The 115,343-nt window shown below is 36.3% G+C and carries 92 protein-coding genes, 3 tRNA genes and 1 riboswitch (1 of these 96 running past the window's edge); of the genes, 35 read left to right on the top strand and 60 right to left on the bottom strand.

Features of this window, described 5'->3' with window-relative positions; all coding sequences use genetic code 11:
- Both AC2A07_RS15530 and tssD read right to left on the bottom strand, forming a co-directional pair.
- Positions 1-1,561, bottom strand: the 5' portion of a protein-coding gene (locus AC2A07_RS15530) for a type VI secretion system Vgr family protein (RefSeq protein WP_484051139.1). Its footprint begins 650 nt before the window's first position; the window shows 1,561 of its 2,211 coding nt (coding positions 1-1,561); the start codon lies at positions 1,559-1,561; its stop codon lies beyond the left edge, outside the window.
- 207 nt (positions 1,562-1,768) lie between these two features.
- The gene (gene tssD, locus AC2A07_RS15525) at positions 1,769-2,173 is read right to left on the bottom strand and encodes a type VI secretion system tube protein TssD (RefSeq protein ID WP_314499570.1); all 405 of its coding nucleotides are present in this window, start codon (positions 2,171-2,173) and stop codon (positions 1,769-1,771) included.
- A 1,508-nt stretch (positions 2,174-3,681) separates the two neighbouring features.
- On the opposite strand from tssD, the gene AC2A07_RS15520 reads away from it, so the two are divergent.
- On the top strand, positions 3,682-5,943 hold the full coding sequence (locus AC2A07_RS15520) for a glycoside hydrolase family 3 C-terminal domain-containing protein (protein WP_484051138.1): 2,262 nt from the start codon (positions 3,682-3,684) through the stop codon (positions 5,941-5,943).
- 103 nt (positions 5,944-6,046) lie between these two features.
- Here AC2A07_RS15520 and AC2A07_RS15515 read toward each other — a convergent pair whose 3' ends face one another.
- The gene (locus AC2A07_RS15515) at positions 6,047-7,033 is read right to left on the bottom strand and encodes a hypothetical protein (protein WP_484051137.1); all 987 of its coding nucleotides are present in this window, start codon (positions 7,031-7,033) and stop codon (positions 6,047-6,049) included.
- Positions 7,034-7,755: 722 nt separating this feature from the next.
- On the opposite strand from AC2A07_RS15515, the gene AC2A07_RS15510 reads away from it, so the two are divergent.
- Positions 7,756-8,157 (top strand): helix-turn-helix domain-containing protein, encoded by a 402-nt coding sequence (locus tag AC2A07_RS15510; protein ID WP_484051136.1) that lies wholly within the window; start codon positions 7,756-7,758, stop codon positions 8,155-8,157.
- 155 nt (positions 8,158-8,312) lie between these two features.
- Here AC2A07_RS15510 and AC2A07_RS15505 read toward each other — a convergent pair whose 3' ends face one another.
- The 7 genes from AC2A07_RS15505 to AC2A07_RS15475 form a co-directional block, all read right to left on the bottom strand.
- Positions 8,313-10,604 (bottom strand): GmrSD restriction endonuclease domain-containing protein, encoded by a 2,292-nt coding sequence (locus AC2A07_RS15505; RefSeq protein WP_484051135.1) that lies wholly within the window; start codon positions 10,602-10,604, stop codon positions 8,313-8,315.
- A 1-nt stretch (position 10,605) separates the two neighbouring features.
- A complete protein-coding gene (locus AC2A07_RS15500) occupies positions 10,606-12,435 on the bottom strand; it encodes a DUF262 domain-containing protein (RefSeq protein WP_484051134.1) in 1,830 nt (609 codons plus the stop codon).
- Positions 12,436-12,568: 133 nt separating this feature from the next.
- Positions 12,569-13,462: an exonuclease domain-containing protein gene (locus AC2A07_RS15495; protein ID WP_484051133.1), complete on the bottom strand. Its 894-nt coding sequence runs from the start codon at positions 13,460-13,462 to the stop codon at positions 12,569-12,571.
- Positions 13,463-13,974: 512 nt separating this feature from the next.
- Complete coding sequence (locus AC2A07_RS15490) at positions 13,975-15,717, bottom strand: DKNYY domain-containing protein (RefSeq protein ID WP_484051132.1); 1,743 nt, start codon at positions 15,715-15,717, stop codon at positions 13,975-13,977.
- Positions 15,718-15,888: 171 nt separating this feature from the next.
- On the bottom strand, positions 15,889-16,833 hold the full coding sequence (locus AC2A07_RS15485) for an aldo/keto reductase (RefSeq protein WP_484051131.1): 945 nt from the start codon (positions 16,831-16,833) through the stop codon (positions 15,889-15,891).
- A 364-nt stretch (positions 16,834-17,197) separates the two neighbouring features.
- On the bottom strand, positions 17,198-17,599 hold the full coding sequence (locus tag AC2A07_RS15480; RefSeq protein ID WP_314497938.1) for a response regulator: 402 nt from the start codon (positions 17,597-17,599) through the stop codon (positions 17,198-17,200).
- Positions 17,592-19,142: a PAS domain-containing sensor histidine kinase gene (locus AC2A07_RS15475; protein ID WP_484051130.1), complete on the bottom strand. Its 1,551-nt coding sequence runs from the start codon at positions 19,140-19,142 to the stop codon at positions 17,592-17,594. The genes AC2A07_RS15480 and AC2A07_RS15475 overlap by 8 nt, the downstream gene beginning before the upstream one ends.
- A 392-nt stretch (positions 19,143-19,534) precedes the next feature.
- Here AC2A07_RS15475 and AC2A07_RS15470 point away from each other — a divergent pair, with 392 nt between their 5' ends.
- The gene (locus AC2A07_RS15470) at positions 19,535-21,673 is read left to right on the top strand and encodes an ATP-binding protein (protein ID WP_484051129.1); all 2,139 of its coding nucleotides are present in this window, start codon (positions 19,535-19,537) and stop codon (positions 21,671-21,673) included.
- Between the two features lie 237 nt (positions 21,674-21,910).
- On the opposite strand, the gene AC2A07_RS15465 is transcribed toward AC2A07_RS15470, so the two are convergent.
- From AC2A07_RS15465 to AC2A07_RS15430, 8 genes are all read right to left on the bottom strand, one after another.
- Positions 21,911-22,105 (bottom strand): cold-shock protein, encoded by a 195-nt coding sequence (locus tag AC2A07_RS15465; RefSeq protein WP_314497930.1) that lies wholly within the window; start codon positions 22,103-22,105, stop codon positions 21,911-21,913.
- A gap of 69 nt (positions 22,106-22,174) precedes the next feature.
- Positions 22,175-22,819, bottom strand: a complete 645-nt coding sequence (locus AC2A07_RS15460; protein ID WP_314497927.1) for a DEAD/DEAH box helicase — start codon at positions 22,817-22,819, stop codon at positions 22,175-22,177.
- 283 nt (positions 22,820-23,102) lie between these two features.
- The gene (locus AC2A07_RS15455; protein ID WP_484051128.1) at positions 23,103-23,663 is read right to left on the bottom strand and encodes a helix-turn-helix domain-containing protein; all 561 of its coding nucleotides are present in this window, start codon (positions 23,661-23,663) and stop codon (positions 23,103-23,105) included.
- A gap of 663 nt (positions 23,664-24,326) precedes the next feature.
- Entirely contained in the window at positions 24,327-24,728 is a 402-nt protein-coding gene (locus tag AC2A07_RS15450; protein ID WP_484051127.1) for a helix-turn-helix domain-containing protein, read from the bottom strand.
- 661 nt (positions 24,729-25,389) lie between these two features.
- Entirely contained in the window at positions 25,390-25,794 is a 405-nt protein-coding gene (locus tag AC2A07_RS15445; RefSeq protein ID WP_484051126.1) for a helix-turn-helix domain-containing protein, read from the bottom strand.
- Between the two features lie 508 nt (positions 25,795-26,302).
- Positions 26,303-27,814, bottom strand: coding sequence for an acyl-CoA dehydrogenase family protein (locus tag AC2A07_RS15440; RefSeq protein WP_484051125.1), 1,512 nt, complete (start codon positions 27,812-27,814; stop codon positions 26,303-26,305).
- A gap of 287 nt (positions 27,815-28,101) precedes the next feature.
- Positions 28,102-28,410, bottom strand: coding sequence for a SemiSWEET transporter (locus AC2A07_RS15435; protein WP_484051124.1), 309 nt, complete (start codon positions 28,408-28,410; stop codon positions 28,102-28,104).
- Positions 28,411-28,449: 39 nt separating this feature from the next.
- Positions 28,450-28,773, bottom strand: a complete 324-nt coding sequence (locus AC2A07_RS15430) for a hypothetical protein (protein ID WP_484051123.1) — start codon at positions 28,771-28,773, stop codon at positions 28,450-28,452.
- A gap of 142 nt (positions 28,774-28,915) precedes the next feature.
- Between AC2A07_RS15430 and AC2A07_RS15425 the strand changes: the two genes are divergently transcribed.
- Positions 28,916-29,524, top strand: coding sequence for a YciE/YciF ferroxidase family protein (locus AC2A07_RS15425; RefSeq protein ID WP_484051122.1), 609 nt, complete (start codon positions 28,916-28,918; stop codon positions 29,522-29,524).
- 563 nt (positions 29,525-30,087) lie between these two features.
- Here the strand turns inward: AC2A07_RS15425 and AC2A07_RS15420 are convergent.
- The 5 genes from AC2A07_RS15420 to AC2A07_RS15400 form a co-directional block, all read right to left on the bottom strand.
- Positions 30,088-30,591, bottom strand: a complete 504-nt coding sequence (locus AC2A07_RS15420) for a CinA family protein (protein ID WP_484051121.1) — start codon at positions 30,589-30,591, stop codon at positions 30,088-30,090.
- A gap of 47 nt (positions 30,592-30,638) precedes the next feature.
- Entirely contained in the window at positions 30,639-31,805 is a 1,167-nt protein-coding gene (locus tag AC2A07_RS15415; protein ID WP_484051120.1) for a zinc-dependent alcohol dehydrogenase, read from the bottom strand.
- Between the two features lie 41 nt (positions 31,806-31,846).
- Positions 31,847-33,985 carry a catalase gene (locus AC2A07_RS15410; protein ID WP_484051119.1) on the bottom strand — a complete coding sequence of 713 codons (2,139 nt, stop codon included), beginning with the start codon at positions 33,983-33,985 and terminating at the stop codon, positions 31,847-31,849.
- Positions 33,986-34,007: 22 nt separating this feature from the next.
- Positions 34,008-34,634, bottom strand: a complete 627-nt coding sequence (locus AC2A07_RS15405) for a hypothetical protein (RefSeq protein ID WP_484051118.1) — start codon at positions 34,632-34,634, stop codon at positions 34,008-34,010.
- A gap of 695 nt (positions 34,635-35,329) precedes the next feature.
- A complete protein-coding gene (locus AC2A07_RS15400) occupies positions 35,330-35,782 on the bottom strand; it encodes a ferritin-like domain-containing protein (protein WP_484051117.1) in 453 nt (150 codons plus the stop codon).
- Positions 35,783-36,058: 276 nt separating this feature from the next.
- Here AC2A07_RS15400 and AC2A07_RS15395 point away from each other — a divergent pair, with 276 nt between their 5' ends.
- Positions 36,059-36,283, top strand: a complete 225-nt coding sequence (locus AC2A07_RS15395) for a glutathione synthase (protein WP_484051116.1) — start codon at positions 36,059-36,061, stop codon at positions 36,281-36,283.
- Between the two features lie 40 nt (positions 36,284-36,323).
- On the opposite strand, the gene AC2A07_RS15390 is transcribed toward AC2A07_RS15395, so the two are convergent.
- Together AC2A07_RS15390 and AC2A07_RS15385 are read right to left on the bottom strand one after the other, a co-directional pair.
- Positions 36,324-37,844 carry a nitrilase-related carbon-nitrogen hydrolase gene (locus tag AC2A07_RS15390; RefSeq protein ID WP_314497893.1) on the bottom strand — a complete coding sequence of 507 codons (1,521 nt, stop codon included), beginning with the start codon at positions 37,842-37,844 and terminating at the stop codon, positions 36,324-36,326.
- Positions 37,845-38,333: 489 nt separating this feature from the next.
- Positions 38,334-40,028 (bottom strand): helix-turn-helix domain-containing protein, encoded by a 1,695-nt coding sequence (locus AC2A07_RS15385; protein WP_484051115.1) that lies wholly within the window; start codon positions 40,026-40,028, stop codon positions 38,334-38,336.
- Between the two features lie 256 nt (positions 40,029-40,284).
- Here AC2A07_RS15385 and AC2A07_RS15380 point away from each other — a divergent pair, with 256 nt between their 5' ends.
- The 4 genes from AC2A07_RS15380 (at position 40,285) to AC2A07_RS15365 (ending at position 43,209) form a co-directional block, all read left to right on the top strand.
- Complete coding sequence (locus AC2A07_RS15380; protein WP_484051114.1) at positions 40,285-40,560, top strand: hypothetical protein; 276 nt, start codon at positions 40,285-40,287, stop codon at positions 40,558-40,560.
- A gap of 415 nt (positions 40,561-40,975) precedes the next feature.
- Positions 40,976-41,638 (top strand): ATP-binding cassette domain-containing protein, encoded by a 663-nt coding sequence (locus tag AC2A07_RS15375; protein WP_484051113.1) that lies wholly within the window; start codon positions 40,976-40,978, stop codon positions 41,636-41,638.
- 33 nt (positions 41,639-41,671) lie between these two features.
- Complete coding sequence (locus tag AC2A07_RS15370; protein ID WP_484051112.1) at positions 41,672-42,469, top strand: SGNH/GDSL hydrolase family protein; 798 nt, start codon at positions 41,672-41,674, stop codon at positions 42,467-42,469.
- Between the two features lie 62 nt (positions 42,470-42,531).
- Positions 42,532-42,713: riboswitch (cobalamin riboswitch) on the top strand.
- 112 nt (positions 42,714-42,825) lie between these two features.
- Complete coding sequence (locus tag AC2A07_RS15365; RefSeq protein ID WP_314497879.1) at positions 42,826-43,209, top strand: acyl-CoA thioesterase; 384 nt, start codon at positions 42,826-42,828, stop codon at positions 43,207-43,209.
- 182 nt (positions 43,210-43,391) lie between these two features.
- Here AC2A07_RS15365 and AC2A07_RS15360 read toward each other — a convergent pair whose 3' ends face one another.
- Positions 43,392-43,982, bottom strand: a complete 591-nt coding sequence (locus AC2A07_RS15360) for an HD domain-containing protein (RefSeq protein ID WP_314497876.1) — start codon at positions 43,980-43,982, stop codon at positions 43,392-43,394.
- Positions 43,983-44,083: 101 nt separating this feature from the next.
- Positions 44,084-44,305: a hypothetical protein gene (locus AC2A07_RS15355; protein WP_484051111.1), complete on the bottom strand. Its 222-nt coding sequence runs from the start codon at positions 44,303-44,305 to the stop codon at positions 44,084-44,086.
- 335 nt (positions 44,306-44,640) lie between these two features.
- Between AC2A07_RS15355 and AC2A07_RS15350 the strand changes: the two genes are divergently transcribed.
- The 5 genes from AC2A07_RS15350 to AC2A07_RS15330 all read left to right on the top strand — a co-directional run bounded on the left by AC2A07_RS15350 (position 44,641) and on the right by AC2A07_RS15330 (position 49,455).
- The gene (locus AC2A07_RS15350) at positions 44,641-44,970 is read left to right on the top strand and encodes a PadR family transcriptional regulator (RefSeq protein ID WP_047442550.1); all 330 of its coding nucleotides are present in this window, start codon (positions 44,641-44,643) and stop codon (positions 44,968-44,970) included.
- Positions 44,971-44,982: 12 nt separating this feature from the next.
- Entirely contained in the window at positions 44,983-46,704 is a 1,722-nt protein-coding gene (locus AC2A07_RS15345) for a PspC domain-containing protein (protein WP_314497866.1), read from the top strand.
- A 302-nt stretch (positions 46,705-47,006) separates the two neighbouring features.
- Positions 47,007-47,603, top strand: a complete 597-nt coding sequence (locus AC2A07_RS15340) for a 1-acyl-sn-glycerol-3-phosphate acyltransferase (protein ID WP_484051110.1) — start codon at positions 47,007-47,009, stop codon at positions 47,601-47,603.
- A 47-nt stretch (positions 47,604-47,650) separates the two neighbouring features.
- The gene (locus AC2A07_RS15335; RefSeq protein WP_314497860.1) at positions 47,651-48,085 is read left to right on the top strand and encodes a hotdog fold thioesterase; all 435 of its coding nucleotides are present in this window, start codon (positions 47,651-47,653) and stop codon (positions 48,083-48,085) included.
- A gap of 404 nt (positions 48,086-48,489) precedes the next feature.
- Positions 48,490-49,455 (top strand): chorismate-binding protein, encoded by a 966-nt coding sequence (locus AC2A07_RS15330; protein ID WP_484051109.1) that lies wholly within the window; start codon positions 48,490-48,492, stop codon positions 49,453-49,455.
- A gap of 70 nt (positions 49,456-49,525) precedes the next feature.
- Here the strand turns inward: AC2A07_RS15330 and AC2A07_RS15325 are convergent, their stop codons facing one another.
- The 9 genes from AC2A07_RS15325 to AC2A07_RS15285 form a co-directional block, all read right to left on the bottom strand.
- Positions 49,526-49,720, bottom strand: coding sequence for a hypothetical protein (locus AC2A07_RS15325; RefSeq protein ID WP_314497854.1), 195 nt, complete (start codon positions 49,718-49,720; stop codon positions 49,526-49,528).
- 3 nt (positions 49,721-49,723) lie between these two features.
- On the bottom strand, positions 49,724-50,326 hold the full coding sequence (locus AC2A07_RS15320; RefSeq protein ID WP_484051152.1) for a MarC family protein: 603 nt from the start codon (positions 50,324-50,326) through the stop codon (positions 49,724-49,726).
- Between the two features lie 44 nt (positions 50,327-50,370).
- Positions 50,371-52,107 carry a BatD family protein gene (locus AC2A07_RS15315; protein ID WP_484051108.1) on the bottom strand — a complete coding sequence of 579 codons (1,737 nt, stop codon included), beginning with the start codon at positions 52,105-52,107 and terminating at the stop codon, positions 50,371-50,373.
- Complete coding sequence (locus tag AC2A07_RS15310; protein WP_484051107.1) at positions 52,107-52,841, bottom strand: tetratricopeptide repeat protein; 735 nt, start codon at positions 52,839-52,841, stop codon at positions 52,107-52,109. The genes AC2A07_RS15315 and AC2A07_RS15310 overlap by 1 nt, the downstream gene beginning before the upstream one ends.
- Positions 52,842-53,055: 214 nt before the next feature.
- Positions 53,056-54,063 carry a vWA domain-containing protein gene (locus AC2A07_RS15305; protein WP_484051106.1) on the bottom strand — a complete coding sequence of 336 codons (1,008 nt, stop codon included), beginning with the start codon at positions 54,061-54,063 and terminating at the stop codon, positions 53,056-53,058.
- On the bottom strand, positions 54,063-55,055 hold the full coding sequence (locus AC2A07_RS15300) for a VWA domain-containing protein (RefSeq protein ID WP_484051105.1): 993 nt from the start codon (positions 55,053-55,055) through the stop codon (positions 54,063-54,065). Before AC2A07_RS15300 ends, AC2A07_RS15305 begins: the two co-directional genes overlap by 1 nt.
- Positions 55,048-55,944, bottom strand: coding sequence for a BatD family protein (locus tag AC2A07_RS15295; RefSeq protein ID WP_314497841.1), 897 nt, complete (start codon positions 55,942-55,944; stop codon positions 55,048-55,050). Before AC2A07_RS15295 ends, AC2A07_RS15300 begins: the two co-directional genes overlap by 8 nt.
- Before the next feature lie 77 nt (positions 55,945-56,021).
- Positions 56,022-56,885, bottom strand: a complete 864-nt coding sequence (locus AC2A07_RS15290) for a DUF58 domain-containing protein (protein WP_484051104.1) — start codon at positions 56,883-56,885, stop codon at positions 56,022-56,024.
- 518 nt (positions 56,886-57,403) lie between these two features.
- The gene (locus tag AC2A07_RS15285; RefSeq protein ID WP_484051103.1) at positions 57,404-58,408 is read right to left on the bottom strand and encodes an AAA family ATPase; all 1,005 of its coding nucleotides are present in this window, start codon (positions 58,406-58,408) and stop codon (positions 57,404-57,406) included.
- A gap of 250 nt (positions 58,409-58,658) precedes the next feature.
- On the opposite strand from AC2A07_RS15285, the gene AC2A07_RS15280 reads away from it, so the two are divergent.
- The 7 genes from AC2A07_RS15280 to AC2A07_RS15250 all read left to right on the top strand — a co-directional run bounded on the left by AC2A07_RS15280 (position 58,659) and on the right by AC2A07_RS15250 (position 66,179).
- A complete protein-coding gene (locus AC2A07_RS15280) occupies positions 58,659-59,129 on the top strand; it encodes a DinB family protein (protein ID WP_314497833.1) in 471 nt (156 codons plus the stop codon).
- Between the two features lie 61 nt (positions 59,130-59,190).
- Positions 59,191-59,991 carry a 23S rRNA (guanosine(2251)-2'-O)-methyltransferase RlmB gene (gene rlmB / locus AC2A07_RS15275; protein ID WP_314497830.1) on the top strand — a complete coding sequence of 267 codons (801 nt, stop codon included), beginning with the start codon at positions 59,191-59,193 and terminating at the stop codon, positions 59,989-59,991.
- A gap of 99 nt (positions 59,992-60,090) precedes the next feature.
- The gene (locus AC2A07_RS15270; protein ID WP_314497827.1) at positions 60,091-61,137 is read left to right on the top strand and encodes a DUF6263 family protein; all 1,047 of its coding nucleotides are present in this window, start codon (positions 60,091-60,093) and stop codon (positions 61,135-61,137) included.
- A gap of 88 nt (positions 61,138-61,225) precedes the next feature.
- Positions 61,226-61,456, top strand: a complete 231-nt coding sequence (locus AC2A07_RS15265; protein ID WP_314497824.1) for a hypothetical protein — start codon at positions 61,226-61,228, stop codon at positions 61,454-61,456.
- Positions 61,457-61,639: 183 nt separating this feature from the next.
- A complete protein-coding gene (locus AC2A07_RS15260; protein ID WP_484051102.1) occupies positions 61,640-64,174 on the top strand; it encodes a YfhO family protein in 2,535 nt (844 codons plus the stop codon).
- Positions 64,175-64,243: 69 nt separating this feature from the next.
- Entirely contained in the window at positions 64,244-64,609 is a 366-nt protein-coding gene (locus AC2A07_RS15255) for a GxxExxY protein (RefSeq protein ID WP_484051101.1), read from the top strand.
- Between the two features lie 268 nt (positions 64,610-64,877).
- Positions 64,878-66,179, top strand: coding sequence for a glycosyltransferase family protein (locus tag AC2A07_RS15250; RefSeq protein WP_484051100.1), 1,302 nt, complete (start codon positions 64,878-64,880; stop codon positions 66,177-66,179).
- 34 nt (positions 66,180-66,213) lie between these two features.
- On the opposite strand, the gene AC2A07_RS15245 is transcribed toward AC2A07_RS15250, so the two are convergent.
- Positions 66,214-66,849: a hypothetical protein gene (locus tag AC2A07_RS15245; protein ID WP_484051099.1), complete on the bottom strand. Its 636-nt coding sequence runs from the start codon at positions 66,847-66,849 to the stop codon at positions 66,214-66,216.
- Between the two features lie 267 nt (positions 66,850-67,116).
- Between AC2A07_RS15245 and AC2A07_RS15240 the strand changes: the two genes are divergently transcribed.
- Together AC2A07_RS15240 and AC2A07_RS15235 are read left to right on the top strand one after the other, a co-directional pair.
- Positions 67,117-68,079: a YpdA family putative bacillithiol disulfide reductase gene (locus AC2A07_RS15240; protein ID WP_484051098.1), complete on the top strand. Its 963-nt coding sequence runs from the start codon at positions 67,117-67,119 to the stop codon at positions 68,077-68,079.
- 59 nt (positions 68,080-68,138) lie between these two features.
- Positions 68,139-69,134 carry a S41 family peptidase gene (locus AC2A07_RS15235; RefSeq protein WP_484051097.1) on the top strand — a complete coding sequence of 332 codons (996 nt, stop codon included), beginning with the start codon at positions 68,139-68,141 and terminating at the stop codon, positions 69,132-69,134.
- Between the two features lie 5 nt (positions 69,135-69,139).
- Here AC2A07_RS15235 and AC2A07_RS15230 read toward each other — a convergent pair whose 3' ends face one another.
- The 6 genes from AC2A07_RS15230 to AC2A07_RS15205 all read right to left on the bottom strand — a co-directional run bounded on the left by AC2A07_RS15230 (position 69,140) and on the right by AC2A07_RS15205 (position 80,931).
- The gene (locus AC2A07_RS15230) at positions 69,140-71,170 is read right to left on the bottom strand and encodes a TonB-dependent receptor (protein ID WP_484051096.1); all 2,031 of its coding nucleotides are present in this window, start codon (positions 71,168-71,170) and stop codon (positions 69,140-69,142) included.
- 236 nt (positions 71,171-71,406) lie between these two features.
- Positions 71,407-74,259, bottom strand: coding sequence for a DNA polymerase I (polA, locus tag AC2A07_RS15225; protein WP_484051095.1), 2,853 nt, complete (start codon positions 74,257-74,259; stop codon positions 71,407-71,409).
- A 351-nt stretch (positions 74,260-74,610) separates the two neighbouring features.
- Positions 74,611-76,053 carry a TolC family protein gene (locus AC2A07_RS15220; RefSeq protein ID WP_484051094.1) on the bottom strand — a complete coding sequence of 481 codons (1,443 nt, stop codon included), beginning with the start codon at positions 76,051-76,053 and terminating at the stop codon, positions 74,611-74,613.
- Positions 76,040-79,234: an efflux RND transporter permease subunit gene (locus AC2A07_RS15215; RefSeq protein ID WP_484051093.1), complete on the bottom strand. Its 3,195-nt coding sequence runs from the start codon at positions 79,232-79,234 to the stop codon at positions 76,040-76,042. The genes AC2A07_RS15220 and AC2A07_RS15215 overlap by 14 nt, the downstream gene beginning before the upstream one ends.
- Positions 79,235-79,331: 97 nt before the next feature.
- The gene (locus AC2A07_RS15210; protein ID WP_484051151.1) at positions 79,332-80,414 is read right to left on the bottom strand and encodes an efflux RND transporter periplasmic adaptor subunit; all 1,083 of its coding nucleotides are present in this window, start codon (positions 80,412-80,414) and stop codon (positions 79,332-79,334) included.
- A 136-nt stretch (positions 80,415-80,550) separates the two neighbouring features.
- Complete coding sequence (locus tag AC2A07_RS15205; protein WP_314497794.1) at positions 80,551-80,931, bottom strand: hypothetical protein; 381 nt, start codon at positions 80,929-80,931, stop codon at positions 80,551-80,553.
- 246 nt (positions 80,932-81,177) lie between these two features.
- Here AC2A07_RS15205 and AC2A07_RS15200 point away from each other — a divergent pair, with 246 nt between their 5' ends.
- A complete protein-coding gene (locus AC2A07_RS15200) occupies positions 81,178-81,555 on the top strand; it encodes a putative periplasmic lipoprotein (protein ID WP_484051092.1) in 378 nt (125 codons plus the stop codon).
- A 32-nt stretch (positions 81,556-81,587) separates the two neighbouring features.
- Here the strand turns inward: AC2A07_RS15200 and AC2A07_RS15195 are convergent, their stop codons facing one another.
- The 8 genes from AC2A07_RS15195 to AC2A07_RS15160 all read right to left on the bottom strand — a co-directional run bounded on the left by AC2A07_RS15195 (position 81,588) and on the right by AC2A07_RS15160 (position 91,851).
- Positions 81,588-82,619, bottom strand: coding sequence for an NAD(P)/FAD-dependent oxidoreductase (locus AC2A07_RS15195; RefSeq protein WP_484051091.1), 1,032 nt, complete (start codon positions 82,617-82,619; stop codon positions 81,588-81,590).
- 140 nt (positions 82,620-82,759) lie between these two features.
- Positions 82,760-83,698 (bottom strand): type IX secretion system ring subunit PorN/GldN, encoded by a 939-nt coding sequence (gene porN / locus AC2A07_RS15190; RefSeq protein WP_314497785.1) that lies wholly within the window; start codon positions 83,696-83,698, stop codon positions 82,760-82,762.
- 22 nt (positions 83,699-83,720) lie between these two features.
- Positions 83,721-85,313, bottom strand: coding sequence for a type IX secretion system motor protein PorM/GldM (porM, locus tag AC2A07_RS15185; protein ID WP_314497782.1), 1,593 nt, complete (start codon positions 85,311-85,313; stop codon positions 83,721-83,723).
- Positions 85,314-85,353: 40 nt separating this feature from the next.
- Positions 85,354-86,043 carry a type IX secretion system motor protein PorL/GldL gene (gene porL / locus AC2A07_RS15180; RefSeq protein WP_314497779.1) on the bottom strand — a complete coding sequence of 230 codons (690 nt, stop codon included), beginning with the start codon at positions 86,041-86,043 and terminating at the stop codon, positions 85,354-85,356.
- 66 nt (positions 86,044-86,109) lie between these two features.
- Positions 86,110-87,522, bottom strand: coding sequence for a T9SS ring complex lipoprotein PorK/GldK (gene porK / locus AC2A07_RS15175; protein ID WP_484051090.1), 1,413 nt, complete (start codon positions 87,520-87,522; stop codon positions 86,110-86,112).
- Between the two features lie 107 nt (positions 87,523-87,629).
- A complete protein-coding gene (glmS, locus tag AC2A07_RS15170) occupies positions 87,630-89,483 on the bottom strand; it encodes a glutamine--fructose-6-phosphate transaminase (isomerizing) (protein WP_314497773.1) in 1,854 nt (617 codons plus the stop codon).
- 24 nt (positions 89,484-89,507) lie between these two features.
- A complete protein-coding gene (locus AC2A07_RS15165) occupies positions 89,508-91,055 on the bottom strand; it encodes a DUF4270 family protein (RefSeq protein WP_484051089.1) in 1,548 nt (515 codons plus the stop codon).
- Positions 91,056-91,080: 25 nt separating this feature from the next.
- A complete protein-coding gene (locus AC2A07_RS15160) occupies positions 91,081-91,851 on the bottom strand; it encodes a glycogen/starch synthase (RefSeq protein WP_314497767.1) in 771 nt (256 codons plus the stop codon).
- Positions 91,852-92,020: 169 nt separating this feature from the next.
- On the opposite strand from AC2A07_RS15160, the gene panC reads away from it, so the two are divergent.
- Positions 92,021-92,869, top strand: a complete 849-nt coding sequence (panC, locus tag AC2A07_RS15155) for a pantoate--beta-alanine ligase (protein WP_314497764.1) — start codon at positions 92,021-92,023, stop codon at positions 92,867-92,869.
- Between the two features lie 97 nt (positions 92,870-92,966).
- Here the strand turns inward: panC and AC2A07_RS15150 are convergent.
- The 3 genes from AC2A07_RS15150 to AC2A07_RS15140 all read right to left on the bottom strand — a co-directional run bounded on the left by AC2A07_RS15150 (position 92,967) and on the right by AC2A07_RS15140 (position 93,292).
- Positions 92,967-93,039: transfer RNA gene (locus tag AC2A07_RS15150), tRNA-Lys, on the bottom strand.
- A gap of 63 nt (positions 93,040-93,102) precedes the next feature.
- Positions 93,103-93,185, bottom strand: a tRNA-Leu gene (locus AC2A07_RS15145).
- Positions 93,186-93,219: 34 nt separating this feature from the next.
- Positions 93,220-93,292, bottom strand: a tRNA-Lys gene (locus AC2A07_RS15140).
- Between the two features lie 115 nt (positions 93,293-93,407).
- Between AC2A07_RS15140 and AC2A07_RS15135 the strand changes: the two genes are divergently transcribed.
- Complete coding sequence (locus AC2A07_RS15135) at positions 93,408-93,923, top strand: shikimate kinase (protein WP_314497761.1); 516 nt, start codon at positions 93,408-93,410, stop codon at positions 93,921-93,923.
- Here the strand turns inward: AC2A07_RS15135 and AC2A07_RS15130 are convergent.
- Entirely contained in the window at positions 93,918-94,361 is a 444-nt protein-coding gene (locus tag AC2A07_RS15130; RefSeq protein ID WP_314497758.1) for a S4 domain-containing protein, read from the bottom strand. The two genes, AC2A07_RS15135 and AC2A07_RS15130, sit on opposite strands and share 6 nt — an antisense overlap.
- A 54-nt stretch (positions 94,362-94,415) precedes the next feature.
- Between AC2A07_RS15130 and AC2A07_RS15125 the strand changes: the two genes are divergently transcribed.
- The gene (locus tag AC2A07_RS15125; protein ID WP_484051088.1) at positions 94,416-95,162 is read left to right on the top strand and encodes a hypothetical protein; all 747 of its coding nucleotides are present in this window, start codon (positions 94,416-94,418) and stop codon (positions 95,160-95,162) included.
- A gap of 64 nt (positions 95,163-95,226) precedes the next feature.
- Here AC2A07_RS15125 and AC2A07_RS15120 read toward each other — a convergent pair whose 3' ends face one another.
- Positions 95,227-96,729 (bottom strand): FMN-binding glutamate synthase family protein, encoded by a 1,503-nt coding sequence (locus AC2A07_RS15120; protein ID WP_314497752.1) that lies wholly within the window; start codon positions 96,727-96,729, stop codon positions 95,227-95,229.
- 58 nt (positions 96,730-96,787) lie between these two features.
- Positions 96,788-98,134 (bottom strand): tRNA (N(6)-L-threonylcarbamoyladenosine(37)-C(2))-methylthiotransferase MtaB, encoded by a 1,347-nt coding sequence (gene mtaB, locus AC2A07_RS15115; protein WP_484051087.1) that lies wholly within the window; start codon positions 98,132-98,134, stop codon positions 96,788-96,790.
- Between the two features lie 376 nt (positions 98,135-98,510).
- Here mtaB and AC2A07_RS15110 point away from each other — a divergent pair, with 376 nt between their 5' ends.
- On the top strand, positions 98,511-98,870 hold the full coding sequence (locus tag AC2A07_RS15110; protein WP_314497745.1) for a nuclear transport factor 2 family protein: 360 nt from the start codon (positions 98,511-98,513) through the stop codon (positions 98,868-98,870).
- Positions 98,871-98,907: 37 nt separating this feature from the next.
- Here AC2A07_RS15110 and AC2A07_RS15105 read toward each other — a convergent pair whose 3' ends face one another.
- A complete protein-coding gene (locus AC2A07_RS15105) occupies positions 98,908-101,007 on the bottom strand; it encodes a T9SS type B sorting domain-containing protein (protein WP_484051086.1) in 2,100 nt (699 codons plus the stop codon).
- Between the two features lie 134 nt (positions 101,008-101,141).
- A complete protein-coding gene (locus tag AC2A07_RS15100) occupies positions 101,142-101,939 on the bottom strand; it encodes a hypothetical protein (protein WP_484051085.1) in 798 nt (265 codons plus the stop codon).
- Positions 101,940-102,094: 155 nt separating this feature from the next.
- Here AC2A07_RS15100 and glgP point away from each other — a divergent pair, with 155 nt between their 5' ends.
- Positions 102,095-103,759, top strand: a complete 1,665-nt coding sequence (glgP, locus tag AC2A07_RS15095) for an alpha-glucan family phosphorylase (protein WP_484051084.1) — start codon at positions 102,095-102,097, stop codon at positions 103,757-103,759.
- A gap of 68 nt (positions 103,760-103,827) precedes the next feature.
- Here the strand turns inward: glgP and AC2A07_RS15090 are convergent, their stop codons facing one another.
- Positions 103,828-104,301, bottom strand: coding sequence for a hypothetical protein (locus tag AC2A07_RS15090; RefSeq protein ID WP_484051083.1), 474 nt, complete (start codon positions 104,299-104,301; stop codon positions 103,828-103,830).
- 118 nt (positions 104,302-104,419) lie between these two features.
- On the opposite strand from AC2A07_RS15090, the gene AC2A07_RS15085 reads away from it, so the two are divergent.
- The 6 genes from AC2A07_RS15085 to recG all read left to right on the top strand — a co-directional run bounded on the left by AC2A07_RS15085 (position 104,420) and on the right by recG (position 115,208).
- A complete protein-coding gene (locus AC2A07_RS15085; RefSeq protein WP_484051082.1) occupies positions 104,420-106,549 on the top strand; it encodes a S9 family peptidase in 2,130 nt (709 codons plus the stop codon).
- A 677-nt stretch (positions 106,550-107,226) separates the two neighbouring features.
- Positions 107,227-108,879 (top strand): peptide MFS transporter, encoded by a 1,653-nt coding sequence (locus tag AC2A07_RS15080; protein ID WP_484051081.1) that lies wholly within the window; start codon positions 107,227-107,229, stop codon positions 108,877-108,879.
- Between the two features lie 133 nt (positions 108,880-109,012).
- Positions 109,013-110,731, top strand: a complete 1,719-nt coding sequence (locus AC2A07_RS15075) for a peptide MFS transporter (RefSeq protein WP_484051080.1) — start codon at positions 109,013-109,015, stop codon at positions 110,729-110,731.
- A gap of 163 nt (positions 110,732-110,894) precedes the next feature.
- The gene (locus AC2A07_RS15070) at positions 110,895-112,406 is read left to right on the top strand and encodes a peptide MFS transporter (RefSeq protein WP_484051079.1); all 1,512 of its coding nucleotides are present in this window, start codon (positions 110,895-110,897) and stop codon (positions 112,404-112,406) included.
- A gap of 30 nt (positions 112,407-112,436) precedes the next feature.
- On the top strand, positions 112,437-112,970 hold the full coding sequence (locus AC2A07_RS15065; RefSeq protein ID WP_314497719.1) for a thioredoxin family protein: 534 nt from the start codon (positions 112,437-112,439) through the stop codon (positions 112,968-112,970).
- A 153-nt stretch (positions 112,971-113,123) separates the two neighbouring features.
- Positions 113,124-115,208, top strand: a complete 2,085-nt coding sequence (gene recG / locus AC2A07_RS15060; RefSeq protein ID WP_484051078.1) for an ATP-dependent DNA helicase RecG — start codon at positions 113,124-113,126, stop codon at positions 115,206-115,208.
- The last annotated feature ends 135 nt before the right edge of the window (positions 115,209-115,343 follow it).

Genomic DNA, 115,343 nt, shown 5'->3' with positions numbered 1-115,343 from the left:
CTCCTGCATCAGGGGTCATTACCCTGATGAATTCCGAAGTATCCTGGCCACTCTGCCAGTCAAACTGTACCTGCACACGGCCCTGATTCAGGGGATCGGTATTGGAAATCACTTTGGCAAACTGGGCATCTGCTCTCGGGCTTTCAAATTCAGGCCGCGGAATATATCCGCAGTCTGCAGCAATTGCTTCAAAATTTCCGGTATAATATCCTCTGGCATCAACTTCATGAGTTACTTCAATCATCATCAGTTTGGTGAAATAGGAAGTCTGATTGGTTTCTGCCTGGCGCATCTCAACATCAGCAGGGCATCCGGGATATAAGAACGGAACCGTAGTGGTTCCTGAAGTAACAAAAACTTCCGAAGCTTTACTTCCTGCCGTACCTTTCTGCGATGCATCAACATCCATAAAAGAAGAAGCCTTGATAGGTGCAACCCTCAGTGAAGGGGTTGTAAATGTTTTTTCTGAAATTTCGTAGGCTCTTTTGGCAATATCAGAACTGTGACTGATTTTTGAGCTTCCTGTTGTCAGCTTTTCATTCTTACTGCTGTTGTAGCCATAGAAGGTTGGGTTGACATGCTGTGCCTTCATGGTAATCCTGACGTCATTCACATTACTACCATAAGTAAGCTTTACGGGTTGCTCTGAAGGGGGCAACTTTCCGAAGTGTAGCACTTCACCATCATAGAAAAACTGTTCACCATAGGCTTCAGCCATTCTGGCTAAATAATTATAATGGGTTTCTTCGTATTGGGAACTGTAAGAGACGTTTCCGTGCTGGGCATCAACCCTGAAATCAAATTTGCTTTCGCCCAGGCCTTCTTTGATCACCTGGTCGGCAATGCTGTTTAAACTGATTTCCTGTGCTCCTCCGAAACTCTGAATATGAGGAGCGGCATCTAAAAGAACGGTGGGACTGTAACCCGTAAGAACAATGTTTCCAAGACTTCCTTTCTCCTGGCTGAAACCTACTTCCGTAATAACGCCAACAAAATTTCTTTCAGGACCATCAATCACATCTTTATATTTGAAAACAACAGTGAGTCTTTTTCCAAGGAAGTTTTGTGCCTCTTCCAGATTATGGTTTTCAGCATTTCCCAGAGAATCATGGGCCAGGGTCAAGCTGAACTGATGATGCCTGACTGCACTCTGGTTGAGTTTAAAATGTTTAAAATGCTGAATTACTTTTCCCTCAACAATCACGTCAAGCTTCACAACCCGGTTGATCCCCAGGATCTGGCTGGTCGGAATGGCGGGCGCATTATGAATTTTTGAGGTCGGCTGTTTTGTCCATACTTTTCCCTCGGCCGTAAGCGGCTCATTCGCCTGCATATTCTGATTCATAAACATCCCTGAAGTATTTCCTGCCTCAGTTGCCGCTGACTGAACTGCAGACGCTTTCTGACTGACCTCCTGAACTTTTCCTCCCGCTTTCTGCAGTTTTTCATCTGCCGGTTCAATTGTTTCTGTTGTTGCAGCCTGCTTAAGGTTTTCTCCCACTGCAGGTGTTTTGACCTTTGGGGGAATCTCAGGTTGTAAAGGTTTATTATCCTGGAACATAGCTTATTATTTTTCAGTTAATGAATGTCTGTTTTCAAATCTGTGCTAACATTCGGAATCTTCCTGAGTAAATGGTAGTAACAGATTTCGATCAGGGATGATCTATCACAGTTGTGGTTGATCCTGTTTTATTCAAACACAGAATAGCCTACCTTATTCAAGCACGCTATTCTGTTACACTATTATGGATTGATGAATCGTACGATCTTATACCGTTGGCCAGATTCCTTCGTAAGCAGAATTACCGTAGTTGATTTTTTCTGCGCTTACCACAAAGCTGATCAGCATAGAATTTTCATCCACTGCATCAAAATCAACTTCGTGCTGAATAACGTACCCGTTTTCCCAGTTTAAAGTGATCAGTGTCCCTTCTTCATGAGATTTGTTGAACGTGATTTCACCTGAGGTCGGTTTGTATTTTCCGTTCAGTAAAGATTCCAGAATGTCGGATTTCTCTGTTGCTTCGATCGTTAATTTGATCAGTGCGTTGGACGGATCTGAGGCTACCCTTCCGGATACGTCTGTGGATCTTGATACGCTATAGTTCAGCTTTAGTAATTTTTGACCTTCGCTTCCGTTGAATTTTAAGATTCCTCTTGAATTTGCTGCCATGATTTGTAAATTTTAAACAGTTAATGAATTGTGATTGTTTGTTTGTATTTCAAAGATAAAAAGGGATTTAATACGAAACAGAAATTAGTATGATTATTTTAAATTTTGTAGTAGTTCTACGATTTACTGTCGTAATTCTACGATAATGAGCAAGTTAATCCAAAAGTCAGAATCATTATATTATCACTCAAAAGTGTATTACAGCCATTATTCTTATCATTCTGTATCAGCGGTGAACAGGTACTTTTCAGGTCGGTGAAGTGATCATTTTAGAAAAAATCAAAAACTCTGAAACTTAAAAATAAACAGGTTCAATCTGCAAAGAAATATTTTTTTCATTCATTCAAAACAAGATATCTAATTTTCAAAACGTCTCTGTTAATGAAATTAATCCCCCTGATCGCATAGATTTAATACCGGTTTTATTCCAAAGCAAAGTTTTATTTAGAATAATGGATATTTTAAGGGAACAAAAATAGGAATCAATGAAATTGATTCTTATAAAGCTCGCTTCATAAGCGACCCTGTCGCCTTTCTTTGCTCCTTTAATAAACAGTATGAAATTGAAAATCTTTGCGTTTAAAATGATATTTTTTTAATAGAATACAGTTCTACTATTTTCAACGCAAAGTTTTATCCAAATGCCGAAGATGAAAGGAGCAAAGAGAGGAATCAATGAAATTGATTCTTATAAAACTCGCTTCATAAGCGACTCTGTCGCATTTCTTTGCTCCTTTAATAAAACGGTATGAAATTGAAATCTTTGCGTTTAAAGATGATATTTTTTTAATAGAATACAGTTCTACTATTTTCAACGCAAAGTTTTATCCAAATGCCGAAGATGAAAGGAGCAAAGAGAGGAATCAATGAAATTGATTCTTATAAAGCTAGCTTCATAAACGACTCTGTCGCATTTCTCTGCTCCTTTAATAAACGGTATGAAATTGAAATCTTTGCGTTTAAAAATGATATTTTTTTAATAGAATCCTGTTCTACTATTTTCAACGCAAAGTTTTATCCAAATCCGGAAGATTGAAGGAGAAAGAAAGGAATCAATGAAATTGATTCTTATAGCTAGCTTCATAAGCGACTCTGTCGCCTTTCTTTGCTCCTTTAATAAAGCGGTATAAAATTGAAATCTTTGCGTTTAAAAATGATATTTTTTTTAATAGAATCCGGTTCTACTATTTTCAACGCAAAGTTTTATCCAAATGCTGAGGATTGAAGCCAAGAGAGGAATCAATGAAATTGATTCTTATAAAGCTTATTTCGTAAGCGACCCTTTAGTATTTCTTTGCTCTTTTAATAAAGCAGTTTGAAATTGAAATCTTTGCATTTACAGAAAGCAACATACCCTTCCACTCAAAAATCAGGAAATAAAAATCCAGTTTCACGATTGAAAACCATCCTATCTCATCCAAATAACCATTTAATAACCAAAATTTTATTTTCTCAAATTGAGATAATAAAATTTTGCTTATTTTTGTTACTTATCAAAAAAGATTTTTATGCTCAAAAAAACGATCTTTCTAAGTTTATTCACCTTACTATCAGCCTCAACTATGGCTCAAAATACCGAAGTTCCCGTTTACCTGGATGAATCAAAACCCGTAGCCCAAAGGGTTCAGGATGCACTATCAAGAATGACGCTGGAAGAAAAAGTAGCCATGCTGCATGCGCAGTCAAAATTCAGTTCGCCCGGAGTTCCACGACTGGGAATTCCTGAATTCTGGACCACCGACGGACCTCACGGGGTAAGACCGGAAGTAATGTGGGACGAATGGGATCAGGCAGGCTGGACGAACGACTCCATTATCGCCTACCCTGCCCTCACCGCCTTATCTGCTACTTGGAACAAAAAGATGTCATGGAACTATGGTAAAGCATTAGGTGAAGAAGCGAGATACAGAAAAAAAGATATCCTTCTCGGACCGGGAGTCAATATTTACAGAACACCCCTGAACGGAAGAAATTTCGAATATATGGGAGAAGATCCTTTTTTAACCTCCAAGATGGTCGTTCCCTACATCAAAGGTGTACAGTCCAATGGCGTGGCAACTTCGGTTAAACACTATGCCCTCAACAATCAGGAAATGTTCCGTCATACGAGCAACGTCACTGTAGATGACCGGACCCTGTATGAAATTTATCTCCCACCATTTAAAGCTGCTGTGACCGAAGGGGACTCCTGGACGATCATGGGTGCTTATGATATGTACAAAGGTCAGTACGCAAGCCAGAATCAGTACCTGCTGAATGACATCCTTAAAAAAGAATGGGGCTACAAAGGAGTGGTAGTTTCCGACTGGGGCGCAGTGAACAATACCGAACAGGCCATTCATAACGGACTGGACCTGGAATTCGGAAGCTGGACCAACGGACTTTCTGCAGGAACCAAAAACGCCTACGACAATTATTACCTGGCACAACCTTACCTGAATCTTATCAAATCCGGTAAAGCAGGGACAAAAGAGCTGGATGACAAAGTGACAAGACTCCTCAATCTGGCCTATAAAACAACGATGAATACCAAGAAGCCTTTTGGAAACGTGGCTTCTGAAGAACACAAAGCAATTGCAAAAGAAATCGGAGAAGAAGGAATTGTCCTGCTTAAAAACCAGGGGAATATCCTTCCTGTTGAAGTGAGCAAAGCTAAAAAGATAGCCGTAATCGGTGAAAACGCCATTAAGATCATGACGGTCGGCGGCGGTTCGTCTTCCCTGAAAGTGAAATATGAAACGTTACCGTTAGAAGGGATCAAATTAAAATTCGGAAAGCAGGCTGATGTGCGGTATGCAAGAGGATATGTAGGAGATATCGGCGGAGAATACAACGGGGTAAAATCCGGGCAGGATCTGAAAGACGACCGTTCCGCAGAAACCTTACTCAACGAAGCGGTAGAGCTGGCAAAAAAGTCAGATTATGTGATCTTTGTAGGTGGACTGAACAAGTCTGACTTTCAGGACAGTGAAGGCAATGACAGAAAAAGTTACGGTTTACCCTATAATCAGGACAACGTAATAGCTGCCCTGGCCAAAGCCAATAAAAACTTTGCAGTCGTTCTGGTTTCAGGAAATGCAGTGGCAATGCCCTGGATCAAGGATGTTCCTGCCATTTTACAGTCCTGGTATCTGGGATCCGAAGCAGGAAATTCAATTGCATCTGTTCTTTCAGGGGATGCCAATCCTTCCGGGAAGCTGCCTTTCACTTTTCCTGTAAAACTGGAAGATAATTCAGCGCACAGACTTGGAGAATATCCTGGAAATAAGGAAGAACTTGCTGCCGGAAAAGGAAAAGACCAGAAAAACCCGATTAACATTACCTACAATGAAGGAATCTTCGTAGGATACCGTTGGCATGACACAAAAAAGATCAAACCATTATTCAGTTTCGGACATGGGCTAAGCTATACCACTTTTGAATTTGGAAAAGCCCAAGCCGACAAAAAGACTATAGGACAAAACGATACCATCACTTTCACCGTGACCGTCAAAAATACCGGTAAAAAAGCAGGAGCCGAAGTAGTACAGCTGTACATCAGTGACCTGAAATCTTCTGTTCCGCGCCCGGCAAAAGAACTGAAGGGTTTTGAAAAGGTATTTTTAAATCCCGGAGAGCAGAAAGAAGTAAGCATCACGGTAGATAAGACTGCGCTGAGCTTCTTCGATGCTGATCAGCATCAATGGGTGGCCGAACCCGGTGACTTTGAAGCACAGATCGGAAACTCATCCGATGCCATCAAAACCAAAGTGAAGTTCACTTTACAGTAACACCAATACTATATTTCATAACAATCCCCGGTTCTCTAACCTGTCAGTTACCGGGGATTTTTGTTTCGGTGAAGCATCATTTCATCTCTGTTCCCAACTAATTTTAATCACTGCCGGATTCATTGATAATGAAGGCATTGTTACTTGTATCACCGTTTTTATTATAAGTGTAAATAACTGTTTTATACATCATGCAGATTTCATCAGGTTGCCGTACACCTGCTGAAGGAGAAACCTTTCTCCCCACCGGCTTTCTGTGAATCGAAGCCACATTTTTCCGGGATGGGATAAAACGGAGGATTTTACTGAATTCAGAAAAACGGGCAACGGTCATTCTGTATAATTGAAGTTCTGCTGATTTTACCGTTTCATACCATTCTGAGCTTTCAGCAGATTCATCCTTCCCTCTCGCAGCAGCTTTGATGGAAGCATTCATGTTGCGGATGAGTTGGGAGATGTTCCCGTTTTTCATCCTGAAGATCTCCCGGATTTCAGGAATATAGATACTGAGGCGGGAAAGCCTGAATTGAAGATCCTGATTTACAGAAATACTTCCGGTGAATAGATGTTCGAGATATTCGATGTGATGTTGAAAAACCGACAGATAGCTCAGGAATGCACTGGCATACAGGTGACGCAGATCCAGCTGTGCAGTTTCTTTCATCAGGAGCTGGTGGTCATGGTCAAATCTTTTTCTGAAGAGCTGCATATTCCTGATGAACGTTTCCCGGTCAGCAGATTCAGAAATGGGAGTTGCATCTGCATTCCTCTGCCAGATCAGTGCAGATGGCTGTGTATAATACACGTAAAAAGGATTTCCCAGCTTCAACTGAAGACGTACGCGGTCAACATATGAAATAAAGATCCGTACATTATACCTTGTTACTGATGCAGTGATCCATTTTCTCTGACGGAGGGTTTCGGCATCTTCCCAATCCTGCATCAGAATGAACAGGTCAGTGTATCCTGACGTTTTGGTGGGGAACACGTATAGCTGAATAACCGAAAATTCATGTACTGCCTGATGAATCTGATTTCTGAGCACCTCATCTTTTAAAGGAACGCTTAATTTCTTTTCTTTTTTCATCATTTGTGTTTTTAAAATCGTGATACAAATTTGTGAATGGTTGTACGGTTATGAAAGTAACCGAATGCCTATTCTATACATTGACGGTTTCTTTTTTAGGTAATCTGACTGGGATTTGGTACTTAAAAAATGTAAATTTTTCTCACGAGAATATTTCAGTTTTTTTCTAAAAAACACCGAAACTATAAGTATTGTATCGAAGAATATCCTATCCCTACAAAAGGCATATTGCAGTCAATCCCTACCATTCACTCGTGAAGTTTTTTTTCTGATATGGCTGAAGGTATGCTACAATAACAAATCCATCTGTTCGAGTAGAATTCTGAAAGAATTTGTCTCGAGAACAAGTGAATTTAAAACAAAACTTCTTAATCAATTCAAAAAGTTCTCGATACGGTTTTCTTAAATTTAGAACCCTTGTCTTTTATCGATAAGTTTACGGCTTTGTTTATCTTAAAAACACAATATTTTTGAAAATAATCTTTGTCTAACCTTGCGATAAATTTAAAAATAATTAAAAGCTTCGCCGTAGCTGAGTTGAATACCCTTGCGAACGAAAAATATTTTCAGGATTTTTAAAAAAACTTTGCCCCCCCGTAACGTTAAAAACAACATTAATCCTTACCCAAAAGTTTGCATTAGGATTTTCACCCGATAATTTTTAACTTTACTTTTCGTACGGTTATCATAAGGCTGTATCTTTATCGCTCAGAAAAATAAAACACATGGAACAGAAAGTACATCAGGGACGCAACGTCAAAAGATTCAGGGAAATGCTGGGAATTAAGCAGGAAGCTTTGGCTTTTGACCTCGGTGATGAATGGAATCAAAAGAAAGTCTCCCTTCTTGAACAAAAAGAAACCATCGACGATCCCTTACTCCAAAAAATCTCTGAAATCCTGAAAATACCCGTAGAAGCCTTTCAGAATTTCGATGAAGAAAATGCGGTGAATGTGATTGCGAATACCTATTCTTTCCAGGACTTTAGTGACAACGCCGTTGCTTCAGGATTTAATTATCAGCCATCATTCAATCCTGTCGACAAAGTAGTAGAGTTATATGAGCGGATGCTTGAACAGCAGAAGAGTATGATTGATAAGCTTGAGAAATTGTTGCAAAATAAATAGAGTAAGCCTGAGAAAATTCTCAGGCTTTGATCTTATAAAGTTCTATATATCTTAAGCATATATCTTATAGAAAATTGTTAATTAGTTTCTTATATCTTTCTAAGCTTTATCAAAATTTCGGAGATCCACTTTTTTTGTATAAATTGTATATCTAATTATAGATTTTCTAATATATACTTTAGTACTTCACTCCTTTTTTTAGAGTAAAATTTTTCCTTACCATAAACTAAGGCAAGAAATTCTCTGGTATATCCAATATTATAAAACACCTTTATCTTTTTCTTCCCAATAGAAACAATTCCACTTCTACCATACTGTTCTACAAATTTAATTTCAGAATTGTAATTATTATTTTGTAACTCCCTTTGTAAAAGTAAGGTTTGTAATTCAATTGCTTTATTACTAAATTTTGTCTGATTTAGTAAATGAATATCATTTCCTTCATCCCAAAATCTAATGTAATAATTATTTCTATATCCAATTAAATCAGGATTATTAATGAAGTTAGATCGCCAATCATTTTTTGAAACGGGATAATCCTTTTTTATTCTCTTTAAGTTATCAATAGGAGTTATTTCGACATTTGTTGAATCAAGCAAGGTTTTTAAATAATTTATTTTATTGTGCCAATCTGGACGATTTGAAAATACTTCTCTAAAGTATCTCTTCCAACTTACATCCCTATCATTATTACTCAATAAAAAACAATCATTTGTAGAATGTACTAAAAAATCTCCGATAGAAAGAAATGCTGCTCTGAATTGCTGCTCTTCAAATTCAATTAGACCGTTATTATCAAAATACATTAAAAATTTTTCAAAATAGTTATTTAATAAATTGGTAAAATGATCATTCTCAGAATCACTCCAATCTAAATTCCTATGTTGACTGAAATAATTTTGGATTCCCGAAAAAGTTAGCAAAAAATTTATTTGATTATTCAAATAACCGTGAGATTCTATTTTAGAAATTAAATTTTTCCACTTAAGACTTTTATCAATAAGCAGTATCTTTATTTTTTCTTCAATTATTTGATTACCATCAAACCCCATAATTTCTGATTCTATAAATGTTTTATGAATATCAGTCTTATAATTTTCAAATAAAATATTTAAGCCTTTGACACTTTTAGTAAAATCTTCTGAATCATTAAAATAAAATGGAGCAATCGTCAAATTATTTAAAAGACGTTCAAAATTTATTAATTCGTCCAAACGATTATCATCTTCATCAACTAATTCTATAAATTTAATAATTCCATAAAATCGTAAACGTTCAATGTAAATTTGACGAAAGTTTTTCTCAAATACGCTACTATTAATTAATTTTTCTTTATCAAAAAAATACTTTTTAGCTAAATAATCATTTACTAACCCGTCTTCACTAACTAAAATATCTAAAAAATTTATAAAGTCTATAATGGTTTTTTCAGTTAGTAGTCCAAGACTTTTCAGTTGATAAAAAGAAGGCTGATAGATTCCTTTTTGGAAATTATTTCTTATCTCATCAAAATTTTTGTTCTCATCCAGTGCCATATTGTTGATGGCTATAAATGAAATGATATTTAACAACTTATCATCGAAGAGGTCAGTAGTAACATCTCTTTTATCCCAGAAAAAGTCAGTCCAAATTGTGTCAATTCTCGTGATGAAATAGGTTTCGACATCAACATTTTTAATTCCTTCACTATGTTTTAATGTGTAATTATAATTGTCATTATATGAATGTGATTTTATAAACTTGCCAAGCTCTGCCTTTAAGTTTTCAAATCTTGTTAATGGTTTTCCCCGCGCATTCATTTTAATATATAAATCATCTGTTAATCCCAGCTGATTTATATTAAGAAAATTAAAGGTAATTAAAGTTTGCGATTGAATTAGTTTATCAAAATCAACGGTAACATCCTTAAAAACTAATTCTATTTCATTGACCATATTAATCATTGAAGTAATAGAATTATCTAATGCCCAATTACTGAAAAACCATTTTTTATTCTCGATTTTACTTATTAAATTTTTGTCTTTTTGCACAAAGTCTTCGTATGTAAAATCATTAATTAATTTTATTAAAAAACTATTAGTTGACTGGCGGGTCTGATACTTAAACCTATTAAATTGTACTACATAGTCGTGCATTTTATTTTCCTTTAATGCAAAATACCAGTAGACTAAATAGAGAGTTGTGAGCCTTTGTTGTCCGTCCAAAGGTATGAATGAATTATTTTCTATATAACCATAAACAAAATCTAATTGAAGATTTTTATCGTCATTTGAGCCTATTTCAATAGTTTCTTTAATATTTTCTAAAAATTGTTTTCTAATCTCATCTGAATCTGGGTTTAATCTACCCTGTACATAATCTCTTTGTATCATTGGAATCTCGATACCTTTAGAAATGTCTAATCCCTCTATCTTATTTGATAATATATTATATAATGTTGTTTTCATATTAATTTAAATAGCTTTTCAATACTTTTTTAATATCAGCTAGATATGCGATCTTATCATCTTTTGTCCAATAAGAAATATGTTTAGGGAAAATAGTGTGATATTTAAAAAAAATTCTCTTGGTCTCATTCGGAATAAAATGACCTTGCTTGTCGCGTTCAATTATCTTCATACGCTTTACATCAAATAAGGAATTGTTAAGTGCTGAATTAGATTTCCCGTCAAGCAATGTTAAGTTTGTAATAGAATCTTCATCTAATAATTCCAGATGCTCGCTGATAACATTTACATCATCATCTTCATTTGAAGAAATACTATCTATGGTTTCAATATTTTTCAGATAAAAACTTGAAACCTCATTAAACACATCAATAAAAGAAGTACTATCTAACTTCACTTCAGAAATATTTGTTATGAGATTTTTCATTTTTAAAGCTAAGTGACCAGCTTCTGAACTATTATAATTTTTTAGTGTATCATAGTTTTCTATCAACCACAATTCATAATCATCTGATTTCAGATCAGCTGAATTTTGTGCATAGATGTGTTCTAAACTCCATTTGCTCTCAGAATATAATCTAAATGGAAATTTAATATCTTCATCCTTAATATTGTAAGTGCTGAGAACATTATATAGTAAAAGTATTTTGTTTAGCAAATCTGAATTTTTACCATACCTGAGATTAGTAAGGGTAGGCATATTCAATAATGAATTAATTTCATCATCTATAAATGAAGAAAATTTATCTCGATCCAATTCCAGATATTTTTTCTTTAATGTTCTAATAGACAATTTTTGATTTATTAAAAAACCAAGAAAATGATAATAGTAATGATTTGAGTACCATTCTTCCATTATCTGAACTATAAATTTTATGTCTCCCCACTTTTGTTCAATAAGTGAGAGATTTTTTGACTGCAAACTTGATAAATATGCATCATCAGCCTTGTTTTTCTTGATTACGCTGTAAAACTCTCTAAATGAAGCATATTTATTTTCTGAAGTCGTATCACAAATTAACTCTAAGATGTAATCAATTCTTGTTTCATATTGTTTGCTTCCACTATATATAAAACTCCAAAAGTTCTTGTCCTGCAATTTATCTTGTAGTTCATCCCATTCTATAGCTATTTTGTTTTGCTGTAAATTCAGATAATTGATGTTAATTTCTTTCGAACCAACTAGCAGGTTATTTTTACTTAAAAAAAGTGCTTTGACTAATTCAGCATTAGTTAAAGGTATCTTACCTACATTAATTCTGGTAAAAACTTCAATAGCATCAGTGTCCTCAATAATCTGATACCATATGAATTCTATCTTTTGTATAAACGAAGTATATAAGACAGAATATAAATCAAGATGAGTTGATGATTTAGAATCAATCCATTTTGTAACTAGGTCAAATGCTTTATCTATAAAGTAGTAATCTGGATTATTAAGAATCACTTGATTTTCTTCACCTAAATTGTTTAAGAAATATTCGCTGTTTGGTCTAGTTTGATAGCTAAGCGTAAAGGACTGTAATTTAGGGAGATATTTTTTTAAACTTTTTAAAATTATGAAAATGGTGGTCAATCTTTGTTGTCCATCCAAAACTTCAAATTTACCATCACTCATCTCCTTCACAACTATTGGCTGAAGACAATATTTTTGCTGGGCATCCTGATAAACAAATTCAAATAAATCTTCCAACAAATCATTGACTTCATCATTGCTCCATCTATATCCTCTTTGATAAGATGGTATATAAAAATTATATAGTGGTGCGCCTTCACTATTTTGTTTAAGCAGCTCTCCGACAGCAATTGGTTTTAATATATTTTCTTTCATACTATTAATTAGTTTTGTTTCTTCTCAACTCACCCTCATTTTCTTACTAAACTTTTAACCATTACAAAACTACTATCAACACATCTAATTATCATGATCTCCTAATTATCAAAAACCCTTTATAAATTGATTGTTAACCAATTAAAAACTCCCCAATCAACCCCAGCAACTCCTCCTCACCCATCACTGCAATACTTAAAGCAGTAATTTTTTCCATCTTCTTTGGTCCGGCTCCGGTTCCTACCAGCACCAGATCTGTATTTTTTGAAATACTGGTGTTGATATCTGCACCGCAGTCGAAGAGAATCCGGGCTAGTCTGTTTCTCTGTTTCGGGAAAGCAGAGAACTCTCCGGTGATGACTACTTTTTTAGAATAGAAATAATGATTTTCGTACTTCGGTTTTTCAGTGGGATATATCAGGGAAGAATCAATTTTCTTTGAAGCAAAACTTTCGGCTAAGAAATCTGTCTTTGCAGTATCTTTTTTTATTTTAGAATCAGGAGAGAATGAACTGTTCAGTTTAAAAAACTGATTCATTTTCAGGAAGATCAATCCACAGACCTCAGCATCATACTGAGAATTGTGATGAAGATTTTCACTGAACTCCAGATTAAAAAGTTCTGCAAGAGTCGATAATTTATGATTGTTCAGATAAGGAAAAAGCTGTTGCGACAGTTGTAAGGTACAAATTGATTTGAAATCAGGTCTGTCCATTTCATAAAAGTTAAACAGGCTTTCCAGAATCGGAAATTCTACCGTACATCCGTTGTGGGCAATGACCAATTGATTTTCAATATGTTCGCGGATGCTATTCCAGACCACAGGAAAATGAGGAGCTGTGCAGGTATCCTGTGAGGTGATTCTGTGAATAGAGGTATGAAGCGGAAGGTATTCATTCCCGGGAGGCTGTACGAGATAGTTTTCTGAAAATAACAGGCAGCCATTTTCAAATACTGAAATACCAATACTGCAAACAGAACACGAGTCATTGTTTGCCTTCTCAAAGTCAACAGACGTAAATTTCATTTTCGGGGTTAAAGTTTTGTCAAATGTAACGAAAAAAACATTTCCCCAATTATGGGAATCCACATTTTTGATCTTTTCTGATTATGATGAGGCAATAAGGTGTGAATTACTTTTCTTTTAAGAACAAGAAAACGAATAGGTTGCAGTAAGAGAAGGTATTTAATTTATTTTTAACGCAAAGATTTAGTTATATGATGCGCTACTGAAGGAGCAGAGAAAGATGGCAAAGCTGCTTTTCAGTTGTTGTCATAGTAATTTTTAAAAGATTAAATTTTTCAGTATTTACAATATTTAAGGAAGAACCCTTTATCAGCTAAAAATTCGTGTTGTCCCTCAGAATTATGAAAGATTAAAACAGTATCAAAATTTGGAAGATAAATTTCAAACAGGTTTTGATTGCTCTGACATACCTTCTTTCTTTACCTGCATCGTTACACCCTGCGATGTTGTAAAGCTTTTATTATTCATTCTTACAAAAATCTTTCATAAAATTACCCTCCCCTGTCGACTCCTCACCGATCAAACTCACTTTCAATTCCTTTCTCCTTCAACTGAGTCTGCAGCTCTTTGGTGTAAAGACGGATTTTACGTTCAGATTCCGGGAACAGTGAAACTCCTGAAGCAAATGTAAAAAACCTGCTGGTTGCCCCTTTCTTCATCATGATAAAAAATCTTCCCTGGTAGCCGCCGTTGCGGGCTCCGGATTTAACCGTGCTAAAAACGACTTTCCGAATGTCAGATATTTTATACTTATTGAAAGTGAATGTATTGATGATCAAAAAGTCTTCCCTGAAGAAAAACGGAGCAATCTTTTTATTTCTGAATAAAAACAGGATCAGGAAAAGCAATCCGAAAACACTGCCCATGATCCAAAAGATGAGGTTACTCCCGTTATCCGGGAAATCAGTAGTGGCGGTCCACACTTTTTTACTCTCTGCCTCCAGTAATTCACCTGAACGGTCGAGATTTCTGATCTCTTCACTGCTCAGGTTCTGAGAAGCAGCCATTTGTTTTGTGGTCTCCTGATTTTTGATCTGATAGACGGCAGAAGGCATCAGCTGAGAACCTCCCATATCATCAAAGTAAAAATAACGGTTTCCGGACTGCCATATACTTCCATTATCTGAATTTCCGAAATCTACCTGACGGAGGCTTGATGCGGGCACGTCTTCCAATTCGAGAAGATGGGTACTCCTGCCCTGCAGACCCGATTTGCGGCTTCGGTTTTCTGTTTCTTCCAGGTAATACATCTTATTACCGCTGATAAAAACATCCGGACTTATTTCTTTATAAGAGTTATTCGAAAAAGGGTTTTCACCCGCACGTTCCACTTCCTCTGTATCGGTATTATAGAAATACATCCCGTCTTTTGAAGTGAATATTGCCTGATTGGCGTGGATCAGATGGCTACTCAGCAATTGATACGGTGCTTTTTTGCGGTCAAAAGATTTTCCGTCAACATAGACCATTCCGCCTTTCCCATCGATTAGATAAGCATTCCTTGAAGGAAGATCGCCGTCTATATGAATTTCATACAGTGAAGTATTGTAAGGTAACGGCAGCCGTTGATTCTGAAAATAAACACGCTTGCCATCCGTAAAATAATCGTTACTCTCATATCCCTCCCTTTCTTCCTCACGAATGAATAACGGACGGATACTGTGAGGATCTGCTTCAGGAAGAGGCATCCCTCTGTAAAATACCTGCTGATCGCTGACGGCTATTCCAAATCCTTGCCCTGAACGATACTTTCGCCCTTTGGGAAGTTCTGTAAACCGATACCAATAATTTTGGGGCTTGTCTGCAATATTCAGCTGATATCCCAGCAGCTGAATCATATATCCCAGACCACTCAGTGATTCATTGGCTTCTGTAATAGGATCAACATAATAGGTAATAGTACCGTCCGTATAATAATTATTTCCCAGAACGGTAAGTTTTTTGGGATCTAACCCTTTCAGAATGATATTTCCTGCGTAGACATTTTTTGAATCAGAAGCGATGTGGGAATCCATTCGGTCTGGAATTGTTTTAAATGTGGACAGGTCAGCGCCTTTTACTTCATAATATCCATTGCTTGGTACCTGAGCATAGACATTTCCGTTATAAGTAGAGAAGATACCGTTCAGTTCTATATCATGCTGATCAAAATCAAACGAGTTTTCACGGTCAGACATAAGCGCATAAATCAAGGCTGCTGTCGTGAAGATAACGAGAATCAAAAAAAAGTAAAATACGTAACGATATCTGTACATGGATATGATCTAGTTTATTTTCTTATGATTATTATACTTACACAAAAATTGAAAGCCTCTTACGTCTATCGCATCAAAACTCTTCTGTTTTACTGATAAACAGAAAAAAAATCCCCTTTCTTATTGAAAATATCAAAAGCCGGGGATTTTTATATATCATGTGCACGAAGTCTAATGACTCACTGCATTCAATAGTTCTATATCTTCGGTACTCAACTGTAATTCAGGAGCCTGGAATAAAGTGGCAAGCTGTGATTCACTTGTGGCACTTACGATAGGAGCAGTCACCAAAGGATTGGCTAACAGCCAGGCCAAGGCTACTGATGCCTGAGTCGTTTTATGCCTTTCGCTGATCTGATCCAGCGCTTTCAGTACATCTGTACCTTTTTCATTAAGATATTTTCTTACCCCTTCTCCTCTTGCACTTTTAGAAAGGTCCTCTTCCGTACGGTATTTACCTGTTAAAAAACCGGCAGCCAATGACCAGTAAGTAAACACACTCAGGTCATATTCTTTGACCAGATCGGCATATTCTGTTTCAAATTTTTCTCTTTCAAGAAGATTATAATGCGGCTGTAAAGCGACATATTTAGGAAGATTATTTTTTTCTGCGGCTTCAAATGAAGCTTTCAGACGGTCAGGAGACACATTTGATGCTGCGATATATCTCACTTTTCCGGCTTTAATCACCTCATCATAGGCTTGCAGTGTTTCTTCAACCGGAGTTTTCTTATCGTCAAAATGAGTATAATACAAGTCTATACGATCTGTCTGAAGTCTTGCAAGGGATTCATCTACAGATTTCAGGATATGTCTTTTACTGATCTCAAAACCATGTTCTTTTGTTTCCGAGCCGACCTTGGTAGCGATGACCAGGTCATTCCGGTTTGCACGCTGTTTCATCCACTTTCCGATGATCTCTTCAGACTGTCCGCCTTTTCCATTCACCCACCATGAATACGTATCTGCCGTATCGATGAAATTAAAACCTCCACCTGTAAATTTATCAAGAATATCAAAGGACTGTTTCTCATCCAAAGTCCAGCCAAAAACATTACCGCCGAAATTGACAGGGGCTATTTCTAAATCTGTGTTTTTAATTATTCTCTTCTGCATATGTTTTATTTTAAAAATATTAATATTTGAAACTTCAGGATACAGAGGATCAGTGAATCCTGAGTTCCGTTATTCTATATTAAATGGCAGTCATAATTATACCATATCATTAACAAAGTTTATCACAGATAACTTTCTTTAAACCTTAAAAAAGTTGTTTTAATTTGAAGCAATAACTTTGTGATGATATAAAATGAATTTTCATCTCATAGAAAATAGGGACAGACTTTGAGAAGTCTACCTTAATCTATAGATGAAATATCATCCGGCATTATTTTGTTCCATTAAAAAACCTTTCCCATAAAGGAAAAGGATATATTTTCAGATGATCAATATGTTGTCATACTTCAATTCAGTTCGTTATCTATACCGTAAAATCGAGCTTGGATCCTACTCCTCCCGTATGTGGAAGCAACTGTCTAATTTTAACAATCAGGTCGTCCATATCAAACGGCTTAGGCATAAAATCTGTTGCTCCTGCATTTCCGGCAATATTACTGCCGTCAACACTTGCAGAAAGTACGATCACCGGAAGGTTCTCAAATTCTTCCGTGGAACGCAGTGCTTTAAGAACCTGATCTCCTGACAGTACAGGCATCCATAAATCTAACAAAAGAAGATCCGGCGACTGGCTCTTCATTTCTTTGATCAGATTGGTGCTGTTGATCTCGGTATATACATCAAAGCCCTCTGATTCAAGCAGCATCTGCAAAACATCCAATATACCCTGGTCGTCATCACAGACCATTATTTTACTATTATCCATTATCATCAACTTTCATAATTGGTAAGGTAAAGCTAAAGGTAGATCCTTTGCCTATTTCACTCTCCACCCACAGGGTCCCTTTGTGGTTGGCTATAATTTCGTGTGAGATATACAGTCCGATTCCCAATCCCGGAAATTTTTTCTGAATATCTCTCGCTCTAAAAAATCTTTCGAATATTTTCACTTTATCCGGTGCACTGATGCCCATTCCAAAATCAGTCACTGAAACTTTAACAAAATTCCCCACCTTATTGACATAAACATCAACCTTATCTGAACCAGGTGAATATTTAATAGCATTTGATATCAGGTTATTAATCACCTGCGAAATCTGTAGCTCATCACCTAAAATCAATGCTTCAGTATGATCATGCAGTGATATTTTATAGTCGGGGGTTGCTAAGGAAAGATTTTCAACGGTATCCCTGATGGTTTTATTAACATCAAAAGGTTCATTATGCAGTTCAATATTCCCTGACTGAATTTTTGAGGTGTCTAAAAGTTCAGTAATTAAGTTATTGAGCCGGTCTACGTAGGTACCCACTTTATCCAGGGTAGATAAATATTTTGTGGAAGACCCCTCCGGAGGCATTCTCTGTAAAAGCTGTACAAGCCCTTTAATGGTTGTCAGCGGTGTTTTTAACTCGTGGCTTGCAATCGAAAGGAAATCATCCTTACGTCGGTCCATTTCTCGTTTCTCTGTAATATCTTCAATAGCAATCAGGATACGGTCTTTGTACTGACCTTCAAATTCTATACGGTAAGCATTCAGAAGCATAATCTTTTTGCCGATATGCGGGAAATCATGTTCCACCTCAAAATCAATAACCGGATTGTTAGTCGGAAGAATCTTCAGCAAAAGTTCACGAAGCTGCTCAATATCCCACTGATGGTTTCCAAGTTCAAAAAGTAACGATCCTACGGTATCTTCAGAAGTAACTTTAAACGTATTGAGAAAATGACTGTTGGCACTCAGAACTTTATATTCAGCGTCCAGAACCAAAAGGCTTTCACGAACAGTCTGAATGATACTGGAAAGAAATATTTCGTTATCCTGAAGCTGCTTGGTTCTTTCGTGAATCCTTTTTTCAACGGATGCTTTTTCTTCTCTCAGTTCATGTTCAGCTTTCTTACGGTCAGTGATATCATTCTGTACACCGATAAAATTAGTCACCTCACCATTCTCATTTTTTACAGGAGAAACAAACAGTTCATTCCAGAAAAGTTTACCGTTTTTCTGATAATTTCTGATCTCTACCCTGCATTCCTCACCTGCATTAATATTTTTTTTGATTTCATCTCTTTCTGGCTGAGACCTGTCCTGAGCCTGCAAAAAACGGCAGTTGTGACCGATGATTTCATTATGCTTATATCCTGTAATGGTTTCAAACGCCTTATTACAGTAGATAATAGGATTATCCCGCTGTGTATTATCTGTGATGATGATACCTGAATTTGCAGAATTTAACGCTAACAGGTAAATATCTATATTATTTCCTAAGTTCCTTATGGTGTCAGAATGAGATTTCTTCGGTGTTTCCAATTTGTTGCTGTTTTAATAACAATTTGTGGCATTATATTACGACAGATGAGAAAATAATCAGCCATTTTTAATAATGCAGTAACTATCGACAACCAAAAAGTATGCCCATACCACAAAAACCTGTGATCTTTTTCAGATATAATGGAACGAACGGAAAAAAAGGGGTTTACAGTGAGACTTTCAGTCAAGGATTCTGCTTTGAAAGTGAATTGTAAATTTTAGAATCACTCTAAAAACTGACCGGAAAACAAATTGACCATTACCACTTCTCTATTTATTATTTACATTTAAAAATATCATTTTCCTAAAGTCAGCTAAAAAAAATTTCAGAAAAAAAACCATTGCTTCCTTCCGGTTTATAGAGTATCTTTACTAAAAACTGTTTTTACGGAATGATCGAAAATACTTTTGGGATTAATATAATTCCTGACAATGAAGCTGAACGCCTGAAAGTGCTGGCTAGATATCGGATAACCGACACGCCTTCAGAGGATAGCTTTGATGGTATCGCCAGGCTGGCAACACAGATATTCAATGTTCCGATCTCACTTCTGTCACTGGTAGACGCCGAATCTGTATTTTTCAAGGCCAATATGGGCATGGGAAAAGCTAAAGAAGCAAACAGAGGAAAAAGCCTCTGTGCACTGGCTGTCTTAGATAAGGAGGTAACAGTTTTTGAAGATGCACTGAAAGAACCCTGCCTTATTGCTAATCCCAATGTCATTGGGGACTTTGGTTTGAGATTCTATGCCGGCGCTCCACTGATTACTCATGACGGATTTTTGATTGGAACTCTATGCATTATTGACCAGAAAACCAGGGAATTCACTCAGTCAGACAGAAATATCCTTGAAGGTCTGGCTAAAACAGCCATGGATCAGATTGAGCTGAGAAGATCATCTCTCGATACTATAGACGAATTAAAACAATCCAACATCCATTTAAACAGTACACAGCTCAATCTTGAATCAGCCGTGGAGGAACTTGCCGCCATCAATGAAGAGATGGAAGCCACCAATGAAGAACTGAATACCGCCAATGAAAATGTAAGCAGATCTTACGATTTAACAGTAAAGCTGAATAAAAACCTTCAGAACAGCGAACTGAGGCTGAAATCGTTTATCAGTAAAGCTCCGATTGCTTTCGGTATTCTTACAGGTAGAGAACTGACAATCGAAGTTGCCAATGACATGATCCTGAAAGTATGGGGGAAAAATCACAAAGTCATTGGTCAACCACTGGCTGATGCCCTCCCCGAACTTAAAGGACAGCCTTACCTGGATATTCTTGCAGATGTATATGAAACCGGTACTACTTATATCGGAGACACTGCTCATGTAAAACTGGAATCTGAAGGAACTATTAAAGACTGCTACTTTGATTTTATTTACGAACCGCTGAAAGATGAAGACGGTTGCACCATGGCCATTATTGTTATCGCTAATGAGGTCACTGACCGGATCAACAAGAAACAGGAACTGGAGAAACTGAACCAACAGCTTGAAATTGCCCTGCATGCCGGACATTTAGGCTCCTACAATCTAGATATCAGAACGGGTAAAATGAGCTGCTCTGATATCTGTAAAGCTAATTTTGGTCTCACCAAAAATGACAGATTTGATTTTGAAGATCTAATGAATGCCATTGTTCCTGAATATCGGGAACTGGTGAACAGCAGAGTAACACAGGCAATCGAGAGTCATTCTGCATATAACGCAGAATACCTCGTTAAATGGCCGGATGGGTCCCTACACTGGATGAATGCTTCAGGCTTGCCCAGTTACGATACTGAAGGTAACCCCATCAGTATGATCGGAGTGACGGTAGATATTACCAAAAGAAAAAATTATGAAACGCAAAAGGATGATTTCCTGTCTATTGCCAGTCACGAACTGAAAACACCGATCACAAGTTTAAAAGCGAGCATCCAACTTCTCACCAGGCTCAAAGATAAACCATCCCACGAAATGGTTCCCAGGTTAATTGACCAGTCATCCAGAAGTCTTGATAAACTCAGTACACTGGTAGATGACCTGTTGAATATCAACCGTCTCAGCGGTGGTAATATGGAATTAAAAAAAGAAGTTTTTACCGTATCAAAAATGCTGGATTCATGTTGTGATGACATCAGAATATCAGGAAAACACCGCCTGATCCTGGAAGGAGATCTCGAAGCAAAAGTTTTTGCCGATGAGCACCGAATCGACCAGGTTGTTGTTAATTTTGTCAATAATGCAGTCAAATACGCACCTTTTTCGCAGGAGATCCATCTGATAATTGAAAGATTCGATAATCATGTAAAGATTACAGTAAAAGATTTTGGGGACGGAATTGATCCTAAAATACAGCCGCAGCTGTTCGACCGTTATTTCAGGGCCAATCATGAAAGCAAAACCTACTCAGGTTTAGGTTTAGGACTGTATATTTCCTCCGAAATTATTAAGCGTCACGGTGGAGAAATCGGTGTGGACAGTACGTTAGGGGAAGGCAGCAGCTTCTGGTTTACCCTGCCTTTGCATAAAGAGCAATAATAGTAATTGAGTAATTTTGTGTTTTTGTGTTTTTGTGTTTTTGCAAAAAATACTGTTTGCACTCTAAAAGGTTATGTTAAATGCTTATTATTGAGAACTTAAATAATTGGCAATATTCTGTACGATTGATCATTAAACCAAAAATACACTTTGTAACCTAAACTTTGTAATCTAAACTGATATACATAAAAAAAGCTGTCCTTTTCAGGACAGCTTCTCTTTTACGATATATATCGATTATGCAAGTCTTACATTAACTGCATTTAATCCTTTTTCGCTTTTTTCTACGTCAAAAACTACTTTATCATTCTCACGAATCATTTTAGTGTTCAATCCTGAAGAATGTACAAAAATGTCTTGTCCACCTTCTGATGGAGAAATAAATCCGAAACCTTTTGTTTCGTTAAAAAATTTTACTGTGCCTTGTTGCATTGTATTGGTATTAAAAATTGTTTTATTATGTTTGGTGTCTAACTCTCGATTAAACCTTTATTTTATTGTTTAGGAAACAGCAGAATAAACTGTTGCTTTCTTCAAATCCATCCCCCGATCTATAATCTTGTCGGCGAAGGTAGTGACTTCTGGCGAGATAATCGATGTAAAAAGAATATTTTGTCGTTTTAAAGGAAGTTTACCTATCAGTTTTTTAACCTCATCAGTGTTGTTCTTTAATAAAATCTCTATATCATCTAAAATCAGAACTTCAATCTTGGACAGACTGATGTGTCTCTGATCATCAAGCTCCAAAAGTTTTTCCGGAGTAGCAATCAGTACATCCAGCCTTTTTCTAAGTGATGAAAGCTGAGTCCCATTTGAAATACCTTCGTACACAGACAGCTGTGACAACGGAAGATACTTGGTATAGATCTCAAAATTCTCCTCGATCTGCAACACCGTTTCTTTCGTGGGTGTCAACACTAAAACCCGGATATCACTGTGATCAGGATTGTTCTTTTTCAGAGCCTGAAGAACGGGCATTGTAAAAGAGGTCATCCTTTCTGTTCCACGTGGCAGGCAGCACAATATATCTTTGCCGCTTAAGATCTGCGGAATAATTCTGGTCTGCAGTTCTGTAGGCATCGGACATCCTGCTTCTGTAGCGGCACGAATGATGGGGTTGATTAAGTTTAAATTCTTAAAACTCATAGGATCTCTTTGCCGAGTGGCGGCTCTCCTCTGTCAAAATAACATTCGGAAACTTAATTGTTGGTATTGGGAATTATAATTTTGGAGAACTCAATATAGAAACCGGAATTTCTTTTCGAAGAATATTTTCTGGATATTACTTTATAACTGAGCTATTCTAAAATGATAACTCTGATGTGACGCAATTACTTATTCTGTAGTTATTTCACAGAACAAAGATGAGAAAATAACAGAGCGAAAAGCTTACATAAATAAATATTCAATTTACATAAATCCCACATTATTATAAGTCTTCAAGATTTTTCATCCTCTTGAGTTTTAAGTTTTTATAGAAAGATGGCGCCAGACCGGTTATCTTTTTAAATTGGTAAGAAAGATGTGCTCCACTGCTGTAATTAAGTTTATAGGCAATTTCAGTAAGATTCAGTTCGTTATACAACAGAAGTTCTTTCACCTTTTCGATTTTATTAATAATGATGAAATGCTGTATCGTATACCCATTCACTTCCGTAAAGACATTGGAAAGATAGGTATAATCATACCCTAATTTTTCACTTAAGTATTCTGAGTAATTCTCTTTCGGCTGCTCATCAGCATTATGGATCATCTCTGTAATGGTATTTTTGATTTTTTCAATCAGAATACTTTTCTTATCATCCAAAAGCTCAAGTCCCAAATGTGCTAATTTTAATCTGAAGGTTTCCAACTGGTCATCAGAAATTCCGTCCGGAAAATCAACAGTTCCTAAGTTCACGACCGCATTTTTTAAACCCAGCTGATCTATTTCATCCTGAACCATCATCTTACATCGCAGACTGACCATGTATTTTATGTAAACCCTCATACAGTTTGGTAATTTCCAGCGATCTGAATCATTTTTTATTCAAATTAAAAAATAGGCACCGGATACAGATGAGTAAGTTACATCTTTTATAACATATTAATTTCAGTTTGGAGATTTTTAACGCTATGATCGCAAAGATTATTTGATTATTATTGAAAATATTTTTCGGTCGCAGGGGCATTCCACTCAGCTACGGCGAAGTTTTTTAATTATTTTAAATTTATCGCAAGGTTAGACAAAGGTTATTTTTAAGAGCATTGTGTTTTTAAGATAAACAGAGCCGTAAACTTATCCTTGAAAGACAAGGACTTTAAACTTTTAAATGATATCTTATATCGTCAGTTCGAGTAGGTTTTTGAAGAAAACTGTATCGAGAACTTTTTGAATTGATTAAGAAGTTTTGTTTTAAGCTCACTGGTTCCCGATACAAATTTTTTCAGAATTTTACTCGACCTGACGGAGTTGTTATAGTAGCATCACTTCAGTCATATTAGAAAAACAAAGGCGTAAAATCATCAATGAAAGAATTTTACTAATCAATCAATTTATAATAATGCGCAGTAGAAATTTGGGATAATTTCATTTACCAAGTTGGTGTTTCAGCAAAATAGTATTTTGAAAAATTTAAAAATAACAAAGCCTGAGAATTTTCTCAGGCTTACTCTATTTATCTTGCAACAACTTCTCAAGCTTATCAATCATATCTTTCTGCTGTTCAATCATCCGCTCATACAACTCAACCACTCTATCAATAGGATTGAACGAAGGAGAATTAGTAATAAGGCTGGCAAATTGTGGATTCGAATGATCGTGATTATTAAATGTATTCGCAATCACATTCACCGCATTTTCTTCATTAAAATTCTGAAAAGCTTCTACGGGGATTTTCAGGATTTTGGAAATTTTTTGGAGTAACGGATCGTCGATGGTTTCTTTCTGTTCGAGAAGGGAGACTTTCTTTTGATTCCATTCATCACCCAGGTCAAATGCCAAAGCTTCCTGCTTAATTCCCAGCATTTCCCTGAATCTTTTAACGTTGCGTCCCTGATGTACTTTCTGTTCCATGTGTTTTATTTTTCTGAGCGATAAAGATACAGTCATTCTAATAACCGTACGAAAAGTAAAGTTAAAAATTATCGGGTGAAAATCCTAATGCAAACTTTTAGGTTGAGGATTGGTGAGGTTTTTAACGCTACGGGCGCAAGGTTTTTTTAAAAATCCAGAAAATATTTTTCGGTCGCCAAGGCGTTCAACTCAGCTACGGCAAAGCTTTTTAATTATTTTTAAATTTATCGCAAGGTTAGACAAAGGTTATTTTTAAGAGCATTGTGTTTTTAAGATAAACAAAGCCGTAAACTTATTCTTGAAAGACAAGAACTTTAAACTTTTAAATTATATCTTATATCGTCAGTTCGAGTAGGTTTTTGAAGAAAACTGTATCGAGAACTTTTTGAATTGATTAAGAAGTTTTGTTTTAAGCTCACTAGTTCGCGGCACAAATTTTTTCAGAATTTTACTCGGTCTGACGGAGTTGTTATAGTAGCATCAATTCAGTCATATTAGAAAAAAATGAAAGAATTATACCAAGCATTAAACTACCGAATTAACTTTATAATAATATGCAGAAGAAATTTGGGATAATTTCATTTACCAAGTAGGTGTTTCAGCAAAATAATATTTTGAAAATTTAAAAATAACAAAGCCTGAGAATCTTCTCAGACTTACTCTATTTATCTTGCAACAATTTCTCAAGCTTATCAATCATACTCTTCTGCTGTTCAAGCATTCTTTCGTATAGCTCTACCATTTTATCTAATGGATTAAAAGAACAATTAAAATTAACTTGTGACTCATCTTTAAACGTATTGGCAACAGCACTTTCGTGAAATGTGTTCGCAATCACATTCACCGCATTTTCTTCATTAAAATTCTGAAACGCTTCTACGGGGATTTTCAGGATTTCGGAAATTTTTTCGAGTAAGGTATCGTCGATGGTTTCTTTCTGTTCGAGAAGGGAGACTTTCTTTTGATTCCATTCATCACCGAGGTCAAAAGCTAAAGCTTCCTGCTTAATTCCCAGCATTTCCCTGAATCTTTTAACGTTGCGTCCCTGATGTACTTTCTGTTCCATGTGTTTTATTTTTCTGAGCGATAAAGATACAGCCTTCTGATAACCGTACGAAAAGTAAAGTTAAAAATTATCGGGTGAAAATCCTAATGCAAACTTTTAGGGTGAGGATTGATGTGGTTTTTAATTATTTTTAAATTTATCGCAAGGTTAGACAAAGATTGTTTTTAAGAGCACTGTGTTTTTAAGATAAACAAAGCCGTAAACTTATCTTTGAAAGACAAGGTCTTTAAACTTTTAAATTATATCTAATATCGTCAGTTCGAGTAGGTTTTTGAAGAAAACCGTATCGAGAACTTTTGATCTAGACTGAAAATTCTAGTGATTTTACTGGATTTTTAACGCTACAGGCGCAAAGATTTTTTTTAAGTCCAGAAAATATGTTTCGGTCGCAAAGGCATCCCACTCAGCTACGGCGAAGTGCTTTAATCATTTAAGATTTATCATAGATTTTGACAAAAAAATCTCTGCAGAAAATCTGCAGAGAATGATATGTGATAAATACTTCAGATTAAACCAAAGATATCCAATTGCTGTTTTCAGAATAATCATCTAATGGCTTAAGATCCTGATGATGATTCATGGAAGCCAAGAGGGAAACAATTTCCTGTCTGGTCATTTCCACAGAATTGTCAACCAGTTTCTGGTTAAATCCTGCATTGCTTAATTCAAGAAGATCGTTGACTGTAATAATTCTTGCAACCACCTTACCCAGGTCAATCATTTTTCTCTGGGAAATTGCGGTGTTGATTGTAAAATCTAAATTTTGAGTATATAATTTAGCTGCATTTTCACTTAGTACATTCTGCTGAAGATATTCCCCTACATTTTCGAGTTTCTTTTTCTTCATATCTTTTAAAATCCCTTCTGAAATCTGTGTATACAGCATTTCATTAGAACCTTCAAAGATTTGGAACGGACGGCTGTCCATAATTCCTCTTCCACCGATATGGCTGATTCTGTATCCTTTCCCGCCTGAAAGCTGAACAAGAATCTGCGCAGCTTCCTGCATCATATCTGTAACAAGGGCTTTCATTGAGTTCGCATGTACTCCCTCCGATGAAAGATTATAATCAATACCACTGATCTTTGAACTTTTTGCACACATTGCCGAGCATAGCGTGAAAAATGATTCTAATCTCGTCAACTGATACTGTACCTGATCAAGGGCATATAAATTTGAATTCCCTACCATTCTGTTTCTGGTATGGTCTAAAGCCTCATCCAGCATTCTTTTCAGGAATCCCATTCCCATTCCCGGAAACTGAAACCTGCTTCTGTGAAGAATGTCAAGCATCATTTTTAGTCCCGTGGATTCAGGAATAAGTTTATTAGCCTCAGGAACCTTAATGTCCACTTTATTAAGACCGTAGGGAATCATATATAATCCCGGATTATCATAATATTCCAACACTTCAATATTCTGTTCTCTCTGGTGCGTATCTGCGATGAAAAAATCTACGTCTCTGGAAAGGTTTCCCTCAGCATTCGCATTTCTGGAGGTAATCAGCCAGTAGTTAGCCAATCCCGTAAGACCCTGCCAGTGTTTTGTTCCTTTAATTTCGTACGCATCTCCTTTCAACTCGTTCTGGGTTCTCATATTTAAAGCATCACTACCGAAATCAGGCTCTGTAATCATCAGGCCCCCCATGGCACCATAGTCTAAGAAATGTCTGAAAATATTTTCTTTGATTGATTCGTTACCATATTTAGCCAATGGCTCTAAGAAAAGAGCAATGTTAATCCCGAAAGTCAATGACAGAGGAAGAGATTCATAAGATGCAGCAGATAAAATCCCCAGACATTCTTTCACTTTCAGTCCACGACCTCCGAATTCAGAAGGAACAGCCACAGACAGCGGTTTCAGATTCATGATTTCTTTCCATACACTTGGCGGAAGACCTCTTGAAAGACTTAGCTGGTCGATGTTTTCTCTTTGAAAAAGATGATGGAGTGAAGTTTTGAAATGATCAAGAAATTCAGGATACGGTGTCCCGGATAACTTGTTTGAAGATTCAGTCATACAAATAAAAAATATGTGTTGTATGCCATTATTACAACCGGATTATGATATGAAGCAAATGGCACAGTTAACAGTCTGAATGACCGGCTTCATAAATTTGCGACTAAGATACAAATTTTCATGCATCAATTAAACCTCAACAATAAAAATTGATGTATTATTAACTTAACATTATGATTTTTACATAAATCTCAAACTTTTCCTGATATTTATCAGTTTTATTTAAATTAAAACCAGATAAATTAGAATAATTCTTTGTAACGGGTATTAAATGCTGGAATGAAAGACTATGTCTTTTTTCTGAACTTAAGATAAAGCGACAATAAAGTTATGTTAACCAGTACAGCAAAGGCATTGGAAAGGATAATGGGCCACTCCTTCTGAATAATTCCGTACCATACCCATAATGACAGTCCACTGATTAAAACTAAGATCATGACCCATGAAAGATCTTCTACATTTTTCTCTTTAACCACTTTAATGAGCTGGGGAATCATTGATACTGAAGTGAGAAATCCCGCAATAATTCCTAAAATATTTACATCCATACCGTAAAAATACCTATTTAATAAAGAAGCGGTTATGATTCTAATCAAAACCGCCCTGCTGTTTTTTTATTATGCAGTTAAAATAAATTAACGATGCCTCTTACCTCTTTGATGATAATCAACATTCTTAGGTTTTGCCTGGTAGTTTTTTGAAGACCTGTCGTCATGCAGGTGTTGTGAGTTTGAAGGATGAATTTCGTTCTCAAATTCTAAATGATCGAAATGAACCACTTTTCCATTCCTGTAAGCTTTTCCTTCAGCATTACGGTATATATGATTTTCCTGATAAGCAGTACCGTCGGGAGCCGTAAACATTTTTATCTTTTGACTTAATTTTTTTCTCCTCTGATTAAGTAGTATTGCAGTTCCTCCTGCAATCAAAGCCAATGCTATTTTTACCTTATTGTTCATGTGATTCATTTTGTGATAATTAAACAAAACACTTGCCATTACAATGATTTTAAAAGTTTTCTTTTTTTTTAGTAATCTGATCCTAATTGGTCTTAAAATTGAATAATAAGATACAACATAAAAATCACTAAAATAAAACAATATGGCAACTAAAACTGCAACACCTAAAAAAGCAGCAGCTCCTAAAAAAACGGCTGCAGCAAAAAAGACAGCATCAAAACCAACCGCAGCAAAATCAACCGCTAAATCTCCTGCAAAAAGTGATGCAGCATCCGATCTTAGAGATTTCTTTGAAGATGCCCTGAAAGATATTTACTGGGCTGAGAAGGCACTTTCAAAAGCGCTTCCAAAGATGGAGAAAAATGCTACACATCCGGATTTGAAACAGGCTATTTCTTCACACCTTGTAGAAACTGAAAATCATATCGTAAGACTGGAGGAATGTTTTAAATCATTAGGATTAAAACCTGAAGCAAAAAAATGTGATGCTATGCAGGGATTGCTGGATGAAGGAAAAGGAATCATGGAAGAAACCAAAGCCGGTGCAATCCGTGATGTAGGAATCATTGCCGCTTCTCAAAAAGTAGAACATTATGAAATTGCCACTTATGGAAGCCTTGCAGCATATGCTAAAGTTTTAAACGAAAAGAAATGCCTGAGTAATTTTCTGGCAACCCTTAAAGAGGAAAAAAATTGCGATAAACTTTTGACAACCATTGCAGATACGGCATTGAACAGCAGAGCAAAGTAGTTTACGTAACATTTACAATAAAGAGGCTATCCTAAATAAGGATAGCCTTTTCACTTTTTTAAACAAGCTTTTTAATCCAAGTCAGCCAAGTTTTATACAAAAGTAGAACTTTTTAGTTGTTGAGCTTGTATGCAATTTCCATAACAGGCCGATATCAGGTTTTCATTAAAACTTTAAGTCTAGTTTGACATGAGTCATCAGCTAAGAGTTATCAGTTTTCCTTTTTAGCGGAATTGTTGAAAGCGGTTTTTCGTGAAACAGTTTATCTTTAGATGTTGTAAAACTTTTTCGAGTGTTTGAAACGCTGAAAGGGTTTTGTGTACAGATAATAAATAACGAGAAAACTCAATAAACGTCAACAAATAAATAACAGCCTATCCGAAAAGTAAAGACCACCTGTCTTGTTATATTGGCTAACAGAATAGGAATTGATGCTTTTGAAGTTATTGAAAACCGGAACAGAAAGTTTAATCAAAGTCAGATTCATTATAAAACTGCGCAAAAAATAAGGCTGCCCTTTTCGGGACAGCCTTATTTTATAAAGATACTGAATAATTTTAGATTTAATTATTCAGTATCAACAGATTATTAAGCTCACTTTTAAAACATCCCAGAATGAATTCTGCATAATACAGCTGAGCATTCAAAGCCTGAGTTTTTGGGTGAAGCTCTAATTTTTTAGATACAATAATTTCACCTTTGTAAGCAATCGAATAATGTGCATATACGCCGTACGTTGAATGTCGTACCGGAGTAGAGTATCCGGTTGTGGCTATCGACCAGTCACTCTCAAATAATCCGGCAACATTTAACGCCATTGATTCCGCAACATTCTGTGACACACAATCACAATTTTCAGCTTCTTTGCTGTCAACATTCAGCAATCTTACCTTTTCCGGTAACGCAAAAGCGGTCATACCACCTTTATAAAACATTGATGCATTAGGCATTTGTGAAAAAGCCAGCTGAAGCATTCCTGAAGTCACACTTTCAGCTACAGCAATGGTTTCACCGGTAGTAATCATACATTCACTGATGTATTCTAATATTTTTTTTTGAAATTCCATAATAGTAAAATTTTAGTCTGATTAAATTTTAGCTTTTACAAAAAGTATTATTTCCAGGGATCTAATACAACCTTTACACAGCCATCTTCTTTTTTGTCGAAAATCTCATATCCTTTTGAAACTTCATCTAAAGAAAACCGGTGGGTAATAATATCATCAAGTTTGACTTGTCCTGTTTCAACATATTTCATCAATTTGTCTATAATCGCATGTACAGGTGACTGCCCTGCTTTCAAGGTGATTCCTTTATCGAACATCTGCCCAACTCTGAAATTATCATAATTCATGGGATAAACCCCCAGAATAGAAACAAAACCGCCACGTCTTACACCGCTCATACATGCATCTAACACCTTGATTGAACCTTTTTCAAAATTCACGACTGCTTTCGCCTTGTCGAGTAAATTTCGGTCAGGCTCAAAACCGACTGCGTCAATGCATACATCTGCACCCCTGCCATTGGTCATTGATCTGATTTCTTCTACAGTCTGTTCCGCATCTTTCCATAGAATCGTGTCACATCCGGTCAGTTTTTTGATCTGATCTAAACGGTACTGCAGTGTATCAATAACAATTACTTTTTTAGCATTGTAAAGAATTGCACTTTTTGCAGCCATGGATCCAACCGGCCCTGCACCAAAGATCGCTACTGTTTCTCCACCTTTAAGGTCAGCCCACATAACACCGGTATATCCTGTCGGAAAAATATCCGTCAAGAATAAAGCCTGATCATCTGTAAGACTGTCAGAAACTTTTCTGGGTCCAAAATTAGCGTAAGGCACACGTACGTACTGCGCCTGCCCGCCGTTGTAACCTCCATAAAGATCACTGTAACCAAACATGCCTCCTCCTTTCTGTGTCAGAATACCTCCTTCAGGACCATAATGATCAGGATTTGAATTCTCACAACCTCCCGGAAGATCATGGTCACAGAAATAGCAGCCTCCGCAGGCAATTGGAAATGGAACAACGACCCTGTCACCAACATTTAGATGGGTAATATTCCTACCCACATCTTCAATAATTCCCATGAACTCATGCCCCATTACCATGGGACGGGCCTGAGGAATTCCTCCTGAGTACATATGAAGGTCACTCCCACAGATTGCTGTGGAAGTAACTCTTAAAATAATATCATTCTGATCTTCGATTCTGGGATCGTCTATCGTATCGCAAGTAATCTTGCCTGGTGCATGAAAAACAGCTGCTTTCATAAATATATCTGGTTTGGTGGTAATTAAAATATGATCCTAAGTTATGCCATTGAGTTACGGTCTTTCTCAAGATCCCAAACCCTGTGTTTCGCAATCGCTGAAATAAACTTCTGATCAGAATCGTCTCCTCCCGTCTGAATAATTGCAGGATCATCATGATTTTTAGAACTGATTCTCGTAGCATTATAAATCTCATCCATATCCTTTCCAAAATAAATCGCTTTACAGTGTTTGTAAGCTTCATTGATAAATTCTGTAATGATTGGTTTTCTTTCCGGATGCATCAGTTCTTTAACTGATTTTTCACCGGAACAGATATATAGCGCATCGAAACATACACTGGCTGTACTGGTAATAGAATGTTTAGGTTCAAATTTGCTTCCGTCATCTGCTTTTACGGGCGCAACACTTGGTGCAATGATCTGAACAACCGCTCCCTCACTTTCCAATTTTGCTTTTAATGATTTTACAGCCTGGGTATTAACTCCGTCTGCCATGATAAAACCGATCACACGGCTTTCAATCGTATCTTTAACGGTGTTTTTCATGCTCAAAGCATCTGAACTTTTAGTTTCAGGTTCTCTTTCTTCACTCTGTAGACTTGCTGCATCCGCATCTGCGGGAATACTCTGATTAGGCATATCCAGTTTAACAACCTCTACTCCTACTTTTTCAGCAACATTGGCAGCGAGCTCGGCATCGATAAAAGCAAGCTGGCCCACTACACGCTCTCTGATCTGCTTAATGGTAACTTTAGATAATTCAAATATCAATGCATCCTGTAGGTGTGTTTTTTCGGGTTTTGTCTGACTGTTAAGAAACATTTTTGCCTGAGAATAGTGATCAACAAAACTGTCACTTCTTGCTCTGATCTTATGACCGTCCACTCTTTCATTGCTGGTGGTAAATCCACCCTCTTTCATCATTGCCTGAAACGGACAGCCTCCCCCCATGGAATTTGGTTCATAGCTTACTTTCCCTTTCACGATCTGCTGTCTCATATGACCGTCACGCTGATTGTTATGGACTGTATTTATTGATCTGTTAATAGGGATTTCGTGGAAATTCGGAGATCCTAATCTTGACAGCTGTGTATCGGTATAAGAAAACAGCCTTCCCTGTAAAAGCGGATCATTAGAGAAATCAATTCCCGGAACCAAATGCCCCGGATGGAATGCAATCTGCTCTGTTTCTGCAAAATAGTTATCCGGGTTTCTGTTTAACGTTAAAGTTCCCACAATTTCTACAGGGACCAATTCTTCAGGGACCAGCTTGGTAGGATCCAAAAGATCAAAATCAAAATCATGCTCGTTTTCTTCCGGAATAACCTGTACCCCGAAATCCCATTCCGGGAACGCTCCATTTTCAATAGATTCCCAAAGATCCCTTCTGTGAAAATCAGGATCTGTACCGGAAATTTTCTGAGCTTCACTCCATGCAACCGAGTGTACTCCTAATTTCGGTTTAAAATGAAACTTAACAAAATGCACTGAACCTTCACTGTTAACGAATTTAAATGAATGCACACCGAATCCTTCCATCATTCGGAAACTTCTCGGAATAGCACGGTCACTCATTGCCCACATAATCATGTGCATACTTTCCGGCATCAACGAAATAAAATCCCAAAATGTATCATGCGCCGAAGCTGCCTGAGGAATTGCATTATCCGGTTCCGGTTTCACAGCATGAACCAAATCAGGGAATTTCATCGCATCCTGAATAAAAAACACAGGAATATTATTACCCACAAGGTCATAATTACCTTCCTCTGTATAGAATTTCACGGCAAAACCCCTTACATCTCTTGCAAGATCAGTACTGCCTGCACTTCCTGCAACCGTAGAAAATCTTACAAATACAGGCGTTTCTTTTCCTACTTCGTTCAGGAATTTTGCCTTTGTGTATTTTTCTAAACTTTTATTCAGTTTAAAAACACCATGAGCGCCAGAGCCTCTTGCATGAACAATTCTTTCAGGAATTCTCTCATGGTCAAAATGGGTGATCTTTTCTCTCAGGATAAAGTCCTCCAGCAAAGTAGCACCTCGTTGGTCGGTTTTCAGGGAATCCTGATTATTACTGATTTTCAGTCCCTGATTGGTCGTCAGTTTTGTATCCTGATTATCCGTTGTGTGATCCTGAAGCTGATTTAATTTTTCATTAGGCTTATTAGAGTCCATATTATCCATATTATTTATAGTTTTATGATTGATTATGATTTATTTTTAAGAATTCTTCTGTGAAATCCTGCCACTGCACTTTACTTCCACCAAAAATCCCGCCACTTGCTACAAAAAAGTTCCTGAGCGAATTAATCCATCCGACTTTAGAGGTATTGGCTAATTCGTTTCTTCCGTGAATGCTGAATTGTATCACTTTATTTTTTTTTGAAAGAATAAAGGTATTTGACGCATCTTCCGTATAAAAGTGTGCGATGTTTCCGCTACCGCTCTCTGCACAGGAATGAGGTCTCATCTGCAGCAGAAAAACCTTTTCCTCAGTCTGATCAATGACCTCTATTTTATTGACCATAACCCAGTCAAAGCCGTTTCCCAACTTATTTTTGGGAGCAGGCATCTTGATTTTAACCAAATCGTTCAGCTGAACAGCCGTACCTTCACTATTTTCTTTGCTATGGAGATAAAATTCAGTAGGATTTTTACCTGCAAACTGATTCCAGCCATTCACATCTAAAAGTTTTTGTGAGAATTTCCGAAATCGTTCGAAAGCCTCTGTTTCTGAATTACAATCAATGAAAGAAACTGCGTTGTTCTCAGAGCCAATGATATTGACAGGCAGCAAATGCTGAACATCTATTTTATACTTCATAAATTTTAGAATGGATTGATGCGTAAGAGCACCTTAGTTAAATGGCGAGTCTTCTTGTATTTTATTTATTAAGATAATCCTTAATGCTGAGTACCGAAAACTGATTTCTGAACGATGATAATGACACAAAGCCATTTTTAAATATTTGATGATGAAAGGCCTGATGTTAAATATGGTCAATAGCCCTTGTAATAATTATTTTAGGTGCAATTTAAGTATTGATTGAGTATCGGATCACTTTATAAACTACCTGCTGTTAAAACTGAGAACGTAATAAGTGAAGAACCATAACCTATTCTTATACCGTACTTTTATTCTGAAAGTTTCTTTTTTATTGATGACTTGTCAAATCCGGATGCTGCCACTGAAGTATTCACAGGACATGAACAGTAAGTCTATTCAGCATATCGGAAATTGTTACCGAATCTGAATTCACATTCGTATTCTGACATTTTTTTTTATAGCTTACAAAAAAATCCTGTAAGAGGGAAATGACCCTGTGATTGCTTTCATACATTTTGTTATTTGGTGTGTATCAAATGTATAAACTTATTACTGCAGTTGTTTATGATCTGAATCACATGAAATTATTCATCAGGTAATTTGATCCCGAGAAGAACACTGCTCATTGCTGTGATGATAACAAAAAAGCTGCCTTATTAAAAAATAAGACAGCCAATTATTCTATAATTCTTTTAAGATCTGCTTTGCTCTAAACTTTCAAACTTAGCGTACGAAGCTTTCAAATGATGAAGCTGATCCTGAACAACTCTTGAACTTTCGGGACATAAGTCTCCGCTATCCAATGCATTGTCATACGCTTTAATTGCAGCTTTTTCACCAAATACTACATTTTCAAGCGTTGCTTCATCCTTGTTGCCTGAAAAAGTGCTTTTTACATCGATCCATGCTCTGTGAACAGCTCCGGCGGCAGTCGTTGTGTCATCTGGCTGTCCTCCTCGCTCTGTGATCAGACCGGTAAGGTCAGATTTCATTTTCTGAGAGTTAGCTACCATTTCATCATAATCTGACTTCAGCCCGGAATACGTTTCCCATACTTTATCTTCAACTTTTGAAAATCCTTCAATTCTGTCATTTGTAATTTGTAAAAGATCATTAAGGACTGATACTGTTTTTTCTTGACTCATAATAATATATGTTTATAGTGTATTAATAGATTGGCAAGTACTATGCCCATAAATCACAATAAAAAGTTAATTAATCTATTTAGAAGATAAAATTCAGGCACGATATTTGAGCTATTGTTATTATCAAATGATATTTAAACGCACCACACTCACATTATAATTAATACAGAAAAAATCCCCGAACTTAACGTTTGGGGATTTTCAGTAAATGACTTTATATTTAATTTTTTACAGTTAGATTTTATTTCTACATTAGTTCAAGCAAAAAACAACATTATGGCACATAAAGATTTTACAGAAGAAGATTTCGTAAAAACCGAAGAAGGCAATTATCAGCTGGAGTATTCAAAATCGGAAATCGGAGAGGGAAGCAACATCATTATAGAAGAGAAAAGTTCAGACGGAACTTATTCAGTAATTCAGATCCCTATAAAAAGACATAATGAAAGCATCTTTATTGTGACGGATCACCCAATTGAAGGAAGACTTATCTTAGATTAATAATAATCCCCATTTTTAAAAAAATGGGGATTATTTTATTTTAAATCAGAGGATTTTTTTCCTTAAGATTAGTCTCATACAAATCTTTTCTCCTGTCATTGAGAATCTGTACGGAACCGTGATAATGAAGATCTTTCAGTAAGTTCAGATCAACATCGACAATCAATGTCATTTCGGTATTGGGAGTTGCTTCTCCTTTTACTGCATTGGACGGAAAAGCAAAATCCGAAGGGGTAAATACAGCAGCCTGCCCAAACTGAATATCCATATTATTCACACCCGGTAAGTTTCCTACACATCCTGCAATTGCAACGTAACACTCATTTTCAATTGCTCTTGCTGCTGCGCAGTGACGCACTCGCATGTAAGCATTTTGAGTATCGGTTAGGTATGGTACGAAGAGTATTTTCATTCCCTGGTCAGCCAGAAGTCTCGGCAATTCCGGAAATTCAACATCATAACAGATGACAAGACCTATTTTTCCACAGTCTGTATCAAAAACCCTGATCTCACTCCCTCCCTTCATTCCATAATATTTTCTTTCATTCGGGGTAATGTGGATTTTTCGGTATTCATCGATACGACCGTCCCTATGCAGAAGATAACTTACATTATAAAGATCATTGTTTTCAAAAACAGGCATACTTCCTGAAATGATATTAACATTGTAGCTGATTGCCAGTTCAGAAATTTTAGTTTTAATCTGATCGGTAATCTTAGCAAGTTCAATCATACTGTCACGTTCGGAAAGATTATTGAACGGTGCCAGCAGAGGAGTATTGAACAATTCCGGGAAAAGAACAAAATCTGACTTGTAATCCCCCATTACATTAACGAAAAACTCTACCTGCTCATAGAACGCATTAATATCTCTGAAATGTCTCATCTGCCACTGTACAAGACCTAAACGAATTGTGCTATCCTGCATGGTATTCGGTTTTTTGCTGTAATAGATATTATTCCACTGCAGCAAAACAGCGTTTTCCCGTGAAGCTTCATCTTCGGGAAGATATTTTTTCAGGACTCTGATCGGTAAAAAATTATTGGAAAGCTGAAAAGAAAGTACGGGATCATAAATTTCTTTGTCCCTCACTCTCCTGATATATTCCCTAGGGGAAATTTCGTGGCTGTACTTGTGATAATCCGGAATTCTTCCTCCAAGAATAATTGATTTTAAATTCAATTGCTCGCACAATTCTTTTCTCGCGTCATAAAGTCGTCTGCCCAATCTCAATTCCCGATATATCGGATCTACAAATATCTCTATTCCATAAAGTACATTTCCGGTCGTAGAATGGGTATTGAAGGTGTAATTCCCTGTTATATCACTGTAAGTGTGCTCATCATCAAATTCTTCATAGTTAACGACAATAGAGAGGGCAACAGCAGCAATTTTCCCGTCTACTGTAATACATATCTGACCAGCTTCAAAAATTTTAGTGAGTTTTAAAATACTTTTTTTAGACCAGACATATTCGGACATTTTAGGATAAGCCCGGCGCATTGCCGAAACAAGTTCATCATAATCATCAATATTCAGGGTACGAGTATCTATCTGCATAAATTTATTTTCATTAAAGTTAGGTAAATTTAAGAAAATCCCCTTAGAAATCATTTTATTAAAAATCAAATTAAAACAACAAAATACATATTATACAACCATAATTGAATACATAATTAAATATTTATGTCTTTATTAAAAATAATTTTCACTCGGTTTATAAATATCCCAAATCAGCATAAATCATCATCACAATAAACTGTAAATCAATGAATTAATAATTAATCAGACCGTCAGAATTTATAAATTACTACGTAAATATTTATAAATGCGACCGGCATCATCTTGCGGTGCATTGCAGAAGTTTATACTTTAGCACTATAATAATTAAGCAGAAAGCCAAAAAACATAAATCAGCTTTCAAATTAAAATTAAACATTCATCATTATCACAATAAAATATATTGTTTCATCACTTAGTTTCTATTAGTAGTATGCCAGGATTGCAAAATCCTGGCATCTACTTTTATATCCACAAAATTATTTAGATTTACTCACCATTCTCCAGTTCCTTGATCCTTTTTTTGATAAAGTCCACAGGACGGATTCCGTTAATTTCCAGAAAAATATTAGAAAAACTCTGTCGGTTGCTGAAACCTGAAGCTGAAGCTACATGCTCAATAGAATACTTTCTCCACTCTTTATCGTGATAAATTTTTTGAGTTGCATAATTAATTCTCAAAACATTAATATAAACACTGAAATTACTGCCCTTATATTCATTAATCACCTGCGACAGATAAGAAGTATTGGTCTTAAAATGCTCTGCCAGTTTTTTCAGGGTTAATCCTCTCTCCAGAAAACCTTCCTCAGTCTCAAAGACACTGATATCCTTAAGCAACTTTTCAACGATATTCTGATCGAGCTTTATATTTTTACTGACATCGAATTTTAAAGGCTCACTGACTGCTACTGGATCAGCAAATTTCTCTTCTTCAATTTTAACCAGCAGCTCATTGTATTTTTGCTGAATCTGTTTTTGCTTTCTGTTCCTGTAAAACATGATACACCCCAAAAGTACAATAACGATTCCACAGATGATCAGCAGCCCGATTCCGAACGAATTTGTTTTTTCCAAATTTTCTTTAACTTCCAGGAGCTGTTTAGTATCATAATCTTTATAAATACGTGTAGACAAATATTTGAAATCCGAAGAGATCACACTGTCCACTTTTAAAAGCTGATTGGTATAATACAATTCATTTTCCGGATTATTCTGTTTTTTATAATAATTAATGAGCTCCTCATAATTACTGCGCAGTTCAGGAAGTATAAACTGATGTTTATTGAATATCGAATCTACTTTTTTATAATTCTCAACACCCAGCTCTTTTTGACCGAGGTCAGTATAGTTTTTTCCTTTGTAAAAATATACGTAGGATGCCCAGGTAAAATCATTCACTTTTAAAAGACCGGGGAGTGACTGATCAAAATCTTTTATAGCTTCAGCATACCTTTTATTTGAAAAATGCAAAACCCCTAAACTCTTCTTAAAATAACTGTTTTCAAGACTGAAATCTTTTGTTTGAGGCGTAGAAGCTTCAGCAAGTTTTAACAGCTTCTGTACTTCACCAAGATTCCCCAAAGCCTGATAACAGATGATTGCCTGATGAAGCGAGTTAAGATATCCTTTTTTATTATTGTAGATGAGATTTTCATGAAAATCACCCTGAGCATTGGTCTCAAAGTAAGCAATACATTCTTTAAAGATTACCAGTGACTCCTCATAATAACCCAGATAACTTTTAACAACACCAATATGATAGAGATTCTGATATTTTAAAAAATCATTCTTGGAATCCTTAAGATACTCATACGCTTTCAAATATTCATTTAATGCTGATTGAAACTTCCTGTGATTAAAGTAGTAAATTGCACCTTTACTAACATATGCATCTCCTATCAGATCATGATTTCCAGATTGTTTAGCTGCAGAAATCGCACTGTCAGAATATTCTATCTTCTGATCTTTCGAAAATAAAATAGCATCTTTATATCCCTGAAAAAGTTCAGAATAATTTTTCTCTGATTTAGCTTTTTTGATATATTGATTTAAATAAATAAAAGCTCTTCCGTCATTTTCTTCGTACCCCCAATATTTTTTTCGTAAGCCAGAATAAATATCCTGAGAGAACAAAAATGACACGAAAAAACAAAAGCAAAGCGCAAATATTCTCTTGATCACGGGATATGTACATTTAAAAATCATAGCCAAAAATAAGCAAATTCATCTAGTATCACAACCTGATACAGAAATAAAATCTGTTAAAATAAAAAAACCATAAACAACTGAATAAAAGATATTTAAAACTTACAGTCATGTAAATATTTATAAATTATTACAGCTATACTTATAATAACATCCCAATAAATTGGATTAATGTTGATACATCAATATATTTGTATCAGAAATTAAGTTAACAAAATTAAACAATATTAAAATGGTTCACAGATATCTTTTAAGCACTCTGTTTATAGCAAGTATTTTGACAGTGTCTTGCCGCCAGGATGATGAAATCGATGAAAAGACAAACGAAGATACTGTTTTTTTAAAAAAGGAGGTCAGTCCGGAAAATGAAAGCTCTGTAACATCCAGAGATTCCATTTATATTATATTGAATGGTATTGATCCTCCGAAAAACGGAACGCACTGGAAAAATGATTCTATCAGGCCAGTGAATAATGATTATAACCCGCCAAAAAACAGTACGCACTGAAAAAGCGAATAGTCAGTAACATCCCATACGACACCAAACATTTATATATAGAAAAAAGCAAAACTAATATTAGTTTTGCTTTTTTTCATAATGAGTTTACTGTGTATATTAAAACACCGGAATTCGATCCGGAATTCATCTTGCAGAAAATGATTAAAATATTGTTCATATTTTACATAAAATTGTTAATTCCGGCAGTTTCATTTTCTTTGTTGCTTTGTCCGATCACCGGACTTACATTTAAAAATTTCGGATTATGCTTTTTTGTCATTTTACCTGTAATGCATTATTTACTCTATGAATTAAGATTGAGAAATGAGTATACTTTTTATGCAAACTTTGGATTCTCAAGATTATTTCTATGGCTGACAACCTTGTTCATTGCATTGACTGTAAAAATAACAACACTATTCATATGAGCAGACTTCATATTGACAGCATTACGAAATCATTTGGACAGAGAAAAATTCTGCAGGACATCTATCTGTCTCTTGAAACAGGGAAAACTGCAGGTCTTATCGGTAGAAACGGATGCGGCAAATCTACTTTGTTACAGATCATTTTCGGTACAACCAGAGGAAATAATAAGTATATAAAATTCAATGATACTGTTCTTAAAAATCAATTTGACAGAAATAGCAGAATTGTTTATCTGCCACAATATCCTTTTTTACCCAAGAATGTGAAGGTTAAAAATTTAGTACATCTTTTCTGCAATCCTGAAAATTCTGAAGTAATTAAAAAATCAGATCTAACAAAATCTTTTATAAACAAAACTTCTCATCAGTTATCAGGTGGTGAAGTAAGACTCCTGGAGACAATGCTGATCATATTTTCTTCAGCAGAATTTGTATTACTTGACGAACCTTTTCACAGTCTCTCACCAAAAACCGTCTCTGAGGTAAAAAAAATAATTCTTGAGCAGTCAAAATATAAAGGTTTCATCATTTCCGGTCACCAGTACCAGGATATACTTGATATTTCGGACGACCTCTACCTGCTTGCAGATAGTCATTTGAAATTAATAAAAGATTTAGCGGAATTGAAAAAATACAATTACCTGTCAAAAAATATTTAATTTTATATCTTTGACCTATAAATATTCTTTATAATGAGGTTTATCAACAAAGCAATTTATCTGCCCGTTTTTATTATTTTTTCGTTTTCACTTATTTTTGCACAAAACAAAGTTCCTTTTGGCGTTGTAAAAGCTGAAGAAGGATACGCAATGGTACGGGTTCATAAAGAAGATTACCGAAAAATTGTAGACAAAATCCGTATGAAAAGAGGGGATGTATTCGTTTATGTAAAGCCGGCACCCGGTGAAACCGAATGGATATGGATTAAATACCCGGAAAAGGACGAAACCGAAAAACCTTTTGTAAGATACGACAGCCTTACAAAAGAAGGAATGGTGAATAAAGGCAGGATTGCATTTATAGATCAACTGCCGCAATATACCCCATCTAAATCTAAAAACGGGAAATCGCTAATTTTTACCGATAATAACAATCCAAAAATTCCCACTTCACAGAGAAGCAAAGTCGTTATCGACATCTATCCTTCCAACGCAGGCTTTCGTAAACAGGTGAAAGATGCAGATGGAAATATTACTGCGATAGACAAAGTAAAACCATGGGGAATTGATAAAGAATTACCAGAGGGAATGACAGAAATAAAATCAATCAGGGTGCAGCAGCCGGGAAGAGGTTCTGTTTTTGTAAGAGAAGCTATAAAAAATATGTTCCAGCCTACAATGAATTTTGAAAACATTGGAGTCACCTCGATCGATAATGACCATATTTTCCTCTATATGATTAATGGTTCCGGTGCAAACAGATATACAACACTTTGGACTATTAAGGAAGGAAAGGTAATGAGCCAGATTATTTTTAAAAATCCTGAATAATTCAGCTATTTATCTTTATTTTTGTATTTGAAAGTATTTGCCTTTAGCACCTTGCTGAACACAAATACTATCAGGGAATTGGTTCTGCTTAGGTGCAGATGAAAAGGGAACCGTGTGCAAATCACGGACTGTCGCGCAACTGTAAAGTAACTTAGGTCTTTATTAAAATCCACTGTAGCAATAAATATGGGAAGGAAATAAAGATGTTACAAGTCAGGAGACCTGCCTCTTCCTTCAGACAAAAAAAACTTCCGCGGTTTGAAGTTGTTGATCTCATGGCATATTTCCGGAATTTACTGTTCCTGACCTTTCTGTCTGTTTCAATATTCTTCACTTCCGCTTAATTAATAATGAATATGACTACAGAAGAACGAATTGAAAATTCAGAAACCCGTATCTTTAAAGCGGTTTTCCCTAATACAACCAACCATTATGACACTCTTTTCGGCGGCACAGCAATGCAGTTGATGGATGAAGCCGCATTTATTACAGCAACTCGCTTTGCAAGAAAAAGAGTGGTCACAGTAAGCAGTGATAAAATTGATTTTAAAAAACCTATTCCTGCAGGAACCATCGTAGAGCTGATTGGAAAAGTAATTCATGTCGGTAAAACGAGTATGAAAGTAAATGTGGAAATCTATACCGAGCAGATGTACTCTTATGAGAGGGAAAAAGCAATTGTAGGAGATTTTACTTTCGTAGCTATTGATGAATTCAAAAAACCGATACAGATCCTCTAAAGAGCAGATAGCTGTACCGAATTGATATAGAAAAGATATCTGTTAATTTAAATTTTAAAAGTCTGTTTAATTTTTGAATAAATTAAACAGACTTTTTTATTAATAAGATTAATGTAAGCCACTCATTCAGAAATAACGAAGCCTTCTAAAATTCTGAAACATGGATCATCTGTAACTCAAATTTATCTCAGAACCTTCTCACTTTTCAGATTACCATCCATCAACAGCTGAAAAGCTTCTCCCATTTCATCGGAAGCCCTGCTGATCGCATTTTCAAGCATATGCCTGATCTGCTTCTCCGATACTGCTGATTCAGTCCAGCTTTTTCCCGAAGTATAAGAATTGAGGATAAAAGGCATTATTCTGTCAATCGCACATGCAAAAATGGCATCAGGTGTTTTTTCTTCTTCAAACTCTAACCACAGTTGATAAAATTCTGTACGGACAGGCTCATCCAGGATTCCGAAAATATTTTGAGCAGACAGTTTTTCTCTTTCAAATTTACCAGCCATAGCTACTTCGTCAAAAAGGAAGGTATCACCAGCTTCGATCTCAACCAGATCATGTATAGACAACATTCTTATAACCCTAAGGAGATCAATATCTGCTCTGTTTTTAGCATAAGGAAAAAGAATCTGAGCTAAAACAATGATCTGCCAGGAATGTTCTGCAGTATTTTCCCTTCTCGAATCGTCAGCATTGAAGTTTCTCCGCTGTACATTTTTTAATGCGTCGACTGCTATAATAAAGTCAATTTCTTTCTGGATTTTCATATTTCAAAAATAGGAATTACAGAGAATACAAAGCAAATTACATAATAAATTAAACCCTGCTGAACACTTTTAGACAGGATTACTATTTTAATAAAATGCAATTAAAATTCTATTCTGAGATCATAAGCATGACTTACTAAAATGACGACTTTATCATCATATTCGCTCAGCACAGCATCAGCATCCTCATAGCTCCCGTCATCGCCTTTCTTCTGAACCTTTATTTCCCCAAACCCTATAGTTTCTCTGGGTATTTCTAATGAATAATGATTTTCACTTTGATGATACGTTAAATTTTCTGTTATAAAATCAATGTACTGCATGATAATTATTTTTTTTGTTATTGTTAACCAGGAATCAGAGAAATAAAATATTTCTGTATCCACAATAAGCTATTTCTATTCCAAAAGCGGATCAAAATCTGTAAAAATCTAATAAATATTGACTTTAAAAAACTATTTTTTAAAATTTAAAATGAATCGATAAAATTTATTATACTGAAAATCAATTCTTTAAAATAAAATATTAAATAAATTCACTACTTTGTATTGCATATTACCATTTTAATTACATATCTTTGTAATGTAGAATCGGAGAAGTTTAACCAGCTGGGAACTTCAATTGATTTTATATAACTAACTAACAAAACTTATCAAAGATGAATACTGAAAATACCAAAGCGCAAATGCGAAAAGGGATTCTGGAATTCTGTATTTTAAGTCTTATCAATAATCGCGAAATGTATGTTTCTGATTTGATCGATGAACTAAAAAAAGGAAAACTGGATGTGGTGGAAGGAACCCTCTACCCACTTTTGACAAGATTAAAAAACGGTGAATTTCTTTCTTACCGATGGGAAGAATCTACCGGAGGCCCACCAAGAAAATACTATCAGATCACGGAAAAAGGTAAAACTTTTTTAGCCGAACTGCAGAATACCTGGAAGGAACTTACAGACTCCGTCAACCAAATCACTCAAAAAATTTAAAAAAACAAAGCTATGAACAAGACACTCTCAATAGGACTGGCAGGTTTTTCATTCACAATCGAAGAACATGCTTATATAAAACTCAGTGATTACCTTAACGCTCTGAGAAGCTCACTGGATGCTTCGGAAGCAGATGAAGTAATGCATGATATAGAGATCAGAATGGTTGAAATTTTCAGAGATTCTTTAGCAAAACGCGAGGTAATCAATGATGGAGATGTAGAAAGAGTAATCGCGCAGATCGGTTCTCCTGAAAAAATTGAAGAACAGGAAGAAGCCTATTATTCTGAGAAAAACGCAAACCGGAATAATTTTTCAGGAACAACACAGACTGATAAGAGACAGCTGTTCCGTGATCCCGAAAAACAAAAGATTGCAGGAGTATGTGCAGGTCTTGCAGCTTATTCAGGAATGGAAATTACCTGGATGAGACTGATCTGGATAGGAGCATTTATATTTCTTTGGGTAGCTCCCGGATCATCTTTTCTTGTAATAATTTTATATTTTATTCTTTGGGCAGTTTTACCAAAGGCAGAAACAGCTTCTGACTTTCTGAAGATGAAAGGTAAACCGCTGAATTTTGATAATCTGAAAGAGGAATCAGGTAAAATTGTACAGTTTGCCAACGAAACAACCACAAGAGCAGGTGAAATCTATATAGAAAACAAACCTTACATCAACAACGCCGGAAACGGAATATGGAATATTTTAAAATATATCATCGGCGGTTTCTTTGCCTTCATGGCAGTTGGAAGCATTATAGGTGTATTTGTTTTATTTGGTCTTTTCGGAATGGATTCAAATTTCCCCGGTGCGAATGAAATGAAGTTTTACTTCGACGACGACGGGTTGTATAAAGTATTAGCGGCAATTATTATCCTTGGATCATTAATTCCTGCAATTATCTTCAGTTTGCTGAGCATCAAGATTTTCTCCCCTAAAACCAAACTCAGAAATATCGGGTGGGTGATTGGAGTTCTTTTCCTTTCAGTAATTGCACTGGGCTCTTATTTTGGTGTAAGCATGGCAAAAAGAGAAATGTTCATGAAAGGACAGAAAGAAGATACGGAGGAAATTGCAATCAACACCCTTTCAGATACGATTTATGTTGATATGAAAAATGTTACGATTCCTCAGAACTTCACTGCATATGATGATGATCTGTTTTCAGATAAATCATCCGTATTTAAGAAAGACTGGATTCACATAGATGTAACGAGAAAAGCAAATATCAAAACACCTTATTTAATCATTAAAAAAGAGGCTAAAGGATACAACATTCCGCTTAACGTAAGTGTACCTGTAGAAATAGTGAACAACAAGGTAATTCTTCCCAATTACATCAAATATCCTTATGATCACCGTTTCAGAGATTACAGCATTGATTATGAATTGGTAATCCCTCAAACAGCCATCGTAATCCCTTTGAAAAAAGACCAGATGAATTTTGACGGAGATACAGACGGTAACGGAATCAATGATAATGAAGAAAATCAGGATAATGACGACGAAAACGGCAACATCTCAATTGAGAAAAATAAAATTTCCATCAATGGATCTACGATTGAATACAACGATGACGAGAAAGACAGTGTAATCATCAACGGAAAGAAATATCAGAAAGATGAGGCCAAAAAGATCATGGATACGATGAAAATGAATATTGACAAAATGAAAGACGTGGATATAAAGATCAAAGACGGTAAAAAAGAATTTTCCATCAAAACCAAATAATTAAACCTGAGAGAGTGACGGAAGGTGTGGATGAATAGCAACAGTTTGAAACCCACACTCTTCTACTCTCATACAAATCGTAAAAAATTTCATTAATTAGTGGTTTATATGTCAAAATAATCTTATATTCGTAAAAAATTTATTAATCTAAAAAACAACAAATCATGGTACAGGTAGTTTTAGAAATTGCAGTAAAAATCGCAGATTTAATCAGCGGATTATTTTAAGACCAATAATATTTCAATATATTTGTAAAGTATAACCAAAATATGGTTATACTTTTTTGTTTTAAAATTACATTCATGAGAAAGCTGCTAGGCAAACTTATATTAAAAATTCTGGGCTGGAAAGTCGTTCTGCAAGGCGATGTGAACAGCCTCAACCGTTGTATTTTAGTTGTAGCACCCCACACGCACAATATGGAATATATATTGGGAAACCTTGCCTACTGGTCTCTTGGAAAGCCTCTGAAAATTATTATAAAAGATGCTCATACCAAAGCATGGTACGGCTCACTCGTGAGAGGTCTGGGAGGCATCGGTATCGACAGAACCCAGAAAAATGATCTGATCAATTTTGTGGCAAATGAGTTTAAAAAGGATGATTTCAGCCTTGTGATTACACCGGAAGGAACCAGAAGCTGGGTACCCAAATGGAGAAAAGGTTTTTATCATATGGCTCTGGCTGCTAAAGTCCCGATTGTTTTGGCAGCCGGAGACTTTAAAAGAAACATTGTGTATTTAGGATACACGATTCCGTATGAAAGAATTGCTTCGGCATCTTTCCTTGAAGTGATGGAAGAAATTCAGAATTATTATCTCAAATATGACATCGGCCCTAAAATACCAGCCAACTGGAATCCTAATATTATAGGAAACGAAGCTGATACCAAAATCTAAATCACCCATTACTTATTACCCATTACTTATTACTTATTACCCACATCATGTATACGACAGGCAAAACGAAAGAAGAAATTTTAGAATTCATCAATCATTGGGGAGAGGAAACTTTTGCGAAGACCCTGGGTATCCATTTCACTGATATCAATCTTGAAAATGAAACCCTTACGGCAACCATGCCTGTTTCTCCAAAGATCCACCAGCCTTTCGGGATCATGCATGGCGGTGCAAGCTGTGTTCTGGCAGAGACGATGGGCTCAAGCCTGTCTAATATTTTCATTGACGGAAGTAAGTATTTCGGTGTTGGAACCAATATCAATTCCAACCATTTACGAAGTAAAAAAGATGGCATCGTTACTGCAGTTGCACGATTTATCAGAAAGGGAAAAACAATGCATGTTTCTGAAATAGAAATACGTGATGAAAAAGGTCAGCTGATCAATCATACAACGATGACAAATAATATTATTAATAAATAATAGTGAAATGTAAAATACAGAAAGCTGTTTTTTTGAGTCTTTTCTTTCAATGAATTAAAAAGGAATGAAATCTTCAACCTGCTTTAAAATATCAGGATTGAAAAGATCATCAGTCCATATCAGATCAAAATCACATGATTAAGGTTATCTGAAATACTTTATTGAATAAGCTATATTTTCAACTCAGACAACAAGCATAATTTTATCAAATACTTTAATATTAATCTTCCTAACAAAACTGATTATTCACAATAATCATCAATATCCGCCTAACAGTATATTAAAAAAAGGAGATTTGATTTTGATATTTTTAAAAACCAGCAATACCTTTACGGACTGAAAACTTATCTTGGAACCTGCCTGTATTATTTTTAAATAAAAGCTTTCAGTAAGCATTCAAACCTATGATCTACTTCAAATTTCCCTTCGATGAAAAACTTTATTCTCCTGTAGAAGATTCAGATCAAAAAACAGTCATTTTTAAGACTTTTGATCAATCGGAACAGATAGAGTTCAAAGGAAACATCATTGAGGTCAGGTATCAGAATCCTACTTCATCAGATCAGTTATTAATAAAGGATGATTCTGGATTTTCTTCAGAGACCTATGATGAATATATAGAAAAACTTCATGAGGTAATTAAAGTCATTGATGAAAATAAACTTCCTAAACTGGTTCTTTCAAGAAGGAAAATTTTTAAAGACTTCAGTGAAATTGATATAAAGAAAAGTTTTAATAATTTATGTGAAGCTTATCCGAACGCATTCCGATATATCTTCATCAAGGATGATAATGCATGGATGGGTGCTTTTTCGGAGGTTCTTGGAAAATTTAACAAATCAACCCATCAGTTTGAAACTATGAGTCTTGCAGGAACTATTCCTGTTGCTGAAAACTGGACTGAGAAAGAAATTAAAGAACAACAACCGGTGTCAGCCTATATTCGAAATGTTTTAGAAAAATTCAAAACAGGAAGTGACATCTTCGAATCAGGCACTTACGATCATATTTCAGGGAATATAAAACATTTAAGAACTGATTTTACTCTTAAAATAAATCCTGAAAATCTGGACACAATCATTGAAGAACTTCATCCAACTCCCGCTGTATGTGGCATTCCAAAAGATTTCTGTAAAGAAAAAGTTCAGGAATTTGAAAAATTTCCGAGGGAATTGTATGCGGGGTTTATCAGAATAGAAACCGAAAATTTCATTCAGTATTTTGTCAATTTACGTTGTGCAAAATTATACAGTGATTCTGTACACCTTTTTGTAGGTGGTGGAATTACGTCTCAGAGCAATCCTCAAAAAGAATGGCAGGAAACAGAGTTAAAATCTGAAGCTATTTTAAAAAATCTATCTTACACTTAATACATCTATAACAAAAAGACATCCTGCAGGTCACAGAATGTCTTTTGCTTTATGTAAACAGAATTTTCTGCTATTTCTTTACTCCTATTTTACTCCATGTATTCAAAATAAAAAGTAAAAAAAGTCCGACAACTCCGCAGATAATTGAAATAACAAACTTCATATTGTCTTCAGATGAAATCTCTGAATGCCAGTCTATCGCATAGATATTAATGGCGATAACTACGATAAAAACGATCAAAAATACTTTATAAAACTTCTGCATGATTTAAAAATTAATATAGTTCTGCACCAACTGTGCAAAGTTTGCTGTAAATAATTTAATTGAAATCGCTAACAGGATAATCCCGAATACCTTCTGTAGAATAGACAATGTTGCTTCTCCCATTTTCTTTTCCAGCCAGGGCGCTGATTTCAGCACCAAATATACGAAAATTGTATTGAGAATGATTCCCAGAATAATATTGATATCGTGAAATTCCGCACGAAGGGAGAGCGTTGTTGTAAGAGTTCCTGCACCTGCTACTAAAGGAAATGCAATGGGAACAATGGATGCCGCTTTTGCTTCAGTGGTTTTATTAATTTCGATCCCTAAAATCATCTCCAGTGCAATGATAAAGATCACAAAAGCACCAGCTATGGCAAATGAATTGACATCAACACCAATAAATTTTAATATCTTGTTTCCTACAAAAAGAAAAATGATCATAATCAATCCGGCAGTGATCGAAGCTCTTTTAGCTTCAATCTGTCCGAATTTCTGTTTTAAACTCACGATGATAGGAATAGATCCTATAATGTCTATGACCGCAAACAGTACCATAAAACAGGTTACTGTTTCTTTAAAAGAAAAATCCTGAAGAACATCCATCATTTGATAATTATTAATTTCGCAAAATTATGAATAAAAAATGATTATTTACTAATCTGTAAATACAAATTGATAATATCTTTCAGAAGATCACCTATACCCTCTTCAGATTTTACAGGAGTATATTTCTCTATCTGGATTCTTTGAGAAAGATTTCTATACTCTTCCGCTACGGCACTTCCCTTATATTTTTCTAAAAATTCTTTAAAATCATCCTTAGAACTCTGAAAATACTGATTCCGGACTTCTGAGTCCAATTCATCAACTGTAATGAAGAATCGGTCAAAATCCTGGCTGTCCTTTAAATTTTCCAGATAGGTAAAATAATCTTCTATATCCGTTTTCAGACTTTCTCTAATTTCTTTTTCAGTTTCTGCAACGGATCCCAGAGGCCGTGAAATTGTTTTTTCCTTAAGTAAAACACGCTTTTTCTTCCAAATCCTGAACACCAGATAAGCAATCAGTAAGCTGAGCAGAATTCCGACATTGATAAGAAGAGTATTCCAGTTAAACCTGCTTTTCTCTTTTACTTTAAAAGTTGTTGTTTTCAAAACCGGGCTGTTAACCGTTTCAAGAAAAGTATTGGTGTATTCATTTACCTTTTCAGCGGTTGTGCGGGCTTCTAAAACTTCGTCATGGGAGAAAGCATTAAGATTAAGAGTTTCTCTTCCAAGATTGATATATTCTTTGATGTCAGGATTAAAAAAAGCAAACTCCTGTGTTTTAATCGTTAAGGCTCCTGACTTATTGGGAATTAAAACATAATTAGCCAGAATATACCCTTTCATCCCATCAACGTCAGCCTGCACTTTTGAAGTGATTTTAGGGGTGAAAACCTGATAATCAGGCGAACTTTCAATTGTAGGCAAATCCATATCTGATAAATTGCCTTTTCCTGAAACTTTCAGAATAACATTCACCGGTTTTTTTGCTTCGATCTTAGCTTTAGACTCATTGTATATATCAACCTTGAAATCACCAACAGCATTTTTGAAGGATTCCGGAGATCCTTCCGGAAGTTTTTTTACATTCAGTTTTACTTTATTGGAAACTATCTTATTTTTGGCAGCATAGGAATTAACAGAAGCAGATACAGAAGGTACTTCAACATATCCTGCCTCATTTGGAAATATAATAAACATGGCCAAAACCTGTGACGGCATATTACTGTAACCGGACGGATCTATAGCTGATTTGTGAAAATTTACAGGATGTACATTGATATTATCCTGTTCCGGAAGATGAACATTCTTTACTTTTCGAAGATTGTCAATATTTCTGGAGTACACTCTAAGAACAGCAACAGTAGGCTGATCCTGGTAGACCTCTCTATCTTCTATTTCCATGTTCAGATATACGTCATTATCCGTATTCTTAGCAATCGGTTTTTTCTCTATATCACGGATGAAAATATCAAAGGGTTCTGTTTTATATATTTTATTATTAACAGTAACCAGTACAGAACCTATTTTTATTTTTCCTTTCTGTTTCGGTTCGAGGGCAATTCTGGTAACGTACTGTTCAACGGCAACATTAGAATCCGGATCCCTAACCCCCTGACTGAAAGACCCATTACCGATTATATTAAATTTAGATAAATCCGGCAGCTGAATTTTGCTCTGCTGCACAAGATTATCACCATTCAGTTCCAGTGTAATTGTAAGATTGACGATATCTTTACCATTATAGTCACTTTTATCAGGTTTCATTTTAAGTTCTACCTGTCCGTAAGCAATTACGGAGACAAAAGTTAACAGTATGTAAATTAATTTTTGTTTCATCACCAATCTTTTTCGTTGCTCTGAGGCATCGAATAAGAATTCTTGTTTAAAATTCTCCTGGCGGTTTCTTTTTCTTTTTCGCCTACTTTATTCAAAATGGCGTTTTCAATATCTTTTGGCATTTTGCCCTGATTGTTTTTATTGGGATCCGGCTGATTTCCTTCAGGACTGTTCCCTTCGTTTTTCTGACCCTCACCCTGATCTTTGGAATCACCTTTCTGATCTTTTTCTTTCTGTTGATCTTCGCCTCCGCCGCCTTTGCCGGATTTGTTCTCTTTGTTTTTCTTCTTCTGATTTTCTTTTTCCTTCAGTTTGGCAATCTCAAAATTCTTTCTGGTAGCTTCATTGTAGGGATCCTGCTTCAATGACTGCTTATAGAAATCAGTTGCTTTTTCAGGCTGATTCATCTGCATGTAAGTATTTCCCAGATTGTGCAAAGCCGCTGCTTTGTCGGGAATCGTCTGAGAAAGGCTCTGGGCTTTTTCAAACTCAGCTTTTGCCTCCTCGTACTTTTTGCTCTTATACAATGCGTTCCCCAGGTTATAATGCGCCGTAAATTCCTTTTCACTTGATTTTATGGCTTCCATATATCGTGATGAAGCACCCTCATAATCTTTACCGTTGAATTTCTGATTGCCTTCATAGACTAAAGTTTTATAACTTTTCTGCCCAGACAATATGCCTGAGAACAAGAAAACAGTCATCAACGACAAAAATAAAATTTTAGTATTCATCACCTGCAAAATTATTCCTTTATATGTTAAGAAACAGTCTTTTATTTGTTAAAATTGGGTTAAAGTATTCACACGGTTAAGATTTTAATAAATGCAAATTAAATCTCATGGTTACGATTAAAATATCAAATTTACGAGGATATATTAATAAACTAAGGAGTACAGATCATCTCAAAAATGTGGTGCTATAAAATTGAATTAAGACAAAAAAGACTTAGACATTAAAATCTCTTTTTGGGTTAAAAAGGAAAATCATCAGAAAGAAAAAAATCGAAACCGCCAGAAAATACTGGTAATAATGACTGGCATTTTGAGATTTGACCAAAGTAGCTGTAGAGGAGGATTTTTTTTGTAAAGCCGCAATGATTCTGTCCGCCGCATCATCAATGTTATTTCCATCGATATATGAGCCACCTGTTGATTCTGCCATTTTATGAAGCGCTTCAGTCTGTCTTTTTGAAATAACAGTCTGCCCATTCATATCACTTTTATATCCCATCAACTGTCCAAACTCGTATTCGGGAACAGGTGCACCTTCATCTGAACCAATTCCGACTGATATCACTGTAATTCCTTCTTTGTTAGCCAGTTTGATGGCAGCGTTATCGTTACCTTCATTATCTTCACCATCACTGAGTAAAACGATCTTTCTGGAACCTTTGCTGATATTTTTAAATTTATCCACAGCGGTTTCCATCGCTTTCAGGAAGTCAGTTCCCTGAATTTTGACAGATGTCGTTTCGATCCCGTTAATATAGGTTTCTGCAGAATTGTAATCAGTTGTCAACGGCATAATTGAGGTTGCCTGACCTGCAAAAATAACAACTCCCACTTTATCATTTTTCAGTTTCTGCAAGGTCTGAATCATCAGATTCTTCCCTTCTGTCAAACGGTTAGGGGTAATATCCTCAGCATTCATAGAATTAGAAACATCCAGCATAAAAATAACATTGTTAAATTTCTGATTGGTCGTTACCTCTTCCGACCCGCTCAGCAGATCAATGATAGAAAATATTAAAAACAGGGTTGCTAAAAAATACAGGGATGGAAAAATTTTAATAAATCCTGATTTTTTTTCAAATAAAGAATCATGAAAGCGACTCTCTGCAAAAATTTGCCTTCTTTTTTTCTTCCATTTTAAATATCTGATCAGAAAAAAAGACAAGAGGGGTAAGAGCAACAGTAATAACAGGTACCAATAATTTCCTAAATACAATTCCATCAGCTTAAAAATTTATATAATACCCATCTCAATAATGCATCAAAAAACAACATGTCCAAAGCAATCCACAGGAATATTTTAAAATATTCTTCATAATTATAAAGCTTGGAAATCTTTACATCAGATTTTTCCAGCTGATTAATTTCATTGTAGACTTCTTCCAAACTGCTGTTTGATGTAGCCCGAAAATATTTTCCTCCTGTATCCTGTGCAATTTCCCTCAGGACAGGTTCATCTATCTGTACCTGTGTTTCAGTAAAAACCAAATCTCCAAAAATATCCACTTCTGTCGGCATTAAGGCGATCCCATTGGTTCCCACACCGATTGAATACACCTTGATATCATTACTTTTGGCCAATTCTGCGGCGATCTGAGGTGGAATGGCATTCTGCACATTGCTTACTCCATCGGTCATCAGGATAATAATCTTACTTTTTGCTTTGCTGGTGCGGAGATGGTTTACTGCAACAGACAATCCCTCTCCGATAGCGGTACCGGGATAAAGTTCGGCGGTATTCAGATTCCTCAGTTCATCAATGACCACCTGATGATCAGAAGTCACCGGAACCTTTGTAAAGGCTTCAGATGCATAGATTACTACCCCTATTCTGTCATTAGGACGCTTTTCTACAAATTTAACTGCAATGTCTTTCAGTGCGGTCAGCCGGTCCGGTGAAAGGTCTTTTGAAAGCATACTCAGTGAAACATCTACAGCAAACATGATATCCACTCCTTTGGTTTCATCCCGGTCCTGAGAAATGGTAAAAGTTCTTGGCCTCGCCATTGCGATAAAAAGACAGGACAGAATAATGTACTTTGAAATTTTCAGAAAAAACAGGACAGGAAGGATTCCGCTGCCTGTATTCATATTCTGAACTGTGGGCACTTTTATCCCTTTCAGTTTTTTCCTTTTTACATCTCTGATCAGCAAAGGAACAAACAACAGAAAAAGAAATAAAAACCACGGACTGTAAAACTCAAAATTAAACATCTTTTCTCAGGTTTTCAAATTCTATATCCTTTGATGATCTTTTCACAAAGTCTCTGATTTCGGAAAAATCTTTTTCCATCATCTGCTGATCGGGAAATGTTTTAGCAAATTTTACAAGATCACCACGGAAAAAGACGTCTTCTATTACTTTCTCATTATCCTGTGAAATAGTATTGTTCTCTTTCATCAGATGAACCAGATCATCAGTCAGAAGTACATCAGCAGGGATTTTATACTGCTTCGCAATAAATTTTCTTGAAATATCAATGAGCTCCACATAAAAAGAGCGGTAATTTCCTTCTTCGATGTATTTTTTCTTTTTTAATAGGTCCAGCTCTTTCAGAGTCTGATTGGTCGCAACAACAGGAGCATCTTTTGATTTCCTGCCATATTTCACAATCATAAAAACGGCAATGATAAAAGCAATCAAAGCAATAGCTCCCAAAACATACCATTTATAAAGCTGCCAATAATCTGCAACCTCAAGCCTGACATCTTTATTATTCATGATGTCATTTATTGGATCTCCCTTCTGTGCTGTGTTTACTACTTCAATCTCATACGGAATTGTCTTTAAAACCTTATCTCCTACCTGAAATTTCAGTTCAGGAATGGTATACGTTCCTTCATCATAAACGGAAAATTCTATATTTCTCCGATAGGTATTCTGCTGAACTCCTACACTGTCTTTAATTTCTTCAAAATGAAAAGGAAGCAGCTTATCTTTTGGAGCAGCTTTCACTTCCTGACTGTTGAGATTATCGATCTTTATAGTCAGGCGGTTAACTTCACCCAATGCCAGGGTTTTCTTTTCAAGGTTGGAGGAAAGTATCTGTGAAAACGCATTTGCACAGATTAAAAATGATAAGAGTAATACTATTTTTTTCAATTCTAATACTAAGTTTTGGCTATAAGCCTATTTTTGTTCCTTCATCGTAGTCGTAACGGATATCTCTAACAGTTACTTTATTTCCTCTGAAAATAATGATACAGCAGCTTTGAATAATCATCTCCTGTATTGATATTCATAAAACTTGCCGAACTGTTGGAAAAATCTTCTTCCAGCGCTTTTACTTTCTGTTTCTGAGCTTCAGCAAAGGTATATCTCCATCTGGCATTAGAGGTGTTCACCCAAACCTGCTCTCCGGTTTCTGCATCATGGAAAAGTGTGTAGCCCACATCAGGAATTTCATTATCTTTTTCGTCAAAAATTCTCATCCCTAAGAGCTGATGTTTCTTTGATGCCACCCGAAGCATTTTTGAATCGTATCCATCTTCAAAATCTGAAAGCAGGAATACCAGTGATTTTCTTTTAAAAATCCCCATCATATACTCTAATGCTTTATCAATTTTAGACACGGCAGGTATGTAATCTGCTGTAAGAACAGTACTGATTATCGACAGGATATGCTTTCTCCCTTTCTGTGGAGGAACCACTTTATACACTTTATCTGCAAACAAAATCAATCCCACTTTATCGTTATTTCCCGCTGCGGAAAAACCCAAACTGGCTGCAATCTCAGCAACATATTCTCTTTTAAGCAGCGTTTTGGTTCCGTAATCCATAGAAGCGGAAATATCAACAAGTATCATCATTGTAAGTTCACGCTCCTCTTCCATCACTTTGACAAAAGGCTCGCGGAAACGCGCGGTCTTATTCCAGTCTATTCTACGGATCTCATCTCCAAACTGGTAAGGACGGACTTCAGAAAACGTCATCCCCTGTCCTTTAAAAGCACTGTGATACTGCCCCATCAAAGAAGCTTCCGTTTTCTTTCGGGTACGGATTTCTATCTGCTTTACTTTTTTTACAATGTCTTTTATCTGCATAATTCAAATGTAGCAATGATAATAATCTAACAGTGGAACAATGGACTTTACTATTTTAATGTAACAATTTAACAATGTGATGCAATGTAGCAATCTGATTCAATGTAGCAATTTAACAATCTGATCTAATGTAACAATTTGGCAATCTGATTCAATGTAGCAATTTAATCTAATAGTGGAACAATGGACTCTAGTGTAACAGTTTACAATCTGTTTTAATGGAACTATATATTTTAATGTAAAAACTTTGGTAATGTAAAACGATCCTGCATCAGGTGAAAATTTAAAATAGCTGCTTAATAAGCTACACCGGAATAATCATAAATACACTTTTAAAATATAAACATTATATCCGATAACATTGATTAAATTATCACATCAATCAGTTTTTTCACACTGCTCCATTGATCAAACCACACCATTATTACATTGATACATTATATAGATTATCACATTAGTACATTAAATAGATTACCCATTGTTACATTATATAAATTATTACATTGTTACATTATACATTACGGCGCCTGTATTTTAGCCAGAATCCTATGGACGATTTCTTCAGAAGTAATTTCTTCTGCCTCTGCTTCAAAGGTCAGTCCGATTCTGTGTCTCAGCACATCTTTTGCCAGTTCTTTTACATCTTCGGGGATTACAAAAGCTCTTCCTTTCAGAAATGCATAGGCTCGCGATGCAATGGCCAAATTGATAGAAGCTCTCGGTGATGCACCGAAACTGATATAATTTTTAAGTTCCGACAAACCGTACCTTTCCGGAAAACGGGTTGCAAAAACCATATCCAGGATGTATTTTTCAATCTTTTCATCCAGATAAATCTGGTTAACGATCGATTTTGCCTCCACAATATTCTGTAAAGAAATTACAGGTTTTACGTCATACTGATGTGAAGTGGAAACCATTCTCATTACTTTTCTTTCATCCTCAAATTCAGGATAATCAATCGTACATTTCAACATGAAACGGTCACTCTGTGCTTCAGGTAAAAGATAAGTTCCTTCCTGATCAATGGGGTTCTGCGTTGCCAATACCAAAAAAGGTTTGGGAAGATGCATTGTCTCGTCTCCGATGGTCACCTGTTTTTCCTGCATCACTTCCAGAAGGGCAGACTGCACTTTTGCCGGAGCACGGTTAATCTCATCAGCGAGTACAAAATTAGCAAACACAGGACCTCTTTTTATAGAAAAATCGTTTTCTTTAATATTATAAATCATGGTCCCGACAACATCTGCAGGAAGAAGATCCGGAGTAAACTGTATTCTGGAAAAATCGCCATGTACCGCTTCTGCAAGTGTTTTGATCGCCAAAGTTTTTGCAAGCCCCGGAACTCCTTCCAGCAAAACGTGACCGTTACCCAATAATCCGACTAACAAACGATCGATCATATATTCCTGTCCGATAATTACTTTATTGATTTCCTGCCTCAAAAGTGAGAAAAAATAATTCTGTTCTCTTACTCTCTCCGTCAGCTGACGAATATCTTCTGCTTGATATGAATCTGACATAGTTTAAATTAAAATAAGTGGTAAATTTCTGATAAATACTTGCATTAATCAACATAACAAATGCCATTTTTGAGTTAAAATTTGTTAAATATTCCTGTACTGATGAGAGATTCGAAATCGTTTTTATCATAAGTTACATTTCCTTTAATCGCAAAATCATAAAAAATACATAAATTTTACTTTAAACCCGTCCTCAAAAATTGTCATTTTCAGTTTATTAAACTATTTTTGGTGATTAAATTTTTGAAATATGAATTATCATTTTCAAGCTCACAGACAGATTAGAAAAAACCTTTTGGATATCCTTCAGGAAACTTCTCACGAAGACCTGCTGTTAATTCCTGATGGTTTTAATAACAATATGTATTGGAATATTGCCCACACAGTTGCTACACAGCAGCTGCTTCATTATTATCTGAGCGGAAATCCGTTCAGAATAGATAAATACTGGATCGAGACCTATAAAAAAGGAACCATGCCCAATCTTAATGTGCAGAAGTCTGAGGTAGAAGATCTGGAATTTCTATTAACTGAAACTTCAAAAATCCTGATGAAGGATTATGACAGTGATTTCTTTTCAGATTATACGCCTTATACTACAAGTTTCGGGATGGACCTGAAGAGTATTCAGGATGCCATTATTTTTAATAATATGCATGAATGCCTGCATTACGGTTATGCAATGGCACAAAAAAGAGCAATTTTAGGAGAAAAGGGCTAAAAGAACCAAACAAAAAATTGAATAACAGGGTTTATTCATTTAAAAGATAAAAATAAAAATTTTGGAAGATTTTCAACATAAGAACTCAAAACCTGAATTCAGAAATTCAGAACCTAATAAAAAAGACGATTTTATATTTGGACTTCGTCCTGTACTGGAAGCTATTGAGGCAGGGAAAACAATCGATAAAATCTTTGTGCAGAATGCTTTGCAGGGAGAAATTTATGCTGAACTGAAAGCAGTTTTAGCAAAATATAAAATACGGCCAAACTACGTTCCGGTAGAGAAACTTAACCGCTTCACCAGAAAAAACCATCAGGGTGTGGTGGCATTTATTTCGGATGTTCCCTTCCACAAAATAGAAAATATCATTCCTGAATTATTTGAAGAAGGAAAAGTACCTTTTATCCTGATTTTAGACAGACTGACGGATGTCAGAAACTTCGGAGCTATCTGCAGAACCGCAGAATGTGTGGGAATCCACGCTGTTGTAATTCCTGAGAAAGGAGGAGCACCAATCAATTCTGATGCAATCAAAACTTCGGCGGGAGCGATGTACAATATCAAAATCTGTAAAGAAAACAACCTGGCTCACGTTGTAGATTATCTCCAGCAAAGTGGAGTTTCCGTTTTTTCCGCAACTGAAAAAGCACAGAAACTGATTTATGATGTTAACTTCACTGAACCCTGCGCTATCGTGATGGGTAATGAAGAAACAGGGATTTCTAAAGAAGTGCTTCATCATTCTGACGAAAAAATAAAACTTCCTATCGAAGGGAAAACACAGTCCCTTAATGTCTCTGTGGCCTGTGGAGCCATCCTGTATGAAGCGATGAGACAAAAACTGATAAAAATTAATTAGTAAAACATTAAAGAAATTGTTGAAATCATGTTTAGTCTGTTTTATCTTAAACACTATACAGTCAGCGATCAGACTTTTTACAAAAACAGAAAATTACATATGAAAAATATAGCAGCATTAGCATTAATCTCTTTAGCCATTATTTCTTGTAAAAAAGAAACAGCCACCATTACAAAAGTAGATCCTAAAACCGGAAAAACAATAACAGTGGAGGTGCCAGCAGATTCTGTGGCTGAAGTAAAAGAAAATCCTGCCATTAAAGATTCTTTAGGCGTTTTCACACAGACTTTCAAGCTGGAAAAGGGGAAAACCTATCCTCTGACAACCTATCAGAGAGATGTAAAGACCATGACGGATCCTCAGGGCAAAACACTTAACGGAACCAGTGAATCTACTGATGAGATGAGCTTTACCGTCAATGATGTAAAAAATGGGGTGTATGATATCACGATCAATCTTATAGGTAAAAGAAATTCCCAGAGTGCTGACGGAAAAACAGTTGTCGTTGACACAAAACAGCCTATCCCGAAGGATGACAACCTTAAAATGATCTGGAATGTCAACCGCGCGCTTACCGGAAACAAACTGAATATGAAAATGGACAGCAAAGGAAATGTACTTTCGATTACAGGTTTTGATGCTATTTATACAAAAATTGCTGCTGCAATAGGAACTCTTGTAAAAGATGCAAATCAGAAGGCGAGCATCGTTGCCAGTCTGAAACAGAGTTTTAACGAAAAAGTTCTGAAAGATCAGTTTTCAAAAAATCTGACGATCATTCCTAAAAAAGGAGTGAAGATCGGTGAAAAATGGTCAACCAGTGAGAGCGCAGATGAAGGAGGAAAAATCAAAGTAACTTCAAATTATGTTTTAAAAAGCGTTGGAAACGGAATTGCCGAAATTTCTGTAACCGGAGGAATTCCTAAAAAAGAGGAGAAAAAAGCGCAGGGTGAAATGAAGCACAGCATGAGCAGTGAACTGGCGCAAAACGGTACCATTAAATTTGATCAGAATACCGGTTGGATCAATAACCAGAATATTACTGTAAAAACCACTCAGGTAGAAACCATTTCAGACGGCAAACAGTCACAGTCGATGAAGAGTGTATCAAATTCATCTGTGATGGTAAACCCTGCAGCGAAATAGAATTAAGGATGGAAAGGCTCAGCGTTCTAAAAATAACTTAAGGCGTTGAATCTTTAATTTTAAACATCGAATATTAAATTATTTTATTATGAAATTCCTTTTTGAGTTAATACTTGGAACTATTATTATTTTCTTTGTCTGGAATATTTTAAAAAGAATCTTCTTTAAATCTTTTTATAAATACACCGGATTTAAACCTAATCATAATCCACAGCAGGATATTAAAGACTCAAACACGAATATTGAAAAAAAGGTTAAATGGGACGCAGAAACTGTGGACTATGAGGAAGTGAAAGATAAAAACAGTACGAATCATTAAAGCATAACTTTTACCGCAAAGGAAATATTGAAGACAGGAATTGCGAAATTTCATAAAATAAAAACTGTACTGTTAAAGTTCTGTTTGCTTTTAAAAATCTAAAATAAGCGAGGCTTTTTTTCTTTTCCGTTAAAAAAACAATTAAAAAAACTTCTCAACTTAAACATCTATTTACTCACCAAAATGGCGAAAAATAAAAACCTGATTTATATTGCGATTTCCATCATCGCATTCTTAGTTTTAGCATTTTTATATTCAACTCCTGTTTTTACAGGAAAGCAACTTTTCCAGCATGATATCGTTCAGTATCGTGGAGGAGCGAAAGAGCTCATCGACTACAGAGACACTTACGATAAAGAAACGTACTGGAGTGATTCTATGTTTGGAGGAATGCCGACATATCAGATGGGAAGCCGTTTTGAAGGTGATATTATTAAAAAATTAGACAGTTATCTGAATATCCTTCCAAGACCTGTCAATTATCTGTTTCTTTTGTTTTCAGGATTTTTTCTTTTAGGGATGGTTGCTGTAAGAAACTGGAAGTATGCACTTTTGGGAGCTACATTTTTCGGGCTCTCTACTTATTTCTACATTATTATTGCAGCCGGACATAATGGGAAGGTCAATACTATTGAATATTTTGCGCCTCTTTTGGCAGGGATTTTATTGGTTTACATCCGGAAAAAATATGTTCTAGGATTTATTGTCACTACCCTGTTTTTCGGCTTACAGGTCGCTGCAAACCACCCACAGATGACCTATTATCTGTTTTTGGGATTAGGGTTTTTATTTTTATCCGAACTGATCCGAGCCATCCGGAAAAAAACACCGATGAAACACTTCCTGATCTCATCAGGAATTATTGCAGGGGCATTAGCCATTGGTGTCGGGATGAACTCTCAGCGAATTATGGCCAATTCTGAATATATCAAAGAAACCGTACGAGGAAAACAGATTTTAAATACAGAAAACCATACTGCAGGAAATTCAGGAATGGATAAAGAAAGTATCCTCATGTGGAGCTACGGTCAGCTGGAAACCCTGAACCTGTTTATCCCCAGATTAATGGGAGGCGGAAGCCAGGAACCCGAAGGAAAGGAAATGATGGAAAAGGTGCAGCAGCTGGTACAGGATAATGTTACTTCACAGGCTGAATACGACAGAATTTCAAAAGGTTTTGGAAGCATTACATATTGGGGAGACCAGCCGGGAACTTCAGGACCTGCATATCAGGGAGCAATCGTATGTTTTCTTGCCTTGCTGGGCTTCTTTTTTGCATGGAAAAAATACCGTTACTGGATTTTGGGAGCAACTATTCTGACGATACTTTTAGCATGGGGCAGTAATTTTATGCCGCTTTCAGACTTTTTTATCGATTACGTTCCTTTCTACAGCAAATTCAGAGCTCCGTCTTCTATCCTGGTTGTCGTGGAATTACTTTTCCCGCTGATAGCCATCATTGGACTGTACAGATTCTACACTGATTCGACTTTAGAAGAAGATTATAAAAAGAAAATACTGACCTATGTGAGCAGTGGAGTCCTGGGATTAACTTTAATTCTCATCCTTTTTGGAAAGTCTTTATTAGGCTTCCATACAGATAATGAGAAAACCTATTTACCGCCGTTTCTTTTGGATTATTTAACGGATGAACGGTTTAAAATGTTCAGAACAGATGCGATTAAAGCATTACTGTATGTAGGAATTACGGCAGCTGTTTTATTTTTCAGCCTGAAACAGAAGCTGAATCAGAATGTTGCCCTGATGATTATCGGTGCTGTCAGTTTATTTGATTTATGGACAGTTAACAAACGGTATCTGAATGACGAAAATTATGTAGATAAAATATTTGCTGAAAATCCTTTCCAGACAGAAGGCTCAGATTACCTTGCTGAAAAAGTGGGAGACAATCCTAATTTACAGTCTATCTTAGCGAGCATTCCGGTCAACAAAACACTGGAAACGATTACTGAAAAAGACAAAAAGCATTACAGAATCTATAATCAGGTGTTAGGGGTAACCGGTGAAACAAATACATCCTATTTTAAATCTTCTATCGGGGGTTACCATGCTGTAAAACTGAGACGTTATGATGATGTTCTGAATGAATACATTTCTAACGCCGACAGTATCAAAACGCCTAAAATCCTGAATTTGCTGAATACTAAATATATGGTCTTCGGAAATCCTCAGGAGCCACAGGTCGTACCTAATCCCAATGCGAACGGAAATGCATGGTTTGTAGGTGATTTAAAATTTGTAACAACTCCGGATGAAGAAATAAAATCGATTGGCGTTATTGATTCCAAGAAAACTGCGGTTATCAATACTTCTGATAAAGCATATTTTAACGGAAAAACCGTACAGTCAGATTCAACTGCCTCCATTAACTTAACAAAATATGAGGCCAACGAACTTGAGTTTAAATCTCAATCAAAAACTCCTCAATTAGCAGTATTCTCAGAGATTTATTATCCTCACGGATGGAAAATGTTTGTTGATGAAAAAGAAGTACCTTACATCAAGGCAGACTATTTACTGCGTGCAGTACATGTTCCTGCCGGCGACCACAGCATCAGTATGGTTTTCGAGCCGGAAGTCATTGCTACCGGCAAATGGATTTCTTTACTGTGTTTCGGACTGTTTATTGTTTTGAGTGCGTTGGGAATTTATTTCATTTACCGTAAAAGAGACAAGATACAGACTTTAAATATATAACAGTGTAAAGCTGACAAATCTTTTGCATGATTACTCAGAAATATATTACAGATCTTACCTACCGTGTTAATGGAGCCTGTATTTAGGTTCATAAAATATTGGGTACTTGGATTAGCAGAAATTGTTTATCATAAAGCATTAGAAAAAGAGTTTAAGTTAAGGAATATTGAATATAAATCCGAGTTCAAAATTCCTGTAATTTATAAAGACGAATATTTGAATTGCGATTTTAAATGTGATTTTTTGATTGAAAACTTAATTGTTCTGGAAATAAAATCTGTTGCAACAATCTTAGATATTCATAAAAGTCAGGTAATTAATTATATGAATTTATTAAAAGTTTCAAAAGGAATATTGGTAAACTTTAATGTGAAAAATTTGTATCACTTCGGACAGGAAACTTTTATTAATAAATATTTTGACAAATATGATTGATACGAGCGCTTTTTACCGCAAAAGATACAAAAGACAATAAATCTTAAAGAAATTCAAAAGTCTGCAAAATGTAAATCTCCAGCAACTATATTAAAATAACTACATGCATTTTGCAATCTTTTGAAAAGCTAAAAACGATGAGAATCTTTTGTCTCTTTTGCGGTTAGAAAAATGGAGCATTTATGAAGTTTGTAATAACCATTTTGCTGCCCTTTAAACCGATAAAATCCAAATAAATCTTTATCCCCTTTTGCGGTTAAAAATAACAATGAGCACAAAAAAAATCCTTATTATCACCTATTACTGGCCTCCTGCAGGTGGGCCCGGCGTTCAGCGATGGCTGAAGTTTGCAAAATACCTGCCTGAATTTGGCTGGAAACCGATTATATACACTCCGGAAAATCCAAGCTATCCTTTATTGGATGAAAGCCTGATAAAAGAGGTTCCTGAAAACCTGGAAATTATTAAAACGAAGATCCTGGAACCTTATCAGCTGGCAGAAAAGCTTAATAAAAGCAATAAAAAATTTAAGGCCGGGCAGTTCGATGTAGGAGAAAATCAAAGCTGGAAATCAAAACTGTCGATTTGGGTACGTGGTAATTTTTTTATTCCCGATGCAAGAGTTTTTTGGGTAAAACCCTCAGTAAAATTTTTAGAACAGTATCTGAAGGTTAACCACATTGATGTGGTAGTAACTTCAGGACCTCCACATTCTTTACATTTGATTGGTTTACAACTTAAAAGTAAATTCCCGGATATCAGATGGATTGCCGACTTCCGTGACCCATGGACTGAGATTTCCTACTATAAACATTTAAAACTAACCCGTAAATCTGATAAAAAGCACCGTCAGCTGGAAAGTGATGTTTTTAAAAATGCAGATGTTACATTGGCGACAAGCTATACAGATGCTGAAAATTTCAGGAAAAACGGAGCCAACGCAGTGTGCATTACCAATGGTTTTGATGAATCAGATTCTTCTCAGAAGGTGAAATTATCAAACGGTCAGATTTTCACAAAAGATAAATTTACGCTAAGCTATATCGGAGTTTTAGAGCAATTGAGAAATCCTGAAAATCTTTGGAAAGCATTGGATGATTTAGTTCAGACAAATGCTGATTTTGCTGAAAATTTCATTTTAAAATTTGTTGGAAGAATTGATGATAAAATCCTGCATTCCCTTGAAAGCTCAAATTTAAAAAACCATATTGAAAATCTTGGATATCTGTCACACGACAAAGCCATCGATGAAATGCAAAATTCTTCTGTATTGCTGATTACCAATTTCCCGAATGAATCCTCTAAAGGTATTATCCCCGGAAAAATATTTGAATATCTGGCAACAGGAAAGCAAATCATTTCATTTGGACCAGAAGAAGCTGATGTCTCAAAAATTTTAGATGACACTCAGGCTGGCAGACATTTCAGTTACCGGGATTCTGAAGCAGTTAAAATTTTTATTCTGGAAAAATTCGGTTTGTGGAAAAATGGAACTGATCAGAAAAGCATTCAGAATATAGAACAGTTTTCGAGAAAAAATCTCACGAAGCAGTTGTCTGAAATTTTATAAATCATTTTTTACCACATTACGAGCAGACATACTATTATATTGTCCATAAATCATTAACTACGGCAATGACATAATATTTTCCTTCATACTTTTCAAATACAAAACGAAGTGCATTCCAGTCCATTTCACTTTTTTCTTCGGTACCTTTTATAAAGTTTTCCGTGAAGTCAGTATTGGGATATATTTCTTTTAAATTGTTCAGTGTATTCCCCCTACCCTGAAATTTATTGAATGCGTATTGAGATTTTGTAAAGTCTTTTACAAAAACCCATTTTTTCATATACTGATCAATTGTAGCTTTATACAAATCTCCCGATCCGTCGCGTGCTCCCCATGTAAAAACAGTGCCGGTAGGATAATACTTGATGAAATCTGATTTTGAAAAGTGCTTATCTTCTTTGATGCTGATGTAGGCATACATCGAAAAACGTACTCCTTTTTCAGGATGAATATAATTAGCAAACAGATCATAATATCCGACTTTAAGTGCCTGCAGAAGTTCGTCATTTGTTTTTTTCAAAACAACTTCTGTTGATAAAGCATCATGCCCGGCATCGCTTCTCTGGTTTGATCTTTTGAGATTATCAGTAGAAACTGCAGGATTGCTGTCCTGCTTCTTATTACATGACAGTAGAGAAAAAAGTAAAAGTGCTGCAATCGTCTTTTTCATATCAAATTTTCAGAAAAAGTCCAAAACCAATGCCACAGTTGATCCGGCAGGCAAGTGTATTCTTGGTTGTGAGAACATCGTCGTTTGGGTCTGGATCACAGATAAAAATTTTCCGGACTTATAAAAATGATCACTCAAAACTAAGATCAGTATCTCAATACTTCGTTAATACATCTACGTGTCTGTATACCTATCTTCGACAAAACACATTACTGCTCCTACTCATATTAAAAACTTTAGATGAGTCTATTTTTGTAAATTTGCAAAATGGAAATTTTAGATATTCTGATTATAGGAGCCGGCCCCATCGGTTTAAACTGTGCTCTTGAAGCAGAGAAAAATAACCTCAGCTATGTAATTGTAGAAAAAGGAACAATCGTCAATTCTCTGTACCATTATCCTCTGTACATGAAGTTTTTTTCCACTGCAGAAAAGCTTGAGATTGCTGAAATTCCTTTTATTTCTACAGCTCCTAAACCGGGAAGACAGGAAGCTCTGGAATATTACCAGGGTATTGCAAGACAGAAAAATCTGAATATTCATTTGTATGAAAAGGTTGTAGATATCAATAAAAAAGACAGTCATTTTGAAATTGAAAGTTCAAAGTCAAAATATCTGGCTAAAAGTGTCATTATCTCTACCGGATTCTATGATATTCCGAATCTAATGAATATTCCAGGCGAAGGTTTAGAAAAGGTAAAACATTATTATACTGAACCTTACCCCTATGCAAAACAAAAAATCGTTGTGGTAGGCTCCAGCAATTCATCTGTTGATGCGGCTCTTGAAACGTACAGAAAAGGAGCTGAAGTGACCATGATCATCCGTCATTCTGAAATTTCGAAAAATGTGAAGTATTGGGTAAAACCTGATATTGAAAACAGGATTTCAGAAGGAAGCATCAACGCTTATTTTAATTCTGAAATTACCGGGATTACAGAAAACGCTGTTATCTTTAAAGACGAAAAGGGTGAAGTCAGAGAAATAGAAAATGATTTTGTTCTCGCTATGACCGGCTATCTTCCCGATTTTGATTTCCTTAGAAACTCAGGAATTGACCTGCAGGGAGAATGCCTGAATCCCGTTTATCATCCGGAAACGATGGAAAGCAATATTCCCGGTCTCTATCTCGCAGGGGTAGTCTGTGGCGGAAAAGATACCCATCTCTGGTTTATTGAAAATTCGAGGATTCATGCTGAAATGATTATCCGAAATATTCTTTCAAAATAATTATTTCATAATTAATATCATCATAAAATATAGTTATTTTTGAATATTCAATACTTCACATGAAAAAACTCATTATGATCTCTGCAGCGATCACATTATTCGGTTCAATCCATATTTCGGCACAGTCAGACAGCATCAGGATCTATGTTACCGAAGCACTGAATAAGATGAAAAGCAAATCAGTCAATAAATCAAAACTGAACTGGGAAGAGATATTTGATAAAACTTTTAAGGAGACCTCAAAAGCCAAAACGGTAAAAGAGACCTATCCTGGTATAAAAAAAGCTTTACAGTCTTTGAATGATTCTCATTCAAATTTTTATCCTGAAGAAGTGGTACGGGTTTATACCTTAGGATATAAAGCAACTGGTCAGGAGTTTCCTGTCATTAAAAGTGAACTCATGGAAAACAGCTATGCTTACATCAGTTTACCTGACATTGGATCTTTTAATAAAGATGACTGGAACCAATATATCAATACTTTTTATTCTAAAGTTCATGAATTGCAGAAACATAATCCAAAAGGCTGGATTATTGATCTCAGAGGGAATTTCGGAGGCATGCTTTATCCGATGTATGCTGCTGTTGCTCCTTTTATAGACCGTAAAAATGCAGTGGGGACAAAAGATGCTGAGGGCGCAGTCGAATATTATAATTATAAAAAAGGGAAGTTTTATGAGGGTTCTACAGCAACCCAGGTATTTCAGGTTACCCAGCAACAGCCTAAACAGATAAAAGCACCCATCGCACTGTTGGTCAATAAAGTCACCGGAAGTTCTGCTGAATTTATAACCGCTGCATTTGTGGGTCAGAAAAATGTAAAAATAATCGGCACCAATACTCAGGGTTTAACATCAGGAAACCAGGAATATAAACTGTCAGACGGATCATTCCTCGTGCTGACCATTGGGAATATCGTCGACAGAACAGGAAAGGAATACTCTACCATCGGTAAAGGAATTGATCCTGATATCAGAATTGAAAAATCATCAGACGAAACGAAAACCAATGAAACTTATCTGAAAAAAGCATTTAATTATATCAACGGTCAATAAGCTGATTACAGATCAAACCTGACTCCAAAAACAAAATTACGTCGGGCAGCAGGATTATAATATCTGTTGCCAAAAGCATTGATATCAAAACCTAAAACATAATCAGTGTTGTACACATTCTGAATCTGTAAAAATACATTCACTCTTGTCTTATTCAGATCTAAAGGATATCTGAACTGTATATTCCCAATTAAATTTGAATCTGACCAGATCGTATTCGCATCATTCAGAGGAATTTTTGACGTATAAAAATGAGAATAGTCGACAGAAAGCTTATTGAAAAAAATAAAATTCAGCAAGCTGTTGATGGTCGTTTTTGGAACTCCGGTTAAGTCATTTCCTGAAAAATCCACAGTTCCCTGCTGATAGCTTTGAAATTTAAACTGATAGAAACTTCCGGAAAACCTGAATTTCAGACTGCTTAAGAAATTATTTTTCAGATTAAAATTTTTAGACTCCAGAAGTAATTCTAATCCTTTCTGGACCGTATTTCCCTGATTGACAAACAATTCCTGCCCTTGCTCATTCTGCCTTCTGACAATAGCATCTTTCATCCGGAAATCAAAATAATTAGCTTCTGCAAAGAAAATATTTCCAAACTGTTTCCGTATTCCCACTTCTTTATTCCATCCATATTCCGGAACAAGATTTAAATTAAATTCCTGATTTGAAGACCTGATTTCTTCATTGGTTGGGGCTGAATTTCCTTTTCCTATTTTTCCACGTACAGAAAAACCTTTTGTGATACGGTACGTCAGTCCGAAATTAGGGAGAAGCTGGTTTTTAAATCTTGTTTTTCCGTTTTCTGAAGTCGGATAGAGCTTTTCCCATTCGTAAGAATTGGAATTTAAACTTAATGAAATATCTGAAAAAAGCTTTTCGTTAAAATTCAGTTTCTGTGAAACAAAATAAAATCCGGAATTGTTTTTAAGGTGATCAAAATTTTGTGGATTGCCTTCGACTCCTCTATTGTTATCAAAATTTTTAATGAAAATATTATTTGTTCCGCCTTCATAACCCACTCTCCATTCTGCGGCAATTTTTTGCCAATTCTGCTGATAATTCAGATGGGTTCTCAACGCAAAATTATTCTCGAAGCGGTTTTCAAAATTAGTAATAAAAGGATTTTCAAAATCAACATATGATCCCTGAACCATCACAAAATGAGTAAAATCAGGAATCAGGGTAAATTCATGAGCAATGCCTGCTAAAATCATTTTGTTCCGTATTCCTGCATCCTGTTCCCGGGCACCGGGAAGAGCAGCTGTTTTCGGCCTTGCCTGTTTTCTGTTGAGCTGCATCTGTTCAAGAGTCAATCCTCCGGGAGTCTGATAATCCAGATCAGACAGAAGAAGCATTGCTTTGAGTTGAGCATTTTCTGTATACTGAAAATCATCTTTCAGAAAAATCTGTTTTCGCTGAACAGCAGACTGTTCGCGGTAAGAATCCGTACGGTAATAATTTTGAAAGATCCTGAAAAAATGTTTTCCTGACTGTCTTGCAACATTTACGCTTTCATTGAAGGTGCCGTAGCTCCCGATCGAAAGGTTGCTGGAAATCTGTTCTGAATTTCCGGTCTGTAACAAAACTGTTCCGCCCGTTACCGCTCCGAAATCACCGCTTTCAGGACCTTTGAAGATTTCCATCCTGCTGATCAGTTCTGGTGAGATCACATTAAAATAGGTATTTCCTGAAGCGTCGGACAGAATAAAATCATCTAAATAAACCTTCACATTGCGAACTCCAAAAGGAGAACGTAATGTGCTTCCCCGTAATGAAATCCGGTAACTTCCGGGAGAACGTTCTTCCATTCTCGCTCCTGCAATCTGGTTAATGGATTCAAGCATTCTTTCCGGTGGGTTCTGATTGAGTAAATTTGCAGAGACCACCGAAACGGATTTTGTAGAGTTAATAAAAGAAGACGGTTTTTTGTAAGCATCGATCTGTACTTCGGAGATTAAAACCGCTGAATCTCGTTTCTGAGAAAACACTGATGACATGCAAAAAACAAAAGCTAAAGAATAAAATCTGATCATGAAAGAGTTTATACATTTCCATTAGCAAATAGTATACAGTTTTGTAGTAATCTGTATTAAATGCAATAATATTTTTCCGGCAGACTGTAAACGTCACCATTCCCGGTCAGATCGGACTTTAATCGAGCCTGAAACCAAAACTAAGAAGTATTACTTTCTATAACAAAAAACTTCCGGCTCTATGCGGAAGTTTTATGATAATTCTTTAAATAGATTTTCAATTTTTTCATTGATTTTTAATGCGCCTCAAGCCAATTCTTTCCTACCCCAACCTCAACCAGTAAAGGCACCTGGGTCTCAATGGCGTTTTCCATTTCGTTTTTGATCAGTTTCATCGCAGTTTCCACTTCGTCGACAGGTGACTCAAACAACAATTCGTCATGTACCTGCAGTAGCATTTTGGTCTGAAGATTCTGCAGCTGAAGTTCTTTGTCGATCTTGATCATTGCCATTTTCACAACATCCGCTGCGCTTCCCTGCACAGGAGCATTGACTGCATTTCTTTCAGCATGGCCTCTCACAACAAAATTTCCGGAATTGATGTCTTTCAGGTGACGTTTTCTTCCCAATATCGTTTCAACATAACCAATTTCACGGGCTCTCTTCACCTGCTCAGCCATGTACGCTTTTAATTTCGGGTAGGTTTCAAAATAAGCTTCAATCATTTGTTTAGCTTCAGTTCTTGACATTCCGGTCTGTTCTGCCAATGCAAAAGCACCCTGTCCGTAAATAATTCCGAAGTTAACGGTTTTTGCCTGCCCTCTCTGCGTTTTCGAAACTTCTTCCAAGGGAATTTTAAATAATTTGGCAGCGGTAGAAGCATGAATATCTTCGCCATCCTGAAAGGCTTTGATCATATTATCTTCACCTGAAATCTCTGCAATCAGACGAAGCTCTATCTGAGAATAATCGGCAGAGATAATCTTATTTCCTTCTCCTGAAACAAATGCTCCACGGATCTGCTGGCCTCTCAGCGTACGGATAGGAATATTCTGTAAATTCGGATTCACACTTGCCAGACGTCCTGTTGCAGCAGTAGTCTGTGAGAAATTGGTATGAACACGGTTATCATCTTTATCAATCTGCGACGGCAAAGCATCTACATACGTTGACTTAAGTTTCTGATATGTCCTGTATTCTAAAATATGCTGGATAATCTCATGCTTTGTAGCTAACTTCTGTAAAATATCTTCTGACGTAGCATACTGTCCTGTTTTTGTCTTTTTGGCTTTGGGATCCAGCTGCATCTTTTCAAACAGAACATCCCCCAACTGTCTCGGAGAATTCATATTGAATTCTTCTCCCGAAATTTCAAAAATCTTTGATTCCAGCTGTCTCAGATCATTTTCAAGATCAATACTTTCCTGAGCGAGCCATTTTTCGTCTAATGAAATTCCCTCCAGTTCCATTTTCGCCAAAACTTCCATCAGAGGCATTTCTATTTTGTAAAAAAGATCTTCGAGGCTTTCGATCTTGAGTTGCGGTGCAAATAATTCATACAGCTGGAAAGTTACATCTGCATCTTCTGCCGCATAATCAGTCTGTGTCCGCAGATCTGCATCCCTGAAACTGCCCTGTTTTTTTCCTTTTTTTCCGATAATGGTTTCAATGGAAACAGGTTTGTAATTTAAATAGACTTCTGACAGATAATCCATCCCATGCCGTCCGTCCGGATTCAGAAGGTAATGGGCAATCATCGTATCGAACATGGCTCCTTTTACGGTTATATCATACTGCTTCAGAACCTTATAATCATATTTTAAGTTATGTGCTATTTTAATAAGATCTTCCTTTTCAAAGAAAGGCCTGAAAATTTCGAGGGTCTGTAAAACTTCCCCTTTATCTTCAGAGAGCGGGATATAATAGGCCAGTCCCTTCTTATAGGAAAAACTCATTCCCACTAATTCAGCTTCCAGTTCATTCAGAGAAGTTGTCTCCGTATCAAAACAGACTGCTTTTTGTTTCAGAAGATTCTGAACAAGTATTTTCTGGGCCTTTGGATTATCTACAAACTGGTACAGATGATCATTCTGCTCAATGGTTTCTTTGTTTGAAACTGCCTGATCAAGCTCTTCAAAAGTAGCAAAAAGATCCAGCTGACCAACATTTTTAGCCACTTTCTGTTGTGGAGTTTCTGCCAGCGTTTCTTCAGATCCGTCAGGAACAACTTCTTCTTTGCTGGGAGCAGGAGCTCCGGCCGGAGCAAATGCCCGGTAAAGATTCTCATACAGTCTTCTGAATTCAATTTCGTCAAAAATTTCTTTTACTTTTTCAAAATCAGGTGTTTCAAGATCATACTGTTCCTGATGAAATTCGACAGGGGCATCACAGATAATCGTCGCTAATTTCTTGGATAAAATTCCACGTTCTGCGGAAGCTTCTATTTTTTCTTTGATCTTACCTTTTAACTGGTGCGTATTGGCTAAAAGGTTTTCAATACTTCCGTATTCCTGTAAGAATTTCATGGCTGTCTTTTCACCTACTCCATCCAATCCGGGAATGTTATCAACTGCATCACCCATCATTGCAAGGAAATCAATGACCTGTTTCGGGTCCTGTATTCCATATTTTGCTTTAACTTCCTCCACTCCTAAAATCTCGATCTCACCACCTTTTAAGCCTGGTTTATATATTTTGATTTTATCCGTAACCAACTGGGCAAAATCTTTATCGGGAGTAACCATAAACGTCGTATACCCTTCCTTTTCTGCTTTGCAGGCGAGCGTTCCTATCAGGTCATCTGCTTCATAACCTTCAACACCCATGTGAGGGATATGCATGGCATCCAAAATTCTGTGCAGGTATGGAATAGCGACCCTTATCGCTTCAGGTGTTTCACTTCGGTTGGCCTTATATGCTGCAAAATCATTGGTTCTTATACTTGCCTGTCCTACGTCAAAAACGACTGCAAGATGGGTAGGCCGCTCTCTTCTGATCAATTCTATCAGAGAGTTGGTAAAACCGAAGATCGCAGAAGTATCTACTCCTCCGCTTGTAATTCTCGGGCTTCTGATCAATGCATAATATCCTCTGAATATCATTGCGTAAGCATCGATAAGAAAAAGTCGTTTGTCCTGTGTTGCGTCCATATTTTGAATAATGAACAAATATAAGAAAATGGGTTTGTTTTTACCGGACAATCTCAGGCTGAAATTGACGATCTCCTTTAAATTACAAATTTAAATAATCAGATTGAGCGCAGTTCTAAGGTTTAAATAAAGCAGAAATCATTAAGGTTACTGAATATTTTTACATTTTCTGACTCTGAAACATCCTCCGGCAATGTTCAATCTACGGGATAATTCCTATTCATTGAATAACAGGTACAGATTATGAATAGAAATAAAATTCCGTAAATCATTCAAGTATTCAAAAAAAGATTCAGCTCCCGAAGAAGCTGAATCTGAACTAATGAAAAATATATATGAATGAAAACTTTTTTATTTCCAGCCTCCGCCTAAACTTTTATAGATATCTACGACGGTGCTCAGTTGTTTCTGTTTGGCTTCTATTAATTCCATTTTGGCATCTAAAGCGTCTCTTTGATTCAGAAGTACTTCCAGGTAATCAGCTCTGGAATTCTTGAAAAGCTGATTGGCAATATCAATAGACTTATCCAATGCCTGAGTTTCCTGAGATTTCAGCTGATAATACTGATCGATGTTTTTCACTTTTGACATCAGGTTCGAAATATCTAAATAGGCATTCAGAATCGTCTTGTCATATTCATACAAAGCCTGGATCTGTTTAGCATCTGCATTCTGAAAATTGGCTTTGATCGCACTTTTATTAATAAGCGGACCTGCCAGTTCACCGATTAAACTTGAAGCAATCGATTCGGGAAGTTTGACCAGGTACGAAGGTTTAAAGGCTTCCAGACCTAAAGTAGCTGAAATTTCAAGAGAAGGATAAAATTCTTTTCTTGCTGCTTCAACATCTAATTTTGCTGATTTCAGTTCTAATTCTGCCTGCTTGATGTCCGGACGGTTGGCCAGTAACTGCGAAGGAATACCTGTATAAACCGTTTGTGGAATGATAGACATAAAACTTTCCTTTGTTCGGACAATCGGTTGCGGATAGCGACCGCAAAGGGCATTGATCTGATTCTCCTTCTCTGTAATCTGCTGACGGATCGTATACTCTGTTGCTTTTGATTTTGCGAGTTCAGCTTCAAACTTTTTCACTGCCAACTCGGTGGCAGCAGCAGCCTGTTTCTGAATTTTTGCAATTTCCAAAGCTCTTGTCTGTAACTTGATATACTGCTGAATAATATCCAGCTGATTGTCGAGTGCCAGTAATTCGTAATAATTATCAGCCACTTCCTCAATAAGATTAGAGAGTACAAAATTCTTTCCTTCTACTGTTGAAAGATAATGGGCAACCGCAGCATCTTTTTCGGTTCTGAGCTTCTTCCAGATGTCGATTTCCCAGTTGGCCATCAGGCCGCCTTCAAAATTCCCGAGAGGGTCCGGCATTTCCTTTCCCGGTTCTATTTCAGTACTTGCATCTCCGGCTCCTTCACTCGTGTAGCGCCCGACTTTGCTTACCCCGGCTCCTAATCCTGCTCTTACGGATGGGCTCAATCTTCCTTTTTTGGCAATGATACCGCTTTTTGCAATCTCTATTTCCTGAAGGGTAATCATCAGCTCCTGATTGTTTTTCAGGGAAGTTTCGATCAGGCCTACCAGATTAGGATCTGTAAAAAACTGTCTCCATGGAGTCGTGCCACTGTTATTATTAACATCCTGCTGTTCATTTTGAATGAAATTTTCAGGAATATTATTTTTCACTTCATCATTGATAACGGTTGCCATCGGTGCTTTACAGCTTGCAAGAACGAGTGATAAGGCAACTGCTGCAATGTATTTATTATAAATCTTCATGTTTATTATCGTGTTGATAAGGTTCTGTTTGTTCTGTCAAAGGGTTTTCTTCTTCATACTTTGCCAATCGGGATCTATCAGCAATGGTTCCGAAAATATAATATAGTCCGGGAATGATCATCAGTCCGAAAATAGTCCCGAGAAGCATTCCTCCTGCTGCAGCGGTACCAATAGTTCTGTTTCCTACAGCTCCGGGGCCGGTTGCCATGACTAAAGGAATTAATCCCGCAATGAAAGCAAATGAGGTCATCAGGATCGGTCTGAAACGGACTGCTGCCCCTTCAATCGCAGCTTTCGCTACGGAAATTCCTTCTTCAGCCTTTTTCTGTACAGCAAATTCAATGATTAGTACGGCATTTTTACCTAAAAGTCCGATGAGCATAACCATAGCAACCTGTGCATAAATGTTATTTTCAAGACCTAAAAGTTTTAAGCATAAAAATGCTCCAAAGATACCTGTAGGCAGAGAAAGGATGACCGGCAGCGGAAGAATGAAACTTTCATACTGTGCCGAAAGGATTAAATACACAAATCCTAAACAGATCAGGAAAATAAACACGGCTTCATTTCCACGGCTTACTTCATCTTTTGAAATTCCTGCCCAGTCGATTCCGAAACCTCTCGGCAGTGTTTTATCAGCCACTTCCTGAATCGCTTTAATTGCCTGTCCGGAACTGTAACCCGGTGCCGGTGTACCGCTTACTTCAGAAGAATTGTACATATTATGTCTTGTGATCTCAGAAAGCCCATATACTTTTTCCAAATGCATAAAATCTGAATACGGAACCATCTGATCTTTGTCATTTTTCACATACAGCTTTAGCAGATCACTAGGGAGGGCTCGATATTGAGGCCCTGCCTGTACAATAACTTTGTAAGGTCTGTCGAAACGGATAAAACTGGTTTCATAATTGGAACCGATCAAAGTTGAAAGATTATCCATCGCCTTTTCGATGCTCACACCTTTCTGTTCGGCAAGATCATTATCGATTTTAAGCATGTACTGTGGGAAACTCGCTGAATAGAAGGTAAATGCAGAACCCAGTTCCGGACGTTTCTTCAATTCTTTCACAAAATCAGTACTTACCTGTTCCATTTTCTGATAATCTCCGCTTCCTGCTTTATCTAAAAGCCTAAGCTCAAATCCACCTGCTGCGCCATATCCCGGAATGGAAGGTGGCTGGAAAAATTCAATGTTGGCTCCGGGAATATTTTTAGCCTTTTCTTCAAGTTTCTCAATAATTTCGGCAGCTGATTCCGACCGGTCTTCCCAGCTTTTTAAGTTGATCAGACAGGTTCCTGAATTTGAACCTGTACCTTCTGTCAGAATTTCGTATCCTGCAAGTGAAGAAACAGACTGTACTCCGTCAATATCTTCAGACTCTTTCAGAAGTTCTCTTGCAATCTGATTGGTACGTTCTAAAGTGGAACCCGGAGGTGTCTGAATAATGGCATAAATCATCCCCTGATCTTCCCCAGGAATAAATCCTGAAGGAAGTGAGTTGCTTAAAAAGAAAGTGCATACACAGAAAATCAACAGCAAAGGGAGGGTAATAAACTTCTTCGTTACTGTTTTGTTAAGCATTTTCTCATATCTTCCCGCTCCTTTTGTAAATAAATTATTGAATTTATCTAAGAAAATGGTAATCGGACCTCTCTTTTTAGCTTTTCCGTGGTTGTTTTTTAAAATCAATGCACACAATGCCGGAGTTAATGTTAACGCTACAACTCCTGAAAGAATAATTGACGAGGCCATGGTAATCGAAAACTGACGGTAGAAAACCCCTACAGGCCCTGACATGAATGCTACAGGAATGAATACCGCAGCCATAACCAGGGTAATGGCGATAATAGCCCCGCTGATCTCATGCATCGCTTCTTCCGTTGCTTTCAATGCAGACAATCCTTTCTCTTCCATTTTGGCGTGGACCGCTTCAATCACAACAATCGCATCATCGACGACGACACCGATCGCCATCACCAGTGCGAAAAGAGAAATCATATTCAGCGTAATTCCAAATGCGGACATCACTGCAAAAGTACCGATCAGGGAAACAGGAACTGCAATCGCCGGAATCAGCGTTGAACGCCAGTCTCCCAAGAAAAGAAATACAACGATCGCCACGAGAATGAAGGCTTCAAATAAAGTATGGACAACTTTTTCTATCGATGCATCCAGGAATCTTGAAACGTCATAACTGATGTCGTAATGCATTCCCTTAGGAAAATTGGTTTTTTCAAGGTCTGCCATCAGTGCTTTTACGTTTTTGATAACATCACTTGCATTGGATCCATAGGATTGCTTCACGGTAATCGCAGCAGACGGTTTCCCGTTTAATGTAGAATAAATATCATACATCGAACTACCGAATTCTATATCGGCAACGTCTTTCAGTCTTACGAATTCTCCTGCTGATTTAGCTTTGAGAATAATATTTCCGTAGTCTTTTTCATTATTAAAACGCCCGGGATATTTCAGAATATATTCGAATGATTGTGAACGTTTACCTGAGCTTTCCCCTGTTTTTCCGGGTGATGCTTCCAAACTCTGCTCATTTAAAGCTTCCATCACTTCATCAGCAGAAATATTATAAGCGGTTAAACGGTCAGGCTTCAGCCAGATACGCATCGCATATTCACGGGTTCCCAGGATATCTGCAAAACCAACACCGCTTACCCTTCTCAATTCCGACATTACATTGATATCAGCGTAGTTGAACAGGAATTTCTGATCAGCTTTCGGGTCGTCACTGTACAGGTTGATATACATCAGCATATTCGGTTCCTCACGGGTAATTTTCACCCCTTCACGCACAACCAATGGCGGAAGTTTATTAACAGCTGATGATACACGGTTCTGAACATTTACTGCCGCAACGTTGGGATCTGTTCCCAGATCAAAAACTACCTGAATGGAAGCTTCACCATCATTTCCGGCATCGGAGGTCATGTATTTCATTCCGGGAACACCATTAAGTGAACGTTCCAGAGGAATGACCACTGCTTTGATAAGCAATTCGTTGTTTGCTCCGGGATAGGTTGCCGTAATATTTACTTTGGGCGGAGAGATCGCAGGAAACTGGGTAATGGGGAGTTTCATTAGAGATAAGACTCCCATAAAAACTATAATCAGAGAGATTACTATTGACAGAACAGGTCTGCGAATGAATTTTTTAAACATAAAATAATGTTGAATTATTGATGATAAGTTGTAGATGACCCCTATTTTTTATAAAAATTTGTGTGGTCAATTACGCTTATCAATGATCATTGACTCTTTACTCTGCTTTTAATTTTAAGGATTGAAGCACTTTCTTCGGATCCTGAAATTTCACTTTTACTTTCTGATCATCTTTCACCTTCTGTACACCATCTAAAAGAATTTTATCACTTTGAGACAGCCCGGATGCAACGATGTAGACATCAGGAAGCTCATAAGCAACTTTTATATTTTTGGACCGTACGACTCCATTATGATCAATTACAAAAACATATTTCTGATCCTGAATTTCATACGTTGCTTTCTGCGGTATAATCAAGGCATTTTTCAACGGCAGGGTCATTCTGATTTTTCCGGTCTCTCCGTTTCTTAATAATTTTTCAGGATTAGGGAATTTTGCCCTGAAAGCTATATTTCCCGTTTCATTATCAAATTGCCCTTCGATCGTCTGAATCTCGCCCTGCTGATTAAACATGTCGCCATTGGCCATCATTAAACTCACACTCTGGCTTCCGCGGTCTGCAACGTGCGTCTGGTAATTAAGATATTCCGGTTCTGAAACGTTAAAATAACTGTAGACATTTGTGTTATCGGAAAGAGTTGTAAGCAAATCTCCTTCGTCAACAAGACTTCCCAGTTTCAGAGGAATTCTGTCAATCACCCCCGAGAACGGTGCTTTAATATCTGTAAAAGAAAGATGGATCTGAGCAAGTTTCATTTCGGCATTCGCAGCATCCAGCTTAGCTTTCGCCATTGATCTTTCATTTTTAGAAACAATATTATTACTGGCAAGTGTACTTGCATTTTTCAGCTCAATAGAAGCCTGTTCAACTTCAGCTCTTGCTTTCAGTAATTCCGCCTGATAGATCTGGGGCATGATACGGAATAAGGTCTGCCCGGCATGAACATACTGACCTTCGTCAACATAAATTTTCTCAAGAAAACCTTTCTCCTGTGCCCGAACTTCAATATTCTTCACTGACTGAATCTGAGCTACAAAATCTTTGTTAATAATGGTGTCCATTTTCACCGGTGAAGTAACCGGATATATTGAATCTTCCTTTTTTTCTTCTTTTTTTCCGTTACAGCTAAAAAGCAACAGAACAGCGCTTAAGACAACGCCTGGGACAACTCTTTTCATCATAATTTAGAGTAATATAAATCGTTAAATGTTATTGAATAATAATTCGTGGGAAATGCATTGTAAAACACAAATTGGTACAACGCAATGTTCAGGCTCCGGTTGCGGAACTGAAACATGATCGGAAAATAAAATTTTAGATTCTGATAGAACGGATCAGAATGAATGTTTTTACAGATCTGAAATGCTGTAAAAAGTCAGTAAATGCAGGCTTAACTCTTTTTTTAAACAGTAAACCAAATGAATACATCAGACCGAATACACTTGCGAAAACAATAATTGCCTGTACGGTATCCGCCAAATGAAAATCATCTTCAGCAAGTTCTAACGTAAAATTATCTGCAGTGTCTGTAAGCTGCTGAAATGAAAATTTATGAGATGAATGATTAGATTTTTCAGGATAATTATGAGATATATGTCCTGAAAAATCACTTCGCAGAGTTTTGACATTAAGCTTACTTTCCACTACAAATAGCAGAAAAAGGCTGGTCAAAAAATAAACGATATAGTTTCTCATTAGCAGATGCAAATGTATGCCTTGATTTTAAAACTTAATTCACTATTAACAAAATTTAACTCTTATTGAATTAACCTGAAAAAGTTAATGAGAGAAAGGAATAATTATATTTAACTTTATAAAAAACACAATATCAGCCGACAAATTCTTTAAATTATTAAAATTTAACAAATTTTAAAGAAAAATAATTGTAATTTTACACAACCAATCCAATTTAATGTGAAAACTTATAAATCACAATTACAAATGAAAAAAACTTTATTAGGATTATCTGTAATTCTCACACTGTCAGCATGCACGCACTCAGCGAAAGATCCGGAACTTGAGATCACGAAAAATGAAACTGCATCTCAAGACGATATTGTCAAAGAAACAATTTCTGACCGCCATGGTGACGAAATGGAGGTTATTACCAACAATACAAGAGAAACAGTCACTATTCACCTTAACGGAAAAACCTACGAACTCAAAAAAAACAAATCAACTCCCGGATTTTCTACAGAAGACAATAAATATCTGTATACAGAGACTAAAAATGAAGTAACCTTTCTTATAAAAGAGATGGATATGGTTTTGTTTCATGGAAAAAGACATCAGGCTGAGACTAAAATAGCCTCAAAATAATTTAAAGATCCTGTATAAGCGTCTTTATCATTTTAAAACCTATTGACAGAAATCTCAACCGGCAGATCTTTCCCCTCTTCAATATGATCAAAAAGAATTTTCGAAAAATAGCAGCCGTTCAGGATACCTCTTGCACCCAATCCGTTAAAGACATAGAAATTTGAATGTTCAGAATGTTTTCCCACAATAGGTCTGCGATCTTTCACGGTTGGTCTGAAACCAAAATGGATCTCTTCAACACCGAAATCATTAAGGTAAAATTCGGACAGTCCATTTTGTAACTGTTCTACAGCAGATTGATCTACATGATCATGGAGCTGTTCTCTGTCATACGTTCCACCGTAGAAATACAATCCATCGTTTAAAGGAAAAAGAAAATGCTTTTTTTTAATCGTCGTATTTTCAGCAATCGGTTCTGAAAGTCTTACTCTGATGTGATGACCTTTATTGGGAATCACAGGAATATCCGAAAAATAAGGATTATTCTTTACTCCCATACCTTCACAGAATATTATATTTTTAAAATGAATATCTTCATATACTGAATTCGAAGTATCAATCCGCGTATAATTAAATTTTTCTTTTATTAACTGCCCCTGATCTTCAAAAAACCTCAATACATCACTAAAAAAACCACTAACGTTTAATCTGGCAGACTGTTTGACCATTCCTGACTGAAAGTCATTTTTAACCCCCTCTAAATGATCAAAATTTTCATCTAAAAATTGTTTAAGTTCTTCGGTTTGCGATTTTTTGACCCAGAGATCTTTTTCTTTCTCATCATGAAAAATTCTGTGAATCGATGCATTAATCAGATAATTTATTCCGGTATATTCTTTAATTTCGTCAAGTGACAACTTCAAAAAATCCAGCTGTTCCTGAGCAAGCCAAAATGTTGTGAACTTTTTTAAGACAACAGGATTAATGATTCCGGCAGAAATCTGAGATGCGCTTTTACGGCCTTCAGAAAAGATAACGAATGACTTTTTATTTTTTGTAAGCTGATGTGCAAAAAAAAGGGCTGCGTATCCATCCCCTACAATAATATAATCTACATTTTTCATCTGAGAAATTTCTTTGATTAAGGCTTTATACCATTTCCTGACTAGTTATTTTTTAATCATAGCTATATAGAACAGACCTATTTGTAATAAAAAAAACCTGAGTAAAAATACTCAGGTTTTTTATAAATATCAAGTGAAATTTAGTAATTCCACATATCATTCTCCATTTGAAGAATTTGTCCTTTGATTCTGTCACTTTCTTCAAGTTGCTCATCAGCATTTCTAGGGATATAATCTTTAATTATACCATCACCTAAACCGTTTGAAGACTTATAAATGATTGAAGAAAATCTTCTTGCATTGATAATATCATCAAAAGATAAGTCTGCAGATGAATTATTTCTATTGAAAACATAGTTGTTCGCTAAAACCTCTCTTGCTTTCGGATAATATACCCAGAATAAATCAACTAATTCATCAGCTCCGGCTAATGGCTGACCATCAGGACCGATTCTTCCGATAGAAGAAGGATCCGGACCCATTGCAGCAATTCCCAGAGGTCTGTATTTCATCTGACCGTCTCTTTTGTCGATGAACCACATTCCCATGATCTTCAAGACCTTCACTTTTTCAGTGGTTGTTCTGATATAATCAGTATACTGTTGTTTTTCAGCTTCAGTAAGTTGTCTTCCGGAGTTGATGATTTCGATTGCTTCATCATCCAATCTCACACTTTCCAGTTTTTTCTGAATTCCTTCAGGACTCAACTTCGTTGTAAAGTTCTCATCATCGTAAACTTCTTCAATTTGCTGACTAAGAGCTGCGTCTAAAAGAATTTGATATAGAGATCTAGTAGTTTTTGAAAGCAACCCATTTGGATTATCGTAATAGAATGGCTGATTGATCTTATCATTCATATCGATAATTTCCCAAACCATCATGCTTTTCAGAATATCTTTATCATCAACAAAACCGTACTCAAGTGGTTTTACTTTATTGCTAATAACAGTATCTCCCACTTTTCTCATATTTTCAGCTCTCATCTGTCTGAATTCTTCTGGAGAAGAAGCATTTAGAATAGTCTGTGAAAATGCAAACCCAGAAGCTAAAACTAAAAGACTGCTAATATATTTTTTCATAATATGATTTTACAAATTAACCTTATTGAACATTGATTATAACCGGTGAAATTTCTTTCAGTCTTTGATTACCAAGTCCGGTAGCCGTAGCCTGAATATCGTAAATCTGAACGACATCACCAGGTCTAAGATTTCTTAACACTCCTTCTGCAGAAGATAAAGAACTGCCTTGAATCATTGTACCTGCTCTACCCGGAAGCTTCATAATAAAGCTGTTAACAGTGAATGAAACAGGGAAATCAAAATCAGGTAATGCAGCTGTTACAACCTGATTAGGGATTGAGCTCGCAGGCATAAAATTAACCGCCTTTCCTCTGATCTGTCCTTGTGGTCTTGGAATACCTTTAATTCTGTATTCAAATACCTCCGAAACCGTTTTACCTGTAGGATCTACACCTGAAAGAGTTAATTTAACAGTATTACCGGTTGAAGGAATAACATTCCATTTGCCTTTACCTGTACTTTTAACAACAGCTCCAGGAGCGGATAGAGATAATTTTGCATTATCTGCACCAAGAATAGATCCTGTAACAGGATTTTCCAATCCTCTGTACATTACATTCATTTTGTCTGCAGAAAGTAATAAACCTTGCTCAAGTTTAACCTGCTGAGGACCTGCGATTACATTATACGTATGCGTGAATGGGAACTGCTGTGCTTTTCCTGTAGCATCTGTTAATGTAATAACACCACCGATTTTCCTTTCACCAAGACCGCCGGTATTTAAAGGAAGGTATCCTTTACCGTTTTCCTGTCTGCTTACCCCGCTGATGCTGATTTTATTACTGTTAGAATATGATCCTAACATAATTACTGCTTCAGCTTTTTTACCGGACTGAATATCCGAAGGAGCAGAAACAATCGCTTCATACTGATTAAACTTGATGCTCGCATCAACTTTTTCCTGAAGCATTAACGCTAAGGCATCAGACTGTACGTTTCTTGCATCATTCTGAATAATCTCTAAGTTAGAGATTGCAGCTATAAGCGGCTGATGATAGAATTTATTCTGAAACCATGTTTTTCCGTTTGGAGACTTTCCGTTAGCATATTCTGCAGTTAAAGAAGCATTGGCTCTGTCTACCAGCTTTTTAAGCTGCTGGTTGTTTCCGAATTTGGTATTGATATAGTCTTTTACATCATCCATTCTCTTTTTCAGCTCAAGAGCGCCAGCAGACGGGCTGTTCTCTTCACCTTCTTTAAAGAAATATTCTGTAGTCGCTTCGTTATTATTCAGCGCTGAGAAATTCTCACTGACATCCATGTCCTTACCGGTCTTAGGATCTTTATCGATGAACTCAGACTGTTTTTTAAGCTTTATTTTGACCTCTTCAGTCGAAGCAACCAAAACGTCAATTTTAGCTTTCAGACCTTTATAGTCTTCCCAAGGCTGAGCATAGGTATCAGGTACCTGCTGTGCTTTTGCTTCTAAGGTTTTCTCAAAGATATCTTCATTTTTCTGTTCTGTCAGAAACCTTGTTTCCTTAAGTGCTCTTGTGGAGTCATAGTAAGATCTGATGATTTCAACATCAATGTTTAGGGCCATCATTGCGATGAACACCAAATACATAAGGTTGATCATCTTCTGACGTGGAGTCTGTTTTCCTTTTGCCATTCTCTTTTCTTTAGTTTTTTATTAAATTAATGGTTCGGGATTATGACTTCATAGCTGTTAACATTCCACCGTACACTCTGTTTAAGCTGTTTAAGTTAGATGTTAAACCTTGTAATTCTTGATTAAACTTCTCAGAATGTTCAGCTGATCTCTGCATATCTTCAACATATTTTTTAGCAAAATCAGATTGTCTCTGACCGCTTTCCAACTGCATTGCATACAGAGCGTTCATGCTTTCCATGTGTTGAGCAGCTTTGTTTAACTGATCATTATATTTATGAGTAGAAGCAGATACATCAACTGTCTGGTTGATTTGATCAACAGAATTTGAGAATTTATCAATTCCAGTTCTCAATCTGTCAAATAACTGTACATCTAGTTTTGCATCCTGAAGCATCTTATCCAATTTGGTAGATAAAGAATTTTCCAGCTCAGCAAATTGAGCATTTGTATTTTTAGAAATGTTTGAATGTAAAGGATTTGGATTTGCATGCTTATCTAATAATTCAGGATATACATTCTCCCAATGGTAAGACTCTTCAGCTGCCGGAGGGTCAAAAGCGAAAATAATAAAGATAATTGCCTCTGTAACAAGCCCTACTGTAAGTGCGATGTTACCGTTGATTGGGCCAAATGAGATGTGAGTAATTTTAAGCCAAGCTCCAAGAATTACAATTGCAGCACCGAATGAATAGAAGAAATTCATCCAAGCATCTTTAGTCTTAAACATATAAGTTAATTTTTTTTAATGTTAAATAAAAATTGTTTCTGAAAATAGTAATAAACGACAGGATTCTTATCTGGTAACTCTTTTTGCCTTAACAGCAGCTTCTGGAATATCCTGTACTGTTCTGAATCCGATGTAACTTCTCGCAGAGTCCTTACTTTCATAATCTCTGTTTCCGGTCATCAACATATATCCAACATCTTTCCAAGAACCACCTCTAACAGATCTTTTAGTATCTACTACATCTTTGGTAGAAGGATTTAAAGTTGAGGAGAAACCATATGATGAATTGTTATAGGCTGATAATGTCCATTCAGAAACATTTCCTGCCATATCAAATAATCCATATCCGTTTTTCTTAAATTTCTTTACCGGAGCAGTATACATGTAAGTCCCTTTTTTGGCATCTTCCATATAGTCACCTCTTTTTGGCTTGAAATTTGCAAGATAACAACCTCTGTCATCCATTAAATAAGGACCTCCCCAAGGATAGGTAGCATTTTGCTTGCCCCCTCTTGCAGCATATTCCCATTCAAGTTCAGTCGGAAGACGGAATGTCAATGGTCTTTGTTTTCTTCTTTTTAGGCTTTCATTATAATCAGATTTCAATTTTGATCTGAAGTTACAGTATGCTCTTGCCTGGTCCCAGGTTACCCCAACAACAGGATAATCCTTATAAGCTTTGTGCCAGAAATACTGTTCAAACAATGGCTCATTGTAAGTAAAGTGGAAATCATTCACCCAAACAGTTGTATCTGGATAGATGGCTATACTTTCGCTTCTCAGGAAGTTCACCCCTCTTTCGTTTTCAGCAAGAGCGGCATTCATATCCCCCCACTTATAGTTATATTTTAATTTGCTTACATCAAGAAGCCTTTCACTTCCAACTCTTGACGAAGCCGGTAAATACATTGATTCTAAAACTTCAGCATATTCAACATCTGGATACTTAGAAGTGTTCCAATGCAATGGAATTTTCCAGTCTAATCTCTTGGTATCATCAAAGCCGTCTCTTCCGCCAGCACCTTCAAGATATTCCTGATAGGCAGTAAGGTTTTCTTCTTTTTTCGCAAGGTATGCATAATCACCGATCCCTGTACCTTTACCGCCGCCTTCACCGCCTTCACCAGCAGCTTCAGCAAGCATTGTTCTTGCAATCGAATCTCTTACATAATTAATGAATACCCTGTACTCTGCATTAGTAGTTTCAGCTTCATCCATAAAGAACGAAGACACAGTTACAGTCTTCAATGCCGCTTTTTCAGGGCTGTCTGTGAAATCCACATCAGCTAAACCTGCAACGAAAGATCCACCTGGAATGGCAACCATACCATACGGTCTTTCTGCAACAAATGATTTTGTTTTTTCTCTAGGTATCAATTCCCCTTTCGTTCCGGGCTTCCCAACAGAAGAAGATCCACCACCTGAACAAGATACCGATGCTACCGACGCAGACAATAATAAAAGAAATATCCTTTTCATGTTAATTTTTATAATTAAGCCGTAAATATATAATTTTTTTAAGAAACTTTTAAGATTTTTTTTAGAATAACGAAAAAAATCTAAATTTATTTTATTTGCAAGTATTTTTACTCTACAGTTACAGATTTTGCAAGGTTTCTCGGCTGGTCAACGTTTGCACCTCGGTAAACCGCTATGTAATATGCCAGTAACTGTAGAGGAACAGAAGCTACGATTGGTGAGAAGCACTCTGAAGTTTCAGGAATTTCTATAACGTAGTCTGCCATGGCACTTACCTGAGTATCTCCTTTATTAACGACAGCAACTACTTTCCCTTTTCTTGCTTTTATTTCCTGTACATTGCTTACAATCTTATCATAATGCCCTTTCTTAGGAGCAATGATAACAATTGGCATATTTTCATCAATCAAAGCAATAGGACCATGCTTCATTTCTGCAGCAGGATATCCTTCTGCATGGATGTAAGAAATCTCTTTTAATTTTAAAGCACCTTCCAAAGCGGCAGGATAGTTATACCCCCTTCCTAAATAAAGGAAATTGGTTGCGTTGATGAAATCTTTAGCGATACTCTGTGTTAATTCATGAGTAGCTTCTAAAACTTCTTCAATCTTTTTAGGAATAGCGTTCAATTCAGCGATTAAACTCATGAATTCTGCGTTTCCTAAGTTTCCGTTATGTTTTCCTAATTTCAGTGCAATCAGTGAAAGTATGGTAAGCTGTGCAGTAAATGCTTTGGTAGAAGCAACTCCGATTTCCGGACCTGCATGAGTATATGAACCTGCGTCAGTAATTCTTGCAATTGAAGAATCAACGACGTTACAGATCCCATAAATGAATGCACCTTTTTCTTTTGCCAATTTTAAAGCAGCCATTGTATCTGCGGTTTCTCCTGACTGAGAAATAGCAATAACCACATCTTTATCTGTAATGATAGGATTTCTGTATCTGAATTCCGAAGCATATTCAACTTCCACAGGAACTCTTGCAAACTCTTCAATCAGGTACTCACCGATAAGACCTGCATGCCATGAAGTACCACACGCAATAATGATAATTCTGTTAGCATTCTTGAATTTTTCAAGATGATCCCAGATCCCCGCCATTTTGATAATCCCTTCCTCCACGAGAAGTCTTCCTCTCATTGTATCCTGAATTGATTTAGGCTGTTCAAAGATTTCCTTAAGCATAAAATGCTCATAGCCACCTTTCTCGATCTGTTCAAGATTTAGTTTCAGTTCCTGAATCTCAGGAACAATTTTAGAATTATCCGTAATTGTTCTGATATCTACTCCATTCTCTAATGAAAGAATAGCCATATGACCCTCTTCCAGATAGATTGCTTCTTTAGTGAATTCTACAAAGGGAGAAGCATCTGATGCTATAAAGTATTCCTGATCCCCGATTCCGATTGCTAGAGGAGATCCTAATCTTCCTACAACCAAAACACCCGGATAGTCTTCGTGCATCACTGTTATAGCATAAGCACCATACACTTCATTCAATGCATATCTTACCGCAGTAGGAAAGTCTGTTTCTATATTTAATTCTGTAAAATACTGAATCAGATTTACCAAAACTTCGGTATCTGTTTCAGATTTAAAACTGAAACCTTTATCGGTAAGCATCGTTTTTATGGTATCATAATTTTCTATAATACCGTTGTGCACAATTGCTATTTTTCCATTATTAGAGATATGAGGATGTGAATTTCTATCACTGGGTACACCATGGGTAGCCCATCTCGTGTGTCCCATTCCTACTTTAGCAATTCCTTTTAACTGCCCGGAAATACTGACAAGATCATCAACTTTACCTTTTGTTTTTTCTACATTAAAACTATTGTTCTTACCTTCCAAAACAATTCCTGCACTATCATAACCTCTATATTCCAATCTTCTGAGACCATTAATAACAATATCATAGGCGTCTTGAAAACCTGTATAACCAACTATTCCACACATATTTACTTAAGTGTTTTTTTATTTTTATTTTGTACCGTAGGTAACTCTTAATTGAATTCTTTTGTCATTTGAAGGATCAGATCCCACAAATACGACTCTGTCTGTAGAGAATGCTCGAGAGGTAAGCTGTGCTCCTGCCAATGATGTTCCCGTAGAAGACTGCAGGAAATTACCCGCATCAATTTTGAAATATTTATCATCAAATTTTTCTCCTTTCTCAATAATTTCTTTCAGAGACTGAGTCACTGTAAACTCATAATATGAAGGATTTTTATCCAGATCATATGCTTTCATATAAGCAAAATTAGGAGTTGCTGAAAGCAACAAAAAATCTTTTGTAAAAGCTGTTGTTTCCTTTCCACCATCTTTATCTTTCTGAACGAAAGTCATCAAAGAAGGTTTATTCCGTTTATTATCCCACACAGGATCAGTATATACTCTGATTTTTGCGGAAATTATTCCTGCTTTATTTTTCTGATAATATTCATTTACTTTTTGAATCGTAGGACCTGAGAATTTTACACCTATAGAGTTACCACCCATTCCCTGGACAAAAAGTTTAGGATCACCTGAAGAAGCATTACTGGATGTATTTGCAGCCTTTACAACACTATCAACTCTGTCATAAGTGTAATTACCTACGTGTGCGTTTCCGTTTCCGATAGAAAAAGCATATTTTGTCTGAGGTCTTGTCGTGGTACCATTTTCAACTTTATCAGACTTATAGTACATGATCAATTCAACCGATGAAGGAGCGAACTGCACCAGGTATCCATCATTTTGCTCAACAGATATTTTCAGACCTCTGAAGTACCTGATAAAACTGGAAACATCTTTTAATTCAGCCTGCCCCTTCTTTGCAATAATTTTCGTTTGGAAGAAGTTGGTTTTCAATGGTATTCTGAAGCCTGCCTCAGAAGTAAAAATCGAAGAACCGTCGGAATCTTTTGTTATAGCAATGGCATTTACAAAACCATTAAATTCTTTTAATCCAAGAACATCATCAGTACTCTCATTAACCGTATATGCTTTATTGGAATAGGCTATATCACTGTAGCCATTTAAAAATTCTGTCACTTCCTGCACTTTTACAGTCAGTTTTCCTTCATTAAATTTAGCTTTACCATATTTTACAGCCGGATATCTGTTGATCACTTTTTTCGCAGGTACTGACCCGTCAGGATATACATAATTTTCGTCAGTAGTTGTTGTCAGAGTATCTGAAGCATAAGTCGGCTTAATGACAAGAACTGCAGAATCTACAACAGCATTGGTTCCGAAGTCCGGATCATAGGCAGCCAGTCTCACCTGTGTATAGTACGCTGCTTTCTGCATTCCAAACTGGCTTTCTTTAAATGCTCCTAAGGTTGCCAACCCCAATTTAGTAGCATCACTTCTTATACTGTCATTATTATCAATGTTGTATGCGACAACATCATAAGGAACTTCATTACCGTTTGCTGCACCGTCTAAAAATAATTGTTCACCTAGAGAATCAGGATCCGGTTCACAATTGTAAACCAACATACCTCCTAAAATCATCATAGCAAGTATAGTGAAGGCTTTTTTCATATTATAAATCATCAATATTTTTCTTTTAATATAGTTTGTTGATAGAATCAATATCCAGATACTCTGATTTTGAAGTAGAAGTTTCATTAAAAGCTTTATCCAGTTCACCTTCTAAAAATTCATCACCTTTCACAACCTCATCTACATACTTCATGCTCTCAATAACAAAACTTTGAAAACTAGGAGTATTTAACGCTTCTAATCCTGAAATATTATCAAACTGTAATTTTTCTGCAATGCCTTTATCCAGAGGAGCATCCTTTTCATTATATAGTGAAAGGACAATTTTCGCATCTTTGAAATAAGTATCTGATTGATAGAATGTTTTCAAATAAACAGGTATAAACGAAGCCATCCAGCCATTCAGGTGAATAACATCCGGCACCCAATTGAGTTTTTTAATGGTTTCTATAACTCCTCTCGCAAAGAAAATGGCACGCTCATCATTATCCGGGAAAGCAACGCCCTCATCATCAAAATAATATTGTTTTCTTTTGAAATATTCTTCATTATCAATAAAATAAACCTGAAGTCTTTCTCCCGGAAGAGAAGCCACTTTTATGATAAGAGGCTGATCTAAATCGTTGATGATAATATTCATTCCCGAAAGGCGGATAACTTCATGAAGTTGAAATTTCCTTTCACTTATCTGTCCAAATCTTGGCATAAAAACTCTTACATCATTGCCTTCTTGGTGCATTTTAAGTGCCATTTTGTTTACCACGCTTCCTAAATTTGTATCTTCCTGATAAGGGTACATCTCTGTGGTAATGTACAGTATTTTCTGATTGGGCATATAATTTTTATATAATTTTAAATAATGCTATAAGTTGCAAAATTACAAAAAAACATCCAACATTAAGGTAATTAACATTTTTTTACGATAGCGACCACCCTCCAACTGTCAATTCCTAAAAATTAATAAAAGATATTTTACTATTTTTGAATTTCTATTAAAATAAACTATGGAAGTTTTAAAAAACAAAAAAACACTTGAGGATTTTATTGAAAGACAGAAAGAGATGGGTAAAAAAATAGGTTTTGCGCCGACAATGGGAGCATTACATGACGGGCATCTTTCTTTGTATAAAGCCGCAAGAGCAGATAATGATCTTGTAATTTCTTCAATATTTGTAAATCCTACACAGTTTAATAATGCTGAAGACTTAAAAAAATATCCCCGTGACATTAACAGAGATATCAAGATTCTTGAAAGATCCGGGTTAGTAGATGCAGTTTATATTCCCGAAGTACAGGATATATATCCTGACAAAACAGAAAGCAAGCATTATGACTTTGACGGCCTCGAAAACGAGATGGAAGGAAAATCAAGACCCGGTCATTTTGACGGAGTGGGAACGGTTGTAGAGGAACTTTTCAGACAGGTAAAACCTGACAATGCTTATTTTGGTGAAAAAGACTTTCAACAATTGGCGATCATCAGGAAAATGACCGAAAAAAAACGCCTGCATATCAACATTATCGGAGTGGATATTTACAGGGCAGAAAACGGATTAGCACTCAGTTCCAGAAACCAGAGACTGACAGCGAACCGGAGATCTGAATCAAAAGTAATTTATGAAACCCTTGTTAAAGTAAATGATTGGTTCAGAACAGTCTCAGTACCCGAAATAAAAGAAAGGGTGAAAGATATATTTGACGACCAGACGGGTATGCAGATGGAATATTTTATGATTGCTGAAGAAAAAACTTTAAAAGAAACAGACTTTTTTTACAATAACAGATCATATCGTGCATTTATTGTGGTAATGGTAGACGGCATAAGGCTGATTGACAACATGCATCTGGAATAAGGCCAGAAATAAAAAATCAAAGGCTTCCTGAAGGAAGCCTTTGAACACCAAATCACAAAATATTAATATGAAAAAAATTTACTTTTCAGTAAACTTGTGACCCGGCTGGGATTCGAACCCAGGACCCATACATTAAAAGTGTATTGCTCTACCAGCTGAGCTACCGAGTCGGTCTTATATTACATCTGATAAATTTAAAATAAATTTTAGAACTACCAAACTTTTTTTTGCAGTGCCTGCGACTGGACTCGAACCAGCACATCCTTAGGAAACCACCCCCTCAAGATGGCGTGTCTACCAATTTCACCACGCAGGCAAAAAATTATAAAAATATATAATACTTTTGCTAGTGACCCGGCTGGGATTCGAACCCAGGACCCATACATTAAAAGTGTATTGCTCTACCAGCTGAGCTACCGAGTCGGTCACTTTATTATCAAGTTTTCATTTAAGTAATGTCCCTTGTTTTTAGTGGTGCAAAGATAGGACTTTTTTCATTATCTCAAAACTTTTTCGCAAATTTGTTTAAAATAAATTCATGATAATTTCACTAGTCGGATACATGGGTAGCGGCAAATCCCACATTTCCAAAATTTTAAGCGACAAATTAGATTTTAAATTAATTGACCTTGATAAAGAAATTTCCAGAAGGAATAAATTGACGATCCCGGAAATCTTCGAAAAAAAGGGAGAAATTCACTTCAGAAAGCTGGAAAGAGAAATTTTAGAGGAAATTTTAGCTGCAGAAGAAAACATTGTCCTGAGCCTTGGGGGAGGCACACCCGTTTATTATAATAATATGGAAATCATCAATCTTAATTCTAAAAGTGTTTTTTTGAGAACATCCATCAATACTCTGATAGAAAGAATTTCAAAACAAAAAGAAAAAAGGCCTTTAATTGCCAATATATCGGATGAAAACCTCCCAGAGTTCATTGCCAAGCATTTATTCGAAAGAAATCAATATTACAGCAAAGCCCAGTTCAATATCAGTACAGATTCTAAAGAACCTGAACAGATCATGAAAGAAATCATTGAAAGTTTATATTTATGAATCTTTTTCATCTTCTATCTTCGAATCGCTTTCTCCAAAAAAATCATCCCAATCTGTAAAGTCTGAATCAACATCATTTTCTACATATCCGTCAATCTCTCTCCTGTCTTTTTTGGTAGGCCTCCCCTCTCCTTTGTCACGGTAATAGCTCTGAGACATTTTTCTCTGTTTAAGCAATTCATACTGTTCTTTATCGGTGACATCTTTGATATGTAGAGATACTAATTTAGCACCTATCCTGCTTTTCGGGATCTGAATGACTTTAATTTTGTAGTCAATCTGATTTTTACGGATTTTGATGACATCTCCCTCTTTCACTTCTTTCGATGATTTTACAACCGATGCCCCTATTGCCACTCTGTTCTTTTTTATTTCATCAGCAGCAATACTTCTGGTCTTGTAAAAACGAATACTCCATAAAAATTTATCTATTCTCATATTTTTTTATACTTTTGCCGTTATATTATTTGTAAAGTAATTAAAGTTTTTGAAATGAAAAAAATATTTTTGTATATCCTTGCTGGATCTTTGTGTTTTTCAGCCTGTAAGAAAGATGATGAAGTAGAAACATTCGTAGAGCCGGAAAACATCGATGTAAGAAATTCATATGATGAGCAGGCTATCCAGAAATTTATGGATAATAACTATTTGGACACGCAGGGAAACATCAAAGCCTTCAGCAGCTCAGATGCCACTGATGATAATTATAAAAAATTATCAGAGCTTAATCCTGTCAAACTTCCGTCAGGGGTTATTTATATTAAGCGGGAAGGAGCGCAGCCTAATCCGGGAGCGGCTATTAACACCGATTCAAAATCTGATAATGCAAGCCTAATCAGAACAATGATGAGAGCAACCTATTATCGCGCTACAGACACAGACGGAAACGTTGCTCTAACTTCCGGAGGGGCTCTTATTAATACGATTGACCTGGAAGCTTCTCCCACAACTGACCCAAGATTCTACTATGTGAAAAAAGCAGTTTTAACGGCAGCAACCACTGATGCAGCAAAACAGAGAAGTTATTACGAGATAGAAGGACTTCAGGAAGGTCTAAAATATTTCAACGGTTTTGTAAATCTCCCAAACAGTACAACTCCTAATCTGCAGGGTGTGATTATCGTTCCTTCCAAGGCTGCATTTGCACGAGATGCTAACTTTTATGGTTTGCAGAATGCATGTTTTGTATTTAACTTTCAGATCTATCATACAGAAGTAAGGCCCGAAAGTCAGCAATAAAAAATAAAAAATCCGCTTCATCAAATGATGAAGCGGATTTTTTTTACTCCTTATTCAGGATAAATCACCTTACATTTCCCAGGATATCCGGGAAATATTTATCAGAAAGATGTTCAAATTCATCACCACGCATAAACATTGAAGCATCTACTTCTTCATAAGAACTTCTTCCTGCTGCTGCAATCAACTCATTACAGGTATGTAAAGTATTTTTATGAAAATGGTAAACCCGCTCTGCCTTATCAGTAACATCAAGACCTTTGATCAACATCTTATCCTGTGTTGCAACTCCCGTAGGACAATTATTATTATTACATCTTAATGCCTGTATACATCCCAATGAGAACATAAACCCTCTGGCATTGTTACACATATCAGCTCCCATCGCCACGGCTCTGAGAATATCAAGACTCGTAAGCACTTTTCCGCTTGCAATAACTCTCAGTTTACTTCTGACATTATAATTTTTAAGTGTTTTATTCACGAAAATCAAAGCTGGCTCCAAAGGCATTCCTACTCCGTCAGAAAACTCCGGTGGTGCAGCTCCGGTTCCCCCTTCCGCACCGTCGACTGTTATAAAATCAGGATATATTTTCATAACATTCATCTGAACACAGATGTCTTCAAATTCTTTAGTATCTCCTATACATAGTTTAAAACCTACGGGCTTACCTCCTGAAAGTTCACGTAACTGCTGCACAAACCTCAACAAACCTGCAGCGTCTGAAAAAGAGGAATGAGAAGGTGGGGAAAGAATTGTCACACCGGGCTGTACATGTCGGATCTTAGCAATTTCAGGCGTATTTTTCACTCCGGGCAATACTCCTCCATGACCGGGTTTTGCACCCTGAGATAATTTAATCTCAATCATTTTCACATTAGGAAGTGTTGCATATTTAATGAATAGTTCAGGATTAAATTTTCCTTCTTGATCTCTGCAGCCAAAATAACCGGTTCCGATCTGCCAACATAAATCGCCGCCCTCCATGTGATGGGGAGAAATACCTCCTTCACCTGTATTATGATAAAAGCTTCCCTTTTTCGCACCTCTGTTCAATGAGATCTGAGCTCTGTCGCTTAATGCTCCAAAACTCATTGCTGAAATATTGAACAAAGAGGCATGATAAGGCTGTGTACACTGTTCGCCACCTACCCAGACCCTGGGCATTTCTTCTTTTGGGGATTTAGCATAAATAGAATGCTTAATCCCCTCGTATTTTCTGTGGTTCACTTCTAACTGGGTTCCGAACGGAACGGTATCACTTACATTTTTTGAACGTCTGTATACTGCCGAACGCTGATTTCTTGGAAAGGGCTTCCCATCAGTTTCTCTTTCAATAAAATACTGCTGCATTTCGGGAGAAATATCCTCAAAAAAATATCTGAAATATCCTAAAACAGGAAAGTTACGTAAAATTGCATGTTTTGTCTGGTAAGTATTATATACTCCCAATACATAGATTGCTGTTAAAAGTATCGGAATCCAGTAATGCGCTTTGATGAGTAATGCAACTATCCATGTTACAGCCACCAACACCAATCCCCAAGATAAAAACTTATCTCTCATAAAAATGTAGATTTTAAAATCGTTAAAAAATAAATTTAGTTGAAATAAAGCAAACAGACTATGCTTTTGCTAAAAAACTTTCATAAGAAGACTGCACAGAAACCGTGCCATCTGACAGGATTTTTTCTAAACTCAGGAATTCTATCTTATTAACGGACGCCGAATCGAAATCTTTTTGTACTCTTACATAGTTTTCTGTAAAGCCGTACATTTTTCCGTCTTTATTTTCATGCTCCCAAAGAACAGGAAGCGTTTGTCCCAGCTGAGTTTGATAGAATGACATTTTCTTTTTTTCGGAAAGAATTCTCAGCATTTTGTTGCGTCTCTTTCTTTCAGGAACCGGAACTATCCCATCCATCTCTGCAGCTTCGGTATTTTCTCTTTCAGAGTAAGTGAAAACGTGCAGATAACTGATTGGAAGTTCATTCAGAAAGTTATAGGTTTCCATGAACAATTCTTCAGTCTCTCCCGGAAAACCGACAATAACATCCACACCAATCGCTGCATGAGGCATTACCTCTCGGATTTTATGAACTCTGTTGTTATACAGTTTAGTCAGGTAACGGCGTTTCATTTTTCTTAACAGATCATCGCTTCCCGATTGCAAAGGAATATGAAAATGCGGAACAAAACTTTTGCTTTTAGAAACCAGCTCGATACTTTCATCTTTCAAAAGATTAGGTTCAATAGATGAAATACGGATTCTTTCGATGCCTTCCACCTGATCCAGTTCTGAAATCAATTCCAGGAAAGTATGTTCATGTCTTTTATTTCCAAATTCACCTTTTCCGTAATCCCCGATATTAACCCCTGTCAGGACAATTTCTTTGATATCTCTTGCTGCAATTTCCTTGGCATTTTTCAGAACATTCTCAATAGTGTCTGAACGCGAGATCCCTCTGGCTAAAGGTATTGTACAATATGTGCATTTATAGTCACAGCCGTCCTGAACCTTAAGAAATGCACGGGTACGGTCACCGATTGAATAACTTCCGATGAAAAAATCAGTCTCTTCGATTTCGCAGGAGTGCACAATTCCCTCGCTTTCAGATTTTTCCAGATCATCAAGGTAACTGAGGATATTAAATTTTTCTTTCGCGCCCAAAACCAAATCTACACCGGTAATCTGTGAAATCTCTTCCGGTTTCAACTGTGCATAGCAACCAACGATAACCACCAAACCTTCAGGATTAGCCTTCATTGCTCTTTTTACGTGCAGTTTACACTCACGGTCTGCATTTTCGGTTACCGAACAGGTATTGATCACATATACATCCGCCTTGTCATCGAAACTTACTTTATCATACCCTGCATCTGTCAATTGGCGTGCAATGGTAGATGTTTCTGCAAAATTTAATTTACAGCCAAGAGTATGAAATGCGGCAGTTCTGTGAATATAAGACATTATTGATTTCTGAATTTGTGGGTGCAAAGATAATAATTAAAATATGAAAGCTAAATTGATTCGGTCTATAGCCAGTCATTGGAACTGTAATTCTGAAGTTTATCCTGTTATGAAGGAAAGACTGATTGAAAGATCTATGAAATTCAACATATAAACAAAAATCAGAAATACAAACCTCAATGCAAAATGACAGAACGAATACCATATATTTTTACTGAAAAATATTTAACAAACCATTCAAATGATCATTATAACCTTGAATTTTTATTTTTCTGACTAAAATTCTATTAAATAAATCAATTGTCTTTTCTGATAGTAATTGTTAAATAAAAACCAATTTATTGTTTTTTGCGTATATAAATGTAAATTGCAGCCTATGAATTGTAAGATCAGCCATTTTATGCAGGATTTAAATTCCCTGAATATTGAAAAGCTTGAAAAATGGTTTACTGATGAAACTGTAATCTGGATTCCCCCTGCCAAAGAAATATCTGGCAAAAACAGAATTTTAGCATTATTCAGAGCTATTTTCAGAAGATATGAAAAGATTGAATGGAGTGTTTCTGAAATTTTTAATTTGGGAAACAACAAATATTTTTATCAGACCAATTCTTTAAGCAATATGTTTGGAAAAGATATTTATGAAAATGAAATATGTACAATTATTCAATTTTCAGAATGTGGAAAAATACTTTATCTGTCTGATTATTTTAAAGATACTAATAGTTTCAGTTAAAAAGCCATCTTTTATCAAGATGGCTTTTTTATTATTTTTACATTATTCTATTCTTAACTAATACCCAGCCTGTATATTTAAATAAGGTTTTATTTTTATCATTCTCAGACCATGTAATAGAATACCAATAATTTCCGGTAGGAACTTTCTTATTCGATGTGGTCCCATCCCATTTATAACTGTTCATTTTATCTGCCTGAAAGATTTTATTTCCGTATCGGTCAAAAATAGTAAATGCCAAATTCTGTTTATGACCTAATGCCGAATAATCAATGATGTCATTGATACCATCGCCATTCGGCGTAATCACATTCACCAGATTAGGAACAACGATAGACACGCTTACCGGCTCACAATTAAAAGAATCTTTAATATAGATTATATGATCGCCTCTTTTAATATTTGTAAAGACATTAGAATCCTGCCAATTCACATTATCGACAGAGTATCTGTAAGGAGCTTTACCGCCATTTGCATTTACCGTAACAGTCGTATTAGAAATTTCTACACTCGAAATAACCGGCTGCTCAGAAGAATAAACTTTCACTGCCTGGTAAGCAATACAGAATCCTGTCTTTAATTTCACCCAGTAAGTTCCAACCCCAACATCCGTAATCGCCTGCGTGGTTGCTCCAGTACTCCATTCATACCCATCAAACCCTGCACCTGCATCTAATGTCGTTCTATCCTCTATACAGATCGTCTTATCTTTTAAAACAGCAGAATAAACCGGTGGAATAACCTCTAAAGTGATTTTAGAGATACTGTAACATGAATTCCCGTCTGTTACTTTCACATAGACCACTCCCTCTGAAGCAATATAGGCCGTGGGTGTTGGTATTTCGTTGGATCCACTGACTGCATCCTGCAATGATTTGTAATATTTCTTTGTTAAGCCACTCAGTGAGGTAACATTCGCTGTAGTAAGATCGAATGATGCAGTCATTAGATTTTCCTGTAATGCACAAAAGCGTAAAACTGCGTCATTAACAATCACTTCAGGATAGAAGCTTAATGTAATTGCTGCCGTATCTGAGCAGCCTTCGTCTGTTTTTACCAGAGCATAGACAATTCCGCCGCCTGATACATATTGTGCGGGATTGGTTATTTCAGCAGTTCCGGCATTCAGATTTGCCATTGTAGGAAAGTATTTTATCGTCACATTCGAACCTGTAAAAACGCCTGCCGTCGTCAGATTGAAAGTTGCTGTCCCAGTTTTATTGTTATTGCAGGCAAAGATTGTTTTGTCATCCGCCGTAATATTTCCCTGTTTAAATTTAAAAGGGCTGATTTGCCTGCAGAAATTAAGAGGATTGTTAGGATTAGCTGAATCTGCATAATGAATACTGTAATAATATATATTTGTAGTATTAACAGTAATCGGAGCCGTAATCGGACTTGTTCCTGCCAACGCATCGTTCTGGGTCATATGATATGAGATAACGAAATTGGGATTGCCATTCAGAATTGCTGAAGACAACGTTGAAAAATCAAATACAGCAGGACTTACGCAGATAATAATCTCCCTTGGGTCTGACGGATTTGCAGCTGGCATACCGGGAGGAACAAATGGATTGGGCTGCAGTGCCGGATCTGTAAAAGGAGAAGCTAATGTAGCAGTTCCTCCCCATGTTAAAGAAAACGGTGATGTTACACTGGTTCCCGAATCTACCCAGTTATCAATATATAAATAGTAGGTCTGACCTGCCACAACATCAAGATATTGGCAATAAGGAGTCAATGAACCTCCGGCAGCGCTGGTAATCGTACTGGTCATATTTAAACCTGTTGAAGCACCTACTCCGATAACTGTTGCTGCGTTACAGCGAATCGGTGCTCCTAAATTTCCGCAGGTCACGTTAGGACCATATACTGCCCAATCATAATCTGCGTCAGGATCATTTGGAACCAGATTGAAAGTCAGCGTTCCTCCGGTTGCAATTGTGAGTTTATACCAGATAGAGTTGTGCTCACCGGAAACCATACAACCTCCCAGCGACTCATTCACTGCACCTATCCCGGTAGGACTATACGTAATATTTGAATTGCCACAGACAGACAGTGCCGTTGTACAGTCTGCCTGGGAATACAATATTTGCGAAATGCAGAAAAAAATAAAAAGTATAGTTTTTCTCATATTAACTTGGTTATTAATGTTAAACTTTACCAAATATAGTTAAATTAAATTATAACCACTAAATAACGATAATATAAAATTATTTAATAAAAAAAATATTAATTTATTAAATTTCATACATCCAAATCGCCAAACTATTTAATACTCGTCATATTTCCACATAAATTTTCGAGATGAAAAATTTTATGAAATGGACTTTTCACCTCTTTCAAATGTTCTTTATCCTGAATGAATGTATACCTGGAAGCAAGAGAGTTCATATCCGAAACAATAACTAACCAACATTCGTCTACAGTTCTGTCGTAATAAGGAAATTTTTCATTTTTCTTCTCTATTAATTCTAAAATTTTCTCCGAACAGAGTTCGTCAAAAAGATTCATATTGTATTCGTGAGTAATAAAAACATTTCTCCGATGAGAAGATTTCCTGATTCCCCTGACACAGCCAACTGCTTTGTTCTTTTTAATACTGCTGTAAATATTCAGGATGATTTCCTTTTGCAGTTCGGGATGCTCAAATTTTAAATTCGTCTGAAATGATAAAAAATAAACACCACGATATTTCGTAGTGTCTTCCTCTTCCAACAGTATCTCTGCCTGACGGAATATTTTGTTAAGATTACTCTCAACTTTCTTCATTTCCAGATGATTGATCACTTCGGTCAGTTCTATTCCTATTTTCTTATTATTGAATTTTGCAATGAAATCCGGACTTTCACAGGTGAGGTTCTCAAAAGTAATATCAGGAAAATGATGCATAAAAGAATTCAGCAATAAGATTTCGGCTTTCTTTTTGTATTTCTCCCGTTCATGAAGAGGAGATTCATCTATAGTACGGTGATATTGTGCCATCGGCTTTTTTTTCAGATGACGATTAAGATAATACAAACTAAGATTCTTTATTAAATCTTCATCAGAAAAAACCTTTTTCATATTTGGAAGTTTTTGATTATCAAAAATTTATACTTAAAGGTAGCTAAAAAAAAGAATCAACCGATTCATTTAAAAATATTTATCATATAATTAATGTAAAGTTTATTTTGTTAATCAATACCTTTAAACCTTTAAACACAAAAATTGATTTTTTTATGGATTTTAAAAATTTTAAAATACCTTACAGCATCAACGAAAAATACTCTAAGAAAGTTGCTTATTTTTCTATGGAATTTGCTATTGAGCAGGTCTTAAAAATATATTCGGGTGGGTTGGGGTTTCTCGCAGGTTCGCACATGCGAAGTGCCTACAACCTTAAGCAGGATGTCATAGGGATTGGAATTCTATGGAAATTCGGATATTATGATCAGGCAAGAAATCATGATCAGACTTTACAGCCAACATGGACAAAGAAAATGTACAGTTTTCTTGAAGACACAGGAATAAAATTTCAAATTGAGATTCACAGCGCACCGGTCTGGGTAAAAGTGTGGTATCTGGATCCTGAAATTTTTCATACTGCACCCATGTTCTTTCTTTCCACTGACATCGCTGAAAATGATCATATTTCAAAAACAATCTGTCATAAACTTTATGACGCCAACGAATCAACAAAATTGGCACAATATATCCTCTTGGGTAAAGGCGGTGCAAAATTGCTGGATGAGTTCAATATTGAAAGAGAAGTATATCATCTGAATGAAGCCCATGGGCTGCCAGCAGCATTTCATCTACTGAAAAAATACAATGGAAACATTCAGAAAGTAAAAGAAAAATTAGTTTTTACTACCCATACTCCGGAAGAAGCAGGAAATGAAAAGCATAATCTGAAATTATGCTATGATATGTCTTATTTTTCAGGATTGAGCATGGAAGAAGCAAAAAAGATTGAAGGATCTGACGGTGAGCTTTTCAATCATTCCCTCTGTGCGTTGAAGATGTCAAGAATTGCGAACGGAGTTTCCCAGCTTCACGGCGTAGTTTCAAGAGCTATGTGGAGTAAATATCCGGGAATATGTGAAATTAAATCGATTACGAATGCGCAGGACTTCAAATATTGGGGAGACAAAGATCTTTATAATGCCAAAGATGAAAATAATGACACTATTTTTGATTACCGCAAAAAACTTTTAAAGAAGAGACTGTTTAAAATCGTTGCTGATCAAACCGGGAATTTATTTGATCCAAATATTTTCACAATCGTCTGGGCAAGAAGATTTGCTGGATACAAGCGTGCAGACTTGCTACTCCATGATAAAAACGGATTTTTTAAATTATTGAATAATCCTGAATACCCTGTGCAGATAATCTGGGCTGGAAAACCATATCCAATGGATTATTCTTCTATCTCTACTTTTAATACATTGGTTGAGGAAAGTAAAAATTATAAAACCATGGCTGTTCTTACAGGATATGAACTTTCACTCAGCAAATCCTTAAAACAGGGCTCAGATTTGTGGTTAAATAATCCAAGGGTTCCAAGGGAAGCGTCCGGAACATCAGGAATGGCTGCGGCCATGAATGGATCAGTCAATCTTTCTACGGATGACGGCTGGATTCCTGAATTTGCCAGACATGGTGAAAATTCTTTTGTTGTACCAAAATGTGATTACGAAAATATGAGTATTTACGAACAGGACAACTATGACCTGAACAAATTATACGAAATCCTTGAGAATGAAATCATACCGACTTATTATAATGATCAGAAAAAATGGCGAGTGATCCAGCAGAATGCCATGAATGATGTAAAGGATCAATTTGACAGTGATCGAATGGCTGATGAATACTATCAGATCATGTACAATCAAAACAAATAAAAAAATCGTCTGTGAAACATTTCACAGACGATTTTTTTTGAAAGTATACTTATATTCTAATCTGAAATTTAAGATTTCGCTGTAGAAACTCCAATTTCAAAAACGTGAGCGTTTTTAAGATATTTTGATCGTTCTCTTGAAGTAACTGATTCCAGCTGATCATTTTTAATAACGATGATTGGATCTTCTGTATTTTCGATTTCGAAACTGGCCAGATATCTTTCCTCCGGACCAGTTTTATCCTGATTAGCCTTGATCTTCTGCAATTCATCAGCATAATCTTTAAAACCAGGATCAGAAGAATGAATGAATTTATATTCTGCACCGGCATCAACATAGTAATGCGATTTTTTCTCAATCAAGCCAGCCTCTGAAGTTATTTGCGGGTTATCGTTTCCATCTTTAAAACCTACTTCCACTAAAGATCCGTTATGCTCCCGGGCATGTCTTTCAGCATCTTCAAAACTTGAAAAACCTGTATAAACAATTTGATCTTCCAGTTCATATTTATTCAGTTTCTGATCATGTGCATTTGTTTCCATAATTCTATTAATTTAATGTAACATGATACATTCAATTTTTCTGCCAAATTAACTTATGTAAAAGCTTTTTAAATGAATTTGATAAAATTGTTATCTTTGGATTCCTTTATTTTTAAAAATGAAAAAACTCTTACTTACACTTAGTCTAGTTGCGATACTGCAAAATATATCCGCACAGGAAATTACATTAGATAAAATATATTCAGGATATTACCGTGGAAAGGGAATCGCAGGAATAACATCCATGAAAAACGGTGAAACTTATCTGGTGATCGAACAGGGCGGAATTGCAAAATATTCTTACAAAACATCTCAGAAGGAAGGAAATTTAGTTGAAGGAAATTTCCAGAGCTATGAATTTTCCTCTGATGAATCCAAAATCCTTCTACTGAAAGACAGCCAACCGATCTACAGACATTCTTTTCTGGGAAAATTTGACATAAAAGATTTAAAAACAGGAAAAACGATAAACCTTAATGAAGGTAAATTTGTTCAGGAACCGAGATTCTCTCCTGATGCAACAAAAGTTTCTTTCATCGTTGATAACAATTTATTCTATCAGGATTTAAATTCCGGCAAAATCACGCAGATTACTCAGCACGGAGTAAAAAACAAAGTTTTAAATGGTTTGGCTGATTGGGTTTATGAAGAAGAATTCGGGCATGCAAGACTGTATGAATGGACGAAAAATTCCGCTGATATCTTATTTGTAAAACTGGTGGAAACTGATGTTCCTGAAATATACATTCCTATTTACGGCAAATCACTTTACCCTGGCGAAATGCGGTACAAGTATCCGAAAGCCGGAGAAAAGAACTCCGTTGCATCCGCACATATCTATCATTTGGCTGACGGTAAAAAAACAAAAGTCAATTTAGAGAACTTTAAAAATTACTATATTCCTAATGTTATTCAGACCAATGATGCAGATGAAATTGTTCTGATTACGTCACAAAGAACACAAAATGCATCAGATGTATTAAAAATCAATACAAAAACCGGAGAAGCAAAAAAACTGTTCACGGAAACTGATGATAAATGGATTGATACTGATAATGTAACGTTGGAATTCCTTGAAGACAATTCTTTTCTCTGGGCTTCAGAAAGAGACGGTTTCAGACATCTGTACTGGTTTGACAAAGACGGTAAATTAAAAAAACAGGTTACTAAAGGAAATTGGGAAGTAACTGACTATTACGGATACAATCCAAAATCAAGAGAAATTTATATTCAGACTACTGAGAAGGGAAGCATCAACAAAGTTGTTTCCAAAATTAATATTGAAAACGGAAAGACGAAGCTGATTTCAAATGCGGAAGGAAATAATTCGGCGAATTTCAGTAAAAATTATAATTATTTTATTGAAACCTCATCTGCTGCTTCCAAACCTTATTCTTATACTTTAAAAGATGGCAACGGAAAACAGTTAAAGGAACTTCAGAACAATGATGAACAGCTTAAAAAATTACAGTCTGATAATTTTACCGTAAAAGAGTTTATCACGATTCCTAACGAAGCCGGGGATCAGATGAATGCCTGGATCATTAAACCTAAAAACTTTGATCCGAATAAAAAATACCCATTATTCATGTTCCAGTACTCAGGTCCGGGTTCTCAGCAGGTGGCTAATTCCTGGGATAACGGAAATGCGATCTGGTTTGAAATGTTAGCACAAAAAGGATATATCATCGCCTGTGTGGATGGACGCGGTACAGGTTTTAAAGGATCGAAATTTAAAAAAGTAACCTATAAAAATTTAGGTAAATACGAAATTGAAGATCAGATCACAGCAGCAAAATGGTTTGGAGCTCAGAAATACATCGACAAAACAAGAATCGGAATTTTCGGCTGGAGCTTCGGTGGATATATGGCAAGTTTAGCAATGACCAAAGGCGCTGATGTTTTTAAAACAGGAATTGCCGTTGCTCCGGTAACCAATTGGAGATATTATGATTCCGTTTATACGGAAAGATTTTTGTTGACACCACAGGAAAACCCTGCAGGGTACGATGAAAATTCACCTACGACGTATGCTGGTTTATTGAAAGGAAAATTTTTATTGATCCACGGAACGGCTGATGACAATGTACATTTCCAGAATTCAATGGAGTTTTCTGAAGCTTTAATTCAAAATAAAAAACAGTTTGAATTTATGGCGTATCCTGATAAAAACCACGGAATTTATGGTGGACAGACAAGACCACAACTGTATCAGAAAATGACAGATTTTATTTTGGAGAATCTTTAATTTTAAGATTAAATTTAAACTATAAAATCCGAATCTCTAATATGAGATTCGGATTTTCATTTCCTATCCTTCCAATTTTCCGGATTTCTCGATGTATGAAAAACCGCTAGTACTTTTATACTATTCTCAGTCTCATAAACTGATAGTGAATTGCGTAAGGAATCTCTTTAATATAGCGATTCTGCTATCATCATATTTTACTTCTAAAGCTAAAGGATTTTCTCAAATGTAATTGATCTCTAAACAAAATTCTTTGAGGAAAAAACTCCATAATGTTTTATCGATTTTATTGTACCATTGATTTATTTACTTTAAATCAATCTTTACAAAATGACTATACTTAATTTCAGCTTTCACGCTCAAGGTCATTTAAAAAATCGTTCATCTCAGATTCAGAGATAAACTTTCGGTATGCTCCTAAGAATATTGCACCCTTATTCTAACTTCCTTCTTTTGCCATTCAGGAACGTCATATTGTTTATTATATAAATGCTTATACTTCAAAAAATCAATAAAATCATTTACCTGATATAAAATTGTTCGGGCAATGATTCCAGATTACTCTCAATATCTTTTAATGTGATTTCCATTTTCAATGCTTTATTTTACTCAAAGCTAATAAAATTCAATTATTATTTTAAAAATTTTATATTTGTCAAAATTGTAAAATTAAATCAATGAAAACCAAACACCCAAAAGGCCTTCCCTATTTATTCTTCACAGAAATGTGGGAGCGTTTCGGCTATTATCTTATCCTGGGAATCTTCGTTCTTTACATGATCGACAGTGAGAAAGGAGGACTTTCTTTTGACGATAAAAGCGCGGATGATATTTTCGGAACCTTTATCGCACTAACTTATCTTACTCCTTTTTTAGGTGGTTTTTTAGCAGACCGGGTTTTAGGGTATATCAAAGCGATCTACATAGGAGGATTTTTAATGGGATTAGGTTATCTTGGTGTCGGTCTGTTTAAAGAACTTCCCCTTTTTTATGCCTCTTTAGCTTTAATCATCATAGGAAACGGTTTTTTTAAACCGAGTATTTCTACACTGTTAGGAAATCTTTACAACGAAGAGCCTTATAAAGCCAATAAAGATGCTGGTTACAACATCTTCTACATGGGAATCAACATCGGGGCTTTTGTCTGCAATATTATTGCGGCATTCATGCGTAACAAGTATGGTTGGGGGCCTGCTTTTATGACCGCCGGTGTCGGGATGTTTTTAGGACTCCTGATCTTTACAGTGGGAAGGCAGCATATTCTGAAAGCTAATATTCTAAAACCTGTACAGGAAGGAGACACTAAAATTTCTGATATTCTGGTAAAGGTTTTTTTACCGGCAATCATCTTCGGGCTTATCGGATGGTTTATTCCTGAAAACATATTCGGAAGCGACAGTACAGACGCATTTATCTTTGCATGTGTTCCGGTCATCTATTTCTATGTCATGCTGTATGTAAAAGCAAATGCTGAAGATAAAAAACCGATTGGTGCCCTGCTTGCTATTTTTGCAGTCAGTTTAATGTTCTGGGCTGTATTCAAGCAAAACGGTACGGCGCTGACGCGATGGGCAAAAAACTATACCGACCGTACGATCCCTGCTGTATTGGAAAAACCTTTGGAGTCCATCTATTTAGTTGACAAGAAAGACTATAAAGATCAGGAAGTTTCTGTTTATGATGATCAGTATCAGACCAAAAAAGATGCATCAGGAAACATTATAAAAGAACAGGGAAAAGATATTTACTTCAGAAATATCTCTCAGGCTGAACGGACAAAACTGGAAGCAAACCCTTCGCAACAGGTTAATTTATACAATACAGAATTATTCCAGTCAATAAATCCCGGCTGGGTCATTGTGTTAACCCCTGTTGTGGTAGCATTTTTTATGATGCTCAGGAGAAAAGGAAAAGAACCAAGCACACCTTCGAAAATTGTTCTTGGACTATTTATATCTGCATTATCATGTCTGGTCATGGTGGGAGCAGTCTATGCCGGGCAGAATGGATTGGTGAAAGTCTCCGCATTATGGCTCGTTGCAGCTTATGGTGTTATTACTGTGGGAGAACTGTGTTTGTCTCCGATGGGATTATCTTTAGTTTCAAAACTTTCCCCACCGAGACTGACCGCCTTAATGATGGGAGGTTTTTTCCTTTCAACTTCTATCGGCAACAAGCTTTCAGGCGTTTTAGCCAGTTTCTGGTACGATTACGACAATAAAGCCAATTTCTTTATTGTGAATTTCGGTCTTTTGCTTTTAGCCACTCTTTTAGGCTTATCCATTTTGAAAAGACTTAATAAAATAATGAAAGAAAAAGGAGTCAACTAATTTTTTTATACTTTCAAATTACAAAGCTGTAGATTGTTCTGCAGCTTTTTTGTTTAAAATAAAAATTAAAACCTTGTCAAAAACTCAAAAAAAACTATATTTGCTAGTCTTAACAAAAAATTAACAATCAGATATGGATACAGCGGTTCAGTCGAAGACTAAACACCCTAAAGGATTATGGGTTCTATTCGGAACAGAAATGTGGGAGCGTTTCAATTTTTATGGAATGAGAGCATTGCTTACTTTATTTATGGTAAACTCTCTTCTTATTAAAGAAGCTGATGCGGCAATCATTTACGGTGGTTTTCTGGCCTTATGCTATCTAACGCCTCTTTTGGGAGGATTTATTGCAGATAAATACATTGGAAACAGAAATGCAATTTTAGTAGGAGGAAGTTTGATGGCATTGGGACAGTTGCTTCTGTTCTTCAGTGCATCTACATTTTCTTCTGATCTCGTAAGTGCAAAAACCTTGATGTGGCTTGCTTTATTCATCATTATTTTTGGAAACGGTTTTTTTAAGCCAAACATTTCTTCAATGGTAGGTAGCCTTTATCCGAAGCAGGAAAAATCTAAATTAGATTCGGCTTTTACCATTTTTTACATGGGAATCAACATAGGTGCATTTTTAGGACAGTTTATCTGTCCCTATCTAGGTGATGTCAAAGATGCTGATGGTGTAAGAGATATCTTTGCTTTCAAATGGGGATTCTTAGCTGCTTCTATAGCAATGCTTGTAGGTACAGTTACATTCTTCATCCTTAAAAACAAATATGTAGTGACTCCTGAAGGAAGACCTATCGGCGGTCTGCCAAAGAATAATACGAGTGATGATTTTGAAGAAGGAGAAACTCAGACTGCTAAATTTTCAGGTCAGAATATGGGAATTGCAGCTCTTCTATTTGTAGCTCTTTTCTTCGTTTTCAGATATATTTTAGTAGGAGAATTCGGATTCAGTTCTGTAGGAATGGGACAACTGATTAAAGGTATTATCTATCCTTTCATCTATGCTGCGGGAATTTCGCTGGCATTCCTGATTATGAGTTCGGCAGAAAATAAAATAGAAAGACAGAGAATCTGGGTAATCTATATTGTATCATTCTTTATTATTTTCTTTTGGGCAGCTTTTGAACAGGCAGGTTCATCATTAACTTTTATCGCAGATAATCAGACAGACAGAAATATTTTAGGCTGGAATATGCCACCGTCAATGGTTCAGATCTTCAACGGTTTGTTCGTTGTAGCACTGGCCTTACCTTTCAGTTTACTTTGGGATAAATTAAGAGCAAAAGGAAAAGAACCGGTTTCTCCGATGAAACAGGCAATGGGACTTGCTTTAATTGCTTTAAGTTATTTTATAATTGCATACAATGTAAAGGATTTAGGGAATACCGGTTTATTGGCCATCAAATGGTTAATGCTTTTATATTTGATCCAGACCATGGGAGAATTGTGTTTATCACCAATCGGACTTTCTTTAGTCGGTAAATTGGCTCCGAAGAGATTTGCTTCTTTGTTATATGGAGTTTTCTTTATTTCCAATGCAGCGGGTTATGCTTTAGCCGGTTCATTAGGAGCAATCATCCCTGCGACAGGAGATAAATTTGTAAAAGCTGAAAAACTGGGCGTGAACCTTCAGGATGTATTAGACAAAAAAGTAACTCTTACTCCCGAACAGGTTGCATTATTCGAAAAAGAACAGTTGCCTATCGCTAATACAACATTTGCCGGAGTAGAAATTCATAACCTTTTTGAATTCTTTATGGTATTTGTAGTACTTTGTGGAATTGCAGCCGTAATCCTTGCTATTTTATCACCAAGATTAAAGAAAATGATGAATGGCGTAAGCTAATGATCATTGAAAAAAAATAATATCTAAACCTCTGATTTTTTCAGAGGTTTTTTTTCTACATTCGTATGTGGAAGTTTTCAAGATTTTAAAATCTCTTTACCCCTAAAAATTGTGCCCAACTGTGTCACAAAATGAAATAACAATTAAATTCATTTTCAAACCCATGAACCTAACTTTAGACGAAATACAGAATTTCAAAGGGAAATATCCAAAACAAATCTGGTCACTCTTTTTCTCAGAAATGTGGGAACGTTTTTGCTTTTACGGAATGCGCGGAATGTTGGTTTTCTTTATGATCTCACAATTGAACTTCCATGAAAAAGAGGCTAACCTTCAATATGGAGCGACCCAGGCTTTTGTGTATGCTTTTACATTCGTCGGCGGACTTTTCGCTGACAAAATATTAGGATTCAGAAAATCACTTTTCTGGGGCGGACTGTTAATGATCGTAGGAAGTTTAATCCTCGCCGCAGACCCCCATCAGTTTTTCTTTCTGGGAATTGCATTTACCGTTGTAGGCACAGGTTTTTTCAAACCCAATATTTCTTCAATGGTCGGTCAGCTCTACAAACCCAATGACTCCAGAGCCGATGCCGGTTTTTCACTTTTTTATGCGGGAATCAACCTCGGAGCATTGTTAGGTGGCTATTTATGTATTGCGATTGGAAAGGGTGAACTTTTCGGCAGTATTATTTCTGAAAGCGTGAGATGGAATGTTGCGTTCGGACTGGCCGCCATTGTCATGGTTATCAGTTTAATCAATTTTGTATTTACACAGAGAAGTTTAGGAACTATCGGACTTCAACCCGGGCATCCCGACAACGAAATAAAGTCGGCACCCATGCCGAAGTGGAAAGAATACGGAGTGTATATTTTATCGCTCATATTCATCCCGCTCATCATGACCATGGTTTCAGTTCCTGAATACACCGATTATTTTATGCTGACCGTAGGACCGCTAACACTGATTTACCTTTTTTACGAAATGTCTAAAGTAACGTCTGCGGAACGTAAAAAACTCTGGGCAGCACTGGTATTCATTTTATTTTCCATCCTGTTTTGGGGAATTTATGAACAGAGCGGTGGTTCTTTAAGTATTTTTGCAGCGAAAAATTTAAATAAAGATCTTTTAGGGTTGGATCCGAATGGCGTCAACAATTCAGGAGGAGCTTTTTTTATTATTTTCCTGGCACCTATTCTTGGATTATTATGGATATGGTTGAGTAAAAGAAAAATAGAGCCGAACACCATTATTAAGTTTGGATTAGGATTTATTTTCCTGGGACTTGGTTATTATGTACTGTTTGCCACCCGCTTTTTTGCTGATCTGCAGGGAATCACTTCGTTAAATTTCTTTACAATAGCATTGTTGGTTATTACTTTGGGAGAGCTTTGTCTTTCACCCATCGGATTATCTATCATGACCAAACTTTCTACAAAAAATCTTCAGGGGATGATGATGGGAATGTGGTTTCTGGCCTCAGCTTATGGACAGTATGTAGCAGGAATCATCGGTGCAGGTCTGGCTACAGCAAAAACAGGCTCTACGAATTACGATGCATTGATAACATATACAGAAGGTTATAAGCAACTGGCTCTGTATGCAATAATTGCCGGAGTGGTATTGATTTTGATATCTCCATTAGTCAGAAAACTGATGCAGGAAGTAAAATAAAATTCCAATTGTCTGTACAAATAGCAAATCATGAAAAAAATATTAATCACATTATTACTTTTCTTTATCAGTTTTAATTTTGCACAGGTAAAGTGGATGACGATCGAAGAGGCTTTGACTGCGCAAAAAACACAGCCAAAGAAAATCCTGATTGACTTTTATGCAGATTGGTGCGGGCCATGCAAGATCATGGATAAAAAAACCTATGGCCATGCGGTTATTGCAGATTTTCTGAACCAGAATTACTATCCTGTAAAATTTGATGCAGAAGATAAAAGAACCATAGAAATATTCGGAAGAAGCTTTTCAAATGATAATAAAACGCACAAGAAAGGAAAAAATTCACTTCATGAATTTACCCGGTTTATGAATGTAGGAGCAGTTCCGAGCACTGTTTTTTTAGATGAAAACGGAGCCCCGATTACCATTCTGCAGGGAGAGCTTTCGGCGAAGGAACTTGAACCTTATCTGTCATTGATATCAAATAATCTGTATAAGAAAATAAAGACCAGACAGGAATGGGAAGATTTTCAGAAAAAATTCAAATCAAATATAAAAGATTAGGAAGCTATAGAAAGTGGTCCTTGTTTTTTGTTAACTGAAGCCATCTGAATTTTGTATCATCGGAAAATTAAAATAAATCATATCTAAGGCTTTCAGCAATGAAAGCTTTTTTTATTTGTAAATTTTCACGAAATTCGTGACTTTCGTACATCATTGACTTTAGAAACTCCCATAGAATATGTCAAAGGAATCGGTCCTGAACGAGCCAAACTTATTAAAAATGTGTTAGGGATATCCACTGTGGAAGATCTTTTACAATTTTATCCTGTCCGGTATATTGATAAAAATAAAGTTTATAAAATAGGAAGCCTTCAGGAAAACAATCTTGAAATTCAGCTGAAAGGAAAAATAAGTAACGTACAGGAAATCCACAATGGGAAAGTAAAGCGTCTGACTGCTAAATTCAATGATGATACCGGCAGTATGGACCTTGTGTGGTTTCAATATTCGAAATGGCTGAAAGAACAGCTCCCTTTAAACCGTGAAGTCTTTATTTTCGGAAAAATCAATGCGTTCAACAATCAGTTTTCGATGCCCCATCCTGAAATTGAACTGGACGAAAACAAAGAAAAAGACAATCGCCTGCGTCCTATTTATCCTGGCTCAGAGAAATTGACCAAAAGAGGTTTGAATCAGAAGTTTTTCCAGGTGATTCTAAGGAGTATCTGTAAAGAAATACCTGCTCTTATACAGGAAAACCTACCAGATTATCTGATGAACTCAATGAAATTACTTTCTCGGCAGCAAACCTATCTGAACATTCATTTTCCTGAAAATTCAGCATGGTCCGAAAAAGCAAATAACAGATTAAAATTTGAAGAATCATTCTTTTTCCAGTTGGGTTTCGGTTTAAAAAAAGTGCATCATAAAACAAAATCACAAGGGAATCCCTTTCCTGTCGTCGGTGATTTTTTCACCGGTTTTTATGAAAATCATCTGCCGTTTGAATTGACCAATGCCCAGAAGAGAGTATTAAAGGAGATTCGGTTTGATATGAAAAAGCCGATCCAGATGAACAGGCTTCTGCAGGGTGATGTAGGTTCCGGAAAAACAATGGTTGCTTTGCTGACGATGCTGATTGCCCTTGATAACGGATTCCAAAGCTGTCTGATGGCTCCGACTGAAATTCTTGCCCAGCAACATTACAGTGGAATTAAAGACCTTTTGAAAGACACGGAGATTAAAGTCAATATTCTTACAGGTTCTGTTAAAGCTTCTGCGAGAAAAATCATTCATGAAGAGCTGGAAAACGGTGAACTTTCCATTTTGGTGGGAACTCATGCCATATTGGAGGATAAGGTTAAATTTAAAAATCTCGGTCTTGCCATCATTGATGAACAGCATCGCTTTGGAGTTGCCCAACGGGCAAAACTTTGGGCAAAAAACAAAATTCCCCCACACATTTTAGTAATGACCGCAACGCCGATTCCAAGAACGTTGGCAATGAGTTTTTATTCTGATCTGGATGTTTCCGTAATTGACGAGATGCCGGTGGGAAGAAAGCCAATTATTACTGCTCACAGGAGAGAAAAAGACCGCACATTTGTTTATAATTTCTGCCGTGAAGAAATCAGAAAAGGAAGACAGATTTATTTTGTGTATCCGTTGATTGAAGAATCCGAAACCCTTGATTATAAAAATCTCATGGAGGGCCTGGAACATGTCATGCAGTCTTTTTCAGATTTTAATGTTGCGATGCTTCACGGAAGAATGAAACCTGATGAAAAAGATATTGCAATGAATTATTTTGCGTCGGGACAAGCTGAAATTATGGTTGCTACGACGGTAATCGAAGTAGGTGTTAACGTACCAAATGCATCGGTAATGGTAATTGAAAGTGCTGAGAGGTTTGGGCTGTCACAGCTTCACCAGCTCAGGGGACGTGTAGGACGTGGTGCAGAACAGAGTTACTGCATCCTGATGACCTCAGATAAATTATCCACCGAAAGCCGAACCAGAATTAAAACGATGACTGAAACCAATGACGGTTTTAAGATATCTGAAGTGGATATGCAGCTTCGTGGGCCGGGTGATATTTTAGGAACGCAGCAAAGTGGTGTTGTCGATTTCAAAAAACTGGATTTAGTGAATGACGCGGTGATTATTAAAAACACCAAAGATATTGTTGAAAAGATTTTGGAAGTTGATCCGCTCCTTTCGAGAACAGACCATCAGATCATTAAAAATTATTATCTGCAATATTATAAAGGAAAAAATAAATGGAGTAAGATTTCGTAAAAGGAGATTAGGAAAAACGTAATCAATCAAATAAAATTTGTTTGCCCCAACCCTAAAGGAGCAAATTTTATATCAAACTTAGTTTTATGATAAAATATTTCTTTTTTTTATTATAAATAGACATTCCACTTTCAA

The organism is Chryseobacterium sp. HNCC26DJ238 (assembly GCF_057180465.1).
This window is presented reverse-complemented; position numbering and strand designations above follow the sequence as displayed.

Excerpts from the sequence above, each read along its gene's own strand:
- AC2A07_RS15515 (WP_484051137.1), bottom strand. The coding sequence starts at position 7,033 with ATGATGAAAAAAGAAAAGAAATTAAGCGTTCCTTTAAAAGATGAGGTG.
- AC2A07_RS15270 (WP_314497827.1), top strand. The coding sequence starts at position 60,091 with ATGAAAAATATAGCAGCATTAGCATTAATCTCTTTAGCCATTATTTCT.
- tssD (WP_314499570.1), bottom strand. The coding sequence starts at position 2,173 with ATGGCAGCAAATTCAAGAGGAATCTTAAAATTCAACGGAAGCGAAGGT.
- AC2A07_RS15205 (WP_314497794.1), bottom strand. The coding sequence starts at position 80,931 with ATGAGAAACTATATCGTTTATTTTTTGACCAGCCTTTTTCTGCTATTT.
- AC2A07_RS15250 (WP_484051100.1), top strand. The coding sequence starts at position 64,878 with ATGAGCACAAAAAAAATCCTTATTATCACCTATTACTGGCCTCCTGCA.
- AC2A07_RS15165 (WP_484051089.1), bottom strand. The coding sequence starts at position 91,055 with ATGAAAAAAGCCTTCACTATACTTGCTATGATGATTTTAGGAGGTATG.
- AC2A07_RS15065 (WP_314497719.1), top strand. The coding sequence starts at position 112,437 with ATGAAAAAAATATTAATCACATTATTACTTTTCTTTATCAGTTTTAAT.
- AC2A07_RS15310 (WP_484051107.1), bottom strand. The coding sequence starts at position 52,841 with ATGAATACTAAAATTTTATTTTTGTCGTTGATGACTGTTTTCTTGTTC.
- AC2A07_RS15445 (WP_484051126.1), bottom strand. The coding sequence starts at position 25,794 with ATGGAACAGAAAGTACATCAGGGACGCAACGTTAAAAGATTCAGGGAA.
- AC2A07_RS15135 (WP_314497761.1), top strand. The coding sequence starts at position 93,408 with ATGATAATTTCACTAGTCGGATACATGGGTAGCGGCAAATCCCACATT.
- AC2A07_RS15160 (WP_314497767.1), bottom strand. The coding sequence starts at position 91,851 with ATGCCCAATCAGAAAATACTGTACATTACCACAGAGATGTACCCTTAT.
- AC2A07_RS15470 (WP_484051129.1), top strand. The coding sequence starts at position 19,535 with ATGATCGAAAATACTTTTGGGATTAATATAATTCCTGACAATGAAGCT.
- AC2A07_RS15365 (WP_314497879.1), top strand. The coding sequence starts at position 42,826 with ATGACTACAGAAGAACGAATTGAAAATTCAGAAACCCGTATCTTTAAA.
- AC2A07_RS15100 (WP_484051085.1), bottom strand. The coding sequence starts at position 101,939 with ATGAAAAAGGTTTTTTCTGATGAAGATTTAATAAAGAATCTTAGTTTG.
- AC2A07_RS15245 (WP_484051099.1), bottom strand. The coding sequence starts at position 66,849 with ATGAAAAAGACGATTGCAGCACTTTTACTTTTTTCTCTACTGTCATGT.
- AC2A07_RS15425 (WP_484051122.1), top strand. The coding sequence starts at position 28,916 with ATGGCAACTAAAACTGCAACACCTAAAAAAGCAGCAGCTCCTAAAAAA.
- AC2A07_RS15490 (WP_484051132.1), bottom strand. The coding sequence starts at position 15,717 with ATGTACAGATATCGTTACGTATTTTACTTTTTTTTGATTCTCGTTATC.
- AC2A07_RS15390 (WP_314497893.1), bottom strand. The coding sequence starts at position 37,844 with ATGCAGATAGATACTCGTACCCTGAATATTGATGATTATGATGAACTT.
- porK (WP_484051090.1), bottom strand. The coding sequence starts at position 87,522 with ATGAAAAGGATATTTCTTTTATTATTGTCTGCGTCGGTAGCATCGGTA.
- AC2A07_RS15400 (WP_484051117.1), bottom strand. The coding sequence starts at position 35,782 with ATGAGTCAAGAAAAAACAGTATCAGTCCTTAATGATCTTTTACAAATT.
- AC2A07_RS15415 (WP_484051120.1), bottom strand. The coding sequence starts at position 31,805 with ATGAAAGCAGCTGTTTTTCATGCACCAGGCAAGATTACTTGCGATACG.
- AC2A07_RS15335 (WP_314497860.1), top strand. The coding sequence starts at position 47,651 with ATGTATACGACAGGCAAAACGAAAGAAGAAATTTTAGAATTCATCAAT.
- AC2A07_RS15260 (WP_484051102.1), top strand. The coding sequence starts at position 61,640 with ATGGCGAAAAATAAAAACCTGATTTATATTGCGATTTCCATCATCGCA.
- AC2A07_RS15105 (WP_484051086.1), bottom strand. The coding sequence starts at position 101,007 with ATGAGAAAAACTATACTTTTTATTTTTTTCTGCATTTCGCAAATATTG.
- AC2A07_RS15290 (WP_484051104.1), bottom strand. The coding sequence starts at position 56,885 with ATGCAGATAAAAGACATTGTAAAAAAAGTAAAGCAGATAGAAATCCGT.
- AC2A07_RS15070 (WP_484051079.1), top strand. The coding sequence starts at position 110,895 with ATGAACCTAACTTTAGACGAAATACAGAATTTCAAAGGGAAATATCCA.
- AC2A07_RS15125 (WP_484051088.1), top strand. The coding sequence starts at position 94,416 with ATGAAAAAAATATTTTTGTATATCCTTGCTGGATCTTTGTGTTTTTCA.
- AC2A07_RS15195 (WP_484051091.1), bottom strand. The coding sequence starts at position 82,619 with ATGAAAAATGTAGATTATATTATTGTAGGGGATGGATACGCAGCCCTT.
- porL (WP_314497779.1), bottom strand. The coding sequence starts at position 86,043 with ATGTTTAAGACTAAAGATGCTTGGATGAATTTCTTCTATTCATTCGGT.
- AC2A07_RS15480 (WP_314497938.1), bottom strand. The coding sequence starts at position 17,599 with ATGGATAATAGTAAAATAATGGTCTGTGATGACGACCAGGGTATATTG.
- AC2A07_RS15130 (WP_314497758.1), bottom strand. The coding sequence starts at position 94,361 with ATGAGAATAGATAAATTTTTATGGAGTATTCGTTTTTACAAGACCAGA.
- AC2A07_RS15085 (WP_484051082.1), top strand. The coding sequence starts at position 104,420 with ATGAAAAAACTCTTACTTACACTTAGTCTAGTTGCGATACTGCAAAAT.
- AC2A07_RS15220 (WP_484051094.1), bottom strand. The coding sequence starts at position 76,053 with ATGAAGATTTATAATAAATACATTGCAGCAGTTGCCTTATCACTCGTT.
- AC2A07_RS15450 (WP_484051127.1), bottom strand. The coding sequence starts at position 24,728 with ATGGAACAGAAAGTACATCAGGGACGCAACGTTAAAAGATTCAGGGAA.
- AC2A07_RS15080 (WP_484051081.1), top strand. The coding sequence starts at position 107,227 with ATGAAAACCAAACACCCAAAAGGCCTTCCCTATTTATTCTTCACAGAA.
- AC2A07_RS15395 (WP_484051116.1), top strand. The coding sequence starts at position 36,059 with ATGGCACATAAAGATTTTACAGAAGAAGATTTCGTAAAAACCGAAGAA.
- AC2A07_RS15440 (WP_484051125.1), bottom strand. The coding sequence starts at position 27,814 with ATGACTGAATCTTCAAACAAGTTATCCGGGACACCGTATCCTGAATTT.
- AC2A07_RS15430 (WP_484051123.1), bottom strand. The coding sequence starts at position 28,773 with ATGAACAATAAGGTAAAAATAGCATTGGCTTTGATTGCAGGAGGAACT.
- AC2A07_RS15455 (WP_484051128.1), bottom strand. The coding sequence starts at position 23,663 with ATGAGGGTTTACATAAAATACATGGTCAGTCTGCGATGTAAGATGATG.
- AC2A07_RS15235 (WP_484051097.1), top strand. The coding sequence starts at position 68,139 with ATGAAAAAACTCATTATGATCTCTGCAGCGATCACATTATTCGGTTCA.
- polA (WP_484051095.1), bottom strand. The coding sequence starts at position 74,259 with ATGGACGCAACACAGGACAAACGACTTTTTCTTATCGATGCTTACGCA.
- AC2A07_RS15380 (WP_484051114.1), top strand. The coding sequence starts at position 40,285 with ATGGTTCACAGATATCTTTTAAGCACTCTGTTTATAGCAAGTATTTTG.
- AC2A07_RS15505 (WP_484051135.1), bottom strand. The coding sequence starts at position 10,604 with ATGAAAACAACATTATATAATATATTATCAAATAAGATAGAGGGATTA.
- porN (WP_314497785.1), bottom strand. The coding sequence starts at position 83,698 with ATGAAAAAATATATTAGCAGTCTTTTAGTTTTAGCTTCTGGGTTTGCA.
- AC2A07_RS15350 (WP_047442550.1), top strand. The coding sequence starts at position 44,641 with ATGAATACTGAAAATACCAAAGCGCAAATGCGAAAAGGGATTCTGGAA.
- AC2A07_RS15465 (WP_314497930.1), bottom strand. The coding sequence starts at position 22,105 with ATGCAACAAGGCACAGTAAAATTTTTTAACGAAACAAAAGGTTTCGGA.
- AC2A07_RS15330 (WP_484051109.1), top strand. The coding sequence starts at position 48,490 with ATGATCTACTTCAAATTTCCCTTCGATGAAAAACTTTATTCTCCTGTA.
- AC2A07_RS15520 (WP_484051138.1), top strand. The coding sequence starts at position 3,682 with ATGCTCAAAAAAACGATCTTTCTAAGTTTATTCACCTTACTATCAGCC.
- AC2A07_RS15360 (WP_314497876.1), bottom strand. The coding sequence starts at position 43,982 with ATGAAAATCCAGAAAGAAATTGACTTTATTATAGCAGTCGACGCATTA.
- AC2A07_RS15405 (WP_484051118.1), bottom strand. The coding sequence starts at position 34,634 with ATGAAGTATAAAATAGATGTTCAGCATTTGCTGCCTGTCAATATCATT.
- AC2A07_RS15110 (WP_314497745.1), top strand. The coding sequence starts at position 98,511 with ATGAATTGTAAGATCAGCCATTTTATGCAGGATTTAAATTCCCTGAAT.
- AC2A07_RS15495 (WP_484051133.1), bottom strand. The coding sequence starts at position 13,462 with ATGAAATTTACGTCTGTTGACTTTGAGAAGGCAAACAATGACTCGTGT.
- AC2A07_RS15210 (WP_484051151.1), bottom strand. The coding sequence starts at position 80,414 with ATGAAAAGAGTTGTCCCAGGCGTTGTCTTAAGCGCTGTTCTGTTGCTT.
- porM (WP_314497782.1), bottom strand. The coding sequence starts at position 85,313 with ATGGCAAAAGGAAAACAGACTCCACGTCAGAAGATGATCAACCTTATG.
- glgP (WP_484051084.1), top strand. The coding sequence starts at position 102,095 with ATGGATTTTAAAAATTTTAAAATACCTTACAGCATCAACGAAAAATAC.
- AC2A07_RS15325 (WP_314497854.1), bottom strand. The coding sequence starts at position 49,720 with ATGCAGAAGTTTTATAAAGTATTTTTGATCGTTTTTATCGTAGTTATC.
- AC2A07_RS15200 (WP_484051092.1), top strand. The coding sequence starts at position 81,178 with ATGAAAAAAACTTTATTAGGATTATCTGTAATTCTCACACTGTCAGCA.
- AC2A07_RS15265 (WP_314497824.1), top strand. The coding sequence starts at position 61,226 with ATGAAATTCCTTTTTGAGTTAATACTTGGAACTATTATTATTTTCTTT.
- AC2A07_RS15340 (WP_484051110.1), top strand. The coding sequence starts at position 47,007 with ATGAGAAAGCTGCTAGGCAAACTTATATTAAAAATTCTGGGCTGGAAA.
- AC2A07_RS15375 (WP_484051113.1), top strand. The coding sequence starts at position 40,976 with ATGAGCAGACTTCATATTGACAGCATTACGAAATCATTTGGACAGAGA.
- AC2A07_RS15345 (WP_314497866.1), top strand. The coding sequence starts at position 44,983 with ATGAACAAGACACTCTCAATAGGACTGGCAGGTTTTTCATTCACAATC.
- AC2A07_RS15285 (WP_484051103.1), bottom strand. The coding sequence starts at position 58,408 with ATGTCAGATTCATATCAAGCAGAAGATATTCGTCAGCTGACGGAGAGA.
- AC2A07_RS15090 (WP_484051083.1), bottom strand. The coding sequence starts at position 104,301 with ATGGAAACAAATGCACATGATCAGAAACTGAATAAATATGAACTGGAA.
- AC2A07_RS15300 (WP_484051105.1), bottom strand. The coding sequence starts at position 55,055 with ATGTTTAATTTTGAGTTTTACAGTCCGTGGTTTTTATTTCTTTTTCTG.
- panC (WP_314497764.1), top strand. The coding sequence starts at position 92,021 with ATGGAAGTTTTAAAAAACAAAAAAACACTTGAGGATTTTATTGAAAGA.
- glmS (WP_314497773.1), bottom strand. The coding sequence starts at position 89,483 with ATGTGTGGAATAGTTGGTTATACAGGTTTTCAAGACGCCTATGATATT.
- AC2A07_RS15485 (WP_484051131.1), bottom strand. The coding sequence starts at position 16,833 with ATGCAGAAGAGAATAATTAAAAACACAGATTTAGAAATAGCCCCTGTC.
- AC2A07_RS15075 (WP_484051080.1), top strand. The coding sequence starts at position 109,013 with ATGGATACAGCGGTTCAGTCGAAGACTAAACACCCTAAAGGATTATGG.
- AC2A07_RS15240 (WP_484051098.1), top strand. The coding sequence starts at position 67,117 with ATGGAAATTTTAGATATTCTGATTATAGGAGCCGGCCCCATCGGTTTA.
- AC2A07_RS15420 (WP_484051121.1), bottom strand. The coding sequence starts at position 30,591 with ATGGAATTTCAAAAAAAAATATTAGAATACATCAGTGAATGTATGATT.
- AC2A07_RS15120 (WP_314497752.1), bottom strand. The coding sequence starts at position 96,729 with ATGAGAGATAAGTTTTTATCTTGGGGATTGGTGTTGGTGGCTGTAACA.
- AC2A07_RS15215 (WP_484051093.1), bottom strand. The coding sequence starts at position 79,234 with ATGTTTAAAAAATTCATTCGCAGACCTGTTCTGTCAATAGTAATCTCT.
- AC2A07_RS15315 (WP_484051108.1), bottom strand. The coding sequence starts at position 52,107 with ATGAAACAAAAATTAATTTACATACTGTTAACTTTTGTCTCCGTAATT.
- AC2A07_RS15460 (WP_314497927.1), bottom strand. The coding sequence starts at position 22,819 with ATGAGTTTTAAGAATTTAAACTTAATCAACCCCATCATTCGTGCCGCT.
- mtaB (WP_484051087.1), bottom strand. The coding sequence starts at position 98,134 with ATGTCTTATATTCACAGAACTGCCGCATTTCATACTCTTGGCTGTAAA.
- AC2A07_RS15500 (WP_484051134.1), bottom strand. The coding sequence starts at position 12,435 with ATGAAAGAAAATATATTAAAACCAATTGCTGTCGGAGAGCTGCTTAAA.
- AC2A07_RS15255 (WP_484051101.1), top strand. The coding sequence starts at position 64,244 with ATGGAGCCTGTATTTAGGTTCATAAAATATTGGGTACTTGGATTAGCA.
- AC2A07_RS15510 (WP_484051136.1), top strand. The coding sequence starts at position 7,756 with ATGGAACAGAAAGTACATCAGGGACGCAACGTCAAAAGATTCAGGGAA.
- AC2A07_RS15370 (WP_484051112.1), top strand. The coding sequence starts at position 41,672 with ATGAGGTTTATCAACAAAGCAATTTATCTGCCCGTTTTTATTATTTTT.
- AC2A07_RS15305 (WP_484051106.1), bottom strand. The coding sequence starts at position 54,063 with ATGGAATTGTATTTAGGAAATTATTGGTACCTGTTATTACTGTTGCTC.
- AC2A07_RS15355 (WP_484051111.1), bottom strand. The coding sequence starts at position 44,305 with ATGCAGTACATTGATTTTATAACAGAAAATTTAACGTATCATCAAAGT.
- AC2A07_RS15320 (WP_484051152.1), bottom strand. The coding sequence starts at position 50,326 with ATGGATGTTCTTCAGGATTTTTCTTTTAAAGAAACAGTAACCTGTTTT.
- AC2A07_RS15230 (WP_484051096.1), bottom strand. The coding sequence starts at position 71,170 with ATGATCAGATTTTATTCTTTAGCTTTTGTTTTTTGCATGTCATCAGTG.
- AC2A07_RS15280 (WP_314497833.1), top strand. The coding sequence starts at position 58,659 with ATGAATTATCATTTTCAAGCTCACAGACAGATTAGAAAAAACCTTTTG.
- AC2A07_RS15410 (WP_484051119.1), bottom strand. The coding sequence starts at position 33,985 with ATGGACTCTAATAAGCCTAATGAAAAATTAAATCAGCTTCAGGATCAC.